The sequence below is a fragment of the Sphingobium sp. MI1205 genome, assembly GCF_001563285.1.
Classification (GTDB): domain Bacteria; phylum Pseudomonadota; class Alphaproteobacteria; order Sphingomonadales; family Sphingomonadaceae; genus Sphingobium.
Genome location: NZ_CP005188.1, coordinates 2,579,205 through 2,692,012, shown reverse-complemented (window position 1 = coordinate 2,692,012; position 112,808 = coordinate 2,579,205). Strand labels below are relative to the sequence as shown.

At 60.1% G+C, this 112,808-nt stretch carries 114 protein-coding genes, 1 tRNA gene and 2 pseudogenes (1 of these 117 only partly in view); 77 read left to right on the top strand and 40 right to left on the bottom strand.

Going from position 1 to position 112,808, the window contains the following annotated elements; translation table 11 throughout:
- The 7 genes from K663_RS13225 to K663_RS13195 all read left to right on the top strand — a co-directional run.
- Positions 1–449 carry the 3' portion of a flagellar motor protein MotB gene (locus K663_RS13225; protein ID WP_062118376.1) on the top strand. 49 nt of this gene lie to the left of the window's left edge, so only the last 449 of its 498 coding nucleotides appear in the window; the start codon falls outside the window, past its left edge; the stop codon is at positions 447–449.
- 66 nt (positions 450–515) lie between these two features.
- Positions 516–1,061, top strand: coding sequence for a flagella basal body P-ring formation protein FlgA (locus K663_RS13220; RefSeq protein ID WP_443018944.1), 546 nt, complete (start codon positions 516–518; stop codon positions 1,059–1,061).
- A 46-nt stretch (positions 1,062–1,107) separates the two neighbouring features.
- Entirely contained in the window at positions 1,108–1,386 is a 279-nt protein-coding gene (gene flgM, locus K663_RS13215) for a flagellar biosynthesis anti-sigma factor FlgM (protein WP_062118373.1), read from the top strand.
- A gap of 5 nt (positions 1,387–1,391) precedes the next feature.
- A complete protein-coding gene (locus K663_RS13210; RefSeq protein ID WP_062118371.1) occupies positions 1,392–1,700 on the top strand; it encodes a hypothetical protein in 309 nt (102 codons plus the stop codon).
- 169 nt (positions 1,701–1,869) lie between these two features.
- On the top strand, positions 1,870–2,691 hold the full coding sequence (locus tag K663_RS13205; RefSeq protein WP_062118368.1) for a hypothetical protein: 822 nt from the start codon (positions 1,870–1,872) through the stop codon (positions 2,689–2,691).
- Positions 2,692–2,700: 9 nt separating this feature from the next.
- Positions 2,701–4,836, top strand: a complete 2,136-nt coding sequence (gene flhA / locus K663_RS13200; protein WP_062118364.1) for a flagellar biosynthesis protein FlhA — start codon at positions 2,701–2,703, stop codon at positions 4,834–4,836.
- Positions 4,837–4,937: 101 nt separating this feature from the next.
- Positions 4,938–5,669 carry a FliA/WhiG family RNA polymerase sigma factor gene (locus K663_RS13195; protein ID WP_062118360.1) on the top strand — a complete coding sequence of 244 codons (732 nt, stop codon included), beginning with the start codon at positions 4,938–4,940 and terminating at the stop codon, positions 5,667–5,669.
- Between the two features lie 31 nt (positions 5,670–5,700).
- On the opposite strand, the gene mdoH is transcribed toward K663_RS13195, so the two are convergent.
- From mdoH to K663_RS13180, 3 genes are all read right to left on the bottom strand, one after another.
- Positions 5,701–7,596, bottom strand: a complete 1,896-nt coding sequence (gene mdoH / locus K663_RS13190) for a glucans biosynthesis glucosyltransferase MdoH (protein WP_062118357.1) — start codon at positions 7,594–7,596, stop codon at positions 5,701–5,703.
- A gap of 60 nt (positions 7,597–7,656) precedes the next feature.
- Entirely contained in the window at positions 7,657–9,141 is a 1,485-nt protein-coding gene (locus K663_RS13185) for a glucan biosynthesis protein (RefSeq protein WP_062120908.1), read from the bottom strand.
- Between the two features lie 215 nt (positions 9,142–9,356).
- Complete coding sequence (locus tag K663_RS13180; protein ID WP_062118354.1) at positions 9,357–10,190, bottom strand: flagellin N-terminal helical domain-containing protein; 834 nt, start codon at positions 10,188–10,190, stop codon at positions 9,357–9,359.
- Between the two features lie 328 nt (positions 10,191–10,518).
- On the opposite strand from K663_RS13180, the gene K663_RS13175 reads away from it, so the two are divergent.
- From K663_RS13175 to queE, 25 genes are all read left to right on the top strand, one after another.
- A complete protein-coding gene (locus K663_RS13175) occupies positions 10,519–11,775 on the top strand; it encodes a sigma-54 interaction domain-containing protein (RefSeq protein WP_062118352.1) in 1,257 nt (418 codons plus the stop codon).
- 12 nt (positions 11,776–11,787) lie between these two features.
- Positions 11,788–12,147, top strand: coding sequence for a flagellar hook-basal body complex protein FliE (fliE, locus tag K663_RS13170; RefSeq protein WP_062118349.1), 360 nt, complete (start codon positions 11,788–11,790; stop codon positions 12,145–12,147).
- A 1-nt stretch (position 12,148) separates the two neighbouring features.
- A complete protein-coding gene (gene fliF, locus K663_RS13165; protein WP_062118346.1) occupies positions 12,149–13,888 on the top strand; it encodes a flagellar basal-body MS-ring/collar protein FliF in 1,740 nt (579 codons plus the stop codon).
- Entirely contained in the window at positions 13,881–14,894 is a 1,014-nt protein-coding gene (fliG, locus tag K663_RS13160; protein ID WP_062118338.1) for a flagellar motor switch protein FliG, read from the top strand. The genes fliF and fliG overlap by 8 nt, the downstream gene beginning before the upstream one ends.
- Positions 14,895–14,898: 4 nt before the next feature.
- Positions 14,899–15,522: a FliH/SctL family protein gene (locus K663_RS13155; protein ID WP_062118335.1), complete on the top strand. Its 624-nt coding sequence runs from the start codon at positions 14,899–14,901 to the stop codon at positions 15,520–15,522.
- Positions 15,519–16,847, top strand: a complete 1,329-nt coding sequence (locus K663_RS13150; RefSeq protein WP_062118332.1) for a FliI/YscN family ATPase — start codon at positions 15,519–15,521, stop codon at positions 16,845–16,847. The genes K663_RS13155 and K663_RS13150 overlap by 4 nt, the downstream gene beginning before the upstream one ends.
- The gene (locus K663_RS13145) at positions 16,844–17,269 is read left to right on the top strand and encodes a hypothetical protein (RefSeq protein ID WP_062118329.1); all 426 of its coding nucleotides are present in this window, start codon (positions 16,844–16,846) and stop codon (positions 17,267–17,269) included. The genes K663_RS13150 and K663_RS13145 overlap by 4 nt, the downstream gene beginning before the upstream one ends.
- A 1-nt stretch (position 17,270) precedes the next feature.
- Complete coding sequence (locus K663_RS13140) at positions 17,271–19,100, top strand: flagellar hook-length control protein FliK (protein ID WP_062118326.1); 1,830 nt, start codon at positions 17,271–17,273, stop codon at positions 19,098–19,100.
- 27 nt (positions 19,101–19,127) lie between these two features.
- Positions 19,128–19,760 carry a flagellar basal body-associated FliL family protein gene (locus K663_RS13135; RefSeq protein WP_062118323.1) on the top strand — a complete coding sequence of 211 codons (633 nt, stop codon included), beginning with the start codon at positions 19,128–19,130 and terminating at the stop codon, positions 19,758–19,760.
- 52 nt (positions 19,761–19,812) lie between these two features.
- Positions 19,813–20,697, top strand: coding sequence for a flagellar motor switch protein FliM (locus K663_RS13130; protein WP_062118320.1), 885 nt, complete (start codon positions 19,813–19,815; stop codon positions 20,695–20,697).
- Complete coding sequence (gene fliN / locus K663_RS13125) at positions 20,694–21,032, top strand: flagellar motor switch protein FliN (RefSeq protein WP_037467588.1); 339 nt, start codon at positions 20,694–20,696, stop codon at positions 21,030–21,032. The genes K663_RS13130 and fliN overlap by 4 nt, the downstream gene beginning before the upstream one ends.
- Before the next feature lie 84 nt (positions 21,033–21,116).
- On the top strand, positions 21,117–21,380 hold the full coding sequence (locus K663_RS13120; protein ID WP_037467586.1) for a FliO/MopB family protein: 264 nt from the start codon (positions 21,117–21,119) through the stop codon (positions 21,378–21,380).
- A complete protein-coding gene (gene fliP, locus K663_RS13115) occupies positions 21,370–22,164 on the top strand; it encodes a flagellar type III secretion system pore protein FliP (RefSeq protein ID WP_062118317.1) in 795 nt (264 codons plus the stop codon). The genes K663_RS13120 and fliP overlap by 11 nt, the downstream gene beginning before the upstream one ends.
- Positions 22,165–22,184: 20 nt before the next feature.
- Positions 22,185–22,457, top strand: coding sequence for a flagellar biosynthesis protein FliQ (gene fliQ, locus K663_RS13110; RefSeq protein WP_037467583.1), 273 nt, complete (start codon positions 22,185–22,187; stop codon positions 22,455–22,457).
- Positions 22,454–23,236, top strand: coding sequence for a flagellar biosynthetic protein FliR (fliR, locus tag K663_RS13105; RefSeq protein WP_062118314.1), 783 nt, complete (start codon positions 22,454–22,456; stop codon positions 23,234–23,236). The genes fliQ and fliR overlap by 4 nt, the downstream gene beginning before the upstream one ends.
- 3 nt (positions 23,237–23,239) lie before the next feature.
- Positions 23,240–24,376: a flagellar type III secretion system protein FlhB gene (gene flhB, locus K663_RS13100; RefSeq protein ID WP_062118311.1), complete on the top strand. Its 1,137-nt coding sequence runs from the start codon at positions 23,240–23,242 to the stop codon at positions 24,374–24,376.
- A gap of 76 nt (positions 24,377–24,452) precedes the next feature.
- Positions 24,453–24,908, top strand: a complete 456-nt coding sequence (locus K663_RS13095; protein WP_062118308.1) for a hypothetical protein — start codon at positions 24,453–24,455, stop codon at positions 24,906–24,908.
- Positions 24,909–25,001: 93 nt separating this feature from the next.
- Entirely contained in the window at positions 25,002–26,405 is a 1,404-nt protein-coding gene (gene fliD / locus K663_RS13090) for a flagellar filament capping protein FliD (RefSeq protein ID WP_062120904.1), read from the top strand.
- An 18-nt stretch (positions 26,406–26,423) separates the two neighbouring features.
- Entirely contained in the window at positions 26,424–26,819 is a 396-nt protein-coding gene (locus tag K663_RS13085; RefSeq protein WP_062118295.1) for a flagellar export chaperone FliS, read from the top strand.
- 149 nt (positions 26,820–26,968) lie between these two features.
- Positions 26,969–28,156, top strand: coding sequence for an aspartate aminotransferase family protein (locus tag K663_RS13080; protein ID WP_062118292.1), 1,188 nt, complete (start codon positions 26,969–26,971; stop codon positions 28,154–28,156).
- 58 nt (positions 28,157–28,214) lie between these two features.
- The gene (gene argF, locus K663_RS13075) at positions 28,215–29,144 is read left to right on the top strand and encodes an ornithine carbamoyltransferase (RefSeq protein WP_062118288.1); all 930 of its coding nucleotides are present in this window, start codon (positions 28,215–28,217) and stop codon (positions 29,142–29,144) included.
- Positions 29,145–29,287: 143 nt separating this feature from the next.
- On the top strand, positions 29,288–30,196 hold the full coding sequence (gene hslO / locus K663_RS13070) for an Hsp33 family molecular chaperone HslO (protein ID WP_443018940.1): 909 nt from the start codon (positions 29,288–29,290) through the stop codon (positions 30,194–30,196).
- 132 nt (positions 30,197–30,328) lie between these two features.
- The gene (locus K663_RS13065; RefSeq protein ID WP_235589449.1) at positions 30,329–30,760 is read left to right on the top strand and encodes a DUF3617 domain-containing protein; all 432 of its coding nucleotides are present in this window, start codon (positions 30,329–30,331) and stop codon (positions 30,758–30,760) included.
- 45 nt (positions 30,761–30,805) lie between these two features.
- Entirely contained in the window at positions 30,806–31,498 is a 693-nt protein-coding gene (queC, locus tag K663_RS13060; protein ID WP_062118282.1) for a 7-cyano-7-deazaguanine synthase QueC, read from the top strand.
- 10 nt (positions 31,499–31,508) lie between these two features.
- Positions 31,509–32,156, top strand: coding sequence for a 7-carboxy-7-deazaguanine synthase (queE, locus tag K663_RS13055; protein ID WP_062118279.1), 648 nt, complete (start codon positions 31,509–31,511; stop codon positions 32,154–32,156).
- Between the two features lie 63 nt (positions 32,157–32,219).
- On the opposite strand, the gene K663_RS13050 is transcribed toward queE, so the two are convergent.
- The 3 genes from K663_RS13050 to lipB form a co-directional block, all read right to left on the bottom strand.
- Positions 32,220–32,909, bottom strand: a complete 690-nt coding sequence (locus tag K663_RS13050) for a hypothetical protein (protein ID WP_062118276.1) — start codon at positions 32,907–32,909, stop codon at positions 32,220–32,222.
- A gap of 93 nt (positions 32,910–33,002) precedes the next feature.
- Positions 33,003–33,296: a hypothetical protein gene (locus tag K663_RS13045; protein WP_062118273.1), complete on the bottom strand. Its 294-nt coding sequence runs from the start codon at positions 33,294–33,296 to the stop codon at positions 33,003–33,005.
- Positions 33,297–33,354: 58 nt separating this feature from the next.
- Positions 33,355–34,059: a lipoyl(octanoyl) transferase LipB gene (gene lipB / locus K663_RS13040; RefSeq protein ID WP_062118270.1), complete on the bottom strand. Its 705-nt coding sequence runs from the start codon at positions 34,057–34,059 to the stop codon at positions 33,355–33,357.
- Positions 34,060–34,135: 76 nt separating this feature from the next.
- On the opposite strand from lipB, the gene K663_RS13035 reads away from it, so the two are divergent.
- On the top strand, positions 34,136–34,924 hold the full coding sequence (locus K663_RS13035) for a glycerophosphoryl diester phosphodiesterase membrane domain-containing protein (protein WP_062118268.1): 789 nt from the start codon (positions 34,136–34,138) through the stop codon (positions 34,922–34,924).
- On the opposite strand, the gene K663_RS13030 is transcribed toward K663_RS13035, so the two are convergent.
- From K663_RS13030 to K663_RS13020, 3 genes are read right to left on the bottom strand one after another with little or no spacing between them, the layout of a single operon-like run.
- On the bottom strand, positions 34,906–35,496 hold the full coding sequence (locus tag K663_RS13030) for a GNAT family N-acetyltransferase (protein WP_443019008.1): 591 nt from the start codon (positions 35,494–35,496) through the stop codon (positions 34,906–34,908). The genes K663_RS13035 and K663_RS13030 overlap by 19 nt on opposite strands.
- A 14-nt stretch (positions 35,497–35,510) precedes the next feature.
- On the bottom strand, positions 35,511–36,374 hold the full coding sequence (hemF, locus tag K663_RS13025; RefSeq protein ID WP_145902274.1) for an oxygen-dependent coproporphyrinogen oxidase: 864 nt from the start codon (positions 36,372–36,374) through the stop codon (positions 35,511–35,513).
- An 11-nt stretch (positions 36,375–36,385) separates the two neighbouring features.
- Positions 36,386–36,844, bottom strand: coding sequence for a tRNA (cytidine(34)-2'-O)-methyltransferase (locus tag K663_RS13020; RefSeq protein ID WP_062120898.1), 459 nt, complete (start codon positions 36,842–36,844; stop codon positions 36,386–36,388).
- A 210-nt stretch (positions 36,845–37,054) separates the two neighbouring features.
- Between K663_RS13020 and petA the strand changes: the two genes are divergently transcribed.
- The 6 genes from petA (at position 37,055) to K663_RS12985 (ending at position 41,874) form a co-directional block, all read left to right on the top strand.
- On the top strand, positions 37,055–37,621 hold the full coding sequence (gene petA, locus K663_RS13010) for a ubiquinol-cytochrome c reductase iron-sulfur subunit (protein ID WP_037467561.1): 567 nt from the start codon (positions 37,055–37,057) through the stop codon (positions 37,619–37,621).
- Between the two features lie 11 nt (positions 37,622–37,632).
- Complete coding sequence (locus K663_RS13005) at positions 37,633–38,952, top strand: cytochrome b (protein ID WP_062118257.1); 1,320 nt, start codon at positions 37,633–37,635, stop codon at positions 38,950–38,952.
- Positions 38,953–38,970: 18 nt separating this feature from the next.
- On the top strand, positions 38,971–39,819 hold the full coding sequence (locus K663_RS13000) for a cytochrome c1 (protein WP_062118254.1): 849 nt from the start codon (positions 38,971–38,973) through the stop codon (positions 39,817–39,819).
- An 84-nt stretch (positions 39,820–39,903) separates the two neighbouring features.
- The gene (locus tag K663_RS12995; protein WP_062118251.1) at positions 39,904–40,440 is read left to right on the top strand and encodes an adenine phosphoribosyltransferase; all 537 of its coding nucleotides are present in this window, start codon (positions 39,904–39,906) and stop codon (positions 40,438–40,440) included.
- Positions 40,441–40,513: 73 nt separating this feature from the next.
- Complete coding sequence (locus tag K663_RS12990; protein ID WP_062120895.1) at positions 40,514–41,095, top strand: 5'-methylthioadenosine/S-adenosylhomocysteine nucleosidase; 582 nt, start codon at positions 40,514–40,516, stop codon at positions 41,093–41,095.
- 705 nt (positions 41,096–41,800) lie between these two features.
- Positions 41,801–41,874 (top strand) — tRNA-Gly (locus K663_RS12985).
- Positions 41,875–42,296: 422 nt separating this feature from the next.
- On the opposite strand, the gene K663_RS12980 is transcribed toward K663_RS12985, so the two are convergent.
- From K663_RS12980 to K663_RS23350, 3 genes are all read right to left on the bottom strand, one after another.
- A complete protein-coding gene (locus K663_RS12980; RefSeq protein WP_062118248.1) occupies positions 42,297–43,742 on the bottom strand; it encodes a class I SAM-dependent methyltransferase in 1,446 nt (481 codons plus the stop codon).
- A gap of 369 nt (positions 43,743–44,111) precedes the next feature.
- Positions 44,112–45,440, bottom strand: coding sequence for a glycosyltransferase family 4 protein (locus K663_RS12975; protein ID WP_062118244.1), 1,329 nt, complete (start codon positions 45,438–45,440; stop codon positions 44,112–44,114).
- On the bottom strand, positions 45,433–46,569 hold the full coding sequence (locus tag K663_RS23350) for a glycosyltransferase family 4 protein (RefSeq protein WP_158511184.1): 1,137 nt from the start codon (positions 46,567–46,569) through the stop codon (positions 45,433–45,435). The genes K663_RS12975 and K663_RS23350 overlap by 8 nt, the downstream gene beginning before the upstream one ends.
- 50 nt (positions 46,570–46,619) lie before the next feature.
- Here K663_RS23350 and K663_RS12965 point away from each other — a divergent pair, with 50 nt between their 5' ends.
- The 16 genes from K663_RS12965 to K663_RS25270 all read left to right on the top strand — a co-directional run bounded on the left by K663_RS12965 (position 46,620) and on the right by K663_RS25270 (position 64,899).
- Complete coding sequence (locus K663_RS12965; RefSeq protein WP_235589572.1) at positions 46,620–47,345, top strand: ABC transporter ATP-binding protein; 726 nt, start codon at positions 46,620–46,622, stop codon at positions 47,343–47,345.
- Between the two features lie 79 nt (positions 47,346–47,424).
- Positions 47,425–48,309 carry a glucose-1-phosphate thymidylyltransferase RfbA gene (rfbA, locus tag K663_RS12960; protein WP_062118238.1) on the top strand — a complete coding sequence of 295 codons (885 nt, stop codon included), beginning with the start codon at positions 47,425–47,427 and terminating at the stop codon, positions 48,307–48,309.
- Positions 48,306–48,851 carry a dTDP-4-dehydrorhamnose 3,5-epimerase gene (gene rfbC, locus K663_RS12955; protein WP_062118235.1) on the top strand — a complete coding sequence of 182 codons (546 nt, stop codon included), beginning with the start codon at positions 48,306–48,308 and terminating at the stop codon, positions 48,849–48,851. The genes rfbA and rfbC overlap by 4 nt, the downstream gene beginning before the upstream one ends.
- Positions 48,848–49,705 carry a dTDP-4-dehydrorhamnose reductase gene (gene rfbD, locus K663_RS12950; RefSeq protein ID WP_062118232.1) on the top strand — a complete coding sequence of 286 codons (858 nt, stop codon included), beginning with the start codon at positions 48,848–48,850 and terminating at the stop codon, positions 49,703–49,705. Before rfbC ends, rfbD begins: the two co-directional genes overlap by 4 nt.
- Entirely contained in the window at positions 49,698–50,759 is a 1,062-nt protein-coding gene (rfbB, locus tag K663_RS12945) for a dTDP-glucose 4,6-dehydratase (RefSeq protein ID WP_062118229.1), read from the top strand. The genes rfbD and rfbB overlap by 8 nt, the downstream gene beginning before the upstream one ends.
- Positions 50,760–50,852: 93 nt before the next feature.
- On the top strand, positions 50,853–52,940 hold the full coding sequence (locus tag K663_RS12940) for a glycosyltransferase (protein ID WP_062118226.1): 2,088 nt from the start codon (positions 50,853–50,855) through the stop codon (positions 52,938–52,940).
- Between the two features lie 174 nt (positions 52,941–53,114).
- A complete protein-coding gene (locus tag K663_RS12935) occupies positions 53,115–53,786 on the top strand; it encodes a class I SAM-dependent methyltransferase (RefSeq protein WP_062118223.1) in 672 nt (223 codons plus the stop codon).
- A 37-nt stretch (positions 53,787–53,823) separates the two neighbouring features.
- A complete protein-coding gene (locus K663_RS12930) occupies positions 53,824–54,012 on the top strand; it encodes a hypothetical protein (RefSeq protein ID WP_062118220.1) in 189 nt (62 codons plus the stop codon).
- Positions 54,013–54,051: 39 nt separating this feature from the next.
- Positions 54,052–55,329 (top strand): polysaccharide biosynthesis/export family protein, encoded by a 1,278-nt coding sequence (locus K663_RS12925; RefSeq protein ID WP_083535905.1) that lies wholly within the window; start codon positions 54,052–54,054, stop codon positions 55,327–55,329.
- 246 nt (positions 55,330–55,575) lie between these two features.
- Positions 55,576–56,274 carry an FkbM family methyltransferase gene (locus K663_RS12920; RefSeq protein ID WP_062118214.1) on the top strand — a complete coding sequence of 233 codons (699 nt, stop codon included), beginning with the start codon at positions 55,576–55,578 and terminating at the stop codon, positions 56,272–56,274.
- Between the two features lie 12 nt (positions 56,275–56,286).
- Positions 56,287–57,414, top strand: coding sequence for a hypothetical protein (locus K663_RS12915; protein WP_062118211.1), 1,128 nt, complete (start codon positions 56,287–56,289; stop codon positions 57,412–57,414).
- A gap of 58 nt (positions 57,415–57,472) precedes the next feature.
- A complete protein-coding gene (locus tag K663_RS12910; protein ID WP_145902273.1) occupies positions 57,473–61,162 on the top strand; it encodes a glycosyltransferase in 3,690 nt (1,229 codons plus the stop codon).
- Positions 61,159–61,965, top strand: a complete 807-nt coding sequence (locus K663_RS12905; protein WP_062118206.1) for an ABC transporter permease — start codon at positions 61,159–61,161, stop codon at positions 61,963–61,965. The genes K663_RS12910 and K663_RS12905 overlap by 4 nt, the downstream gene beginning before the upstream one ends.
- A 33-nt stretch (positions 61,966–61,998) precedes the next feature.
- On the top strand, positions 61,999–63,168 hold the full coding sequence (locus K663_RS12900; RefSeq protein WP_083535904.1) for a lipopolysaccharide biosynthesis protein: 1,170 nt from the start codon (positions 61,999–62,001) through the stop codon (positions 63,166–63,168).
- A gap of 679 nt (positions 63,169–63,847) precedes the next feature.
- Complete coding sequence (locus K663_RS24660) at positions 63,848–64,390, top strand: transposase (protein WP_201026635.1); 543 nt, start codon at positions 63,848–63,850, stop codon at positions 64,388–64,390.
- Positions 64,391–64,470: 80 nt separating this feature from the next.
- Complete coding sequence (locus K663_RS25270; RefSeq protein ID WP_201026634.1) at positions 64,471–64,899, top strand: transposase; 429 nt, start codon at positions 64,471–64,473, stop codon at positions 64,897–64,899.
- Positions 64,900–64,914: 15 nt separating this feature from the next.
- On the opposite strand, the gene K663_RS12885 is transcribed toward K663_RS25270, so the two are convergent.
- Together K663_RS12885 and K663_RS12880 are read right to left on the bottom strand one after the other, a co-directional pair.
- Positions 64,915–65,820: a class I SAM-dependent methyltransferase gene (locus K663_RS12885; protein ID WP_062118200.1), complete on the bottom strand. Its 906-nt coding sequence runs from the start codon at positions 65,818–65,820 to the stop codon at positions 64,915–64,917.
- A 96-nt stretch (positions 65,821–65,916) separates the two neighbouring features.
- The gene (locus K663_RS12880) at positions 65,917–66,825 is read right to left on the bottom strand and encodes a hypothetical protein (protein ID WP_145902272.1); all 909 of its coding nucleotides are present in this window, start codon (positions 66,823–66,825) and stop codon (positions 65,917–65,919) included.
- 112 nt (positions 66,826–66,937) lie between these two features.
- Between K663_RS12880 and K663_RS12875 the strand changes: the two genes are divergently transcribed.
- Positions 66,938–68,278 (top strand): IS1380 family transposase, encoded by a 1,341-nt coding sequence (locus tag K663_RS12875; RefSeq protein WP_043155119.1) that lies wholly within the window; start codon positions 66,938–66,940, stop codon positions 68,276–68,278.
- 133 nt (positions 68,279–68,411) lie between these two features.
- Here the strand turns inward: K663_RS12875 and K663_RS12870 are convergent, their stop codons facing one another.
- Entirely contained in the window at positions 68,412–68,801 is a 390-nt protein-coding gene (locus K663_RS12870) for a hypothetical protein (protein ID WP_062118195.1), read from the bottom strand.
- A gap of 145 nt (positions 68,802–68,946) precedes the next feature.
- Between K663_RS12870 and gmd the strand changes: the two genes are divergently transcribed.
- The 3 genes from gmd (at position 68,947) to K663_RS12855 (ending at position 72,151) form a co-directional block, all read left to right on the top strand.
- The gene (gene gmd, locus K663_RS12865) at positions 68,947–70,008 is read left to right on the top strand and encodes a GDP-mannose 4,6-dehydratase (RefSeq protein ID WP_201026633.1); all 1,062 of its coding nucleotides are present in this window, start codon (positions 68,947–68,949) and stop codon (positions 70,006–70,008) included.
- A 116-nt stretch (positions 70,009–70,124) separates the two neighbouring features.
- The gene (locus K663_RS12860; protein WP_235589447.1) at positions 70,125–70,988 is read left to right on the top strand and encodes an NAD-dependent epimerase/dehydratase family protein; all 864 of its coding nucleotides are present in this window, start codon (positions 70,125–70,127) and stop codon (positions 70,986–70,988) included.
- Entirely contained in the window at positions 70,985–72,151 is a 1,167-nt protein-coding gene (locus tag K663_RS12855) for a DegT/DnrJ/EryC1/StrS family aminotransferase (protein ID WP_062118189.1), read from the top strand. Before K663_RS12860 ends, K663_RS12855 begins: the two co-directional genes overlap by 4 nt.
- Positions 72,152–72,353: 202 nt before the next feature.
- On the opposite strand, the pseudogene K663_RS12850 reads toward K663_RS12855, so the two are convergent.
- A pseudogene (locus tag K663_RS12850) lies at positions 72,354–72,710 on the bottom strand (integrase core domain-containing protein); the annotation flags it as partial.
- Between the two features lie 105 nt (positions 72,711–72,815).
- Here K663_RS12850 and tnpA point away from each other — a divergent pair.
- The 4 genes from tnpA to K663_RS12830 all read left to right on the top strand — a co-directional run bounded on the left by tnpA (position 72,816) and on the right by K663_RS12830 (position 75,784).
- The gene (gene tnpA, locus K663_RS12845) at positions 72,816–73,178 is read left to right on the top strand and encodes an IS66-like element accessory protein TnpA (protein ID WP_024018734.1); all 363 of its coding nucleotides are present in this window, start codon (positions 72,816–72,818) and stop codon (positions 73,176–73,178) included.
- On the top strand, positions 73,175–73,531 hold the full coding sequence (gene tnpB / locus K663_RS12840) for an IS66 family insertion sequence element accessory protein TnpB (RefSeq protein WP_443018934.1): 357 nt from the start codon (positions 73,175–73,177) through the stop codon (positions 73,529–73,531). The genes tnpA and tnpB overlap by 4 nt, the downstream gene beginning before the upstream one ends.
- A gap of 67 nt (positions 73,532–73,598) precedes the next feature.
- A complete protein-coding gene (gene tnpC, locus K663_RS23020) occupies positions 73,599–75,194 on the top strand; it encodes an IS66 family transposase (RefSeq protein ID WP_083535902.1) in 1,596 nt (531 codons plus the stop codon).
- Positions 75,191–75,784, top strand: a complete 594-nt coding sequence (locus K663_RS12830; protein ID WP_235589446.1) for a plasmid pRiA4b ORF-3 family protein — start codon at positions 75,191–75,193, stop codon at positions 75,782–75,784. The genes tnpC and K663_RS12830 overlap by 4 nt, the downstream gene beginning before the upstream one ends.
- A gap of 38 nt (positions 75,785–75,822) precedes the next feature.
- On the opposite strand, the pseudogene K663_RS12825 reads toward K663_RS12830, so the two are convergent.
- The 6 genes and pseudogenes from K663_RS12825 to kdsA all read right to left on the bottom strand — a co-directional run.
- A pseudogene (locus tag K663_RS12825) lies at positions 75,823–76,583 on the bottom strand (IS3 family transposase); the annotation flags it as partial.
- A gap of 186 nt (positions 76,584–76,769) precedes the next feature.
- A complete protein-coding gene (locus tag K663_RS23900) occupies positions 76,770–77,843 on the bottom strand; it encodes a hypothetical protein (protein WP_145902271.1) in 1,074 nt (357 codons plus the stop codon).
- The gene (locus tag K663_RS12810) at positions 77,840–79,342 is read right to left on the bottom strand and encodes a hypothetical protein (RefSeq protein WP_062118182.1); all 1,503 of its coding nucleotides are present in this window, start codon (positions 79,340–79,342) and stop codon (positions 77,840–77,842) included. The genes K663_RS23900 and K663_RS12810 overlap by 4 nt, the downstream gene beginning before the upstream one ends.
- A complete protein-coding gene (locus K663_RS12805) occupies positions 79,339–81,510 on the bottom strand; it encodes a hypothetical protein (protein ID WP_062118179.1) in 2,172 nt (723 codons plus the stop codon). The genes K663_RS12810 and K663_RS12805 overlap by 4 nt, the downstream gene beginning before the upstream one ends.
- 2 nt (positions 81,511–81,512) lie before the next feature.
- A complete protein-coding gene (locus K663_RS12800; RefSeq protein WP_145902270.1) occupies positions 81,513–85,007 on the bottom strand; it encodes a glycosyltransferase in 3,495 nt (1,164 codons plus the stop codon).
- 58 nt (positions 85,008–85,065) lie between these two features.
- Positions 85,066–85,896 (bottom strand): 3-deoxy-8-phosphooctulonate synthase, encoded by an 831-nt coding sequence (gene kdsA / locus K663_RS12795; RefSeq protein ID WP_062118173.1) that lies wholly within the window; start codon positions 85,894–85,896, stop codon positions 85,066–85,068.
- Between the two features lie 179 nt (positions 85,897–86,075).
- Between kdsA and K663_RS12790 the strand changes: the two genes are divergently transcribed.
- Positions 86,076–86,798 carry a hypothetical protein gene (locus K663_RS12790; RefSeq protein WP_062118170.1) on the top strand — a complete coding sequence of 241 codons (723 nt, stop codon included), beginning with the start codon at positions 86,076–86,078 and terminating at the stop codon, positions 86,796–86,798.
- A 265-nt stretch (positions 86,799–87,063) separates the two neighbouring features.
- Positions 87,064–87,855: a KpsF/GutQ family sugar-phosphate isomerase gene (locus tag K663_RS12785; protein WP_335339067.1), complete on the top strand. Its 792-nt coding sequence runs from the start codon at positions 87,064–87,066 to the stop codon at positions 87,853–87,855.
- A gap of 92 nt (positions 87,856–87,947) precedes the next feature.
- Here the strand turns inward: K663_RS12785 and K663_RS23345 are convergent, their stop codons facing one another.
- From K663_RS23345 to K663_RS12775, 3 genes are all read right to left on the bottom strand, one after another.
- Positions 87,948–88,754, bottom strand: coding sequence for a 3-deoxy-manno-octulosonate cytidylyltransferase (locus K663_RS23345; protein ID WP_083535901.1), 807 nt, complete (start codon positions 88,752–88,754; stop codon positions 87,948–87,950).
- The gene (locus K663_RS12780) at positions 88,751–89,758 is read right to left on the bottom strand and encodes a KpsF/GutQ family sugar-phosphate isomerase (protein ID WP_062118167.1); all 1,008 of its coding nucleotides are present in this window, start codon (positions 89,756–89,758) and stop codon (positions 88,751–88,753) included. The genes K663_RS23345 and K663_RS12780 overlap by 4 nt, the downstream gene beginning before the upstream one ends.
- A 366-nt stretch (positions 89,759–90,124) precedes the next feature.
- Positions 90,125–90,370 carry a hypothetical protein gene (locus tag K663_RS12775; protein ID WP_062118163.1) on the bottom strand — a complete coding sequence of 82 codons (246 nt, stop codon included), beginning with the start codon at positions 90,368–90,370 and terminating at the stop codon, positions 90,125–90,127.
- Between the two features lie 387 nt (positions 90,371–90,757).
- Between K663_RS12775 and K663_RS12770 the strand changes: the two genes are divergently transcribed.
- Both K663_RS12770 and K663_RS25145 read left to right on the top strand, forming a co-directional pair.
- Positions 90,758–90,961: a hypothetical protein gene (locus tag K663_RS12770; RefSeq protein WP_062118160.1), complete on the top strand. Its 204-nt coding sequence runs from the start codon at positions 90,758–90,760 to the stop codon at positions 90,959–90,961.
- Positions 90,921–91,343: an RES family NAD+ phosphorylase gene (locus K663_RS25145; protein ID WP_083535900.1), complete on the top strand. Its 423-nt coding sequence runs from the start codon at positions 90,921–90,923 to the stop codon at positions 91,341–91,343. Before K663_RS12770 ends, K663_RS25145 begins: the two co-directional genes overlap by 41 nt.
- Positions 91,344–92,188: 845 nt before the next feature.
- On the opposite strand, the gene K663_RS12760 is transcribed toward K663_RS25145, so the two are convergent.
- From K663_RS12760 to K663_RS12700, 13 genes are all read right to left on the bottom strand, one after another.
- Positions 92,189–92,419 carry a DUF2274 domain-containing protein gene (locus K663_RS12760; protein WP_062118154.1) on the bottom strand — a complete coding sequence of 77 codons (231 nt, stop codon included), beginning with the start codon at positions 92,417–92,419 and terminating at the stop codon, positions 92,189–92,191.
- On the bottom strand, positions 92,407–93,600 hold the full coding sequence (locus K663_RS12755) for a TrbI/VirB10 family protein (RefSeq protein ID WP_062118151.1): 1,194 nt from the start codon (positions 93,598–93,600) through the stop codon (positions 92,407–92,409). The genes K663_RS12760 and K663_RS12755 overlap by 13 nt, the downstream gene beginning before the upstream one ends.
- Positions 93,597–94,430 (bottom strand): P-type conjugative transfer protein TrbG, encoded by an 834-nt coding sequence (gene trbG / locus K663_RS12750; RefSeq protein WP_201026631.1) that lies wholly within the window; start codon positions 94,428–94,430, stop codon positions 93,597–93,599. Before trbG ends, K663_RS12755 begins: the two co-directional genes overlap by 4 nt.
- Positions 94,427–95,242 carry a conjugal transfer protein TrbF gene (gene trbF / locus K663_RS12745; RefSeq protein ID WP_062118148.1) on the bottom strand — a complete coding sequence of 272 codons (816 nt, stop codon included), beginning with the start codon at positions 95,240–95,242 and terminating at the stop codon, positions 94,427–94,429. Before trbF ends, trbG begins: the two co-directional genes overlap by 4 nt.
- Before the next feature lie 3 nt (positions 95,243–95,245).
- Positions 95,246–96,565, bottom strand: coding sequence for a P-type conjugative transfer protein TrbL (gene trbL / locus K663_RS12740; protein ID WP_062118145.1), 1,320 nt, complete (start codon positions 96,563–96,565; stop codon positions 95,246–95,248).
- A 144-nt stretch (positions 96,566–96,709) separates the two neighbouring features.
- Positions 96,710–97,453 carry a P-type conjugative transfer protein TrbJ gene (gene trbJ, locus K663_RS12735; protein WP_062118142.1) on the bottom strand — a complete coding sequence of 248 codons (744 nt, stop codon included), beginning with the start codon at positions 97,451–97,453 and terminating at the stop codon, positions 96,710–96,712.
- Entirely contained in the window at positions 97,453–99,912 is a 2,460-nt protein-coding gene (gene trbE / locus K663_RS12730; protein WP_062118140.1) for a conjugal transfer protein TrbE, read from the bottom strand. The genes trbJ and trbE overlap by 1 nt, the downstream gene beginning before the upstream one ends.
- The gene (locus K663_RS12725) at positions 99,906–100,178 is read right to left on the bottom strand and encodes a VirB3 family type IV secretion system protein (protein ID WP_062118137.1); all 273 of its coding nucleotides are present in this window, start codon (positions 100,176–100,178) and stop codon (positions 99,906–99,908) included. The genes trbE and K663_RS12725 overlap by 7 nt, the downstream gene beginning before the upstream one ends.
- The gene (locus tag K663_RS12720) at positions 100,175–100,516 is read right to left on the bottom strand and encodes a TrbC/VirB2 family protein (RefSeq protein ID WP_062118134.1); all 342 of its coding nucleotides are present in this window, start codon (positions 100,514–100,516) and stop codon (positions 100,175–100,177) included. The genes K663_RS12725 and K663_RS12720 overlap by 4 nt, the downstream gene beginning before the upstream one ends.
- Positions 100,517–100,518: 2 nt before the next feature.
- Entirely contained in the window at positions 100,519–101,469 is a 951-nt protein-coding gene (gene trbB, locus K663_RS12715; RefSeq protein WP_062120869.1) for a P-type conjugative transfer ATPase TrbB, read from the bottom strand.
- 56 nt (positions 101,470–101,525) lie between these two features.
- A complete protein-coding gene (locus tag K663_RS12710; RefSeq protein WP_062118132.1) occupies positions 101,526–101,939 on the bottom strand; it encodes a hypothetical protein in 414 nt (137 codons plus the stop codon).
- 3 nt (positions 101,940–101,942) lie between these two features.
- The gene (locus K663_RS12705; protein ID WP_062118129.1) at positions 101,943–103,985 is read right to left on the bottom strand and encodes a conjugal transfer protein TraG; all 2,043 of its coding nucleotides are present in this window, start codon (positions 103,983–103,985) and stop codon (positions 101,943–101,945) included.
- 228 nt (positions 103,986–104,213) lie between these two features.
- On the bottom strand, positions 104,214–104,957 hold the full coding sequence (locus tag K663_RS12700) for a helix-turn-helix transcriptional regulator (RefSeq protein WP_062118126.1): 744 nt from the start codon (positions 104,955–104,957) through the stop codon (positions 104,214–104,216).
- A 300-nt stretch (positions 104,958–105,257) separates the two neighbouring features.
- On the opposite strand from K663_RS12700, the gene K663_RS12695 reads away from it, so the two are divergent.
- From K663_RS12695 to K663_RS12660, 8 genes are all read left to right on the top strand, one after another.
- Positions 105,258–105,992 carry a hypothetical protein gene (locus K663_RS12695; protein ID WP_062118123.1) on the top strand — a complete coding sequence of 245 codons (735 nt, stop codon included), beginning with the start codon at positions 105,258–105,260 and terminating at the stop codon, positions 105,990–105,992.
- A gap of 24 nt (positions 105,993–106,016) precedes the next feature.
- Positions 106,017–106,625 (top strand): GTP cyclohydrolase I FolE, encoded by a 609-nt coding sequence (gene folE, locus K663_RS12690; protein WP_062118120.1) that lies wholly within the window; start codon positions 106,017–106,019, stop codon positions 106,623–106,625.
- 71 nt (positions 106,626–106,696) lie between these two features.
- A complete protein-coding gene (locus K663_RS12685; protein WP_062120867.1) occupies positions 106,697–107,872 on the top strand; it encodes an MFS transporter in 1,176 nt (391 codons plus the stop codon).
- Positions 107,873–108,111: 239 nt separating this feature from the next.
- Positions 108,112–108,861 (top strand): LuxR family transcriptional regulator, encoded by a 750-nt coding sequence (locus K663_RS12680; protein WP_235589445.1) that lies wholly within the window; start codon positions 108,112–108,114, stop codon positions 108,859–108,861.
- A gap of 72 nt (positions 108,862–108,933) precedes the next feature.
- On the top strand, positions 108,934–109,539 hold the full coding sequence (locus tag K663_RS12675; RefSeq protein ID WP_062118117.1) for an acyl-homoserine-lactone synthase: 606 nt from the start codon (positions 108,934–108,936) through the stop codon (positions 109,537–109,539).
- A complete protein-coding gene (locus K663_RS12670; protein ID WP_062118114.1) occupies positions 109,536–110,402 on the top strand; it encodes a phytanoyl-CoA dioxygenase family protein in 867 nt (288 codons plus the stop codon). The genes K663_RS12675 and K663_RS12670 overlap by 4 nt, the downstream gene beginning before the upstream one ends.
- Entirely contained in the window at positions 110,305–110,685 is a 381-nt protein-coding gene (locus tag K663_RS25265) for a transcriptional regulator domain-containing protein (RefSeq protein WP_443018932.1), read from the top strand. Before K663_RS12670 ends, K663_RS25265 begins: the two co-directional genes overlap by 98 nt.
- Complete coding sequence (locus K663_RS12660; RefSeq protein ID WP_063619034.1) at positions 110,567–111,145, top strand: DNA -binding domain-containing protein; 579 nt, start codon at positions 110,567–110,569, stop codon at positions 111,143–111,145. The genes K663_RS25265 and K663_RS12660 overlap by 119 nt, the downstream gene beginning before the upstream one ends.
- 11 nt (positions 111,146–111,156) lie before the next feature.
- Here the strand turns inward: K663_RS12660 and K663_RS12655 are convergent, their stop codons facing one another.
- The gene (locus K663_RS12655; protein ID WP_235589571.1) at positions 111,157–111,330 is read right to left on the bottom strand and encodes a helix-turn-helix domain-containing protein; all 174 of its coding nucleotides are present in this window, start codon (positions 111,328–111,330) and stop codon (positions 111,157–111,159) included.
- A gap of 127 nt (positions 111,331–111,457) precedes the next feature.
- Between K663_RS12655 and K663_RS12650 the strand changes: the two genes are divergently transcribed.
- A complete protein-coding gene (locus tag K663_RS12650) occupies positions 111,458–111,715 on the top strand; it encodes a hypothetical protein (protein ID WP_062118102.1) in 258 nt (85 codons plus the stop codon).
- 187 nt (positions 111,716–111,902) lie between these two features.
- Here K663_RS12650 and K663_RS12645 read toward each other — a convergent pair whose 3' ends face one another.
- Positions 111,903–112,118 (bottom strand): helix-turn-helix domain-containing protein, encoded by a 216-nt coding sequence (locus K663_RS12645; protein ID WP_062118099.1) that lies wholly within the window; start codon positions 112,116–112,118, stop codon positions 111,903–111,905.
- 75 nt (positions 112,119–112,193) lie between these two features.
- On the opposite strand from K663_RS12645, the gene K663_RS12640 reads away from it, so the two are divergent.
- Positions 112,194–112,451 (top strand): hypothetical protein, encoded by a 258-nt coding sequence (locus K663_RS12640; RefSeq protein ID WP_062118096.1) that lies wholly within the window; start codon positions 112,194–112,196, stop codon positions 112,449–112,451.
- Positions 112,452–112,808 lie beyond the last annotated feature (357 nt).

The following is a 112,808-nucleotide window of genomic DNA, read 5'->3' as shown; positions in this document are numbered from 1 at the left end:
GCTTCGCCGATCTGCTGCTGCTGTTGCTCGGCTTCTTCATATTATTGCATGCGAGCGGCCAGCGCCGCGACGCCATGCTGGCGCAGGTGCGACAGCAATTTGGCGGGCGGGCGATCGCGAGGGATACCGAATTGCGCGCGGCGGAATTGTTCCTGCCCGGCGAGGCGCTGCTGTCCGAGCGGGGCAGGGCGCAGATTGGGCGCGTGGCGGCAAGGCTAAGGTCAGGCGGCGGCGGGCTGGATGTCAGCAGCGAAGGCACGGACCCTGCGCGGGAACGGTTCGACCAGTGGGATCTGGCTGCGGCGCGGCTGGGCGCGGTGGCGCGCGAGTTGAAGGCGCAAGGGCTGGCGGGCGACCGGCTGCGTATTCGCGGGCTGGACCAGATGGACGGCGGGACGGGCAAGGGCCAGGTGATCCGCATCGGCCGGGTGGCGTCCTCCGCGCGTTAACGGCTTGTTAGCTATAAGCACTGCTTAATGGATGGCATGAATCTATGCCCTTCCGGAGATTTTGCCGTGAACAAGCTGCCCCTGATTGCCCTCGCCCTGCTGTCGGCAGCCGCTGCCGCGCCCGTGCAGGCGCAGCAGAAGTTTGAAAATCTCGACCGTATCGATGGGCTGGTCGCGATGACCGTGGGCGCGAATATCGGCGAACCCGGCGGGCCGCTGGCCCCGGTTGACCGGCGGCTGCGGCTGGCGGCCTGTCCCGGAACGCCCAGCGTGGAAGGCCCGGTTTTCGGCGCGGCGATGGTCAAGTGCGATGCATTGGGCTGGCGCATTCGCGTGCCGTTGGCTGGCGGTAGTGCTGCGGTCGCTGCTCCGGCAGCGCGCTACGGCATGGCGGCTCGGCCGGCGCAGCGCGAGATGGTGGTCAAGCGCGGCGACCCGGTTCAACTGGTCGCGGGCAATTCCGAATTCAGCGTGTCGCGCATGATGGTCGCTGATGAAGACGGCGCGCTGGGCGACACCATCCGGGTGCGCGAGGACAAGAGAGCAGCGCCCGTCCTGGCCCAGGTGGTCGCGATGGGCACGGTGCGCATCCCAGGATTTAATGATTTCTGAACCCGGTCGTTATAGAGTGAACGGGACGAGTGAAGGATTGTAAGCCATGATCAAAGCTGTCGGCCAGAATATCAGCGCCGCCATAGAGGCTTCCCGCTTGCGGGACAGCGGCAAGGCGCGGGCCTCTTCCGACAAGGGTTCGGTGGGCGCTTCGACGTCGGCGGCATCGGCCAGCCCTGCCGCACGCATGGCAGCCGAAGGCGCGCCGGTCGACATGGACCGCGTCGCGGCGATCAAGGCCGCCATCGCTTCGGGTAATTATCCGGTCGATCCGGCCGCGATCGCCGACAAGATGCTGGCGCTCGACCTGCCGGTTAACGGGTAACAGCCATGCCGCTCGGCCTTGCAGCGCTGGATGAGCTTTTCTCGGCTTTCGAGGAGTTGCGCGTGGCGCTTGACGGGACCGATGTGGCGGCCATCGACGCCGCCGCTGCCCGCGTGAGCAGGAGCGCCGCTGCGGTTCGCGCGATCGGTGCGTGGCGTGCTGACGGGGCGATCCGCGACCGGGTGACGGCGCTGCTTCCCCTGATTGAAGCGGCGCGGGTGCGAATCAATCTGCTGACCGATCATGCCGGACAGCGTTTGGCGCTGCTTGCCGCGCATGGATCGACGCAGGCGCCGCTGGTTTACGGACGGTAATTTTCCCGCGGAGTTCGATAAGATACCCATCATTTTGAGAAGGGCGCCCATCGAGGCGCCTTTTTTCATTCATGCTGAACGCGGCGTAAATATTTATGGAGCACGCGTTAACCAAATATTGGCATAAGCCTTGCTCTAATAGCCCCCGGTACCAAGGGGGATTTTTTCTTTGTCGGCTTTTGCAGACATATCAGCGACAGGCGCTTCGACCGGCAATCGCGTGACCAACGCGATTGCGATGGCCAGCCGCCGGACGGGCGTGGACTTCGCCTATCTGCTGGGTCAGGCGAAGATCGAGAGCAGCCTCAATCCCTCGGCGCGCGCGACCACCTCGTCCGCGACGGGCCTCTACCAATTTATCGATCAGAGCTGGCTTGCCGTCATCGACAAGCATGGCAGCGAATATGGCCTTGGCTGGGCGGCGGATTCGATCAGCCGGGGCCAGAACGGGCGCTATTATGTGGCTGACCCGGAAATGCGGCAGCAGATTCTGGACCTGCGCAAGCATCCCGAGACCGCTTCGGTCATGGCGGCGCAGCATGCGTCGGACAACAAGGCCTATCTGGAGCAGCGGCTGGGCCGGGAGGCTGAGCCGGTCGATCTGTATCTCGCGCATTTCCTGGGCGTCGGCGGGGCGTCCAAATTCCTGTCGGTCCATGACCGCGCGCCCAACGCCACGGCCGCATCGATGTTTCCTGCGGCGGCGCGGGCGAACCGTTCGATCTTCTACGATCGTTCGGGCAATGCGCGCAGCTTTTCCGAAATCCGCGACCGTTTTGCCGCCAAGCTGCAGAAGGGCGTCGATTCGATCGACACCGGTCCCATCCAATATGCCGCCGCTTCCCTGCCGCAAGGCGCGAAGACGGCGCAGCCCGCCGATTATGTGCGGATCGAAACCCAGCGCCTCGCGACCGCGGCGGACGTTTCCGTCCGGCCCGACCCGCAGACGGCGCGTCTTGCCTATCTCATGCTCGCCACCCTCGGAAGGTAACGCACTCGTATGACTCCCGCTCAAGTCAAAGCGAAGATCTGGACGAACGCCGCCAAGGGGGCCGTGCTGCCCATCGCGACGCTGATGGTCGTGCTGTTCATGATGGTGCCGGTGCCTGCGTTCATGCTGGACATCGGCTTCATCACCAACATCATGATTTCGCTGGCCGTGCTGATGGTGGCGCTGAACGCCGCAAAGCCGCTCGACTTTTCCAGCTTTCCCACGGTGCTGCTGTTCGCGACGCTGCTGCGGCTGGCGCTGAACGTCGCCTCCACCCGCGTCGTGCTGGTGCAGGGGCATGAAGGATCGGACGCGGCGGGCCATGTCATCGAAGCCTTTGGCCACTTCCTGATCGGCGGCGATTATGTCGTCGGCATCTTCGTCTTTGCGATCCTGATGATCATCAATCTGGTCGTCATCACCAAGGGTGCGGGCCGCGTGTCGGAAGTCAGCGCGCGCTTCACCCTGGACGCCCTGCCGGGCAAGCAGATGGCGATCGACGCCGACCTGAACGCTGGCCTGATGACGCCGGAAGAAGCCAAGCTCCGCCGCCGCGAAGTTGCGACCGAAGCGGATTTCTACGGCTCAATGGACGGCGCGAGCAAGTTCGTGAAGGGCGACGCGGTCGCGGGCATCCTGATCCTGGCCATCAACATCGTCGGCGGCATCATCCTAGGCGTGGTCAGCCATGGCCTGTCGATGGGCGAGGCCGCGCAGACTTACATCATCCTCGCGATCGGCGACGCGCTGGTAGCGCAGGTTCCCGCGCTGCTGCTCTCCATCGCCGCTGCCGCCATCGTGACGCGCGTCGGCAGCGAGGACGATCTGGGCAACCAGATCACCAACCAGTTCGGATCGGGCCGCGCATGGGTTCCGGTGGCGGCGATCCTCGGCTTCCTCGGCATCCTGCCGGGTATGCCGCATTTCATCATCCTGTCTGCCGCAGCCATTGCTGGTTTCATCGCCTGGCAGCTGCGCAAGACGGCGCAGGCCAAGGCCACCGAGCCAGAACCGATGCCCGAGCCTGCCAACCCAGCGATCATCGAATGGAATGACGTTTCGGACGGCGCGATCCTGGGGCTGGAGATTGGCTATGGGCTGATCGGCCTGGTCGATGAGCGCAAGGGCGCTCCGCTGATGGCGCGCATCACCGGCATCCGTCGCCAGCTTTCCAAGGAACTGGGCTTTGTCGTGCCGATGGTCCGCGTGAAGGACAATCTGGCGCTGGAGCCGAACCAGTATCGCATCACCATCGCGGGCGTCGTCGTCGGCGAGGACGAGATTTATCCCGAGGATCTGCTGGCGCTGGACAGCGGCGCGCTGGAAGGCGTGGTGTCGGGCCGCGAGGCGAAGGATCCCACATTCGGTCTGGACGCCGTGTGGATTTCGCCCGCCAAGCGCAGCGAGGCCGTCGTCGCGGGCTATACGGTTGTCGATCCGCCGACGGTCGTCGCCACCCACCTCAACCAGTTGATCGCCATGAACGCCAGCGAGATGTTCGGCCTGGACGAAGCGCGCAAGCTGCTCGACAATCTGAAGGAGGCCGCGCCGCAGCTGGTCGATGGCCTGACGCCCGGTGCGCTGAGCCTGACGCAGATTTCCGCGCTGTGCCGCGCGCTGCTGTCCGAAGGGATTGCGCTCAAGGATTTCCGCCGCATCTGCGAGGCGATGGTCGATGCCGCACGGCCCGACATGAGCCACGAGCAGTTGGTGGAAGCTGTCCGTCAGCGAATCGGATCGCTCATCATCCAGGGCCTTGTGCCGGTGAAGATGCCGCTGCCTGTCATTACGCTGGACGGCGACCTGGAGGCGCTGCTGGCGCAGGCGATGCGGGTTGCGGGCGATGCCCGGCACCCGATCGAACCCGCGCTCGCCAACCGCATCATCGAATCGGTGGTGCAGGCCGCTCGCCCGATCATGGGGCAGGCGCGCAACTTCGCCATCGTGACTTCGCCGGTGGCGCGCCGCGCGCTCGCCCGCCTGTTCAAGCCGCATTTGCCGGAAACGCCGGTGCTGTCCTTCCTGGAAATTCCCGATGGCAAGGGCGTGGAAGTCGTTGCCGTCGTTGGCGGCGAACAGCGGCCCGCGCCGCGCCACGATCCGCTGCCCCGCGAACCCGTTGCTGGCCGCGAACGCGTCGCATAGGCCGTGAAGAGGAAGAACGGCCTATGTGCGTATCTATTGCCGCGATTTCCAAGCCGGGAAATGTGCCATTTCCCTCGAAATCGCTTTGAGGAGCCTGACCCATGTTCATGAAGAAGGTCGTCGCCGGTTCCGATGCCAATACTTATGGCCGGTCGAACAACTCGCCTGAGCAACTCGCCCGCCGCTACATGCCGCTGGTGCGCAAGATCGCCTGGCACGTGCATGGCCGCGTATCGAGCGCGGTCGAGGTCGAGGATCTGTTGCAGATCGGCATGGTCGCGCTGGTCGAGGCCGCCAATGGTTTTCAGGATCGAGGTTTGGGCTTCGCCTCCTATGCGCAACTGCGCGTGCGGGGCGCGATGATCGATCATTTGCGCCGTGGCGCGACGCTTGCCCGGTCAGCGATGGCGAACCGCAAACAGCTGGCGGCGGTGCGCAGCCGGTTGGAACAGCAGCTGCGCCGCGTGCCGCTGGAGGCCGAAATGGCCGCCGAAATGGGCATGGACGCGGCAAGCTATCGCGTGTTCGCGGACGGCTGCGAGATGGTTCAGCATACGAGCATGGACGAAGTCTATTCGGACCAGTCCATGTGGTTCGCCGATGTCGAGGACAGGGCGGACGATGTGATGGAGCGAGAGTCGCTGAAGGCCGCGCTGGCCAAGTGCATCGGCGAACTGCCGCAGCGCGAGGCGATGGTGCTGCAACTCTATTTCGTCGAGGAATTGAACCTGGAGGAAATCGGGCAGGCGCTGGACATCGGCGCGGCGCGCGTGTGCCAGATCAAGAAGGCCGCGCTCGACAAGCTGCGCGAGAAGCTGCACGAGTGGGATTGATCTGCGCGCCCGTCAGCCCGGCCTCGCTGGGCTAATGGTCGTTTGCAACCGCCTGCTTGAGCGGAGCGACTTCCCCGATCTGCTCAGGATAATGGGGCGGGTGGTAGTTTTGCGCGCGCCACCATGGCTCGGCTACCTGAAACAGGCCGCTCTGTTCGGCCTTGTGCCCAAGGCCCTTGCGCGCCGTGACGGCCGCGAGGACAGGTGCCAGCACCAGGCCCGCCACCACCGGAACGATCCAGCCGATCGACGTGCCGCCTTTCAGCGCCAATAGCGTAAGCGCAGCCCCCAGCATGATATGATATTTGAACAGCCAGATGGCGCTGGTCATCGCCATGCCGTCGCGATCGCGGATCTGGCCGCTCCAGCTGCTTTTCCGGCCCATCAATATGCCGAACAGGTTGATCGTCTGGGTCAGCATGCTGACGGGCGCCATCAGGATCGACAGCGCAATGTCGGCTATCACGCCCCGGCTCATGCGCGCGGCCCCGCCAAAGCCGATGCGGCGGGCGGGATCAGCCATGGCCCAGAGCATCGACAGCAGCTTCGGCCCGAATAGCAGCACCGCCGTCAGCGCCAGCAGCCCGCCAGAGGGCAGCACCGCGCTGGGCGGCCACACGCCCGCTAGCGCGCCGCCAAGGACAACAAGTATCAGCGCCAGCCAGAGCGGCGAGGTGCAATAGGCCGACGCCCCTACCAGCAGCTGAAAGCGGCTGACCGGATGCAGGCCCCTGATCCGGGGGATCAGCGGCACATGCTGGATATTCCCCTGACACCAGCGGCGGTCGCGGGTGGCCAGGTCGGGCAGGGAGGGGGGGAATTCTTCGAAACTGTCGTCGGCCATGACCATGTGGACGTCCCAGCCGCGCCGACGCAGCAGCGCGGCCTCGATCATGTCATGGCTCATGATATGGCCGCCGAAGGGCGCTCGGCCCGGCAGTTCGGGAAGGCCGCAGCTTTGCGCGAAGGCCTTTGTACGCAATATGGCGTTGTGGCCCCAGAACATGCCTTCGGACCCGGCCCACCAGATCATGCCTGCCGCGGAAATGGGACCGAACAGGCGGCTGGCAAACTGCTGCCAGCGCGCGAACAAGGTCGCAGCGCCCACGATCGTCGGCACGGTCTGGATAAGGCCGACGTGGGGGTGCTGTTCCATGTCCAGGGCGAGGCGTGCCATGGTCTGGCCGCTCATGACGCTGTCCGCGTCCAGCACGATCATATAATCGTAGCCGCCACCAAAGCGTTGCACCCATTCTGCGATATTGCCGGGCTTGCGGCCGGTGTTGAGCGCGCGTCGCCGGTAATGGACGGGCCGTGAGAAGCCTTTGCGCATTTCCAGATAGGTTTTGCGCTCTATCTCGCCATTAGCGGGGGTGGAATCGCTCAGGATGAAGAATTCGAACCGTTCATTGCCCATCACCTGCGTCAGCGACCGTTCCATGATCGACAGGCGGCCCATGACGCCCAGGAAATCTTCATTGCATACTGGCAGCAGGACGGCGGTTCGCCCGCGAAGGGGCGATGCGAATAGCGAGCGATAGGGGCGGACGCCCGACCCCTTGCCCATGGTGAGCGTCAGGAAGCCGATCAGGCTGGTGGCGAAGCCGAAGGCGATCCAGGCGAACAGGGGAATGAACAGGGCGAGATAGACGCCCTCCCACAAGGAAATGCCGTCAAGGCCGATGGAGCGGCGCATGTCGTGCGCCGCCATGGAGGCGGGGAGCAGCGCCAGCAGCACGACCAGCATGCGCCGCGCCCATTGGTCGATGTTCAGCGGCCGGTGCGGAAAATCGCGGGGATGTTCGCGAAAATCCTGTTCCGGCATGGCGATCGGCATTTCCGCCGGCACATGCTCGAACCCGCGCGCGGGTGGAGGGGTTGCCGCCTCCGCCCTGCCGTCCGCTTGTGTGTCGCCAATCGCCGTCATTCCAAATCCGTTCTGATGTCGTAACGGGCGCGGTCATGCGCCCGATCATCGCCGGTTCCCTCAAGCACCGAGCGGGTAATGCACATATTCGCTGAAGGGTCGATTGCCGTTGCGAAGCTGGACGCGGATATCAGCCGGTTTGTCGCTGTTCCGCCGGATGTCGAGCGCGACGCGGAAAAGACCGGGCCGATGGAGAACCGGATAGCCGCCTTTCCTGACCAGCGTGCCCCCGGCCACATCCACCCAGATGTCGGGCTTTGCATCTTGAGCCACACCTGAAAAATCAAGGATCAGGCGATCCACGCCCGCCTCGTTCGCTTGCCCCGTCCAGACATTGTCGAGCAGCGCGCCGCTATTTGCCGGGCCGGTCGCGGACGACCAGTCCAGCCTGTAGCTGGCGTCGATCCGGCTGCCCGGACGCACGCTGGCCGCCGGGGTCCAATAGGCGCAGACATTATCGACATATTCGCTGGTGGTGGGAAATTCATACAGCCGCACCTGCCCTGCGCCAAAGGGCTTGCGCGGGCTGGCCCACAGCGAAGGCCGGCGCTCGTAAAAAACGCCGTCATCCTGATAATGGTCGAAATCCCGGTCGCGCTGCATCAGGCCGAAACCCCGCGGATTGCGTTCGGTGAAGCCATCGACCCGAGGCGCCGAGGGATTGATCAGCGGCCGGGCATGGGTCGTCCCGTCCGCGCTGCCGATGGCCAGCAGGTCGGAATCATGAATTTCGGGACGCCAGTCAGTGCGGGACGCGCGGCTGGCCTGATCGTACCAGAACATGCTGGTCATCGGCATCAACCCCAGTTCTGCGATGGCGCGGCGGGGAAAGAGCGCGGCGTCGATATCCTGCCGCACGCCCTGCGGTGTCCTTTCGCTGACGAAGCGGTAAGCGCCCGTGACGGACGCGCCGTCGAGCAGGGCGTAGATGGTGAGGCTGCTTGGCCCCATGCGTTCAAGCCAGAAATGGGTGAAGCGGGGAAACTCCTCCTTGCCCTGTATGCTGGTGTTGATCGCGATCGCGCGGGCGGACAGGCCGAACTGTTTGGTCGCGCCGGGCGATCGGAAATAGCTGGCTCCCAGAAAGGATAGCCAGTCGCCATCGCGCGCCGCGGTCATGACCCGAAACCCGGCATAGCCTGCATCCGGGCCAAGCTGGCGCACCGCATTGTCGGCGGGCGCGTCGAAGATGGTGGGGTCATAACGCAACGGCGTCGCGCGGCCATTTTCGACCAGCGCGATTTCCACCGGCTGTTCGGCCGAGGCGCTCAAGGGAAATAGCTGGACGCCCGTGTCGCCGGGCAGCTTTCCCCAGATCGTCCGGTCTTCCCGGAAGCGCGCCTGATACAAGGCGTCGTAATTGACGTTCCGGGCGCCCGGATGGTGCGGCGTTTCCCGATAGGGCTGGCGGGATAGTCGCCGGGCGTGGGCGATTACAGTATCCCAGGAAAAGCGTTCGGCTTTTGGCTGGGCAAAGGCCGATCCGGGGAGGAGCAGCGCCGCCCCTGAAGCCGCGACCATCGCGCGCCGGTCTATCTTGATCATGGTCGTCATGATGGGCGCATGGAGGCACATTGCAAGCCTTGGTTGCCCAAAAAGCGGTGAAGCCTCCGCCCGGGGGGACGGAGGCTTCGAAATGCTGGCCGTTCGATCGAAGGTTGGTCGCCCGGCGCGGTGGGGACTGTAGATGCGCCGGGTTCCCGTGACTGGCTGTAAGGTGACCAATACCCCAACCGGTCAGTTCAGGCAGCTGAACCGGATTACTGGATCAGCTTGAGGACGTTCTGCTGGCTCTGGTTCGCCTGGGCCAGCATCGCCGTCGAAGCCTGGTTCAGGATCTGCGACTTGGCGAGCGCGGTCGTTTCAGCCGAGAAGTCGGCGTCTTCGATGCGGCTGCGGGCGTCCGACAGGTTGGTGATGTTGTTGGTCAGGCTGTTGACCGTCGATTCCAGCTGGTTCTGAGCCGCACCGAGCGAGGCGCGGGTCGTGGCGACAGCCTTCAACGCGGTGTCTGCGGCGGTCAGCGTCGCGGCGGCCAGCACCGAGGTCGTGACATCCGAAGTGGTGAGGTCGGCCAGAGCAGCGAAAGCGATGTTCACGACGTCGCCGGCGTTCGCGCCAGCCTGGATGTCGATGTCGCCGGCCTGGGCGGTGTAGGTGGCCGCCGGAGCTGCATCGCTGTTGAAGATGCGGACGCCGTTGAATTCGGTGGTGGCGAGGACGCTGGTGATCTGCGTCTTCAGCGCAGCGGCTTCAGCGTTCAGGTTGGTGCGGTCGGTGTCCGAGTAGGTTTCCGACTTCGACTGAACGGCCAGTTCGCGGATGCGCTGCAGCATGTTGGTGACTTCGCCCAGCGCGCCTTCAGCGGTCTGCGCAAGGCTGATGCCGTCATTGGCGTTGCGGATGCCCTGGGTCATGCCCTTGATCTGCGAGGTCATCTGCGAGGAGATGGCGAGGCCGGCGGCGTCGTCCTTGGCGCTGTTGATGCGCTTGCCGCTCGACAGACGCTCCATCGCGGTGCTCAGCGACTTGCCTGCGAGAGCCGAAGCATTGGCGGCGCGCAGAGCGGAGGAGTTGGTTCCGATAACAGTCATGATGAATTCCCTTCTCTTAACCTCAGGTCGCTGCCTTCAGGCTGCTTGCGGCCTCGAAAGGGGATAACGGCGCGGCGAAAAAAGCTTTTAGGGTCAGCGGCGTTTTTTTTGATAAAATCGCAAAAGACGCGGAAATCCGAGGGTTTCAGCAGGGCTCCAAAATGGGAGCCCCTGTCCTGCGGCGGCAAAACGGAAAAAAGTTGCCGCCTTTTGGCAGGGTAATTGCCGCGTTAACCATATGCTAACCACAGTCGGGCACTTCTCAAGACATCGAAGGGGGTTGGACGTGCGGGGGCACAAGCCAGCCAAAGTTGAACTGGGGACTTTCATGTCATCGCTTGACGTGAGCCGAGGAGTTTGCGCGCTCGTTCCGGGCCTGCAGCACTGGCTCGAAAATGCCTTCTATATAGTGCGCGTCGTCGATGCGCAGAGCCCGCGTGAACGCGACGGCCCTGATAGAGATAATAGGCGCGTGCTGCTGGCGACCGAGATCGGCCATGCCACGCATCGCGACATCCTGATCACCCTGATCGACGGAAAGCCATCACTGGTGGCTGCCGCCAACGGCCTGCCTGCTCGCGTCGCCTTTGCTCTTGAAGACATGGGTTTCGCCTTCGCCCTGATCGCCGAGCTGGCGCGCCCTGCGGCCATCCCGGCGGTGGGCGACGCATCGAGCGCACGGCTGATGGCGATGGCCGGGCGCGTCGCCCGCAGCGACGCCACCGTTTTGATCCAGGGTGACACCGGCACCGGCAAGGAAGGCATGGCGCGCTTCCTTCATGCCCAGTCGGGCCGCATTTCGCACGACTTCATCGCGGTCAACTGCGCAGCGCTTCCTGAAACGATGATGGAAGCGATGCTCTTTGGTCACAAGAAGGGCAGCTTTACGGGCGCGGCCAACGCATCGGACGGCCTGTTCCTGGCCGCTGACGGCGGTACGCTGTTCCTTGACGAGATCGCTGAACTGCCGCTGGCCCTGCAGGCCAAGCTGCTGCGCGCGTTGCAGGAGGGCGAAGTCCTGCCCGTCGGCGCGACCCATCCGGTTCCGGTCAACGTCCGCATCATCGCGGCGTGCAACCGCAACCTTGCCGCAGAAGTCGCCGCTGGCCGCTTCCGCGAAGATCTTTACTGGCGGCTCAACGTCATGCCGCTGGAGCTGCGCCCGCTGGCCGAGCGGCCGGGCGATGTAATCGCGATCGCCGCCGCCATGCTGCTGCGCCATCAGGATTTCGTGTGGCCCACCGCTTCGGCGCTGGAAAAGCTGGCCGCCCATGTGTGGCCCGGCAATGCCCGCGAATTGGGCAACGTCCTCCAGCGCGCGGTCGTGCTGCGCGACGGGGAGAGGATCGATGCGGACGACCTGCACATCGCAGGCGCGCCGCAGCTTCGCGTCGTGGGCGCTGAGCCTGCCCCGGTCGAGCCGGTTCGCCTGCGCGACGTCGCCCGCCAGTCGAAACTGGACGCGATCCGCGCCGCGCTGCGCGAGACGGACGGTCATCGCGCCGCCGCCGCAGCGAAGCTGGGCATTTCAGAACGCACCCTGCGCTATCGGCTTGCCGAGATGCGCGAACTTGCAGCGGCTTGAGGGAGGTAAGGCATGACCGGCATTTCCCCTACTGACAGCGTGATGGCCATCCGCAACGCCATCCTTCAGAAGAACGCCGCCCTGCGCGACGTCGCCCAGACCGGAACTGTCGGCGGCGGCGCGGGCATCGGCGGGGCCGAGGGCGTCAAGCCCGGCGGTTTTACCGAAGCGCTCAATTCCGCGCTCAACCAGGTGAACGGCCTTCAGGCCCAGGCAGGGGAGGCGGCTTCCGCCTTCGAACGCGGCGAAACAACCGACATCGCTGCCGTCATGCTGGCCAAACAGCAGGCGTCGGTTAGCTTCGAAGCGACCCTTCAGGTCCGCAACAAACTCCTGTCCGCCTACAAGGACATCATGAGTATGCCGGTGTAATATGAGCGAGAACGCACTTTCCACCAATGTCGGCGGCGCTGCCGCTCTCCCCGCCGCCAGCGGCCCGGCCCTTGGCAGCGGCATGAACCCCGATGCGCTCAAGGCCCGCTTCACTGGCTTCATCAAGCAGCCTGCGGTGGCGAAAAGCCTGCCGCTGCTCGGCCTGCTGGGCGTCGTCGCCACCGCTGGCGCTGCTTGGCTTGCCCTGCGCGAACCACCGCAGCGCGACCTGTTCCGCGGCCTGCCCGATGCCGACAAATCGGCAGTGGCGCAGGTGCTGGACCAGAATGGCCTGGCTTACGACTTCGACAATTCGGGCGCGATGACCGTGGCCGAAAATGATTATTTCAAGGCGAAGATGATGCTCGCCGCCCAAGGGCTGCCCAAGAGCGCCCCTGACGGCAACAGCATGATCGACAGCCTGCCAATGGGCGCTTCGCGTGCCGTGGAAGGCGAAAAGCTGCGATCCGCCCGCGAGATGGACCTTGCCCGCACGATCGAGGCGATCGACAGCGTCGAAAGCGCCAAGGTTCACCTGGCCGTCGAGCCGCCCAGCGTTTTCCTGCGCGAACGGGCCAAGCCTTCCGCCTCGATCATGCTGCGCCTCGCTTCGGGCCGCACGCTGACCGATGCGCAGGTCAGCGCGATCGTCCACCTCGTCGCATCGTCGGTGCCCGAACTCAGCCCCGACCAGATTTCGCTGGTGGACCAGAATGGCCGGTTGCTCAGCAATAATGACGGCAACGCCGCCGACGACCGTCAGCTTGCGGTTCAATCGAAGATCGAGGACCGCTATCGCCAGTCGGTGATCGCGCTGCTCACGCCCATTCTTGGCAACGGCAATTTTTCGACCGAAGTGCGCGCCGAACTGAACTTCTCCGAACGCCAGGCGACCCGCGAAACCTATCCGCAGGACGAAGCGCGGCTGCGCGCCGAAACCGGCAGCTGGGCGTCCGACCCGCGCGGTCAGGGTGCTGGCGGCGAGGCGGGCGGCATTCCCGGCGCGCTGAGCAATCAGGCGCCGGTCAATCCCACCGTTACCCAAACCAATCCCAACGGTCAGGCCGTCAGCCAGGGCACGCAGGAAAATCAGCCTGCCACCCCGGCCACCGCGCCGATGAAGACCGAAGAGACTTTCAACCGCAGCTTTGAACTGGGCCGTGAAGTGTCCGTCACCAAGGACGCGATCGGCACGGTCAAGCGCCTGTCGGTGGCCGTCGCCCTGGACAATGGCGCGGACGGCAAGCCCCGTTCGGCGCAGGAGATCGCGGCGCTTGAAGCGCTGGTGAAGGGCGCGGTCGGTTTTGACCAGGCGCGTGGCGACGTGGTCGCCCTGTCGTCGCGCAGCTTCGTCAAGGCAGAGGAAGTGCAGGCCCCTTGGTATGAGGCCGACTGGATCTCTCCGCTGGTGCGGAACCTGTCCGCCCTTGCGGTCGCCCTGCTGGTGGTATTCGGCATCGGCCGCCCGCTGCTGAAGCGCCGCGCCGCCGCGCAGGAAGCTGCTGGCGCGCAGGCCGCTGCCGCAGGGCAGAAGATCGGCCGCGAAATTTCGACCGAAATCGGCCGGCAGGCTGTCGCGGCGCCCGGTGCGGGACAGGCCGTCACGCTCGATATGATCTCGTCCACCTATGACTATGCGCAGCGCGCCGACCTTATTCGCAACTTTGTGAAGCAGGACCCGGATCGCGCGGCGCTGGTGGTTCGCGACCTTCTGAAGGAAGGGAAGAAGGACAATGGCTGAAGTCACTGAAGCCGCCGCCATCAAGGGTAGCGCCGCAGCCGCCGTCCTGCTGATGCTGTTCGATGAGGATGAGGCTGCGCAGATCCTCTCGCGCCTGGAGCCCGACGAAGTCCGCCAGCTTGGCTATGCCATGTACGATGTTGCCGATGTGCAGGTCGAGGAAGTCAACGAGGCGCTCGACCATTTCGTGACCAAGGCGAAGAAGCGCACGACCATCGGCTATGGCGCGACCCGCCATATTCGCGGCGCGATGACCAAGGCGCTGGGCGAGGAACGCGCGGAAACGATCCTGGCGCGCATCACCCCGCCGACCCGCTCCACCCAGCTGGAAATGCTGAAATGGATGGACGCAAAGGAAGTCGCTTCGCTGATCGAGGCGGAGCATCCGCAGATCATGGCGATCGTGCTCGCCCATCTGGAAGCGCCGGTCGCCGCCGATGTGCTGCAACTGCTGCCCGCCGAATATCAGGAAGAGATCGTTTATCGCATCGCCACGCTCGGCCCGGTGTCGAACGAGGCGCTCGACGATCTGGAACAGCTGCTGCTGCGCGGTTCGACGTCCAAGAAGCAGGGCGCGGCATCGCAGCGCGGCGGCACGATCGAAGCGGCCGCCATCATGAACAATGTCCGCAAGGAAAATGAACAGCGGATCATGAAGGCCGTCGCCAAGCGCGACAAGATGATCGCGCAGACCATCGAAGAAGAGATGTTCGTGTTCGATAACCTGATCGACATGGATGACAAGAATATGGGCACGCTGATGCGGACCATCGACAGCTCCGTGCTGGTCGTGGCGCTCAAGGGCGCGAACGACATGCTCAAGGGCAAGATATTCGGTTCCATGTCGGCCCGTGCGGCGCAGGCCATTGCCGACGAGATCGAAGAACGCGGACCCATCCGCCTGGCCGAGGTGATGGAGGCGCAGAAGCTGATCATCGCCACCGCGCGTCGCATGGCGGACGCTGGCACCATCATGCTGGGCGGCAAGGGGAACGATTTTGTTTAAGGTGATGGGCGCCAGCAGCCATGACGTCGCCAGCATCCCGCTGGGCGGCATGAGCCAGCTGAAAAGCGGCGGTTTTCGCAGCCTGTTCAACGAAGGTCCGATGACCGCAATGGCGATGCACGATGCCGCCGCCGCGCCGATGACCGACGAGGACATTCTGGAGCAGGCGCGGATCGAGGCATTCGCCCAAGGGTTTGACGAGGGGTGCCGCGTGATCGGGGATTCCCAGGTCGCAGAGGCGGAAGCGCGCAACCGGCTGGCTGAGGCGCTGGAACTGCTGTCGCCTGCGCCCAGCGGAATGCTGTCCACCATGCTTTCGGCAACCGTTGTCCGATTGGTCGAGCAGATCGTCGGCGAGGTCGAGATTGATATCGAACGGCTGGTGCAGCGCTGTGACACGGTCGCCGCCTTTATCGAGGAGAATGATCCGAAGGGCGCGCTTCACCTGCATCCCGACGACATCGCCATGTTGCAGGACGAGACGATCGGTGTGCGGCTGGTCGCCGACGAGGCGATGCATCGCGGCTGCGTGCGGTTGGAAACCGCTGATGGCTGGGTTGAGGATGGCCCGGATGTTCGGCTGTCACGCCTTCGTGCGCTGCTCGACGATATGGAGGGCAAGCCATGATCCGCGCCTCGCTCGCCCAGGCGGAGACGCTGTTCGACCATCTTCAGGTGCAGAACCGCCAGCCGCGTCATGTCGGCCGGCTGGTCAGCCATGACGCCGGGATGCTGGAAGTCACCGGCTTTCGTAAGCCGATCGGCGCGGGCGCGCGAGTAATCGCGTCGGACGGAACGATCTGTCGGGCCGAGGTCGTGGGCTTTCGCGGCGACAGGACGTTGCTGGTACCGCTGGACGCCGATGCGCCGCTGGAAAATGGCGCGCGGGTGGAGCCGGACAGCCAGGCGACGATGGTGCAGGTCGGCGATGGCCTGATCGGTCGCGTCATAGATGCCATGGGTCAGCCGCTGGACCGCAAGGGGCCTATCATCGCTGGCGGATCGTGGCCGCTCAATGGCGTGAAGGGCAATGTGCTTGATCGTGGCCGGGTGACCGAACCGTTCGATCTGGGTGTGCGCGCGGTCAATGCGCTGCTGACCGCCGGGCGGGGACAGCGGATCGCGATTATCGCAGGGTCGGGCGTGGGCAAGTCGGTCCTCATGGGCCAGATGATCGCGGGCGCCGAAGCCGATGTCGTGGTCGTCGGCCTGATCGGCGAACGTGGCCGCGAAGTCAGCGATTTTCTGGAAACCAAGCTTAAGCATACGATGGGCAAGAGTGTCGTCGTCGCCGTGCCCGCCGATCATCCGCCGGTGTTGCGCCTGCGCGCTGCTGCCCGCGCGACCGCCATCGCCGAATATTTCCGCGCACGCGGCAAGAAGGTGCTGCTGCTGATCGACAGCCTGACCCGTTGCGCCCATGCCCAGCGTGAGATCGGGCTGGCGCTGGGCGAACCGCCCGCGATGAAGGGCTACCCGCCATCCGCGCTCGCCCTGATCCCCCGTCTGGTGGAGCGGGCAGGGGTAGACAGCCGCACCGGCGGGTCGATCACCGCGCTTTATACCGTGCTGGCCGACGGCGACGACACCGACGATCCGATCGTCGACGCAGCTCGTGCCATCGTCGATGGTCATTTCGTGCTGTCGCGCCATTTGTCCGAACAGTCGATCTTCCCGGCGATCGACGTCGGCAAGTCGCTGTCGCGCGTCATGGCCGATGTGGTGCCGGACGAGCATCGTCACGCCGCCGCTTCCTATCGCCGCCTTTGGGCCGCTTATGAGGAAAATCGCGACCTCATCCTGATGGGCGCCTATCGCCCCGGCAATGATCCGGTGATCGACGAAGCCGTGCAGCGCCGTCAGGAATTACTGGACTTCATCCGTCAGGACCAGAAAAGCTTCATCGACCTGTCCACCAGTGCTGACGCGCTGATCGCCGAGTTTGGCGCATGAAGGGCATGGTCGCCCGCCGCCAACGCGTCCTGCGCGTTCGCCATGTGCAGCATGCCATGGCCGTGGCCGAAACGGCGCGCGCACGCGACGAGGCGGAAGGGATCGAACGCAACGCCGACAGGCTGCGCAAGGTGCGTGGCGACCTTTTTTCCAATCCAGGTATGGCAACTGGCGCGAATTTTGCTGCGATGCAGGAACTGGCCAGTCGTCTGGAGCAGGCGGGCCGCCAGCTGGATGGGGCGCTTTACGATGCGCGCCGCAAGGTTGAAGTGAAGGAAGGCATCAGTCTCGTGACCAACAGGGATCGTGAAATCGCCGAAAAGCTCAAGGATCGTGCCCGCGCGGACCTTGAAGAATGGCGGGAAAACAGGCTGGCGGCCTTGCCTCGCTATCGCCGGATGCAGCGGACAGGAGATGTCTGACATGAACATGCTTTTCAGCCTCAAGGCTCTGCTTTCTTCCTCGGCGCTGCCGGGGATTGCCGCCGTGGCGGCCAAGGGGCAGGACGACAGCACTGGTTTCGCAGCGATGCTTGACGGGTCGATGGCGGCGCCGCTTCCCGGTGAAGCTGCTGCAACGCTTGCGGGAGAGACGGTCGATGCCGAACCGGCTGTGCCCGTCGTCCCGGAATTTCGGGCTGATATGGATCCGCCGGGTGAACGGGGCGCTCATGACCATGTGCCGCCAGGGCTGGCTGTCGCTGTCGCCGCTGGAAAGGGTACGCCTGATACCCTGCCGCCCGGCCTCGCGCTCGGGTTGATCAAACATGACGCCGCATTGCAGCCCGCGCCGCAAAACGAAGCGGAACCGGAAAGCGGGACCGTGGATGTCGCGCCGCTGCCCTTGGCGGTGCCGCCTCAAGTCGCAGTGCCGGAAGAGCTGGCAGAAGCCAAGGTGAAGCCAAAATCGTCCCAGGTGCATCATCATCAGGACGCTGATTTGGGCGACCCTGCCGACCTGACGCAAGCTGAGGCCGAGGCGGGGGTGGCAGCAGACAGCGAAGCCGAGGATACAGCGAGCGCTGAACTACCCATGGCATACGCCCCGGACGCGGTGCCAGTGATGACGCCGTCCGTTCCTGTCCCCACCGCGCCAGTGGTGACCGAGGCTTCCGCGAGCAAGGGCGACAAGGCGGTTAAACCTGCGAAGACTATCGCGCCTGCACCCGTGGCGGTCGAAGGGCAGCGTCATGAAGTTGTTCCGCCGTCCACCCAGCCGCAGGATGTCGCTCCGACGGTTCGGTCCGACAATGCGCCCGCGCCTGTGCCTGTCGCCGACAATGGAGCGTTGCCCACCCCGCATAAGCCGATCGCTATCAAGCAGGTTGGAGGTCCGGCAAGCAAGCAGGATCAACCTGCAACCGAAGCCGCAGACCCTGTAGCTGAAACCCCGCAGCCAACCGCGCCTGTCCTCAACGGCCAACCCGTCAAGTCGGAGGCGCTTGCCTTGCTGCAACTGGTGCGTGAGCAGGTCTCCGCCCGGCAGTCCGGCGCATCCGTGCGGGTGGGCGAGCAGGTCTCTGCCGCTGCCTCTGCGAAGGAGAAGCCTGCCACGGCCAAGGCTGATGTGCCACCAGTCTCTTTCGTGGCCGCGCAGCCGCTCGATGCCGCGCCTGTGCCGTCGAGCGCGACCGCGTCGCCCATGGCCGTGCAGCCCGTCATATCATCGGCTCCCGTCGTCGATCTTTCCGCCAGCCTGGGCGCGCAGATGGTCGATATGGGCGTGTCGGGCCAGTGGATCGACGGGCTTGCGCGCGACATTGCCGGGCTTTCCGCCAATGGCGCGCAGGGCCGGTTCCAGATCGACACGCATCATCTGGGCGCTGTGCAGGTTGACATAAGACAGGGGGCCGAAGGCGCCGCCGTCAGCCTGACCGTGGCCAGCGAGGCCGCCGAGGCCGCATTGCGGCAGGACAGCGACCGGTTGAAGCTGGACGCGGGCCTTGCCGCCGTGCGCATCTCCGAAGTCCGTGTCGAGCGGGCCGCCCCGGTCGCCGAAGCTCAACGTGCGGACATGGGCGGGCAATCTTCCTCGCAACAACAGTCCCAGTCGCAGCAGCAGGGGTCGCAGACCGCGTCCGCCTGGCAGCAGAATAACGGCCAGAATATGGGCCAGCCCCAGGGCCAGCAGTCCCGCTGGCAGGGGCGCGAAAATAACGGCCTTGGCCCTAAAAGCTCTTCCGATCCTGCCGTTCTTAACCATGCGGATACGCGGTCGAGCGCCCATGACGGGGTGCGCGCGCGCTACGCCTAAATTCCAGGATTTACGAGGGATCAGCAGATGAGCGACGAGGCGAAGGCGAAAAAAAAGAAGGGGGGAGGCATGAAAGTGATCCTCCTGATCGTCGTCGCACTGGTTCTGGGTGGCGCTGGAACGGCGGGCGGCCTGTATGCCGCCGGCTTCTTCAGCAAGGAGGAAGAAGGGCCAAAGGTCGATCCCAGAAAGCCCGTGCTCGTGCTGGCCGGTGAGAGTGCCGAGGAGGTCGCCAAGGCGCATGGCATGGGCGCCGAGGGGCATGGCGAAGGCGGCGCGGCCCATGCGGCTGGGCGTCCCGGAAAGGGCATCGACCTGCCTGCACCCGCCAACCCGGCCGCTTATCAGGCAACCTATTTCCAGCTTCAGGCGCCCTTTACGTCCAACATGTCGGACACGGACGCCTTTGCGCAGATTTCGGTCGCCGTATCGACCTATTATGACATGCGCGTCATCGAGGCGATCAAGACGCATGAGATGGCGATTCGCAGCCAGGTCTTGATGCTGCTCGCCCAGCAGCCCGTGGCGATGTTGGCGACGCCTGAGGGCAAAAGAGAGCTTCAGGGCCGGATCAAGGGCATTATTAACGATGTTTTGAAGCAAAAGACCGGTTATGGCGGTATCGATAACGTATATTTTACCAATTTCGTTATTCAATAGGGGTGCCTGAAAGGTCGGGAAGTCCCCTGACCCTCTAGGGCAGGGGACTATCATGAACGATGTTCAGACCTTCGCCTTTGGGCGCGGGGAATCGCAGACACCACAGATGCTGTCCGGGCTTGACCGGCTGGGCGAAAAGCTCGGCCGGCGTTTGCGCGCGCTGATCGAGCCGATTTCAGGCGTGCGTCCGCATGTCGGGATGGCCGATGCGCGGGTCCTGGACTTTGCCCAGTGGTCCGCCGAAGTGCCCGCCTTTTGCAGTATCGGCGTCTATCGCATCGCGCCGCTGAAAGGGCAGATGCTGCTGCGGATGGAGGCGGCGATGATTTCGACGCTGGTCGATTGCTTCTATGGCGGCATTGGCAACCGCCCACTACCTGATCGTGGCGAATTCACGCCGACTGAGGACCGCTTGATCGCCCGGATTTCCGAAGCGATCATCGCGCGCCTCGTTGAAAGCTGGGCCGATGTCCTGCCGCTGGAAACGGCGCTCATCATCCGCGAAACCGGCATCGGCTTTGCCTCGGCGGCGCAGCCGGGGGAGCAGATGGTGCTGCAACGCTTCATGCTGAGCATCGCGCGCGATCAGGAATGGCCCATCGACCTGCTGTTCCCCCTGTCCTCGCTGCGCGCTGTCGAGCCGCTGATGGGGTCGAAGGCGCAGGTTGACGAGGAACGCGTTGACCCCGTCTGGCAGGCCCGCATCGCCAATCGCATGCGCGACATCCGCCTGCCCGCCCGCACCGTGCTGGCGCGCCCCAATCTCTCGCTCGCCGACCTTATGCAGTTGAAGGCGGGCGACATCATTCCGGTAACCATCAGCCGCAGCCTGCCGCTGATCGTCGGGGACCGGATCGTCGCCCATGGATCGATCGGCGACCAGGACGGCCGCGCCGCATTCCAGATTGAAAAATTAGCACAGGGACCTGAACAATGAGCGACATGAGCGAAGCGCCGCGGATCGACGGCTTTGGCGATGAAGGCGGCAGCCGCATGGCCAACAACCGCCAGTTCCGCCTGCTGGCCGACATTCCCGTCCGCATGTCGGTAGAGGTCGGCTCGACGTCGCTGCGTCTGGCGGAGGTCATGGACCTGGCCGAAGGCAGCATCGTGGAGCTGGACCGTCAGGCCGACGATTTGCTCGACATCATGGTCAACGGGGCGCTGATCGCGAAGGGTGAGGTGGTGACGGTAAACGGCCGCTACGGCATCCGCATCGTCGATATCGCCGCCGCCGAAAGCCGCCTTGCAGGGGTCGAACGGCGCGGCTGATCACGCTCCGCGCGCTTTTCCCTTGCTGTGCGGCGATCTTTCTGATTCGGAAAGACGATTAACCATCATCGCGGATAGCGCCCCATGTTCTGGTATTTCGTCAAACTGCTGATCCTTCTGCCGCTGGTGGGCGGCATGGCCTTCGGCGCGCTGTGGTTATGGCGCAAATATCAGCCCGGCATGATCGCGGGGCAGGACGGGCGGTCGCTGAAATTGCTGGAGGCGCTGCCCATGGGCACCTTCGGCAAGCTGGCCGTGGTCGAATTCGAGGGCAAGAAGATCCTGCTGTCCGTCACGCGCGGGCGGATCGAGAAGATTGCGGAAGGCGATCCCTATCGTGCGCGCTAGGGCGCTGTTGATCGGGGCGCTGGCGCTGACGGCCGGGCTGCTGCTGGCTGAGCCCGCACTCGCGCAGGCGACGGCGCAGGCCGCGCCCGCTGCGCCCGTGGATAATGGCGGCGCGCTGACCCGCGCGATGGGCGCGATTTCGGGCGATGGACGCCCGCTGTCGCTGTCACTGCAAATCCTCGTCCTCATGAGCCTGCTGTCGGTGCTGCCGTCGCTGGTTCTCATGATGACCAGCTTCACCCGCATCATCATCGTCCTGTCGCTGCTGCGCCAGGCGCTGGGCTTGCAACAGACCCCGCCCAATCAGGTTCTGGTCGGCCTGTCGCTGTTCCTGTCGCTGTTCGTGATGCGCCCGGCGATAGACCAGATCAACGCACAGGCCTTCGATCCCTATGGCAAAGGGCAGATCAGCATAGAGGAAGCGGTGGGCCGTTCGGGCAAGGTGCTGCACGGTTTCATGGCCAAGCAGACGCGCGAGAATGACCTCAAGCTGTTTGCCAACCTTGCCGAAGCGCCCGCCTTCCGCTCGCCTGCCGACATTCCCTTTTCGATCCTGCTGCCAGCATTCGTGACAAGCGAATTGAAGACCGCGTTTCAGATCGGCTTCATGATATTCCTGCCGTTCCTCATCATCGACCTTGTCGTTGCTTCCACGCTGATGGCACTGGGCATGATGATGTTGTCGCCGACGATCATATCCATGCCGTTCAAGCTGCTGTTGTTCGTGCTGGTCGATGGCTGGGCATTGACCATGGGGTCTCTCGCCGGATCGTTCGCGACATGAAGGGGCGAGGCATCTAGCCCATGGATAACGCCGATTTCTTCATGGGTCTTGCCCAGCAGGCGCTCTGGATCACGGCGCTTGCTGCGGCGCCGATCCTGATACCCGCGCTGATCGCAGGCGTCCTGATCGGCATGGTGCAGGCCGCGACATCCATCAATGAACAGACGTTGAGCTTCATTCCCAAGATCATCATCGTCGGCGCGATGCTGGTGCTGTTCGGCGGGTCGATACTGGTGCTGATCGCTGATTTCACCCGCGAGATATTCGAACGCATCCCGGATCTCCTCCAATGATCGCACCGGGCTTCGCGAATGTAGAGACGCAGCTGTGGGTCTGGCTGATCGCCATGATCCGTCCCGGCGCGGCCTTCATCGCGGCGCCCGTATTCGGTGCGCCCGCTGTGCCGCTGCCGCTGCGTTTCATTCTTTCGCTGGCCCTTGGCCTTGCCGCGCTGAACAGCGTCACCATTCAACTGCCGCAGGACGGCGTTGCGAGCTTTGAGGGCGTGATGCTGGTCGCGGGCGAGGTGCTGGCAGGGCTTGCCATGGGGTTTGCCGTGCAGATCGGCTATGCCGCCGCCTTCGTTGCGGGCGAGACGATCGGCAACGCCATGGGTTTGAACTTCGCGGCCATGGTCGATCCTTCTTCGGGTCAGGCGACGCAGGCGGTCGGCACCTTCCTCTCCATTCTCGCCACCTTCCTGCTGCTCGGCATGGACGGACATCTGATGCTCGCGAGCTTCGTGGTGCAAAGCTATCAGGCGTTGCCGCCGGGTGGCGCGATGATGAGCAATGACGCCGTATGGGATCTGGTCCAGTTCGGTGGTGCGCTGCTGGGCGCGGGCGTTACCGTGGCGCTGCCGGTGGGCTTTGCCCTGGTGCTGGTGCAGATCATCATGGGCATGCTCGCCCGCAGCGCGCCGTCGCTGAACCTGTTCGCGGTGGGCATGCCGGTTGCGCTCATGGCGGGGCTTGTCCTGCTGGCCATCGCCGCGCCGGTGATGGGGGAGGGGCTTACCGCCGCGCTCAAGGCCGGGCTGGACCAGGCCCAGTCGATCGCGGAAGGGCGCTGAGCGATGTCGGGCGGCAATGGCGGCGGCGAAAAGACCGAAAAGCCAACCCAGAAGAAATTGGATGACGCTGCCAAGAAGGGCGACATCCTCCAGTCCAAGGAACTGGCGACGGCGCTGGTGGTCATGGCCGGGATCGGCTGGATCGCGGTGACGGGGCCGTCCGTCATCGATTCGCTCTCACACATGCTGATGGAGGCGCTGCGCTTTCGCCGCGAGGACATTACCGACTTCGCGCCTGCGACGCGCGGTGTGAGCCTGCTGACAGGCATCGCCCTGCCCGTGGGTGGCATATTGCTGGCGACGACGCTCGCCGCGATTGCCGGGCCTGCCATATTGGGATCGCTCGGCTTCAGGCCGGGCGCCTTTGCGCCCAAGGCGTCGAAGCTCAACCCGGCGGCGGGCCTGAAACGCATCTTCGGGATGCAGGGCCTGATCGAGCTGTTGAAATCCATCGCCAAGGTGGCGCTGCTGGGATCCATCGGCGTCTGGCTGATGTGGGACCGGCTGACGGAGATTATCGGCCTTGGCTCGGCGGGTCTGGCTCCGGCCATGTCCGACCTTGGCAATATGTTCATCATGACCTGCCTGGTCATGGCGGGCGGATTGTTCCTGATCGCGGGTATCGACGTGCCCGCCCAGATCATGCAGCGGTCCAAGCGGCTTGCGATGAGCAAGCAGGACGTGAAGGACGAGAACAAGGAAAGCGAAGGGTCGCCCGAACTGAAAGGGCATATCCGCCGCCGTCAGTTCGAAGTGCTGAGCGGATCGACCCGACAGGCCGTGGCCGAAGCCAGCGTCATCATCACCAACCCCACCCATTTCGCCGTCGCCTTGCGCTACAAGCCCGGTCAGGATGCCGCGCCGGTGGTGGTCGCCAGGGGTTGCGACGCGATCGCGGCGGCCATTCGCGAACTGGCCGACGAAAATGGCGTCACCGTCCTGCAATATCCCGACCTTGCCCGCGCCATCTACTTTACCTCGCGCGCCGGGCAGATCGTGAACGAGGGGCTTTATATGGCGGTAGCGACCGTGCTGGCCTTCGTCTTCCGCGTCGAAAACCGCATGGCAAGCGAGATGGATCGGCCATTTATCAATGTGCCCGACGACCTGCGCTTTGACGCGGATGGCCGGAAGCTGTGAAAAAGAGCAGGGTGAATTAAATCTTAGGCAATGCTGGCCGTATTATGTTCATGGGGACGCATTAGGATGGTGCGTCATGAACGAATATATTTCACGGAGCGGCTTAACGCAGGTTGATCGGACCACAAGCCGGACCCCTTCGGCCGTGCCCGCGGTCCAGCCGATAACAGCACAGCAGGGCGTAGATTCGCAGGCGGGCAAGCGGCAGGACGACGAAAACGGCGCGGCTCTCTCTGAAGACGATCTGGCGAGCGCGGCGGAATATGCCAGGGTGCAGGCGCGGGTCGCCGACATTCTTGCAGAATTGCGCTCGGCCACGGGCGCCTCGACCGTGCAAGGGGCGGAGGCGAATATCCAGTCGCTGCTGCCTGCGCCGATCATTCTCGTGCCCCTGCCGCCCGCTTCCAGGGAAGTCGTGGAAAGTGCGGTGATGCTGGGCAAACGCATCGCGCAGCAGTCCAGCTATGCCCATGCGGCGCAGGCGCATTTGAAGCGCGGCACCGTCGATCAGGTGCTTTCGACAGGCAATTGAGACAGGTCGGCGGCTCGCCATCTTTCTTAACCACGAAAATCATTCCTAAAGGTCTTCGTCCTAGAGCCGTTCTCACTTTCGAAAGGACGGATGATGACCTCGGTAAGCAGCAGCATTGCGACGGCCCTCGGCATCGGTTCGGGAATCGACACCGGCGCTTTGGTCACCAGCCTTGTGAGCGCCGCGCGCGACCCGAAGCAAAAGGCCATCACCGACCGGCAGAGCACCAACAACGCCAAGATTTCCGCGCTGGCGTCGGCCTCCAGTTCGCTCAATACCTTTGCCGATGCGCTGAACAGCCTGCTCGCAGGGACGGGCTTTGCAGGCTCGCCGGCCTCCAACGATCCCAGCATCGCCGCCGTCAGCCTGCTGCCGGGCGGCGTGCCCAAGCTGCCCGCGCAGCTTGAGGTGCAGCAGCTTGCCTCGGCGCAGACCATTTCCTCGGCGGCAGAGGCTGGCGCGACGGCCGCCAGTCCGGTTGGCGCAGGCAGCTTTGAGCTGAAGATCGGAACCGGCGCGCCGGTCACGGTGACGCTGACTGCGCCCAACACCAGCTATGCCGATCTCGCCGCCGCGATCAACGCGCAAGGGACCGGCGTCACCGCAAGCGTAATCACCGACAATCAGGGTACGCGCCTCGTCATGAAGGGCGAAACGGGCGCGGCCAACAGCTTCACCTTCACCCAGGTTTCCGGCGACGCGTCGCTCGCGGCCTTTACCTGGGATGGCGCGGCGGGCGGCATGACGCGACAGGTCGAGGCGAAGGATTCGATCATCCTGCTGGACGGCGTCGAACAGCATTATTCCAGCAACACCATCGACACCGCCATCGCCAATCTGCGTATCGACCTCAACAAGGCCGCGCCCGGCACGGCCGTCACGCTGGCGTCCACCGAGCCGACCACATCGATGCGCGACCTGATGGTCGAGTTCGTCGATGCCTATAATACGCTGATGAAGGCCCTGAATACGGCGTCGCAGGCCAGCGCGGGATCGTCCGGCGCGGGCGTGCTGAACGGCGATTCGTCCATTCGCGACATGAAGCGGCAATTGTCGCAGATGACATCGACGGTCCTGGCCACCAGCGGTACATATACGACGCTGTCCTCGATCGGCGTCAGCACCAATCGCGACGGCACGCTGAAACTCGACACGGAGGCGCTCGACAAGGCGCTTGCCGCCGATGCCAAAGGCATCACCCAGATGCTCAATCCGGCGGTCAAGTCGGAAACCACGCCGGGCCTTGCCGGGCTGATGGACGGCGTACGCGACAGGATCGAGCAGAATGACGGGCCGCTGGCCATGGCCAAGGCCAAATATGAACAGCTGGGCGAGGATCTGGCCGAGCAGCTTGAAAAGCTGAACGACCAGATGACCGATTACCAGGCGCAGCTTTCGAAGGTTTACACCGCGATGGAAACAAGGCTGTCGGCGCTCAAGGCAACGCAAAGCTATCTTGAGCAGCAGGTCGCCATGTGGACCAAAAGCGACGATTGATAACAGGGGTCATACAAGATGTTCTATTCTCAAGGCTATGTGGGCACCAATGCGGCGCGGCGGTATGCGGCCGTGCATTCGGGCAGCCGGATCGAAGGCGCAACGCCCCACGCCCTGGTGAAGGTGCTGTTCGATGAACTGCTGATTGCTTTGGAAGCGACTGCGCTTGCTGAACGGAACAACGACCGGCTGAAGGTTTCGGACAAGCAGGCCCGGGCCATGTCGATCCTGATCGCGCTCGAATCCAGCCTGGACTTCGACAATGGCGGCGACATCGCCACTGGCCTTGCCCAGATCTACCGCGAGGCGCGCCGCCTGCTGCTGTTGAGCGCCAAGGAGCGCTCGCCCGAGCACGCCGAACAGGCCCGCGACATCATCGCTGAGATCGCCGACGCCTGGAACCAGATCGCCTGAGCAATAGGCCCGGCGGCATAGAGGCTTTCAGCACACTTGCACCGCTCCGGTGGCGCTAGTATAGGCGGTGCTCGCAAAGGGCGGCCCGGCGGGGGCCGCCTTTTTGCGTTTTGCGACTTTTTCATCAGCCCAGCGAAGGGAGGGCCTCCATGTCGATTACGCCGCTCATGCCCGTTTACCCCCGGTGCGATGTCCGCCCGGTCCGAGGCGAGGGCTGCTATCTGATCGGCGAGCGCGGGGAACGCTATCTCGACTTCGCCAGCGGCATCGCGGTCAATCTGCTCGGCCATGGCCATCCCCGCCTGGTGAAGGCGATTGCCGATCAGGCCGCGACGCTGATGCATACGTCGAACCTCTACGGCATGCCGCTGGGGGAAAAATTTGCGCAGCGTCTGGTCGATGCGACGTTTGCCGACACGGTCTTCTTCACCAATTCGGGCGCGGAGGCGGTCGAATGCGCGATCAAGACTGCGCGCCGTTACCATTATGCCAATGGTGAAGCGCACCGGCACAAGATCATCAGCTTCGACAATGCCTTCCACGGCCGGACGCTGGGGACCATCTCGGCCACCAGCCAGCCCAAGATGCGCGATGGCTTCGAACCGCTACTGCCCGGCTTTGCCGTGGTGCCGTTCAACGACCTGGAGGCGGCGACCGCCGCGATCGATGAGAACAGCGCCGGTTTTCTCGTTGAAACGGTGCAGGGCGAAGGCGGCGTGACGCCAGCGACGCAGGCGTTTCTCGCCGGGCTGCGCAAGCTGTGCGACGAGAAGGGCATGCTGCTGATCCTGGATGAAGTGCAGTGCGGTTATGCCCGTACCGGCACCTTTTTCGCCCATGAGCAATATGGCCTGAAGCCCGACATCATGGCGGTGGCCAAGGGCATCGGCGCTGGCTTCCCGCTGGGCGCATGCCTTGCGACCGAGGAAGCGGCCAAGGGCATGGTGTTCGGCACCCATGGATCGACCTATGGCGGCAACCCGCTCGCCATGGCGGTGGGCATGGCTGTGCTGGACGAAGTGCTGGGTGACGGTTTCCTCGACCATGTGAACAGCATTGGCGCGCGCCTGCGTTCGGCTTTGGAGCAACTGATCCCCAACCACGATATTTTCGAGGATGTGCGCGGAATGGGCCTGATGCTGGGCGTGAAGCTCAAGGACGGCGCCGATTCGCGCGAGTTCGTGGCGCATCTGCGCGACGAGCACGGGCTGCTCACGGTGGGGGCTGGGCAGAATGTCGTGCGCATCCTGCCGCCGCTCGTCATCGACGAAAGCCATGTCGCCGAATGTATCGAAAAGCTGTCGACCGGTGCGCGGAGTTTTGCCGAGGCAGCCTGACATCAGTAACTCCCCTCCGTTCGCGTTCGCGAACGGAGACAGGGAGAAAGAGGCTATTATGACCAGACATTTCCTCAATCTTTCCGACGCTGGCGGAGATGCGCTCGCCACGATGATCAGCGACGCCATCGACCGGAAGGCCGCGCGCAAGAGCCTGCCCAAGGGACAGGCCGATGCCGACGCGCCGCTCGCAGGCCACACGCTGGCGATGATTTTCGAGAAGAATTCGACCCGCACCCGCGTCAGTTTCGACATGGCGATCCGCCAGCTGGGCGGCACGTCGCTGATCCTGGACGGTGCGACCAGTCAGCTTGGCCGGGGCGAGACGGTGGAGGACACCGCGCGCGTGTTGAGCCGCATGTGCGACATGATCATGATCCGCACCGACGACCATGCGAAGATCGAGGAAATGGCGCGCCATGCGACCGTGCCGGTCATCAACGGCCTGACCGACCTGTCGCATCCCTGCCAGATCGTCGCCGACCTGCTGACAGTGGTGGAACATGGCCTGGCGCTGCCGGGAAGCCAGTGGGCATGGCTGGGCGACGGCAACAATGTGCTTCATTCGATCATCGAGGCCGCGGGCCTGTTCAAGTTCGACGTCCGGGTCGCCGTGCCGGAGGGCTATGAGCCCGATCACGCCTTCATTCAGGAAGCGCGGGCGCTGGGGGCCGGCATCACGCTTACCCGCGATCCGGTCGCGGCGGTCTCTGGGGTCGATGCCGTCGTCACCGACACCTGGATTTCCATGGGGCAGGCGCATGCCGACGAAAAGCTGAAGGCGATGATGCCCTATCAGGTGACCGTCGACCTGATGGCCAAGGCGAAGCCCAGCGCGAAGTTCCTGCATTGCCTGCCCGCCCATCGGGGCGAGGAAGTGGTGCCTGAAGTGATCGATGGTCCGCAATCGCTGATCTGGGATGAGGCGGAAAACCGCATTCATGCGCAAAAGTCGGTTCTGCTCTGGGCCGCCGGGCGCCTTGGTTGAGTTTGGGGCGAGCTGTCCTATCTAAGGGCGGATCGGCGTGAATGACAAAGGGCTGCCTCATCCTGCATGACGGTTTGCATGGCTGTCCGGCCCCGCCCAGTGGATTTTGACCTGCCCGCCCAGCGGGTTGCATGGAGCCTGACTTGAATTCTTCCGCTCATATCGATCAGGCCCTGGGCTTCACCATCCCATCGCGCAACGCGCGTGGGCGCGTCCTTCGCCTTGGGCCCGTGCTCGACGATGTTCTGGCCGCGCACAGCTATCCGCCGCCGATCGAGCGGCTGCTCGCCTCGGCGCTCGTGCTTGCCGCGTTGCTTGGCTCGACGCTCAAGGATGTGGATGGGCAGCTGACGCTTCAGGCGCAGACGGAAAATGGCGTCGTCAGCCTGCTGGTCGCCGATTACAAGGGCGGCGAAGTGCGCGGCTATGCCAAGTTCGATGCAGACCGGCTGGCGGAGCTTGGCCCCGATCCGACGCTGTTCGGCTTGTTCGGCAAGGGCTATCTCGCCATCACCTTCGACCAGGCGGTGACCGGGGAACGCTATCAGGGCATCGTGCCGCTGGACGGCGAATCGCTCGCCAAGGCGGCGGAGCATTATTTCTTCCAGTCCGAACAGATCCCCAGCGTCGTCCAGATCGCCGTCCGCCACGAAGCGGGGCAGGGCTGTTTCGCCGCCGGCATGCTGCTCCAGCATTTGCCCGAAGGGGAAGTGGGCCGTGAACGGCTGCACACCCGGCATGACCATCCCGAATGGGAACATGTGCAGGCGCTGGCGACGACGCTGAAGGATGAGGAGCTGACCGCCGCGGCGCTGCCGCTGACCGATATCGTATGGCGTCTGTTCCATGAGGAAGAGGTGGTTCGGGTCACCGAGCCCGTCGATCTGGTCAAGGGTTGCCGTTGCGACCTTGCCCATATCCGCAGCGTCATTGGCCGTTTCCCGGCGGAAGAACGCGCGGAGATGGCGGATGATCAGGGTGTCATCGGCGTCGATTGCGCCTTTTGCTCGCGCCTCTTTCCGGTTTCGCTGGACAGTTTCGTACAGGGCTGACACCAATCTGTTGCGATATCGGAACGGATTTTGAAGCGTCCAGCGGGGGCTGACGCATCAAATGGCCGCAATTGAGGCGCATGAAGGCGGTCACGCGTTCATGCGCGCGGCAATCCGGTGACGGAGTTCGCGATGAAAGACGGGGGCTATCGAATGAAGACAGGTCGGCACGCCTTTGGCGCGGCTTTTGCCATGCTTATCGCCGCATTGCCGGCCGTTTCGCGTGCGCTGCCGCCACTGCCGCTTCGCGGGCTTGAACCGGGGGAGTGGGAACTGCGCGCACGACCGGAAGCGGGAGAAAAGGGCGATCTTCGCAGAATATGCCTCGCCGATCTGCGCCAGTTCATCCAGCTGCGCCATGCCCGCAACAGCTGCAAAAGCCTGACCGTCGATGAAGCCGCAAAGCGGCTGATCGTCAGCTATGATTGTGCAGGCGCAGGCGGCGGACGCACCGATTTGCGGATTGAAACCCCGCGTCTTGTGCAGATCCAGTCGCAGGGCATAGCCGATGGCGCGCCCTTCTCTTTCAGTTTGGAAGGGCGGCGGGTCGGCGCCTGTCGTTGACCGCGTCCCTTGCGTCAAGCCGGTCGGGGCGGTAGCGCGGGAATCATGGCTGCCAATAATGGGAAATTCGCCGTCGTCCTGCTGTCGGGCGGCCTCGATTCGATGGTCGCGGGCGGACTCGCGCGGGAAGCGGGCTATCGCATTTTCGCGCTGACAATCGACTATAATCAGCGGCATCGGATCGAATTGGGGGCAGCTGCGCGCGTGGCGTCTGCGCTGGGTGCATTGCGCCATATCATCCTGCCGCTGGATCTCACCGCATTTGGCGGATCGGCGCTGACGGCGGACATGTCGGTGCCCAAGGGCGGCGTGGGACGGGGTATTCCCATCACCTATGTGCCTGCGCGCAACACGATTTTCCTGTCGCTGACGCTGGGCCTTGCCGAAGTATCGGGGGCCAACGATGTGTTCATTGGCGTCAATGCACTGGATTATTCGGGCTATCCCGACTGCCGTCCCGAATTTATTGACGCGTTTCAGAAGATGGCCGCACTTGCGACCAAGGCTGGCGTCGAAGGCCACCCGCTCCGCATCAATGCGCCGCTCCAGAATATGAGCAAGGCCGACATTGTCCGTGAGGCGCATCGCCTGGGCCTTGACGCGGGGATGAGCTGGTCCTGCTACGATCCCGCCCCCGGCGACCTGCATTGCGGGCTGTGCGACAGTTGCCGCTTGCGCTCCAAGGGATTTGAAGAGGCTGGCCTGCCCGATCCCACCCGCTACGCGGCAAAGCCCTAGGGATAGGCGGATGACCTACGCCGTCAAGGAAATGTTCCTGACGCTCCAGGGGGAAGGGGTGCATAGCGGCCGCCGCGCGGTGTTCCTGCGCTTTGCCGGATGCAATCTGTGGACCGGCCGCGAAGAAGACCGGCGCAAGGCCGTCTGCCAGTTTTGCGATACCGATTTCGTCGGCACCGATGGCGATGGCGGCGGCAAGTTCGCCGATGCCGCATCGCTGGCGGATGCCGCGCTCGCTTTCTGGGGCGAGGGGGAAGAGGAGCGCTACATCGTTCTGACTGGCGGCGAACCGATGCTGCAGATCGACGAACCCCTGATCGACGCATTGCATGCGCGGGGTTTCAGGATCGCGATGGAAAGCAACGGTACGATCGCCGCCCATCCCGGAATCGATTGGGTCTGCATCAGCCCCAAGGCGGGCAGCGAGGTCGTGCAGCGCAGCGGCAATGAGTTGAAGCTGGTCTGGCCGCAGCCGGGAATCGGTCACAGCCTTGCCGATGTGACGGGCATGGAGGGCTGGGCCTTCGATCATCTGCTGATCCAGCCCCTCGACGATCCGAATGCTGTCGCAAACATGCAGGCCGCGATAGATCTGGTGATGGCCCGGCCCCGCTGGCGCTTGAGCCTTCAATCGCACAAATATCTCGGGCTGCGCTAACCTCAGCCTCAGTTTCTTCCCGCCGCCGTCTACCACACTGACGCAGACGGCGGCGGATGAAGGCTATTGAGCGCCAACCTGCCGGTTATAGGCAATCTGGCAATTCGGCCGGAGCTTGTCCTTCTTCCAGCATTTCTTGTCGAAGGAAGGCAGCGTCAGCGAATAGCCCCGGCCCGGATCGCCGTAAAATTGCTCGCCCGCAAGCACCAGCGACTTCTTGATAGAGCCTAGCCCGGTGCGCGCCACTTCATTCAGTGCCCCGCGATTGGCGAAGATCGCCTGCCGCCCGACCAGTGCCGCCGCCTGACAGAAGCCGCGCTGCGCCTGCACCGTTGAATAGCCCGAATAGATGCGGGTGCCATATTGGTCCGCCGCCGTCTGACCCGCTTTGCCCTTGCCCGCGGTTCGCTGGAAATAGCCCAGCAGCACTGATTGCGCCGAGTCCAGTTCGGCGTCATGATGCGCGATCATCGCATTATAATTGCTGATCGACAGCAGCGTCGGTTCAAACTGGCATTGCAGCGCGGCGACGTTCAGCGCAGCCCGCAGGTTCCAGACCAGCCCCGCGCGGATTTCGTCGGCAGTTGCGCCCGGCAGGCCCAGCGCGGTCGCGGCTTCCACGTCGGTCAGCGGCGGCGTGGAGAAATCAGGCGGCGACCAGAAGAACTGGGCGGCAGCCGGTTGCGCGATCATCGGCGCAGCGACCAGCATCAGCCCGAAACAGATCCGGCGCAGGGTGGAACAGGATGTCATGACTTCCCCTTTTTGAACGACGATCGGACAGGCTTTCTCTTATGATATGCCTTGCCAGCGGCGCCTGTATTGCGCCTGAACGCCTTGCTGCTTCTATTGATCCGAAAGCACTTCCATATCGCCCTGCGCCGCGTTGTCGGCGGTCTCCGGCTTGGGCGCTGCGGCGGCGCTGTTGTTTCCACCGCCAGATGGCAGTGCGGCGGCGGCGGGTGCTTCGCTCTGCACGCCGTCCAGGTCCGTCATCGCGTCGGTAGTGGTGCCGTCCACGACTTCCATGTCCTTCATCTGCACCATGTTGCTGGTCTTGTCGTCCTTGCCGCAGCTCGCCAAAGCGGTGCAGCCCGTCAGCAGCAGGGCGGTAAAGATCGTCCTCGCGTTGCCACGCATCCGGGTCTCCCAAACATCGTCATGCCCGGCGGCCCCCCACCCGGCGAAAGCGCAGACCCTAGCGACCAGCCCCGCATTGCTCAACCCCCGCACGGCAGCTGCGCAATCGGCTGAGAAAAGCCGGAAAATGCGCCTTCAGCGCTGCGTCGAGCGCGGCCATCGAGGTGCTCTTTCCCAGTGCCGCCAGGCTGGTGACTGGATATTCGGCCAGCCCGCACGGCACGATGCCCCCGAAATGCGACAGGTCGGGATCCACATTGATCGAAAAGCCATGCAGCGTCACCCAGCGCCTTACCCGGATGCCAAGCGCCCCGATCTTTGCCTCACGCCCGTCAAGGTCGTCGGTCCATATGCCGATCCGCCCCTCGGCCCGCCGCGCGTCCACGCCCAGATCGGCCAGCGCGTCGATCATCCAGTCCTCCAGATGGTGGACGAAGTTCCGCACATCCTTGCCCCGCTCCCGCAGGTCGATGTTCAAATAACCGATCCGTTGGCCCGGCCCATGATAGGTATAGCGCCCGCCGCGCCCTGCCTCATGCACCGGAAATCGCGGGTCAATCAGTTCCGCCGGGCTGGCGCTGGTCCCGGCGGTATAAAGGGGTGGATGCTCCAGCAGCCAGACGCGTTCCCCCATCTCGCCGTCGAAGATCGCCGCCGCCCGTGCCTCCATGTCCGCGAGCGCCGCAGGATATTCAACCGGCGCGGAATCCACCCGCCATTCGATCTGCGGTTCGCTGGCAGGATCAGGGGAAGAGGATGACATGGCGCTTCCTTGACTTGGGCGAGGGGAGCGATCAAGTCTCCTCCTCGATTTTCCGCACGAGAATTAAGGCTAAGATATGACGGTTATGTCGATCGGCAAGGCATGGGAAGAAGCGGTTGCCTTTGTCGCGCGCGAACGCAGCCTGCTGTTCCCGGTTGCTTTGCTGTTTGTCGCGTTGCCCGGCCTCATCGTCCAGGAAATAACGCCGCCCGAACTCGCCAAGTGGACGATGGACAAGGGTGCGATGCCCGACGTTCCGGCCAGCTTCTGGCTGTCGATGCTGGTCGGAGTCATTCTTATCTGTTTTGGTTCGCTTGCCTTGTTCGCGCTGGCGCTGCGGCCGGGGATCAGCGTTGGCGAAGCGCTACGGCTCAGCCTGTCGCGCCTGCCAGTCCTGCTTGGCACGGCTGCCGCTGTGCTCGGCGCGCTGCTCGCCATCGTTATCGTCGGAGCGATCGTCGTCGTCGCTTTCTCGATGGTGGCAAAGCCTGCTGGTGCGGCGCTGACCATGCTGTTGGCGGTGGGTCTGGGCGGCGTGATGCTGTTCGGCAGCGTCCGGCTGCTGCTGCTCAATCCCGTCGTGATTGATGGGAAAGAGGGTGTCGTCGCCTCGCTGCGGCACAGCTGGGCGCTGACGCGCGGCCATTTCTGGCGGCTGCTGGGCTTCATGCTGGTGTTGACACTGCTGTCCGCCATCGTCGGATCGGCGGCGCAGGTGATCTTCGGCCTGATCGGTGGGCTTGTCGCCGGGGCGGATGGCGCGCGCCTGATCGGCGGCGTCGCGGCGGCGGCCGTTTCCACCGTGGTGCAGGTCTATATGCTGGTGATGCTCGCTCGCCTCTACCGTCAGGCGGAAGCGCGCTGAGCCAGCATCGGCACGTGCGGCGCTGCGTCCGGGCTTAGCAACCCCGCCAGGCGCGGGTCGGCGAAAATCTCTACCTCGCGTTTGAATGGCGCGAACCCCGCCTTGCGATAGAAGCCAAGCGCGCCGGGGCTGTCGAGGGTGCAGCTATGCACCCACAAACGCGTCACATCCTTGCGCCAGGCGAGCGACTTGGCCTGCGCCATCAGCCATTTGCCGAACCCCCTGCCAGTCATTTCCGGGATAAGGCCAAGGAAGCTCAGTTCGCAGTCGGGCAGGTGGCGGAAGTCGAGTTCCAGCAGGCCCACCTCCATCCCGCGCGGGTCGGTGACGGCGAAAATCTGGACAGCCGGGTCATGGATGATGGTGGTCAGTTCGGCATCGCTCATCACCAGCCGGGAGAACCATAGCCACGGTTCCCCGACGCGCCGGAACAGGGCGCGATAGGCGTCCGGGGCGGGCTGCTTCCATGGAACAAGGCGCAGCGGCGCGGGCGGGATCGGCGTGGGCCGGGGGCGTTCCACCATCTCCAGATGCGTGACGACCGTCGCGATATGACCATCGGCGACCGGCATCAGGCTCACGGCTTTCAGCTCCAGCTCGCCATCGGCGGCAGGCTCATCAGTATGGCGTCGATATTGCCGCCGGTCTTGAGCCCGAACAACGTGCCACGGTCATGCACCAGGTTGAATTCCGCATAACGGCCGCGCCATTCCAGCATCGTCCGATAGTCCTCGTCATTCCAGCTTTCGTTCATCCGCCGCCGCACGATCGGCGGGAAGGCGTTCAGGAAAGCGTCCCCCACCGCGCGGGTGAAGGCGAAATTGGCCTTGAACCCGGCATCGTCCGCACATTCCAGATGATCGTAGAAAATGCCGCCGACTCCGCGATGGACGCCCCGATGCGGGATGAAGAAATAATCGTCGGCCCATGCCTTGAACCGGGGATAATAGTCAGCGTCATGGGCGTCGCATGCGGCCTTCAGCACGGCATGGAAATGCGCCGTGTCTTCTTCGCGGGGGAGGGGGGGATTGAGGTCCGCGCCGCCGCCGAACCAGCTTTTCGTCGTCACCAGGTAACGCGTGTTCATATGTACGGCGGGCACATGCGGATTGGCCATATGCGCGACCAGGCTGATTCCGGTCGCGAAGAAGGCTGGACTCTCCTCCGCGCCATGGATGGTCTTGGCAAATTCGGGCGCGAATTCACCCGAGACCGTCGAGACGTTGACGCCGACCTTTTCGAATATCCTGCCCTTCATGACGCCGCGCACGCCGCCACCGCCTTCGCCGGGCGTCAGGCCGGGCGCCTCGCGATCCCATGGCGTGTAATCGAAGGATGCGTCGCTGCCTGCCTCGCGCTCGATCGCCTCGAACTCGGCGCAGATACGGTCGCGCAGTGATTCGAACCAGGAACGGGCGGCTTGCTGCTGGGGATTGAGCGCCAAGGTCATGTCATTCTCTGTCATTGTGGAAACTGGCCGGTCTGGCGAAGGGCTTCGGCAACGGCGATGCCCGTCGAAACGGCAATGTTCAAGGACCGAAAGCCCGGCGCCATCGGGATTCGCACGCGCAGATCGGCCAAGTCGCGCACCGCGTCCGGCACGCCCGCGCTTTCCGACCCCATCAAGAGGATGTCGTCATTCTGGAATTTCACCTCTGGCAAGGGCTGCGAGGCATGGCTGCTCATCAGCACCAGGCGGCGCCCCTGCGCGCGGCGAAGGTCATCGAATGCCTGAAAATTGGCGTGCCGCGTCACTTCGGCGGCAGCGCCATAATCCATCGCCGCGCGTTTCAGCCGGGCGTCGGAGAAGGCGAATCCCATCGGCATGATGATGTCCACAGGCACGGAAAAACAGGCGGCAAGGCGCAATATGGCGCCTACATTTCCCGCAATCTCGGGTTGATAAAGAGCGATACGCATGGCCCGCGCATAAAGCAGCATGGCAAATTGTCATAGCCATGGCCAAATTGCTGTTGGCAAAGAAGCTGCAGTGGGGCTATCAGGCCCCCGAACCACGCCAGGGGGAAAGGCGGGGCCCCTATTCTGTGGGCGCCGTGGCTCTCCCGATAATCAGGGCCGGAGACGGCAATGCGGCGGGTAACAGGGACGTCTTTGCAAGGGTTGAGGTGCATGGCGAGCGTTGAACATACGGACAGCCAAGGTCTATCCGGCGGAGATGGAGTGCGTCGTCGCGACTTCATCAATATCGCCGCAGTAAGCTTCGCGGGGGTCGGGGCCGTCGCCGTCGTCATTCCGCTCGTCGATCAGATGAATCCCAGCGCTGACGTGCTGGCGCTTGCATCGACCGAGGTCGACATCTCATCGATCCAGCCGGGTCAGGCGATCAAAACGACCTTCCGCTCACAGCCGCTTTTCGTGCGTCACCTGACCGAAAAGGAAATTGCCGAGGCGGACAAGGTCGATGCTTCGGGCCTGCGTGATCCGCAGACGCTGGAAGAGCGCACGGTGGATGGCAAGAAGAACTGGCTCGTCACCATGGGTGTTTGCACCCATCTGGGTTGCGTGCCGCTCGGTGCCGGCGAGGGTGAGAACAAGGGCGAGTTTGGCGGGTATTTCTGCCCTTGCCACGGTTCGCACTACGACACGGCCGCCCGCATTCGCAAAGGCCCCGCGCCCAAGAACCTGGAAGTGCCGAAGTTCAGCTTCACTTCCGACACCGCCATTCTCGTAGGCTGAGGTAAGAAACCATGAGCTTTCCCTGGGCTGAGCATTATTCTCCCAAGCATCCTGCGATGCAGTGGATCGACGAGAGGCTGCCGCTTCCGCGCCTCGTCTACAACGCGATCGGCGCCGGTTATCCCGTGCCGCGCAATCTCAACTATTTCTGGAACTTCGGTGTTCTTGCCGGCCTTGCGCTGGTGATCCAGATCGTTACCGGCGTGATCATGGCGATGCATTATGGCGCCAACACGCTGGTCGCTTTCGGCACCGTTGAGCAGACGATGCGTGACGTCAACGCAGGCTGGCTGATGCGCTATGCACATGCCAACGGGGCGAGCTTCTTCTTCATCGTCGTCTATCTCCACATCTTCCGCGGCCTTTTCTACGGCTCCTACAAGGCGCCTCGTGAAATGGTCTGGCTGCTTGGCCTCGTCATCTTCCTGCTGATGATGGCCACCGCGTTCATGGGTTATGTGCTTCCCTGGGGCCAGATGTCCTATTGGGGCGCGAAGGTGATCACCGGCCTGTTCGGCGCGATCCCGGTCGTGGGCGAACCGATCCAGACCTGGCTGCTCGGCGGCTTTGCTCCTGGCAATGCCTCGCTCAACCGCTTCTTCTCGCTGCACTTCCTGCTGCCCTTCGTTATCGCCGCAGTCGTGATGCTGCACATCTGGGCGCTGCACATTCCGGGCTCGTCGAACCCGACCGGCGTAGAAGTGAAGGGGCCTCAGGACACCGTGCCCTTCCATCCCTACTACACCGCAAAGGATGGTTTCGGCGCGGGCGTGTTCCTGATCGCGTTCTCGATCCTGCTGTTCTTCGCGCCGAATTACCTCGGCCACCCGGACAATTATATCGAGGCGAACCCACTTTCGACGCCGGCGCATATCGTGCCCGAATGGTATTTCTGGCCGTTCTACGCGATCCTGCGTGCTTTCACGGTCGACTTTTTCTTCATTCCGGCGAAGCTGCTCGGCGTGCTGGCGATGTTCGCATCGATCCTGCTGCTCTTCTTCCTGCCCTGGCTGGACACTTCGCCCGTGCGCTCGGGCAACTATCGCCCGACCTTCAAGAAGTTCTTCTGGATCCTGATCATCGACGTAGCGATCCTGGGCTATTGCGGCGGCGCGCCGGCGGAAGAGCCCTATGTGATGATCTCACAGATCGCTTCGGCCTATTATTTCGCACACTTCCTGATCGTCCTGCCGCTGATCTCACGCTTTGAAAGGCCGCTGCCGTTGCCAGGCTCGATCACCGAAGCGGTGCTGGGCCGCGAGCACATCAAGGGCGAACAGGACGCGCTTCCCGGCATGGGCAGCGATCCGCAGCCGTCGAACGCCGGCTAAGAGGGGGATAAGAGTAACATGGTTCGCATCGGCGCATTTCTCGTCGGCCTCTTCTTTGCTGGCTGGCTGCTGATCTCCTTCCTGATGGGCGCGGCGGCTTATGTCTCCGAACCGCCAGCCAAGACGGTCGAGCATGAGTTTCATGAGCATCCCAAGAAGGTCGATTTCTCCTTCAGCGGTCCGCTGGGCAAGTTCGATCAGGCGCAGTTGCAGCGCGGCTTCCAGGTTTTCAAGGAAGTCTGTTCGGCTTGCCACAGCCTGAAGTTTGTCGCTTTCCGCGATCTTGCCGGCATTGGTTACAATGAAGCCGAGATCAAGGCGATCGCCAAGCAGTGGGCGATCAAGACGCCCGACGTCGATCCCAAGACGGGTGAGATGTCGACGCGCGACCCGGTCCCCGCAGATTATTTCCCCAAACCCTTCGCGAACAATGTCGCGGCGGCGGCGGCGAACAACAATGCGATCCCGCCGGATCTCTCGCTCATGACCAAGGCGCGCCACGATGGGTCGGCCTATGTCTACTCGCTGCTCACTGGTTATCAGACGCAGCCGGCTGAACTGCTCAAGCACTTCCCGGATGCCAAGACGCCTGAGGGGCTGCACTACAACCCCTATTTCGCCAACCTGAACCTCGCCATGGCGCCGCCGCTGACGGCAGACGGTCAGGTCACCTATGGCGATGGCACCAAGGCAACTGTCGATCAGATGTCGCAGGATGTGGCCGCATTCCTGACATGGACGGCGGAACCGAAGCTTGAAAACCGCCGCCGCGCGGGTCTGGCGACGATCGTCTTCCTCCTGATCGCGACGGGCCTGGCCTACATGTCCTACCAGAATATCTGGGCGGACAAGAAAAAGGCCGCCTGATCGCGGCCTGAGGCTGGACTGGAATAATCGAAGGGGCGCGGTTTCATCAGGGAGCCGTGCCCCTTTTCTTGTAAGAGGGTTTCGATGAGCACCGTCGATCTTGCCGCGCTGGTCCGCACCATTCCCGACTTTCCAAGGCCCGGGATCCAGTTCCGCGACATCACCACGCTGCTTGCCGATCCGGAGGGCTTCACCGATCTGATCGCGCGCTTGGCCCAGATCGCCCGCCCGTTGGATGCAGACCTGATCGTAGGCGTCGAAGCGCGGGGCTTCATCCTGGGCGCGGCGCTCGCCAATGCGCTCGGCCTGGGCTTCGTGCCCATACGCAAGGCGGGCAAGCTGCCCGGCAAGACCATGGGCATCGATTATGTCCTGGAATATGGGACCGACCGCCTCGAAGTGCATGAAGGCCAGCTCGCTCAGGGCGCTCGAGCCATTCTGGTCGATGATCTCATAGCAACGGGCGGCACGGCCCTTGCTGCGGCGCAGCTTGTGCGCGAGCAGGCCGCCACGGTTCTCATGGCCCTTTTCGCCATTGACCTCCCCGATCTCGGCGGCCGGACGGCGCTTGAGGCACAGGGTATCGCCACCTCCGCCATCCTCGCCTTTTCCGGCGAGTGACGCTGTCATCGTGCCGCTCACGCCTCTGGATGTTCGCTGCGAGACGATTGCAGGCAAGCGGGTTCTGTTCGTCATGGCGATCGAGGACGAATATGGGCCGCATCTAAGATCTCGTTTTGCGCCGCTCATGACTGGCGTCGGCCCTGTGGAGGCCGCAATCACGACCGGCCTCGCGCTCCACCGTCTCCATGATGCGAATACGCTGCCCGACCTGGTCGTGTCCCTGGGCTCGGCCGGATCGCGCGCTTGTGAATTGGGCGAAGTCTATCAGGTCGCCAGCGTCTCCTGGCGCGACATGGACGCCTCGCGCCTGGGCTTCCCCAAGGGGGTCACGCCCTTTATCGACCATCCCGTCGATCTGCCCCTCCATGCACCCCTGAAATTGCCCAGCGTGCGGCTATCGACGGGCGCGAATATCGTTGGCGGCGACGATTACGCGCTGATCGACGCCGATATGGTCGATATGGAAACCTTTGCCATAGCGCGCGCGTGCCAGCGCTTTGCAGTGCCCCTGACAGGGTTGCGCGGCGTGTCCGACGGGCCGGGGGAACTCAATGACATGCTGGGCTGGACGCAACTGCTCACACTGCTTGATGAGCGTTTGGCTGCCGCAGTCGATTTGTTGGCGGATGCTCTCGGACGGTCTCATCGCTGACGGCTGGGTTGATGCCGGAGATTCCGACAGCGCGTTGAGGCATCCGGTGCTCAGCGACTAGACAGGAATGATGTAATATAATTCCTATGAAGGACGCTGCATCTGCGCTTGCGATCCTGATGCTCGCCTTCGGTTGAGACCCACCGCCAGTTCATCTGTAACAACCGAGCCCAAGGGTAGGGAAAAAGAACAACCCCCCTACGCCCATGACCTAAAAAGGGTTTCGATGGTGGGCGTGGCAAGGATTGAACTTGCGACCCCTGCGATGTCAAGGCGGTACGGGTGAGGGGTTTTCTCATTTGGAATCAATGATGTGTCAACATAGCAGCTTAGCTCTGCCCAAATTTTGCTAAATCCCATCATAAGACGAACTGCTCCCAACAACCCAATTTCATTTGCCTTGAATTCGATGTTGTCAATGCATGTGACGTGCCCATTTTTCTACCGTGTCGAAATCAGCGGTTGATGTTGCAGCTCGCCCTTCCGTTAGTGTGGGTGCATTGCTCTTGTATTATACACTGAATAATCGTCCTGCCACCGGGATCGAGGGCGCGGTTCGACGCCCGCGGTCCGATCCGCACGCCCTACAATTATGATGTCAACATCGCTCACGCTTCATAGCAGAATGCGTATCTAGCGCTAACAAGGGCGTTTGGGGGATTGACGAAGGCCCAACAAAACTGGCAGGGCGCTTCTTCCTAACGGGCGGGTATAGCTCAATGGTAGAGCACTAGCCTTCCAAGCTTGTGATGCGGGTTCGATCCCCGCTACCCGCTCCACAGCTATCATGCATCGCGCACCGAGGCGGCTGGCCGCTACAAGCGCCATATGATGGCCGTGTGGCCGGCTTCCTCATAAAGCCAACCACCGATCGTCTAAATGAAATGCTGATGCTCTCGATCAGCGCGATCGATGTCATGCAAGAATCAATCGCAAGCGATCCGATCTTGCTCCGATCGTACGCAGGACGGCATGAGCAGGCCGATAGCGATCCTCACGGGACTGGGAGGAGGAAGCCACCGAAACCCTCAGCCAAACTATGGAGGTGATCAATGCCAAGGAAGCTTTCTTCCAAGACCTTTTCTGTGCGTAACGCGCCCGCGTCCAGGGGATACTGACGACCTCGGCACGAAGGGGGAGAATGCGAGATGGTGAAGAGAAGACGCGCACGACGCCATATGGAGGTCTTGTGTACGAAATTTTACTCGCCTCGAGCCACCCTGCTCGCGGCAAACTGCGGGTCATGAAGAACCGCCCCTGTTAAGAATTGCAGTTCGGCAGTGCTTGGCAGGCGGCCGGCATCTCGCGATGCCACGAACCAGCTGGCGCCAGGATGATACCAAGGGATCGCTTTGCCAGTAAGCCCTGCGACAGAGAGGAACGCGTGAACCTCGTCTTCCGTGTATCGCACCGATCCTGGATATACCCATTCCTCCGACTCGGCATGAACATGCGGCTCCGCGGCGTTCCAATAGGAAAATAACGCCAGCCCATCTTCTTGCAGGACATCGGCAAAGCTGGTCATCAACCGCTGGAATAGCGCTGGTCCGCAATGGGTGACGATCGACTGCGCCATGATGAAGTCGAACTTGCAACCGAACACTGTGCAATCGAAAGAAGCATCGCTGGAGAAGATCGGCTGCTTCAGATCAATCGCGTCCTGCCCTAACTCGTTCCGAACAGCGTCATCGATCAGCCACGTATTTGGTTCAATGGCGTGATAGCGTCCCGGCCGAAGGTAAGGGATCAGCAGCCTTCCCAGGCGAAGCGAACCAGCGCCGAAGTCCAGCACATGATGATGCTCGCGCAGACCGCACTGGAACATAAGGCTGAATTGCGTTGCGCTCATGAAATCGAACCGGTTGGGCGGGCCGACATAAGCGCGATAATGGTTACGTCCGGCGTCGAGGGCCTTGGCCTCGTCGATGGTAAGGGACCGCTTATCCTCCCCCACAATGGCAGGTGAATTCTCTAAGCGCTCGAACGCCACGATCCTCTGCGCGCGGGGGTGATTCCAATTTCCAATATAGCGCAAACGCCAAGGAAGGCCACGAATAGCAAACGACAGGTCTCTTACAGAATAGTGATAAGGGTCCTGCACATCATAGCTGATCTTACCGCCGGGTTCGTGGCGACGAGGCTCGTCGGACGGCGCCCCTTCTGGAAGCTCAAAAAAGGTGGCGTAGAAGACGCCGCCTGCCTTCATTTTCGGGAACGTCCGAGTAAGGCACTGCCGGATTCGGTTGAGCGTTAGGTGGGTGAAAACCGACTGAGCAATGGCATAATCGAAGGTGCCATCCGGCCAGGGCAGTTCAAAGGTATCGGTGCACGTCAGGTTTTCACGCGGCATTTTGTCCTGAATGCCCGCTTCTGCCAACTCGATCTCATAACCAGCATCCAAGAACGCCCGGTTCATATCTGAACCGTAGTAGTTCCCCGGCTCCAGATAATCGATGAAGTGAACTCCACCGCGAAGAGAGCCGCACCCGATGTCAATCAGTTTATGTTCAGGCTTCAGCCCCTCTGATTTTAGGAAGTCGAACTGAAGAGCGCCAATGGCATCCCATTGATCCCCGATCAGCTGCCGGTGTAGGCCGGCATTGACTCCCTCGCGATTTCGGTTGAGATCGAAGTATGAGCTTTCCAAGCCAATGCCCCCTAGTCGTTCGAAGTGTGGCTATATCACTATGGCTTTTGCGGACAAGGCGGCTCGTCAGAATAGGTGCCACAGGGTCGGCGTTTGGACGGCTTCAATGGGTCATCAAGGCGAGGTTTGAGCCTGCTTTAGAGGGTTAAGATTGCTTCAGAACGGCCGCGGAGCAGTCGCAGGGATCCGCGCCGCCACATGAAGTCCGAGAAGGAGGCGGCAGGGCCGGACCAGAAATCCAGAAGAGGGTGCGTTGGTCTGGCTTGTAAACTAGCTGTTTTGCTCATTTAGATCGGCATCCGTCCGCAGATGCAGCTGGCCAACGATCATCTCGTTACGACGTTGAACCATTCATTGCATTTTATCAGATTATTCACGCAAGATGCTTGAATATAGATCGCTGAGCCGCTCTTTATAACGCGCGTCGGAGAACATTTGAGATTGCTGTTTTCCTGCCGAGATTAGACGATCGCGGAGGGAGATGTTGCTGTCCAAACCCTCGATTGCGGCTGCTATCTCAGCCACATCATAAGGGTCGACGAGCAATCCCGCATTGCCCACGACCTCGGGCAGAGAGCCCGTATTCGAGGCAATCACCGGCGTTCCGAGCTGAATTGCCTCGAGCGCGGGAAGGCCAAATCCTTCGAAAAGCGATGGCATCAAGACAGCTTTGGCACAGCGGATGAGACGAAACAGCAAGGCTCGCGGCATGTAATCGAGTTGAATGATTCGCTCGCTTGAGATCGCGCGTCCATGGATTGTAATGCCGGATCCTCCGTTTGCCACGTCTGTCATGCCCCAGTTTCTAGCACTGACAATGACGAGAGGAGACTTGGCGCCGCTAGAAAGATAAGCTTCAATGATACGCGCGATATTTTTCTTGGGATCGAGCGCTCCAAAGAAGAGAAAATAATCGCCTCTCCTTAGAGAATACATCTGCTCAATAATGTTAGAATCTACAGTGGGGTCGCTTGTTAACACATCTGTGGGCACCGGACTGCTTTGATATGTGTTGAATATACGTCCTCTGGCTACTGGAAATCTACTAACAATGTCGTCCAGGCTTGTCTGCGATACTGTGCAAATTCCTGCACCGCTATTCACACAATTCTTTACCAGGCTGTAATAAAACTCCTTATCGTCGAGCGTTAGATAAGGCATCTTCAATGGAACTATGTCATGAAGGGTATATATATTTTTGGAACCCATCAAATGTACTGGGATCGGATAAGTCCAGTGCATTACATCCGGCGGTTGAGGCAATTCGATTTTGAGAAAGGTTTTAAAATACCGAAAGTGCCAGTTTGCGGCTTCGAACAGGGAGGCCGATGACCAGATGCGGTCGAAGCTGGGAATTCGGTCTGATAGACCCTCTTTTAAAACCTGGTCGGTGACGGGGACTTCCAATAACCGCTGCCGCATGAAAGCGCGAAGTTTTTCCTTTCTCACCCGTTTGCGCGCCAGCTTTCGTGTTTCCGTTCTTTCGCGGCCTACAAGATCGTAAAGCATGGTTTCGCGCATCTCCGGCGTCTCGCCGACGTCCAGTCCGAATATACCTTCGACCTGATGGCCCATCTCTTTGAGCATGCGAGCCAGGGTGAAACCGTATGTGGCAACTCCAGTGCCCTTCGGCATTGCGAAATTGTAGCCATCAACAGCAATACGCAACCGTCTCGAATCCCAAATGTGTTCAGGCATGTTCAATCATCGATCTTGAAAAAAGCTCTCCATAGAGCTCAGAAAGGTTTTTTGTAAATTTTTCGCTCGAAAACGCGGTAGCCCGCAATCTGCCCCACCGCTCCAAGGATCCTACGAGGTCATCATCGTTTGCAATCCTATTGAGACCGTCGGTGATGCTGCTTTCGTCGCGAGCGTCTACCAGAAGCGCCGCACCTCCGGCGACTTCGGCAAGTGGACCCTCATTCGAAGTGAGTACGGCTGTTCCGAGGGCCATGGCCTCTACTACGGGTAGGCCGAAGCCCTCCGCGAGGGACGGGAAAACCAGGGCTCGCGCTTGAGCGATCAACGCTGAGAGCCGCTCCGCGGGCTGGTAGGGCAAATTCCATATGCCTGCTGCAGGATCGGCATGATTAGCATGAGGTCCTATAAGCAGTAATGGGAGGGATCTACCCGACCGTTTGTAGGCGGTGACCAGCTTAGCGATATTTTTCCGAGGCTCAGATGATCCTGCGAATATATAATATTTCTTCGGTTCAAGCGGAGGTGGTAAAGAAAAATATTCCGATGGGGTCGACTCAACTGCTATACTACAATTGCTCACTAAACCTGGGTTGCATCGGATGGTGTCGATAATGCTTTGTCGTGCCGAACATGTAACCGTTACAATATGGCTCGCTTTACTCAATATTTCTTTCAGTAGAACGCGGTGATGTTCGCCTTGCATGGGAGTTAGGTTAGGGTAAATAAGAGGTATAACATCATGGATCGTGTAGATGTTGATCCAGCCGGCGATCCGGATTGGTAGGGGCAAGCTCCAGTGGATCAGTCCATGAGAGTGAGGAGCGTGGACAGTTAGCATCTTCCCCGTTTGGCGAAACCGCACGTAGGCTAAGCGAAAAATGTCAGGCGCATGCAGGATTGCTCCTCGGTCCTGGCCTGCTTTGAGGTCCGCGCGTACTGAGGAGGTCGTGAACGCTCTAAGCCAGCGGATGGCGCGCTCCTTGCCGCTGACCGGCGGAGTGCCTTGATCACAGCTGTCGTCTTTCAGAAGCAAAGGGCATGGGGTCAATTTTTGCTGCGCCATCCGCAAGGCTGCTGCATATGTAGCGATGCCTGATCCTGGTTGAGCGATAATGCGCCCATCCATGGCGATAATCCTGTTGTCTAGATCCTGCATTGCGCCCTATTGGCATGGATATGGATCGTCAGAACAGCCAAATTGAACGTGGGCCGGATGGTGCGGAGCGAGCTGGGGACCAGAGGATCGTTTTTCAGAACGTCTCCAAGGTCTATCGCCGCCATCATTTTACCCGGACGGTGTTCACCGATTTGAACTTTGAAATCAACCAAGGGGATAGCATCGGCATCTGTGGAGCCAACGGGGTTGGCAAATCGACCCTTATGCGGCTGATTGGTGGCGTCGAGTATCCCACATCCGGTAAAATCCACAAGACGATGACAACATCGTGGCCGATCGGCTATGGTGCAAGCTTCGATCGCAACCTGACCGGCGCGGATAACGCCCGTTTCATTGCTCGAATTTATCAATATGATCCGCAGGCGGTGCTCGATTACGTTGAAGAATTCGCACAGTTAGGTGCCTATTTGCATCAGCCGGTTTCGACGTATTCGGCTGGCATGTCGGCTCGTCTAGCTTTTGGTTGTTCGCTTGCTATACGGTTTGATTGCTATCTCATCGATGAAGTGACGGCCGCAGGTGATGCTCGCTTTCGTCAGAAAAGTGAAGATGCGCTGCGAGAACGGCGAGAGTCCGGTACGCTGATCATGATCTCTCACGATCCGTACACGCTTCAGAGCTATTGCACGCGAGGCGCTGTCCTCTATGGAGGTAGTCTCACCTTCTATGACAGCGTCGAGGAAGCGTGCGAGGTCCACAACGCTCTGCAAATGAGAGTAGTGTAAATATCTGTAGTTCGGTTGAAAACGGCGGCCACCTTGCTCTAGGTGGGGCCAATAATCTGCTACGTTTGGGAGGCAACTCGTGCGAAAAGGTATCATTCTTGCGGGAGGATCTGGCACTAGGTTATATCCGCTGACGAAAAGCGTCTCCAAGCAGATGATGCCGGTCTATGATAAGCCCATGATCTACTATCCGCTGTCTACGTTGATGTTGGCGGGCATCCGGGAGATCATGGTGATCACGACTCCTGGCGACAGCATGGCTTTTCAAGGGCTGCTGGGCGATGGTAGAGAGCTGGGCCTTTCCCTTCAATATGCGGTTCAGCCCCGACCGGAAGGTCTGGCTCAAGCCTTTCATATAGCGGCAGATTTCGTCCGTGAGGCTCCCTCCGCGCTCATACTGGGCGATAATATTTTCTATGGTCATGGTCTGTCGGAACTGCTGCAGAATGCGGACGCTCGGCCTTCAGGAGCGACCGTCTTCGGCTATTATGTGAAGAACCCGCAGGATTATGGCGTCGTGTCTCTCGACGCCGAGGGGCGCGCGCAGAGCCTCATTGAAAAACCACTCCAACCTCAGTCCAACTATGCCGTCACTGGCTTGTACTTTTACGATGGCCAGGCGGTCGAGCGGGCGAGGGCGGTTGAGCCCTCAGCCCGTGGTGAACTGGAGATCACCGATCTCAATCGTCTGTATCTCGAAGCTGGGGAGCTATCGGTCGAATTGATGGGGCGCGGTTATTCGTGGCTCGACACCGGCACCCACGGATCGCTACTTGACGCTGCCCTCTATGTGCGGCTGATCGAGGAACGGCAGGGTCTGAAGATCTGCTGTCCCGAGGAAATCGCATGGAGGCAGGGCTTTATCGACGATGGGCAGCTTGAGGCTTTGGCTGCTCCCTTGCGGAAGAGTGGATATGGCGAATATCTGATGGGCCTTCTCGCGGGCAAGGGAGCAATTGGGTGAACATAGTCGAAACCGCCATACCTGACCTGCTTATAATAGAGCCCAAGGCCTTCGGCGATGATCGCGGCTTTTTCATGGAAAGTTGGAATGCCGATCGTTTCCGGGAAAAGGGTCTTGATCTGACCTTCGTGCAGGACAATCATAGCCGCTCGGCTAAAGGCGTGCTTCGAGGCCTACACTTTCAAAATCCCAACCCGCAAGGGAAACTGGTCCGCGTGACGGCCGGTCGCGTGTGGGACGTCGCGGTCGACCTGCGCCGCTCCTCGCGCCATTTCGGCAGGTGGGTTGGGGTGGAGTTATCCGCTGAGAACAAGCGGATGTTTTGGGTGCCGCCAGGTTTTGCCCACGGCTTTCTGACGCTGGAAGATGGCACGGACTTTCTTTACAAGTGCACCGGGCGCTACGATCCTTCTAACGAGCATTCGCTGCTGTGGAACGATCCGACCGTTGGCATCCGATGGCCGCTCGAGGGTCTCAAGCCGCAATTGTCAGGTAAGGACGTTGCGGGCAAGCCTCTCGCGGACATTGAGGCATTCGCATGAAAGCCATGATCGTCGGAGCCGGGGGGCAATTGGGCCGCGCTCTGGTAGCCGGTGCCCCTTCTGGGGTCACTTTAGTCGCGCTCGATCGCGCGGCCCTCGATGTCGGAAACGAGGTTGCGGTGAGAAGCCGCGCTGAAGCGGAGAGGCCCGATCTGATCTTCAATGCGGCCGCCTATACGGCGGTGGACAAGGCCGAGTTGGATGAAGGTGCAGCCGGTGCAATCAACACCCGGGCAGTGGGCCTCTTGGCTGAGGCGGCTCGGGACGTTGGTAGTCGTTTCATCCATGTGTCGACCGACTTCGTGTTCGATGGAAGGGCGGGTTCACCCTACTTGCCCGATGCGCTGACCAATCCGCTGAGCGTCTACGGGCGGACCAAACTGGAAGGGGAACGGCTCGCCGGCAGCACCGCGCTCATCGTTCGGACGGCGTGGGTCTACGCGCCACAGGGCGGCAATTTCGTCCGGACCATGCTCCGCCTGATGGCGGAGCGGCCTGAAGTGCGCGTCGTCGCCGATCAGATCGGGACGCCAACCTATGCGCCCGCTCTCGCATCGGCGCTATGGCGCTTGGCTCAGAAGGGTGTGGCTGGCATTCATCATTATACCGATGCAGGCGCTGCCAGCTGGTATGACTTCGCAGTGGCGATACAGGAGGAGGCTCTGGCTCTCGGCCTCCTCCAAACAACTGTGCCCGTCATCCCAATCGGGACTGAAGAATTCCCCACGCCTGCTCGCCGACCCAGCTACTCGGTGCTCGACAAGCGCTCAACTTACACGCATCTCGGCAAGCCGGCCCCACACTGGCGCGAAAATTTGCGTCTCATGCTCAAAGAGATCAAGGACAATGGCTAATCTTCTCGTTACGGGCGGCGCGGGCTTCATCGGCGCCAACTTCGTGCATTATTGGGGAGAGAACTCCCCCGATGACAGAATCATCGTGCTGGATGCCCTTACTTACGCTGGCAACGCAGCGAATCTCGATGGTCTGGATGACGTTGAACTGGTGGTTGGCGACATTTGCGACACCACGCTCGTAAGTAGGCTGCTGAGTGAGCACCATATCGACACCATCGTGCATTTTGCCGCTGAAAGTCATGTCGATCGATCGATCACTGGTCCCGATGCATTCGTCACGACCAACGTCATTGGGACGCACAGCCTGCTCAAGGCTGCAAAAAATGTGTGGCTTGACACGGGTACGGGTCGCCCTCATCGTTTCCATCATGTGTCTACCGATGAGGTTTACGGATCGCTGGGAACGAACGACCCGGCTTTCTCAGAGACCACCCCCTATGCGCCCAACTCTCCTTATTCTGCATCCAAGGCTGGATCGGATCACCTGGTGCGTGCCTATCACCATACATTCGGGCTGCAGACGACCACCAGCAACTGCTCGAACAATTACGGGCCTTTTCAGTTTCCCGAGAAACTAATTCCGCTCTTCACGCTCAATGCCCTCAACGGCCGTCATCTACCAATTTATGGTGATGGCATGAATGTGCGCGACTGGCTGCATGTCGAAGACCATTGCCGCGGCATCGAACTGATCCTGAAGCAGGGCAGGGTGGGTGAAACGTACAACATTGGCGGTGGTCAGGAATTGCCGAACCTAAGGGTCATCGAGGAAATCTGTCATGGAGTGGACGCAGCGTTCGCCCAAAATACCGATCTCATCCGACGATTTCCTAACGCCCCCGCCGCACAGGGGCGATCATCGAGCGATCTAAAAACATATGTAGAGGATCGGAAAGGGCATGACCGCCGCTACGCGATCGACGAGACCAAGATCCGCACCGAGCTTGGCTATGTTCCGGCGCGTGACTTCAAGCAGGGTTTCGCCGAAACGCTCGCCTGGTATCTGGCGCAGGAAAGCTGGTGGACACCGCTGCTGAACCGCGCCGCTTAAGCAGACAATCTCATCTCGTTCTGCGGAGGGCAAATGTTGGCAGCAATTCGCCGGCGTAGATCGATAGCCGCTGCCCGAGCAGGCGGTGCGGCTATGGAAAAGGGAGATTGGGCTGAGGCAAGCCGGTTGTTTGAGCATGCTCTCAGCCTCCGACCTGACCGGGTCGAATTGCAGGTTCAACACGGCCATGCATTGAAAGAAATGGGCCGCACGGACGAGGCACTTGCAAGCTATGCGTCCGCCTCTGGGAGCGACGACGGACTCTATCATCTGGGTCTTCTGCGGGTACAATCGGGCGATCGCTATGGTGGTGTGGAAGCATGGGCACGATTGCTGGAGCGAACCCCAGACCATGATGCGGCGCTGCTTGCGCTCACGCGCTACGGCCTGGCGCATCTTCTTCCGCGCACAACAATGAACCGGCTGCGGATGGAGCATAAGGATAGCCTTTTGCGCCACATTGGCGCGCTCTCTTCACTTGTGAAACGAGCACAAACCCTGCTCCAGGAAGACATCTCTCGCTATGATGAGATTCGACCCAACCTGATGTTGCCAGCGCCAGAGGTCGATACAAGCGCCCGGGCTCAGATCATAATCGATGCGGGTCAAAGCCAGCCGGCATTTGTTCGCGCCACACTCCTCAGCTTGATTGGGTGCACGCATTCAGCATGGACTGCGGTGGTCGTCGCGTCGTCCGAAATTTGCGATCATCCCGTGGCAAGCCTCGCCGACATCGACACCCGCATCGGCTTCGTTCTGCCGGGCGCGGAACTCGAGCCATCCCAAGGCGTAGCGCAACTTTATATCTCTGCTGGCACCACACTACATGCTGATGCGCTAACCTGGGTGATCGGACTGCTTTCCACGCAAGCGGCCGCTTGCATGACAGACTGGGACTATTGTGTAGCCAATTGGGACGAGCCGGTCCGGCATTTCGACCCGCAGTTCCATGGTGTCTTCGATCTTGACTGGCTGCTCACGACTGATTTCCCTCCGCCCTTGGTTGCCGTTCGGCCGGATTTGGCTGACCTGCGCCCACGCGGCCCGGAACAACGACGCGAGTTGCTGGCGAGTATCTCTATGTCAGCTGGAGATGTCGCGCACATCCCTATACCCCTTGCATCTGTGTCGCGCATTCCGGGCCGCGCGGAGGCCGCTCGCCAACTGGGCCAAGATGCTTTGATATGGTCCCTCCAGCCTGCGGGCTTTCCCCCCGTTGCAGGACCTGTCATTCATGGGAAACTGCAAATAGTGGACAGACCCGGCCGCACGCCCCTTACCTGCGGCGGCAAGGAAGGCAAGGAGGCGGTACGGGTGATCATCCCTACCCGTGATTGTGCCGACTTGCTTGAGCCGATGGTTGAGAGTCTGATCGCGCATGCTGACAAGACCGATCTTTTGCGGCTGACGATCGTCGATAATCGCAGTCAGGAGGAAGCAACCGCCCGGCTGCTGAGCCGCCTGGGACGCAAGGACGGGATCGATATCGTTTCCTTTGATCGGCCATTCAATTGGTCCGAGATTAACAATGCTGTGGCGGAGGGCACGAGCGAGGAACTGCTCGTGTTCGCTAATAATGATGTTGCGATGCTGACCCCACGCTGGGATCGCCATTTGCGGGCACAACTTGGTCGCTCAGATGTGGGTATTGTTGGTTCCCGCCTGCTCTATCCGGATGGATCGGTCCAGCATGCGGGCATGCTGATGGGACTGGCAGACGGCTCCCCCAGGCATGAGACGGGAAAAGACGCTGACGACATAACATCGCGACTAGATCGGGTGCGCGCGGTTCCAGCCGTAACAGGCGCGTTTATGGGGGTGAGGCGAGAGGTGTTTCAGCGTCTCGGCGGTTTTGACGCTGGTCAATTCGCCATCGCTTATAATGACGTCGATCTATGCCTTGCCGCGCGGGCAGTGGGGCTAAAGGTGCTCTATGACCCGGGTATCGAACTCATCCATTACGAGTCCCGGACCCGCGGTTTCAACGACAACCGGCTTAAGATCGCCTGGGATCAAGGTGAACTGCGTTCGCTGTACGAGAAATGGGGTGAGGCGCTTTTGCGAAACCCACATGTAAGTCCGTGGTGGACGCCTACCGCGCCTTTCATGAGCATCGAAGCTGGCAGAAGAGATCGAGTGCTGGATTGGATGACCTCCACCGCGATGGGCAGGCAAGGATGAGATGATCTTTCTAACTGTCCTCGACACGAGGAACTTGCATTTACTGGGTTGTTTCTCGAGCATCTTCACGGACAGGGTGGCGCCTGGCCCTACAGGCTTAGCCGATTAAGACTTGCACGAACCGCATGTCTAGGCAAAGCTGAGACCTATCAAGCACTTAATGGCGGATCGGTAATGACTGAATTAAGAAATCGAATCATTGATCTCGTGTGGCGCGGAAACGATCCCTTTCACGGCTTTCCCAAAAACATCTATCAAGTCGATACTCAAGGGTGGGGGTTTCAGCATCCCTACCTGAGTGAAGCGATCCGTGGCTCTTCCTTGCTTGTGGTAGAAGTTGGCGTCTGGAAGGGGGCCTCGACAATAGCCATGGCCAGCAAAATGCGTGACCTGGGCATTGACGGTGCAATCATATGCGTGGACACTTGGCTCGGAGCTGCCGATCACTGGACACAAAATGAATGGTTTGAGCATTTGGGATGGGACAACGGTTGGCCCAATCTGCACAAAAAATTCATGGCCAACATCATCGATGCAGGCCTGCAGGAATATGTAGTTCCGCTCCCCGTCGACTCGATCAACGCTGCCGAGGTGCTGAAACATTATGAAGTGCAGGCTGATGTGATCCATATCGATGCGGGGCATGAATATCGATCGGTTATCTCCGATCTTCATGCTTGGTGGCCGATCCTCAAGGATGGCGGCCTTTATATTGGCGATGATTACTATGACAACGGGGTCGATTGGCCCGGCGTCCAAAAGGCACATGATGAGTTTTTCAAGGAATTGAGCCTGTTTCCCTTTGAGCATGGGAGTGGCAAGTGCCGCCTCCGCAAAACGGGCTGAGGAGCGGCTTTCAACGCGGAGCAAGTGAGGTGCGTCGATGAGCGAGGATAGGGAGCTCGATCCCCAGGAATGGGAGAAGCTCAAAGACGCCGAAGAGCGCCACGCGGACTCGGCGGAGTCCAATCGGCTCGGCTTGGATGAAGAAGGGCGCAACAATCTCGTTTTCATGGTGGTGACGCTTATCGGTCTCCTTGTCGCGGGCCTGCTGCTGGGCATCTACTGGTAAGACCGTTTTCCCGATGGGGCAGAAGCGCGGACCAGGCGCATGTTCGAGGATTTTTTGCTCGACCTCCGCTTGCCCACGAAGCTCTACTTTGGCACAGGGGCGCGAAGCTTCAACGCTTGGTGCAGGGCTGGATCGGATCATATGAATCCTTGTATTTTTTCACGGCGTTCGGCTTGGGCGCGGTCAGCAAGCCTGGCATTCCCATTGATGTTTGCGGCGCTGGGGGGGTGTGCGACACTGCCTTCCAACGGGCCTACCGCGGGTCAAATCCAGCAGTCAGTCAAGAAGGCTAAGGGCGGACTGAACCTCGCACTCGTGGATTTGTCGCCAGTCGCAGTGACGGCTCTTGCTGCAGAGCAGGCGGGCGGCAGTGCTGATCTGGCATCTCTGATCAGGCCGGGTGGGATGGATTCGCCGGAACTAATCCGGCCTGGCGATACGCTGTCGGTGGCGATCTACGAAGTGGGCGTTTCCCTATTTTCGGCTCAAACCGCAGCGGGCGGGGAATTGTCCAATCAGGTGACCAATCCAGTCGCCAACGCCCAGCGGATGAGTGGTGTTCAAGTTGATGAGTCGGGTGGGATTCAGCTGCCCTATATCGGCTATTTGATTGTAGCCGGTTTGAGCCCCCGGACGGTGGAATCCTTGATCGAACAGCGCTTGCAAGGCATGTCGCAAAGCCCGCGGGCGATCGTGTCGATTAGCGATAGTCTGGCAAATACCGTCTACCTTTCGGGAGCCGTTGCGCGTCCAGGCCGATACAGGCTCACTATAGCGAGGGAGAAGTTGCGGGATTATCTGGCAATCGCGGGAGGGGTGCAAGGTGATCCAGAGGACGTGGCGGTGCGTTTCTTGAGAGACGGAAAGTCCGTCGAAATGCGGTTGAGCGACGTCGGCATCAATTCGCCGAATGATGTTGTGCTGGTGCCCGGTGATCAGATCGAAATACTGAAGCGTCCCCGAACCTACACAGTTTTCGGGGCGTCGGACCGCGTGGCGCAAGTTCCTTTCGGCGCCCCCGAGCTTTCGCTCTCTGAAGCGATCGCGCGCGCGGGCGGGCCCTCGGACGCGCGGGCGAATGCGCGCGGCGTGTTCCTGTTTCGGATGGAGCAGGCAGAGGGGCAAGGTACCCGTCCAGTCATATACCGTTTGAACATGATGGACGCAGGTCAGTATTTTCTCGCCCAACAGGTCAGGATGCGCGACAAGGATATCATTTACTTCTCCAATTCCGCGTCTGGCCCCCCGACCAAGTTGATAGGCATCATCAATCAGCTGTTTGGCCCGTTCGTTACAGCGCGCGCGCTTACCCAGTAGCTTGACCTTGCTGCGCGACGACACTGGATTTGGGACTGCAGGTTAATGGCTATTCTTCCATCTTGGTTTGGTCGTGATCGCCGACGGAAGCGTGATCGGCCTGCTCCAATTTCCATGTCGTTATTTGACGTACGAGCTTTGGTCCCGTCGGCGCGCGAGCGGAACCAAGACCGAATTCGTGCCCATTGCCAAGCGGTGAGTGTCGGGCCTGCGCATACCTTGGCGCGTGTTCTGGGCTGCTATAAAATGTACCTTGATCCCCACGATTTTGGCCTTTCGCCTCATCTGATGCTTGACGGCTACTGGGAAATGCCAACGACTGAAGCTTTAGTCCAATGTGTGCGGCCGGGCATGATCGTGGCTGATGTCGGCGCGAATGTGGGGTATTTTACCCTTTTGATGGCCGACCTCGTAGGTCCCTCGGGGAGAGTGTTAGCGTTTGAGCCCAACCCCGCCATGGCTGAGCGCATCCGTCGCAGTGCCTATCTGAATGGGTTCACGGATCGGATCGAGATCTTTCCCGTGGCTCTCCACGATTCAAATTGCCCAGTCCAATTCCTCATGCCGAGTGATGAACCGAAAAACGCCTATATCTCCCCTTATGAAGGCGTGGAACTGACCGGCGGGGTAGTCCTTGATGCAGAGCGGCTTGACAGTCGGCCGGAATGGCACGGAATTGAACTACTTAAAATTGACGCGGAAGGCTCCGAAGAGCGGATCTGGGCCGGTGCCTCGGGTCTGCGGCATGCGGACCGACTGCATACCATCATCCTCGAGTTTCAGCCGGGCCGCTACGTCGATCCGCAGGCTTTCGTGGAGAATATTTGCAGTTGGGGATTTGGCCTCGAATGGATCGCTCCGGCCTCAGGTATCGAGGTCACGACAATCGAATCTGTGCTCGCTCGAAAGTCCGACGAGGACGTGATGCTTGTTTTCCGGCGCTAGGACACGAGATTTATGGAAGAGATCTCGATTAAGCGGATTATCGAGCCGTTTGTATATTTCCCCAATCATGCCAGTGCGATCCCCGGCCTGGGGGGGGCTCATCGCAGTCCCGACCCCAATTATTGCTTCCACACCCATTATTTCGGTTATCTTCCCGGCGAAGTTCGTATTCACATTACCATCCGCAAAGCCCGTGCAACAACGGGTGAGCTTTCGATCCGCATACACGGCTATCGACCTGATAATCAGCAACTCGGCATAAAATTGATGGCGGCAGAGCGCGTATTGCTGGACGGATTGGTGGGAGAGGATCACACGGTTGTCATCCGCTTTGCCTCCATTCCCGGCGTGCATTATGCGGCTTATGGGTACTTTTCTGTTCCTTCCGATCTTAGGGCAGAGGGCATCGATATGATCGCCGAGGAGCGGGGCGGCGACGACGTCGAAAATTACCAAGAGGCCCACGCGCCTCCCACGATGTTGACTACGTCAGAGCTGACCGGCGTCAATGCGCTCGTGACGAAAAACGCGGCCCAATTGCGCTTCCCCAATTCTCAGGCCTGCACCTTGGGTCAGATCCAATCGGCCGAGTTTGGCGAATTGTGGCCGCAGATTGGGACCCACGATGATCCGGTTGAGCGGTGGCGGCAGTTATACCTACTGCAGGTTCTCGAGGTATTTGGGTATCTCCAGGCTGGGGGCCGTGCCCTCGTGATAGGACCGATTGCTGAGCCGGTCCTAAGGATTTTGGCGGGCAGGGGCTGCCAGTTGCTTCAAATCATTCCCGATGATGGAGAGGGCGACACCCAACTGCCGTCCTCATTAGGACATTTTGACATGGTCATTTGCTTGAATGCGATGGCCGCCTCGGCAGCTTGGCCCACATTGACAAGCTTCGTCGACCATGCGACCCGGCGCTTGTTGAGCGGTGGCTTGGCCGTTTTGATGCTGGACTATCGTTCCGCCCCCAGTTCGAGAGACGAGGGAGCTGACGGACTTTCCAGGCCCGACATAGAGCGATTGGCGTTGCGCCTTATCAGCCATGGTTTCGACATAGCGCAACTCAACTTTCCCTCTGGGCGACAAGCCGATGCTGCTGTTAGGGCAACAGTGCCGTTCGGCCTTGTGGTTCGGCGTTAGCGATCTATCAGGTGGTTTGAGCAAGATCCCGATCGGGTTAGGTAGAAGGCGAAACTGAGTGCCCAAAGTGCTTTCGAAACTGAGCCGTTTTACACTGAGCAGCCGTCAAAGGCAGATGGCGGCAACAACGCGCAAAGCTGGTGACGAGGCGAGAGAGGGTAGGCAATGGCGCCGGGCGGCGGAGGCGTATGCCGCTTATCTCAAAATCCGCCCCGATGATTTCGGCATCTGGGTGCAGCTTGGGCATATGCGTAAGGAAGCAGGCGAGTTTGATCTTGCAAACAGCGCTTATGAGAGGGCGCTGCGCTTGAAGCCCAACGATGATGACCTGCTTTTGAGCCTCGGCCATCTACGTAAATTGCAGAATAAAACGGAGGAGGCAGCTGCTTTTTACGTCAAGGCGGCTCGCGACGGTGCAAACGCTCATGCCTTGAAGGAACTGCGGTCAGCTTGGTTCCCTGAATCGCTCCGATCGAGCGCGATCAGCCAACTGAACGCTCAGGACTCTAAGGCCGAGGCGATCGTTGGCCGCGCGCTTGACGGAATTTCGCTGATCTCGGCGCTGGGCTTTGTCCCAGGGGCAAGCCGTGGGAAACTGCGGATGACCGGCTATGATCCCCAGATATTGCTGCGGCTCCCGCCTAAAATCGCATCCGCTCCTGTGCTCGCGCTGCAAATTACCTTTGATCGAGACTCATTGCTCACCGATCAAGGCACACTGTTTCTTGACGTCGGTGATGGGTTCAACAGTCAGGATTACATTCTTCTGGACTATCCCGACGAACCACGTTGCACAGTCGAGCTGCTGATTGCTGCTCCCCAAGCGATCCGCGCTATACGTTGGGACCCGGCTGAAGGGGAAGCGAGTTCGTTCGAGCTTCACCATATCCGATGCCATGCCATCCGCTCTATCGACGAGCTAATTGCGAAGATTGATGATGGTCGAAGGGCAGAGGAGGAAGACCGCGCCCGCAGTTCAAGTGTGCCGAGCATTGACCAGATCCGTGACGGCCTCCTTCCCTTCTTTCAGAAGGGGAGGCTAACGAACAGCGATAGGCAAATTATGCAGCCATTCCTGCCGCCTTGGAAGGAAAGAGGGCACGGCTATGCGCATTGGCTGCACTTATATGGTAATCCGACAGACCGGGATTTCCAGCGCATGGACGAGCTGATCACCGCCATGAACTGGCGTCCCCGCTTTTCATTCGTGATGCCCGTTTACAATACACCCCCGCAGTTGTTGACCGAGGTTATGGAGGCAATGCTCGCGCAGAATTATCCGGACTTCGAGATATGCATTGCTGATGACTGTAGCACCGACCCTCGCATCCAAGAAATTTTGCAGACATATGCGGAGCTGGATAAGCGCGTAAAGATCATTAAGCGCAACATAAATGGCCACATTTCTCTTTGTTCTAATAGCGCAGCAAAGCTGGCAACGGGAGATTATATCGTTTTGGTCGATCATGACGACCTAGTCCCGCCATACGCCTTATTCGTCCTTGCTACCTATTTAAATCGCTTTCCCGATGCGCGGATTGTCTTCAGTGACGAGGACAAAATCAGCATGTCGGGGGACAGGTTCGATCCTTATTTCAAAAGCTGTTACAATCAGTTCCTAATGTATGGCCATAATATGGTCAGCCATCTTGGTGTTTATCATCGTCCTTTGTTTGAGGCCGTCGGAGGCTTCCGCAAGGGCCTCGAGGGAAGCCAGGATTATGATCTTTTCCTGCGTTGCTCCGAACGGATCGACCCCCACCAGATCATTCACATCCCGCACGTCCTTTATCATTGGCGTCAGGTTCCGGGATCGACAGCCATCTCCGCTGACCAGAAGGATTACGCGATCATGGCGGCACGATCCGCGATCGGGGGTCATCTGGAGCGGCTAGGTCGGCCCCTTGCATCAATTGAAGGCCATGCGCCCGGCAACAGCGCCATTGCTGTGCCGCGCGAGTTGGACACGAGCGTCAGCATCATCATCCCCACGCGGAACGGGGTCGACTTGCTGGATGATTGTCTGGCGTCGATTGCGCGGCATAACCCGGAAAACATCGAAATCCTCATAGTTGATAATGATTCCGATGAAAAAGATACGCTGAGTTACCTGGCGGGGGTTGCCAACCGATACGCGACGCTCAACATCCAGGTCATAGCCGCGCCGGGTCCTTTCAATTTTTCGGCAATCAACAACCTGGCAGCGGCCAGAGCCACGGGCGAAATTCTTTGTTTTCTCAACAATGACACTGAAGTGATGGCGCCAGCCTGGCTGGACCGGGCCCGGGGGCTGCTTGCGATTGGCGATGTTGGCATCGTCGGCGCGAGGTTACTCTATCCGGACCAAAGCATCCAGCATTTCGGGCTGGTCACGGGCATGTATGATCATCATGTTGCCGGCGGCGTGCACCTGTTCGAGAATTCACACGGCTATGGATATTTCAGCAAGCATCGGATGATCAGCGAGTTCACGGCGGTGACCGCAGCCTGCCTGTTCGTGCGACGTCAGGATTTTGAAGCCATCGGCGGCTTTGAGCCGCAGCTTGCCGTCGGCTATAATGACGTTGATCTATGCCTGAAAATGCGCGCGCTCGGGCGGCGGGTGCTGTGCGATCCCGCGATCCAGTTAGTGCACAAGGAGTCAAAAAGCCGGGGAGGTGACATATCGCCCGAAAAGTCGGCGCGGTTGGACGGCGAAGCACTGTGGATGACCGGGCGATGGGGGGACAGACTGGCTGAAGACCCCTATTATTCTCCCAACTTGTCCATATACCGTCCAGATTTCGCACTGGCCTATCCCCCTCGGCAGCCTTGGCCTTGGGACTCGGAGGATGACAAGCCAAGTGTTGCCTCTGGTGCGATCGTTCGTGCGCCGCGATTTGTCTCCCCCGGAAACAAAGGGGACCAAGGATATCTGGCCATCTGCGCTATATTGAAGAACGAAGCGATCAATATCCTGGAGTGGATCGCTTATCACCGCGCGATTGGAGTGGAGAAATTCTATCTCTACGACAATAACAGCACTGATCACGTGCAGTATCTGCTTGCAAGCCTAATTCGAGAGGGGATTGTTGACCTTATACCCTGGCCGATAAATCCGGGGCAAGTAGAGGCGTATGATGATTTTGCTGACCGGCATCGACATGGTTGGACTTGGGCTGCGTTCATAGATCTCGATGAGTTTGTAAATCCCTTCGGGCGCGAGTCGCTGGTCGAATGGTTGGAAGGGTTTACCGATGCATCGGCGATTGCCATCCAGTGGGTCAATTTTGGCCCCAATGGACATGACGTCCCGCCATCGGGTCTCCTGATTGAAAGCTATACCACCAGATTGTGCGACGATCACGTGATGCATGGCCATGTTAAAACGATCGTTCGGATGGCTGACTATCATCGCGCCCAGGGCCCGCATAGCTTCCATGTGCACGGAAGGGTCGTTGATGAATATGGTGAGGAAATCGACCAGTCGACCAATTACGGGCTGATGCAACCCAAACCTCATCGCGCGATATGTATAAATCATTACTATACGCGCTCGCGCCAGGAGTGGCAGAACAAAATAGACAGGGGTCTGGCTGATCATGCCTCAACCAGTCAGACGGTCCGCAATCCGGCATGGATCGATATTTACGAACGCGACGCAACCATATCAGACGATCGCATCACGAAGTTCGCCGAGGCAACGCGTAAGGTGATGTCTGAGCTTAACTTGCCGATGGGGCCGCAATATTCGGAATCTCGGAAATGAGCGGTACGATGTTGGAGGACAGCGGCAGCCGCAGTAAGCCATCGGCATTTTCGACTCAGCGTGCCGTCATAAGTGCATTGATGTTACGTGAGCTCCATTCGCGCTTCGGGCGCGATAATATCGGCTACCTCTGGCTCATCGGAGAACCGATGATGCTCGCGACTGTGATCAGCACGATTCATTATTTTACTAGCCATGCGCACAAGGGCATGCAGCCTTACCCTTTCACATTGATAGGTTACTGTCTGTTCATCATCTTTCGCGGTATTTTCAACCGTGCCGAGGGAGCAGTCGAAGGATCAAGTTCGCTAATGTATCACAAGATGGTGAAGCCATTGGACGTGATGATCGTGAAAACGATCATTGAGTCGTTAGGCTGCGTTGCGTCACTAATCGTTCTGATGGCGATCGGCATCGTCTTGGGTATAGCTGAGTTTCCGGTGCGGCCCCTATATCTAATGACGGGTGCCTTCATGATCACCTGGTGGTCATTCGCGCTGTCCCTGATTGTTGCCAGCGTGACATATGGGAGTCATACACTTGGGCGTTTCGTGCATCCGATCTCCTATTTTGCTGTTCCATTAAGTGGAGCATTTTGGACGATGTCGTTGATTCCAGGGAATTTTCGATCAGCAATGGAGTGGAATCCAATGGTCGGCATGTTCGAGACGGCACGTTATGGCCAGTTCGAATGGGCGGATGACAAATATATGCATCTTGGCTATCAGGTGACGGTTTGTGCATGTCTTACATTAGTAGGATTGGTGTTTATCCGTAAGCTGCAGCGGCGCATCCACGCGTAAATTTTTGTCGGTACCTAATATTGGATTTTCAACATGTTCATGGACGGGATCATAAAGCCGGCAGAGCAAGCCAAGTTCGAAGAGAGGCAGAAATCTAATGTGCTGCTTCGCCGACTGTATGCGTTCCGCTATTTCCTACTGCTAGTCGTGCTCCCGACGGCCATTGTGGCCACCTATTATTACCTCATCGCGTCCGATCAATATGAATCTAGCGCAGATTTCGTGGTCCGGCGAGGCGATAGCCCTACGCGAAGTTCAGGTGGGGCGGGGGCGCTGCTGGGCTTCAGTGTCGGTGGGACAGCGGCGCAGACGGACGCCCTGATTATTCAGGATTATCTCCTCAGTCACGATGCCGTAGCGCGACTGCGTCGCGAGGACCGCCTCGTGGAGCGTTTTCAGCGACCTCACGTCGACTTCTTGAGCGCGCTGTGGGGGGCAAACCCCGCGCCGGAAACCCTGTTGAAATACTATCGCAAGCATGTGGATGTCGAGCAGAACGTAGAGGACGGCATCACCGATGTGCGAGTACGGGCCTTCACGCCGGCAGACGCTCACGTAATCGCCGAAAAGTTGCTTCAGATGGGGGAGCAGCGGGTAAACCAGATTAATGAACGTACGATGAAGGGGCAATTGACGGCCGCTAAAAGCCAACTCGCTTCTGCAGAGCGGGATCTGGCAGCCGTTCAAGGGAAGATCACAGCCTTCCGCCGGGTCAAAGGCGATATAGACCCCGCCGGCACGGGAAAGGCACAGATCGGTTTGGTTGCCGACCTGACGGCCAACCTTGCAGCGGCCAAGGCGAGGCTGAATGCTCTTCAAGGCTTCATCAGTAGGTCAAGTCCGCAGTATCGCGCGATCGAAGCTCAGGTTAGAGCCCTGGATGCCCAGGTCGCATCCCAAAACGCCAGACTCGCCTCAGGTGGCAATAATATCGCGACAGGATTGGGCAAGTATGAAGATCTGCTCATAAGGCAGGAATTTGCTGGAAAGAGATATGCGGCGGCGGCTGCAAGCTATGAAGATGCGCGTGCGCAGGCGCTGAAACAGCAACTTTATCTTGTGCGTGTGGTTGACCCCAATATTCCAGTGAAGTCGCAATTTCCTGCGCGCGGACGTGTCGTGATAACGGTATTCTTCTCTCTTCTCCTTGCCTACGGTATTGGATGGATGTTGCTCGCTGGAGTGAAGGAACATAGCCTGTAGCCTAGTTGCGAGCGCGCTTTCCGAAATGTGATGAATTTTGGATGCGATCCGGCGCAAAGGAGTCGGGCTGATATGAAGGAGCAGGTTCAGCGAAGCACAGAGCTTCGGCCTCTCCAAGCGAAGGAAATGCACCTGGGGACGGGGCGGAAGTAAGCCGGCGGCATAGCATCACTCAGAGGCCGTCTGCACGGGAAAGTTGAACTTTGAGTGGCATAGTAGCTACTCCGAAGCCAACCGGTGCGGCCCTGGGTGACAAGATGTGCGTCAGGAGAGTTGAGGGTTGAGGGGCATGGGCAATGTCATTGGTCGGCGAGAACCGCATGGGGAAATCTCCCTAGCAGGTGGAGAATTTCACATCTTTGCGGCAGCGGCGCCGTGTGGTAGCGGCGCCGCCGCTTTGGTTTCTGTCTCGGCTGTCGTTCGCGTCTCAAAGGCCCGGGATAATCCGATAGCCTGTGAGAGCAAGTCGATGGTCTGCAAGACGAGCGCCGCAGAGCCAAATACAGCCTCCAGATCCGCCCTCAAGCCTTTGAACCTGTTCATGTCGACGATCCGGGGCGCCGTCGATAGAGATGAAGTCTCATCGTACTCGGCCGCTTTAGGAGACCTGTACGCGGGTGGGCGTAGATAGAGGCGTTAATAGCTGATTCTATGGGCTTTCCAAGAAGGAGAGCAGCGGATGGGGCATCGTTCGATTGGTCAGGAGCGGTTTGGTTTTGTCGGACGCGAGCGGACGACTTCGTCGCTCGACGCGCTTGCCTCCCTGATCGATTGGAACACGATCGCGGTGCTCCTTGATCCGCTCTACCCGGCCGCCAAGGGCGAACCTGCCTGGCCGCCACTGGCGATGTTCAAGGCGCTGCTGCTGTCGATCTGGTACGATCTGTCCGATGTAAAGCTGGCCGAGGCGCTCGATGATCGAGCCTCCTTTCGCCGGTTCTGCGGGTTTGCCGCGAATGAAGCGACACCTGAACGTACCGCCTTCGTCAGGTTTCGCAGGCTGCTGGTTGCCGATAAGCTGGACCGAACGCTGTTTGAAGCCGTGACCATGCAGCTCAGATCAAGGGCGGTAACGGTCAAGACAGGGACACTGGTCGATGCCACCGTCATTGCTTCGGCAACTGAGGATGATGATGTGAGGCGCGCTGGGTCAAGCATAAGGGAAAGCGGGCTGTTCACGGCTTCAAGGCTCATGTCGGCGCCGATGCTGATACGGCGCTAGTCGAGGAAGTGTCGATCACGTCGGCGGAATATCAATGATGGGAAGCAGGTCCCGATGCGCTGCCCGAGAACCCTGGCGAGGTGTTTGCCGACAGCGCGTACCGCGGCAATCATTTTCGCGATGCCGTGCGGGCAAAGGGCGGCATTCCTCGGATCGTCGCCACCGGGATGTGGGGCCGCGATGAAGCCGAAACGCTGCGCAAGCTGCATGAATGGAATCAGCCGATCCACCGCGTGCGCGGTCGGATCGAGAAGATCTTTGGGACATGGACACGATGTTACGGCCTGCGCCGAATGCGATGGCGAGGTCTCGCCAAAGCCGCCGTCCAAGTCCACCTCACCGCCATCGCCTACAACCTCAAGCGCACAATGAATATTCTCTCCGTTCCAGCACGATATGCCTCCGCCTGCAACGATAGGCCGGATCCAACACCCGTCGAATATTCAAGCGATTTTAGAGTGCTACGCCCACCCGCGCACAGGTCTCCTAATAAGAGCCCCATAGGATGAGCGGCTGAAGTTGAATCAGCCGGCGAAACTTTCCCGATCGCGAAAATTCGGTAGCATGAAGACGTCCACTGATATGGATGAATTCTCCTCCATGTTTGACGGCTCCTTTTTCATGATTGCTTGAGTAGCTGATGCCATTTTCCATTTTGTTTCCGAGTTCAGCATACTTCCAAAATCCCGGCGAAAATCTTTCCATGAACCATTCAATATCTGTTCAATCGTAAGACCTTCAAAGTCAGCGCGACACTCTTTAGGCAGCCCGTTCCGGTAGGCATTGAGAGCTGTCCAGATCAGGTGAGTGGGATGACCGGATTCTGGAACCACGTGGGCCTGAATTTGAAGTAAGTTTTGGAAAAGGCGACGTAAGCCCATACGGGTCGCGTTGAAGTAATGGTGCGGGTAACCGTGTTCGAGCTGTAGAAAAGGTAAATCTAAATACAAATATCCACCCGGCTTTAATACGCGTGCAAGTTCCTGAGCGCACAAGAATGGATCGGTTACATGTTCCAAAACATCGAATGAAAATATTGCGTCGAAAACGCAGTCCTGGAACGGTAGACTTTGATTGACCGCCAGTATATCTACGTTATTATAGGGCATTATCTCTGTTTGTATGAGGTTATCGCTCGTAAATTCTCGGGATCCAGCCCCGCAGTCTAGTACCATGCCACCTGTTTGTTCGGCTATACTGATTAGCTCGGCCGCCGTTGGATTGTACGGATGATCAGAAGGTTTCTCATTCGCGATGATGTTAAAATCTATCGCCATCTCAGGCGAGATGAAATTGATGCTATTATTAATAACGGGGTAAGCCTGCTGGCAAGAACTGCACGCCCAAATATCGCAGCCGCGCTGAAAGTGGGTGTTTGAACATGTGGGGCATTGCAGGTTCTGACTGAACCATTCGACTTTGAAGCTCATAACACCTATCAACGAAGAGACAAATCGCCCTAAATTAGCGATAAGCTGCGATAAGTCTATGCGCTTTTTGCAGCAGATTCGGTCCTCAAAAGTTCGTCAACTCCGTCTGAGCGGAGCGAGCACATCTGTTTCGAAGGAGGAGGCCAACCGCTTCGGGAAGTCGGTCCAGAAGTGGTGTGCGTTGTGATAACAGCGATCCATCAACGCGCGATTGAGTTCGGCGAGCTGCTGCCGGTTCATCATTGAGAGGCGCGTCATTTCATCCAGTACTGACGAAAGCACTGCGTTTTCGTTTTCACCATTTGGCTGGTTGATTTCCGGCTCAAACGTCTCGAAACCGTAGTATCGTAGAACAGAGGTGCTCCCGCCATTACCCAATAGTATGAAGGGCGAGTGATTCATTATTGGCTTAAGAACTTTTTCTGTAATAAATAAGAGATCTGGATCATTTAAGCTTGTATCTATTACAAGACTCATATTGCTGTCGTCGTATAAGCTAGGATTCTGACTGGTCCATGCTACTTCCTCCAAGGAGGGGCTGGATATCTCTTCGACGTCCAAGGTCATCGGCAGCTGATCAAGCAGGTGGCTTGCTGACTGGAATACGTCTCGGCCGCCCGGCATTTTCAGGACTCCCCTCAGCATAATTTCACGAAACTCCGCGTCCGTCTCATTTCTTCCTTTTCGCCGATAGAGCAACGAAACGTATCCCCGCTCGAGCAGCTTCCTTTCGAGAAGGCTTGCAATCACAAACAGACGATGTGGCCGAACTTCACCGTTAAATGAGACGAACAACTTGGAACGGTTCCCTGCAAGCGTACGTCGCGCCGCTGCCTCCCTTCGCAACTGTATTTCGAGCTCACTCGTATGTTTTTGCTGGAATGCTACGCACAAAGCTAATGCATTGGGAAATTCGAGGCATCGCGGTACGGGATTGTCTGTCTGCTCACGCCAGCGGTCTTCGAAAATTCTACGTGCCGCCAGATTGCTGTGAAGGACGTACACTCTAGCCCGTATAATTCATCGGGGGTTGGCGGATGTAGCGTAAGCATCTGATTTAACGTATGATTTGGTTGTCTAATCCGATCAACGTCATTTCAAGAAAGCTACACCCGCCATGGACGATCCTACGCTGCCGCTACCTGGTCTGTCACCTGTTTCGGGCAAGCGGTTGGACGTCAGATTTGACGGCGGTCTGCTATCGTCAGACGGCGGGATTTTGCTGTTGCGCGAGGTGGAGCAGCGCCTTGGCGTTGCGGATCGCATGGCGGCCTGCATCAAAGATCCCCGCGCGCCGGATCTGATCACCCACAGCCTTACCGACATTATCCGCTTCCGGCTGATGATGATTGCGGCGGGTTACGAGGATGGCAATGACGCCTCCAGTCTGCGCGTCGACCCGATGTTCAAGCTGGCCCTTGATCTGGCACCTTCGGATCGCGCGCTATGTTCGCAGCCGACGATCTCGCGACTGGAGAACCTGCCTGATACGCGTGCGTTGCTGGGCATGGGCCGGGCGATGGTTGATCTGTATTGCGATTCCTTCCGCACCGTGCCCAAGCGTATTGTCCTCGACATTGATGACACATTCGATGCCGTGCATGGCGGCCAGCAGTTGCGATTATTCAATGCCCATCATGACGAATATGGCTTCCAACCCATCGTCGTGTTCGATGGCGAGGGCCGCTTCATCACTGCCGTGCTACGCCCGGCCAAACGACCCGGCGGCAAGGAAATCAGGGCTTTCCTGCGCCGCCTGATGCGTGCAATCCGCGCCAACTGGCCAAGAACGCAGATCATGCTGCGCGGCGACAGTCATTATTGCTGTCCCGAGGTCATCGACTGGTGCCGGGCGGGCGGACACGACTTCATCCTGGGCGTCGCGCCGACCTCGACATTGCGCCGCCATGTCACCGATCTCGAAACCAGCACCAAAGCGCGCTTCGAGGCCGCAACCGACGATGGCAAGGTGCGCCGCTTCAAGGCATTCCACGACGGCGCTAAAAGCTGGAGCCGCGTCGAGCGGATCATCGCCCGCGTCGAAGTCGGCGATCAGGGGGCCGACACCCGCTTCGTCGTCACCAATCTCAAAAAGGGCTCGCCCCGCTGGCTCTACGAGCAGGTCTATTGCCGGCGGGGGCAGGCGGAAAATCACATCAAGTCGTGGAAAACCCATCTCGCCGCAGACCGTACATCCTGCACAAAGGCCACGGCCAACCAGTTGCGGCTGTTCCTTCATGCCGGTGCCTACTGGCTTATGTGGGGTCTGCGCACCGCCATGCCGAAACGCTCAATATGGCGCACTGTCCAGTTCGATACCTTGCGCCTGCACCTCATCAAGATCGCTGCCCGTGTCGTCGAAATGAAGACCTTGATCCGCGTCCAATGGCCCACCGCCTGTCCCAACCAGCAGATCGTCCGGGTCGCCCTCGATCGTATCCCTCGCCTCGTTACCTGAACAACGGGCCTGGCCCCAAAAACCAAACCCGTCCCTTCAACCCGCAAGCCTCAACATACCCGACCTTCGGCTCATCCCCGGGAGTGATGCACCGCGCCTGCCTCCAACCAAAAACCGAAATCCTGACGCCCGATCAACAACGCGATGAATTATACGGGCTAGATGAACTTATACCAAATTCCGTCAGTCCCGAGATGAGGCTTGAGACCACTTCAGCGCGCGGAAAAAGTGCCTCCCAACCCAGGTCCAACAACAACGTCCCGTCGAGCCTCTCCAAGGCCGTGAGTTCGTCGACGGTTAATTTTTCAAAAATGAATGCTCCTCCCGCCTTTTTAGCCGCGAGTTCACGACCAAAGCCGTAGGAGCCGGGGGCGCGTATGACCATAGTCCATGCGCCAGGTCGAGCCTGTGCTAGATCATCAATCCATTCGGGAGAGCCGAAGAAATCCGCGAGCATGACAAAGTGTCTCGGGTTAAATTTAGCGCCCTTTCCCCGAGCGGCTAAAGGGAGATAAAATTGCATGGGGCACTCCAATGAGACGATCACCGCTTCTCTCAAGACGCTTATGCAGTCAAGGGCGGCGTGTCAGCCCGAGTGGACAGGGTCGCTCCTGTTTACTAAGCAGCGTCTAAACGTGAACCGAGCAAGCTAAATTCAATCCGAGGCAATGATGGACAATCAACGTCGAACCGCTTTGATAACCGGAGTTACTGGTCAGGATGGAGCGTATCTGTCGCAGCTGCTTTTACGAAAAGGATATGAGGTGCACGGCATTAAGCGCCGCTCATCATCCTTCAACACGGGCCGGATTGATCAAATCGTCACCGATGTTCAAGAAGAATCCAATTTTCATATGCACTATGGGGACATGACGGATAGCACCAATATTCTACGTATCATCAAGGAAGTGCAGCCGACCGAGATCTACAATCTCGCTGCCCAAAGTCACGTTGCTGTGAGCTTTGAGACCCCGGAATATACGGCTAATGCTGATGCGGTGGGTACATTACGCGTTCTCGAGGCCATCCGCATATTGGGCATCGAGGGTAACGTACGTTTTTACCAAGCGTCCACCTCCGAACTTTATGGCAAGGTCCACGAGACGCCGCAGAGGGAGACGACGCCTTTTTATCCCCGCTCTCCTTACGGTGTGGCGAAACTGTACGCATATTGGATGACTGTCAATTACCGAGAAGCCTATGGGATGTTCGCTTCGAACGGCATCCTTTTCAATCACGAAAGTCCGATTCGAGGCGAAACATTTGTCACGCGTAAAATAACCCGTGCTGTGGCAGAAATTGCTCTTGGCAAGCGAGAGAAGTTTTGGCTTGGGAATCTCGATGCCCAACGCGATTGGGGGCACGCAGAAGATTATGTCGAAGGAATGTGGCGAATCCTTCAGCATAGAGAGGCGGACGATTTTGTGCTCGCGACAGGTCGTCTATGCTCGGTCCGAGAATTTGTGGAAAGAGCATTCAGCGAGGTGGACATAGCGATCGAATGGCGCGGAGAAGGTGCGGCCGAGGAGGGAATATGCCGCAAGACGGGGCGAATTCTCCTTCAGATCGATCCCCGATATTTTCGGCCAACGGAAGTTGACCTGCTCCTGGGCGACGCAAGCAAGGCCGAAAAGCTGCTCGGTTGGAAGCCGGTTCGCACATTAGAGCAACTGGTAAGCGAGATGGTCCGCAGCGATCTCCATTTTATGGAAACCAAGGAGATTAGGTGAAATTTTCTTGTGGAGAGAGTTAGTTCTATGAAGCTCCCTTTGTTTCAAAAATGAAAGAGCGCCTTCTTCTGACGGGCGCTCATGGTATGGTGGGACGCAACATTCTTGAGCACCCAATGGCTGTTGAATGGGAATTGCTTACCCCTAGTCGCCGAGAATTGGATCTATCAGATGGGGCTTTAACGGAAGCATATGTCCGCAGCACCAAGCCTGATATAGTTGTCCACGCGGCGGGCCGCGTAGGGGGTATCCAGGCGAATATCGCCAATCCCGTCGCATTCCTTGTTGAAAATATAGACATGGGCCGCAACCTGCTACTTGCCTGCCGCGATGCTGGCGTGCGGCGGTTCCTGAACCTGGGTAGTTCGTGCATGTACCCTCGCGATAGAAGTGATCTTCTGAGAGAAGATGACTTGCTATCAGGCGCACTTGAGACGACTAACGAAGGCTATGCGCTTGCCAAAATATTCTCCACCCGACTATGCGAGTACATATCGCGTGAGGACGAGAGCTTCCATTATAAGACTCTGATCCCCTGCAATATTTACGGTCGTCACGATAAGTTCGATCCCGCTGTTTCTCATCTTATCCCCGCTGTTATTCGCAAAGTGCATGATGCAAAGCTTCGCGGTGAAGGCGAGGTAGCGGTGTGGGGTGATGGGCAAGCTAGACGAGAATTCATGTATGCGGAAGATCTTGCGGATGCTGTTATGCGAGCAGCGGCGGACATAACCATAATTCCACCCCTTATGAATATCGGCATCGGCCGAGATTACACGATCGACGAGTATTACCGGATGGCGGCGGTCGTGATAGGCTGGGACGGTGAGTTGCGCCACGACATATCGAAACCTGCGGGTATGCTGAAGAAGCAAGTGGATATCTCGAAGCAGCGTGCCTGGGGGTGGTCTCCCACTCACAGCCTTATGGAAGGCATCGCTAAGACCTATGACTTTTTTCTAAAAGGGACCGATCGATGAATGCCGCCTTTCCACTTGCCACTAGCACATGGGATGAGGCTGAATATGCCGCCATGCAGCGCGTGATTGCATCTGGGCAATTCACCATGGGTGCCGAAGTTCGGCGCTTTGAGGAAGATTTCGCTCGGTTTGTGGGCGCCCGGTATTCCGTAATGGTGAATTCGGGCTCTTCTGCTAATCTCCTCATGATAGCGGCTCTTATGTTGACGCGAGATGACGAGTTGCGACTTCGACCTGGTGATGAAATCATCGTACCAGCAGTTTCCTGGCCGACGACCTATTTCCCCCTTTATCAATACGGTCTAAAGCTGCGCTTCGTCGACATCGACATAGAGACTCTCAATATCGATACGGCCCAGGTCAAGGCCGCAATTACTGAAAAGACCCGCGCGCTCTTCGCTGTCAACCTGCTCGGAAACCCGAACGAATTTAATGAACTGAAAGCTGTTCTTAGCGATCATAACATTTTCCTTATCGAAGATAACTGTGAGTCTATGGGAGCGACGTTCGAGGGGCGACAGGCCGGGACGTTCGGCGTCATGGGAAGCTTTTCGACTTTCTTCTCCCACCACATTTCCACGATGGAAGGAGGAGTGATCGTTACCGACCACGAGGAATTATACCATATACTATTGTCGATCCGGTCCCACGGATGGACGCGGCACCTGCCTCAGAACAATCTCATCTGCGGCAAGAAAAGTGACGTGCCGTTCGAGGAAAGCTTCCGCTTTGTTCTGCCGGGCTACAATTTGCGGCCGTTAGAGCTGTCGGGAGCGATCGGGGTCGAACAAGTTAATAAGTTGCCGGGGATAATCTCCGCGCGCCGTGAAAATGGACGGATGTGGCAGGATGCACTGACAAACCATCCTGACCTCATGATCCAGCGCGAAGTAGGTGCAAGCAGCTGGTTCGGTTTCAGCTTGGTCATTCGGCCCGAATCCGCGCTATCTCGGACTGAACTGCTTGATCGCTTACAAAGCGCGGGCTTCGAATGCAGGCCTATCGTGGCAGGAAACTTTGCTGAGAAGGAAGTTGTTGCTATGATGGATCATAGTATCTTCGGCTCTCTTAAAAACGCACAGCATATTGACACACACGGACTATTCATCGGTAATCATCATTATCCCATGGACGATGCGATGAAGGTTCTTGCTGAGCTCTAAACATTCGCTGTGTAGCGTCTGCCTATCACTGGGGCACGCATGACGGATTGCAATTTCAGCCTGGCGATGACCTGCGCTCCCGGAGAACCCAATCTGAACTTGATCTAGCAGTGGCGTCGAACGGCTTTGGGCCGCGCGCGGTCGACTTTGCCTCGGTGGTAATCGATCATGCGGATTGACGTGCTCCCCTGATTGTTACCAGTCAGAGGTAGAGTCCGGCTCCTTCATGATGGTTGTTTGAGGTGATGCCAACGTGTCTGGGGGCATGCCCCCAGACACGTTGGCCGGCGATCTCGGCAGGCGTCTTCCCACCCAGTTTCGAGTGCGGCCTGACGTGGTTATAGTCGTGCCGCCAGGCCATGAGCACGAAGCGGGCATGCGCCAGCGACGTGAACAGGGTCTCGTTGAGGCATTCGTCGCGCAAGCGGCCGTTGAAGCTTTCGACGAAGCCGTTCTGCATCGGCTTGCCCGGCGCGATATAATGCCATTCGACCTGACGCGCCTGCGACCAGCGCAGGATCGCCGACGACGTCAGTTCGGTTCCATTGTCGCTGACGACGTAAGCGCCGACGGAACGTGGCCTTGTCGGCATCACCGAAATAGGAAAGCTCGCAGCCTTTAAGGAGGCGGGAGCATGGACAACGAGCAGTCAAACGAGCCTCGTATGAGCAGTCGCGGGGACGGCGGAGTGCTTGTACAGGTGGAGCGGCGTCGGAACTGGAGCGACGAGGAGAAGCTGGCGATCCTAAAGGAGACGACGGTGCCGGGCGTTGTCATATCGGCCGTAGCGCGGCGGCATGGGATAGGCACGGGTCAGCTCTACACCTGGCGCAAGCAACTGCTCCGGGGAGCGATGGCAGGCTTCGTACCTGTCGAACTGGCAGCATCATCGCCGTCGGCCAAAGCCCGAGAAGCTGGACGGATCGAGGTTCGCGGACGGTGCGGCCTGACGGTGTCGGTGGATGGCGAAGTTGATCGGGCCGCCCTGAAACAGGTGCTCGATGTCCTGCGGGAGCTGGATCATTGAGCCTGGCGTTCCCGCCTTCGACGAAGGTCTACCTGTCGCTGGCGCCGTGCGACATGCGCAAGGGCTTTGACGGGCTCTCGGCGCAGGTGCGCAATATCCTTCAGCTGGATCCATTCTCCGGCGCGGTCTTCCTGTTCCGCGGAAAAAGGGGCGACAGGCTGAAGGCCTTGGTCTGGGACGGCTCAGGGCTATGCCTGTATGCGAAGCGTCTTGAGCGCGGAAAGTTTGTTTGGCCACGTGCCCATGAGGGTGCGCTGCGGCTGTCGGCCGCCCAGCTTGCGATGTTGCTCGAAGGCCTGAACTGGAAGCAGGCGATCGTCCACGACGAGGTCATCACGCCGAGCCTCGCATAGTGAAAATGATCAGTAAAACCGACATTTTATGTAGGTTTTACTGTGGGCTTCCGCTATTATCTGCGGCATGCGGTTCGCCCTTGATCGCCTTCCCACTGACCCGGTCCTCCTGCAGAAAATGCTGCTGGAGATGGCCGATGTCATGGCGCAGGAACGGGCCGAACTGACGGCAACGAGAGCAACCGTCAAAGCCCAGACCTTGCGGATCGAAAAGCTCGAGCATCGCGTCGCGCGGCTGCTGCGCGTCCAGTTCGGTCGTAGCTCCGAGAAAATGGATATCGCCCAGCTGCGGCTGATGTTCGAGGAGGTCGAGGTACCAGAACCCGCCAACGATGAGGTGGCGGCACCGCCTGTGGCGAAATCGGCCCGCAAATCCGGCGGCCGTGTTCCGCTTCCCGCACACTTTCCGCGTCAGACGGTTGATCATCAGCCCAGCCCGTGCAGTGCCGGTTGTAACGGGCCGTCAGCACAGATCGACGAGGCTGTCACTGAGGTCCTCGACTATGTCCCGGCGCGCTTCCGGGTCATTCGCCACGTGCGACCAAGACTAGTGTGCCGGTCCTGCGAACAGATCCGCCAGGCCCCCGCTGTCGATCTGCCGCTCCCCAAGGTGATGGCGAGCAGCGCCTTGCTGGCCCATCTCGTCGTCAATCGCTTTGTCGATCATCAACCCTGGCATCGGCAGTCAGTGATCTTCCGCCGCGTGGGACTCCACATCGATCGGGACGTGATGAGCCGCTGGGCCCGAAAACTGGCATGGCTGCTGGCGCCGCTGGGTGAGCGGCTGTTCGCCTATATCCGGGAAGCCGCCAAGATCCACGGTGACGACACGCCGGTCACGCTGCTGGGCAATGGCGATGGCAGCCGGACCGGGCACTTCTGGGTATATCTGCGTGATGATCGCTCAAGCGGTGACATGAGCCCGCCTGCCGTGGTCTTCCGCTTCAGCGCCGATCGCGGCGGAGCGCATCCGGCGGAACATCTCGCCGACTATCGGGGGTATCTACAGGCAGACGGCTTTGCCGGGTACAACGCACTTTACCGTGACCCCAAGACCAAGGCGCCCAGGGATATCGTCGAAGTGGGATGCTGGAGCCACGCGCGCCGGAAATTTACGGACATCTTGGACAAGAGCCCGTCACCGATCGCGGCAGAGGCGGTCGTGCGGATCGCCGAGCTCTTCGCCATCGAGCGCGACATCAAGGGCGCGCCACCCGATGAGCGACGACGCATCCGCCAGATCAAGGCCGTGCCGAAGCTGGAGGCGCTGCGCGTCTGGCTCGAAACCCAGAACCGAGGCCTGTCGTCTGACAGCAATCTGGCGCGTGCGTGTCGCTATCCGCTGAACCGCTGGCAGGCCATGATCCGTTACTGCGATAATGGTCGGCTCGAGATCAGCAACAATCTGGTGGAAAACGCGCTGCGCGGTGTCGCGCTCGGGCGCCGGAACTGGATGTTCGTCGGCTCCATGAAGGGGGGAGAAGCCGCCGCGCTCTTCTACGCCCTGGCGGGCACATGCCGGCTCAACGGCGTCGAGCCCGAGGCATGGTTCACTGACGTCATCGAGCGCATCGGTGATCACCCGATCAATCGGATCGATGACTTCTTGCCGTGGAACTGGCAGGCATCAAGGCTGACCAACGATCTGGAGAAGGCTGCGTGAGCAACGGCACTGTCGTGCGGATGAAGATTACGCTGGACGATGTCACGCCGGCCGTCAGCCGAACGCTGGAGGTGCCGCTCAATATCCGGCTCGACCGTCTGCACACCGTCATCCAGACCGCCTTCTCCTGGACGGACTCTCACCTGTGGGAAATGAGCTTCGGGCAGACCGGCTTTGGCATCCCTGATCCTGAATATGGCTTCGACGGGCCGCTCGACGCCCGTAAGGCCACTCTCGCCCAGGTCCTGGCGGATACGAGGCGCAAGACCTTCCGATATCTCTATGACTTTGGCGATGCCTGGGAGCATAGCGTCAAGATCGAGCGCATCAGCACGGCCAGCCCGCACCTGACATATCCGCTCATCCTCGATGCAGTAGGTATGCGGCCGCCAGAGGACTGTGGCGGCCCATGGGGTTACGCCGAAAAGCTCGAAGCGCTCGGCGACCCACATCATGAATATTACGAAGAGGCGCTAGATACCCTCGGCGACGACCATGATCCCAACGCCCAGCCCGACATCCCCCTGATCGAGGCAAGGCTGGAAGCGCTCGCGAAAAAATGGGCGCCACGGACACGCCGGAAAGCCTGAAAGGCCGCGTCAACGCCGCCTTCCGTCGGCGCTTACCTGACGACCATATGAGGCTTCCCTCGCAGGCCGATCAGCGTCGTCAGTTCGCGGGCAACGCGGAGGCCGGACAACGACGTATCAGCCACCAGCGCAAGGCACTCCCGCGTAAAGTCATCGAGGATGCACAGGATGCGGAACCGCCGACCGCACACCAGGCTGTCCGACACGAAGTCGAGCGACCAGCGCTGGTTCGGACCCTGCGGCAGCGCCATCGGCGCTCGCGTGCCCAGGGCCCGCTTGCGGCCACCACGGCGACGGACCCGCAGCCCCTCTTCGCGATAGATGCGCAGCAGCTTCTTGTGGTTCGGGCGCAGACCCTCCCGCGCCAGAAGATACCCCAGGCGGCGATAGCCGAACCGGCGGCGCTCGGCCGCCAGCTCACGCAGGCGTTGCCGCAGAGCACCGTCATCCGGCCTCGTCGGCTCATATCTGATCACCCGGCGGCTCACACCGACCAGGCTGCACGCCCGACGCTCGCTCAGCCCGTGATGGTCACGAGCATATTTGATGTCAGATCCTTCAGCACCGCATTGTCGAGCATCGCCTCGGCCAGAAGCTTCTTCAGCTTGGCGTTCTCGTCCTCGAGCGCCCGAAGCCGCCGAGCCTCTGAAACGTCCAGACCCCCGAACTTGGCTTTGTACTTGTAGAAGGTCGCCGAGCTGATCCCGTGCCGCCGACATACATCCGCCGTCGGCATCCCCGCCTCATGCTCCTTCAATATCGCTATGATCTGCTCTTCGCTAAACCTGCTCCGCTTCATTCCGTCCGACTCCTTCGCGTCGGACTCTACTCAAAATCGGTCACATTTCAGGGGAGCACGTCACCACTGAGAGCTCCGCCGGATGGTCACGCACCTTGACATGGTACCGTCACAGAATTGATCGTTTAAGTCGAATCGGCGATTGGCGACTGCCCCGAGTCCCCCCTGTCGCAAGCCGGGATAACGTCAGAGCGCCAGAGAAAATAACTGTATGTAGCGAGCTTTAACGTCTTGAGGAATTCCCAACTCTGTCAAAAAATTCTCCTGGCGATCTAGAAGAAATTGCCTGTGCCATCTGGCCATCCAATTAAAGTGCCACAAGTCCTCCACCGTTGCGACGGTGGGGAGTCCAGGAAAATTGCTGGTGTCGACATCGCCATCCAGGTCTACCCAGACGGACACTGGCACCTTGGCGACGACAAAATCGAACAAAATTGTCGACGGCGCTGAAACTGCATACGCGAATGTTGACAAATCGATGTCATACAGGGGCGCGCGGCTGACATTCACGTTGGCGGGGAGAGTCAGCCGGTTTCGTTCTGTGAAGCGTCCAGCTGGATGGGCGCGCAGCAATAATTGTTGATCAACGCTTCCAACTCGCTCCGCAAAAGCCAAGAACGTATCAATAAAGCTCTCTCTTAGGCGGCTATTTCCGAAACGAATGGAATGGAGATTCTCGCAGATCAAGCCCGGAAGCTCATGATAGTCCACCTCATCTACCGCAGTCGGTGCATCAATCATGACCGGTGGGCCGGCAATGAACAGTTTGTTACGCTCATTTAGTGGTAGAGCATGCAGATGCCGTTCAGCGAACCATCCCACTATTATATCGGCAGAAAAACGTATGTCACGTCCGATGGCGGCATCATGCCGGGCATTATGGAGAAAGCCGAGGCATTCAAAGCCGTGCTGTAATGTGACTGTCCTTATGTTGCCTGGGACAGATCGGAAAAGGTTGTGGGCATGCTGATGTGCAACCACATTCGATTCGCTGCCTGCGATGATCATTCCTCGCCGCTGTCGGAAATGGCGGAGGCAATCGAAGGGGGATTGATAGGTAAATGGTTGTACGCCGACCTCGGCGCCCAGGCGCTTTAGTTCGCCGAACCAGAGGCCATCCTCGTCAAGCCGATGAAAATTGTCCGTTATTAGGATTTCCAAGTCCAAGCTGGGCAGGGAGCGCGCAAGCAGCACCAAGGGGCGAAGAACTGCGACGTCCTGAACAAGTCCGAAATGAAATGCGACGAAGGGCCTGCTCACGACGCAAGCGCCGCTGCTGATGAAAAGGGGCGACGCAAAGACATGGTGTCGCTGATCAGCACGTCCACCCTCCCAAAGGCTGATCGGCAGCAGTCTCTCGCGAAGGTCATAATATCCGGGTATAGCGGTAGGGTTTGTAGCGCCGTAGCATTCTGAGGAATATTAACTTTGAGCGGCGGGTGGCCGAGCGCAACTAAGTCCACTTCGACCAGATCAAGATCCGCTATCCTGATCTGTCCAGTATTTTGCAGCGGAACGCTGAACCGCTCTGCCAAAGATGCAGTCATCCGCATCTGAATTTCGTTCGATACACGGTCGAACCGAACTGGAAAATTCCAGCTTTTGTTCGTGAAGATCGTAGAAACGGAGACGCCGTCTAAGGAGCTCGCCATTTTATGCAAGTTGATGGTGGTAACATGGCCGTGAAGGAGACACAGGAGAGGCGCCTCCGATTGAAGTGGGGGCAGGCTGTTCAAGGAAGCTCGTGCCTGCTGGAAAAAGGTTTCGGTCGCGTGAAGCGGATTGGCAAATTGGGAGAGTGTCGCGGTAAGGCCCTGAATTCGGTCTCCGCGCATCTTACTGTTCCCTGAAAGGATGTCAGCGGACATCTCTTCTTCTGAGCGATAGATATAGTCGTTGAGGCGATCATATAGAGGATATCCAATGCTCAGCACGTGACAGCCTCGATTGAGGGCGGTTATTGCGCGGTTCAACGACTTGGCGCGACTGAACGACTGGCCATTCACCGGAAGGATAGCGACAGTGGCTTCCGTAAGAGCGTCCTGCTCTGCTTTCTCCGTCCATTCGACGACTTCATACGCTACCCCTAATGCCCGCAACACCTCAGCGTCACCGCTATCAAATGGCCGGCGATTGGTCACTATGCGCAGTTTCACATGCCAACCCAGTCGCTCGAGGCGCGCCAACACTGGCTCGCAGGAGGCCAGGTCCATAAGGCCGACGGGGAAGTAGGGGTTGTCCCCGATGCCAAACCATACGATATTTAAAATCCGGCTCATGCGAGCGCGTTGTGTCTTGAGGTCTGCCAAGGCGGCCACCATGAAAGGGTCGTACCCCATGATTGGATCATCGATGGCGACTATGGGGATCCCCGGCAGATAGTTTCGGACGACTTCCACCATGCGCGGTGTGCTGCATAGGGCGAAATTCGTTACGGGAGCCATGTCCCGTAGCCACTCACGAAAGCGCTCCAGTCTCGGATCTGTAATTTGGGAAAAATAATCGTCGAACAGATCCTGTCCGACGATTTTACCCGCACGTACGACTCGGCGGGCTAGAAGCAAAGCCATAGTATCGAACGTCTTGCAAAAAACATAGACGTCGTGATCGAGCTTTTCTGCGGTGGCTAGGTGTTCACAAGCAATAGCATCGAGTGTCACGTCTGGATCGGCTATGAACTCGCGAAAGCGATCATAACGAATGCGCATTCCGGCCGACGCGCGGAACGCATCCGACTGAATGACTATACAAACCTTCATCGAATTTTCTGTATGATTGTGGTCATGTCCGCAATACGGCTTAATGTCTGCAAGGATAGACGGTAGGGCAAAGTGATGGCTGCCTGTCGGTGCCGGGGCTGAGCTATGTCAGCATAAACAGCCACAGCCGTCGTGCAGAGATTGATCCCCCCTGCTTCGATCGCTTCAAGGCCAAGCGATAAATCATCCAACTCTGGGCGCAGTGAACTGCCATCATGTCGGTCGAGAAGAGCGAGCGTCGCGCGGCGGGTCATCAGCGCTACCAGACTGTTCGCTAGAACTGGAAATGTGGCCGGCTGGCGCAGAGCGATCGGATCGATCCTGTCGAAGGAGAGAGCAGGCGTCGCCCGCAAATCCAAGCCGACCAGACTGTATCCTGCACTGATCGGAGAGCGCGCCGCGGATATTTCGCGCACAAGGCAACCGGCCGTAGCAACACCCGCATGGCGCAGAAGCGTTAGCAAGGCATTGAGCGTTCGATGGTCTGGCAATATAGTTGAAGCGTTCGCAATGAACACCTCGTCATACGCTATATGGTCGCGAGCGGCGATGATCTGATCGACATGGCTGCTGTTCGAGGGGACCGGCACAATTTGATGAGGCTGCCCTGGTAGAAGATTGTTCAGCGCATCACGCAAAGTGCTCTCATCTGCATCTGCGGGGTGGCAGATAGTGATGTCTAAGGTTCCCATGCCCTGGCGTATTAGCGACTCCAGTAAGGGCACGGGTGAAACTTCGACTGGATCGAAGAGGATCAGAACAGACAATTCCTCGGTGTCAGTAAAATAATCCGTTTCGAAAAGTCTGGGAATGTCCGCAGCCATTTCCATAGCCGACTCGTTGCTGATACGAGGCGGTTTTTCCCTTAGAATGACCGCAAGTGGCCACGATGGTATGAGTTTGCTCCCCGACACCACGGGCTCACACGAGCATAGCTGAAGCCGAGGAAAGGGCTGTTGAAAGCCGTAGGGTTGAAGCGCCTCCAACGATCCATCCAGTGCGGGGAACGACACCGACCAAATCCGACCATGCCGTTGCCATTCCACAACTCCCATCGACCCGAAGACCTTTTGGTCCTCAAGACCCTGAGGGAGGGCATTGACCATCACCGCAATGGTTGGAATGGCATCTGCTGGCAGATATAAAATGTGACTGTCCTGCGGATCGTCGTCGACACACGAGCGAGCTTCGCTTTCATCCAAAATATATTCGGACTTCTCGCCCTCCCGAATGACCTTGGCGTGCAGGAAACATCTTAGCCAATTTGTCAGATCCTCATGGATCGCGCGTTCCAACCCAGTATATGCCGCAGCATCGATCATGATCTTGCCGACATGATTCTGGGGATCAATCAATCTCCCCGCCAGGGCGGCAAGATATGAACGTGACAATTCTGCTGCGTCGCCAAGTTCGTCACCGCCATAGCCAGCTAGCATCCGTTCTGCAGCATGCCACCCGTTCCTGACTAGAGAAGGGAAGGGCAGCGTGTCGATTGCCCGAATGCCTCCGCTAGAATCTTTGATGACCATCAAAACAGGGCAAAAGGGATTGAGCAGCCGCGCCGTTACAATCTTGCTCCCGGCCAAGGGTAAATCGCTGCCAACCTTTATCAGTGAACGTGTAGGGGAGTAGGCCAGCTGGTAGAAATCGATTGTGCCGTCGGTGTGCCCTGCACCGTCGAACCGAAAACTGAGATTCCGGTGACTCTCGAACCAGACGTCAACCAGCCGTATGCCACCGATAGATTTCTTCAGTAATCCTAAGGGGGTGAGAGTTTTCATCGCCCCTATTTCGAACGGCGGCAGCGAATGCGTGGCTGCCTCAACGGTGGGACCTGCCGTCGAGAGACATATATCGTCGATCCTGCTGAGGCACGCAAAGAGCCGCAGGCCGAAGTCATCAAAGTCAAAGCCGACCGCAGGCCCCAAAAAGCCTAGATGCTGCTCAACGTCCGGGCGGGGCACGTCCCTGCGGATCGCGCCTAAACATACAGGGCCCAACATTAAGCTTATGCTAAGTGGATCATCGGCGCGCTCGGCTAATGAGGGCGCCGCCCATCCCCGCAGTCGGTTATTGCCGGGGTCAATTGACAGTTCAACTGGCAACGGCTTGCGTGCCCACTCTTGCCCCTCACTCTCGTGCGTGAATCCATTCAGTTCCTCAGTCATGGTCAATTGGTCTCCTGCCATGACGGAGTTACGCGGGCGGGGTACGACAACGAAGCATCAGTGCAAAGATTAGACAAGTTGGGGCTGTGAAATGGATCCTTATCCAACCTCTCACCCCACCGCTCTCTCATGCGCTTCTTATCCGTGTCCAGTCTTTCACGCTTCTCAGGGGATATATCCTTGCCGCGAGATTGGGATTCGAGATGATACATTAAGATCTCGGCCGCCCAGAGAACTCGATAACCGGCGGCACTGACTTTCAAACAGAAATCAACATCATTATACGCGACAGGAAGAGTTTCCTCGAGACCTCCCACCTCATCCCAGACCTCGCGTCGCACAAGAAGGCAAGCGGCGGTGACTGCGCTAACGTCTTGAGACAATGTAAGCCGCCCGTGGCGACCATGATGAAGCGTCGAGAACCCCTTGTAGATGTGAGACGCAAGACCGATCCCCAGCGTCACCCCGGCATGTTGAACAGTGTCGTCCCCATATAAAAGCTTGGCGCCGACAATTCCGATTTCTGGACGCACGATGCGAGCCGTCATTTGCGCAAGCCAATTGCGATCAATGACTTTAAGGTCATTGTTCATCAGCCCTAGGATAGACCCGCTCGCATGCGACGCTGCCAAGTTATTGATCACCGAATAATTGAAAGGGCCAGGACAGGGCACGATCGATACACGTTTGTCCTTCCCAATTTCGGCAAAATAAGCCTTCGTTTCATCTTCGACACTGTCGTTATCGGCGATGATGATTTCGAGATCAGGATAGTCGGTTTGGTGTAGGAAGCCATCGACGCACACGCGAAGTAAATCCACACGATCACGCGTTGGAACGATCAAGGATACCCTCGGCGGCGGAGCGGGCAAAGCCCAGTCGATCGACCAGTTTCCCATGGCATTATGAGCCACGGAAGCTCGGGCAAATCGATCAGGGAAGGCGCGCAGGGCCTCCTCGACAGCGGAAGCTAGATTCCTGCCGTGATCCTGATTCTCATACGAGCGGTGGTAGAGCACGAATGGGACATGAATGACTTTTGGTTCATCAGCCAAGGCACAGCTTAGCGCCGTGCGATACAATGCGGCGAGGTCAATGATTGATGAATTACCCCGCTTCAGGAAACTGCTCCGCATTAGTGCCAATCGGCAAAAATAGTCTTGGACGAGCGCAAGATCAGTGCTCCAGTCTCCCTTCATGTAGGGATTAGCGCGCACGCCCGTGACCGGATCAATCCTGTCTTCGTCTGAATAGATCAAGGAGAAGTCCGGGCAAGCTTTCACAGTGACTGCCAAATGAAGCAACGCGGTTCGGGAGAGCAGGTCTCCCGCTTCTGCAAATGTAAAAAGGGCGTCCTCTCCATATAGTTCCAGAACTGAAGGAAGCTCAGCTGCCTCAATGCACCGGACCCGAGGGTCCAGACACTCTAAGTATGGCAGTGCGCCAATGCAAATGGCTTCCCAGTTGCCGTATAACTGGGCAGTCAGAGATCGAATTGTCGCAGAAAAGTTAACATCAGTCGCGCCAAAAACCCATATTGTGAACATGTCTGCATGCTCAATCCTGGCGGCGAAATCTTGAGCCAATCGCAAGTCCTCAGCGGTCTCATGCTCTGCAATCCAGCGCTGATAGTCCTGCGCTTCGCTAATCGTTCCACCAAATATTTCGGCTGCCCTTTCAGCCGGCGAAACATGATAAGCCACGAGGTCGTTGGGAATGTCAAAATAACCGATTTGTTGAGCCGCGCCGGGGACTTCTATGCTGCCCCTCCGGCCCGCGAATTTAGGTGCTATTGAGCACCAAGTGATTAGAAAGGGATAGCCTTCCTCGTTTGGCAAAGCAGGGCCACATGACTGCGCAAAAAGGAATTCTCCATCAACTCTTACTTCGACCACAGGAATGACATTAGGTAGGTCTGTCATTCTGATCCTACCGGACACACCGACGCGATCAAAGTAATCGATTTTCCCATCAAGGGAAAGGCTGATATCACTCTTCAGCGTAGATAGTAAAATACTCGCGTCTGGGACGGCGCGATGATTAATGTGGCCTTTAAGTTGTTCGACGTGTCTCCGTTGTTCTGTAGCCCAATTGATCAACCGACTATTTCTATCTTCCAATTCCGCCGACCGCCGACGAAATATAGTGCTGCTTTCAGTAAGTTCCGCAAGACGACCTTCTAAGGATGACAATTCTGATTGAGCGCTTTCATATTTCCGATGTAGTTCGGTCGCCGTCGCTCGCTCCTCGCACGCGCGAGCTCGCCAATCTCTTGCGATCTTAAGCAATCCACGCATGCGACAATGGCGCCGAAGTTCTTTTGCGGTGAGCTCAGTAACCTCTGCGGTTGCAATATCCAGACGCGCGTTTAGATCGCTTTCGTTTGCCCGGATGGCGTCAAGGAGTTTGGCCTGCTCCTCCGACATCTTCTTCTGAGATGTGGCGTATTGCTGATGGGAAAGCTCCAACTCCGCCCTATGCTGCTCTGCAGCGGCCAGCTTGCTTACAAGCTCAGCCTGCTCCTTAACGTTTGCATGGAGTTGATCGACAACGGGTTTGATCGATCTGAATAGCAGATCGATCGTCGGCAATTGAGCCAGAGTGGCCCGTGCGGATCTGTCGCTGATCATCGCGCCATAGAGCAATGTCGCAACGGGCATTGCAGAGCCGAGATCATTACCGTCCGCGACCTGATGTCGAAACTCGCCCTTCACGATCGCTTCGACGCACTCCCTAGCGTCATTTAATGAAAGGTCGGAACCAATACCTAAGCCTTCAACGAGTCGAACGGCAACTGCCGCAGGATCTTCGAACCATTCATTATAATCGACTAAGATCGGAGCCTGTTCAGTTGTTACATACCGCAAAATGTCATAGTTGTAGGACAGCCACATCATCTCACTGGTGGCGACCGAAACCTTCCGGATTTTGCTCTTCTTGGACATCGATACAGATGCCTCGGCAGGGTTCCGTACAGCGTGGACATATATCGGACGCAAATTCAGATCTCTGAACACCTCCCACCATAAAGGCAAAAGCCGGCAAGTCCGCGGATCCTTAAAGCCCCATAGGTTAGATGATTTAGCCAGCTGCTCCGAGAGGTAGGCGATCAAGCGCGGCTTAATAGCTTGTACTTCTTTTCGCCTCCACCAGCCGGGAGGAAAGGGCAGTGCATGGTCCGCCTGAGATATTGGGCGCCCGATTGCAAGCAAGATTTCATCCTGTATCGCGACCAAGTCCGGACGCTCCCAGAAGCCGCCTGCGTTATTTGAGCTGACGTGATCCGTCAGGTCCGCCATATCCACGCCCAAATAATGGAGCACATTCGACAACAAGGATGTGCCGCTCCGATGCATGCCTAGGACTACCACGATCGGTCTGGCAGGAGCCGATGCAAGATGCTGGGAGGAAGTCTTAACCAACGTTCCTGTACCGATCACGGCCGACGTGCCTTCCGCACCGTCTATCACACCATGTTTGTCGACTGCGCCTTCCACTTGGCCATCCTTGCCAGATTGAATATGGTCATCCGAACGGTGTCCGCTGATCGGGACGTTACAAACCTTTGACAACTGCGTCGATGTCCTTCAGGCGACGCAACAACGGATCCACCTCGTCGAGTGGCCATGCGTTTGGGCCATCGGACATTGCATTGTCAGGATCTGGATGCGTTTCCATGAATAGTCCCGCTATTCCGACCGCGACTGCAGCCTGGGCGAGAGTCGGAACAAACTCCCGTTGCCCGCCAGAGCGTTCACCCTGGCCGCCAGGCAATTGCACGGAATGAGTTGCATCGAAGATGACTGGACATTCGGTTTCTCGCATGACGATAAGGCTGCGCATATCGGATACAAGGTTGTTATACCCGAAGGTAGCCCCCCGCTCCGTGACCATGAAGGCATCACTTGGAAGGCCTGCGCCGAGGGCTGCCGTTCGAGCTTTTGATACCACATGCGTCATATCCTGCGGCGCCATGAACTGCGCCTTCTTAATGTTTACCGCCTTCCCAGAAATGGCTACCGCATTGATAAAATCTGTCTGGCGGGCCAGGAAGGCGGGGGTTTGAAGAACGTCCACTACTTGCGCCACGGCGGGCACCTGTTCCTCTGTATGAACATCGGTGAGGACCGGCAGACCTATGTCGATGCGTACTCGTTCGAGGATGCGCAAACCTTCGTCCAAGCCGGGCCCCCTGAACGACTTGCCCGAGCTGCGGTTTGCTTTGTCAAAAGAGCTTTTAAAAATTAGGAAGATGTTAAGGCCCTCGGCAACCTTCTGCAGGTGCTCGGCCGTGCTGAGCGTCATCGACTCATTTTCTATCACACAAGGTCCGGCGATGATGAAAAGCTGCTGATCTCCACCGACCTGCTGACCGCACAATAACATTCGCCTCTCGCTCCCGCCTTTTTACCTGAGCGCCCTCCTAGACAAGCTCGAGGCATGCGGCAAGGCGCTTCCGCCAGTAAAATAAGGGGATGGGACGAGAACTGGCGCAATGCCGCTTGCGTCCAAACCGCGCATTTGCCAGATATGGCTCCAGATAATCCAAGGGCTGATAGTTGGTAATGACGCACCAAAACCGCATCTACGTCGGATATGATCAGCGAGAAGATATTGCTTGGCAAGTCTGCCGCCATTCACTCATGAGGCATACTAACGCTCCAGTCTCCATCGACCCGTTGAAGCAAAACGTGCTGCGGGAGCTTGGACTTTATACAAGACCTTATGATGTAACGGCATCTACCGAATTTTCACTGACACGTTTTCTTACCCCTCATCTTGCATCTAGCGAGGGGTGGTCCATGTTTGTGGACTGTGACTTCCTTTTTACGCGCGACATTGGCGACATTTTCAAGAATCTTGATCACACAAAGGCGGTGTATGTAGTTCAACATGACTATGTGCCTACAAACGCCATCAAGATGGATGGTAAGGCGCAAAGTATATACCCGCGCAAGAACTGGTCTTCCCTTATGCTCTTCAACGGTAGCAACCCCTTTGTTCAAAGATTGACTCCGGATGTCGTAAATAGGGCCACACCAAGCTTTCTTCATCGATTTGAGTGGGTGCCCGATGAACTTATAGGTGCGCTCGATCTCGAATGGAACTTTCTAGAAGGGGAGTATATGCTGCCTGCTGAGCCGCCGGCCGGGATCCACTTCACAAATGGAGGTCCCTGGTTTCCCAATTGGCAGGATGTTGCATACGCGGACCTCTGGCGAGAAGAAGAGGCGCTTTATCTGCAAGCTGAGCAAAGGCGTTCACAATTAATGGCGCTTAGGCTCTGACCTAGAGTTGCGGTGGCTTGCATGAGCCATTGCAGGTCTGACTCCTTGCGATCACAAAACCATGATTTGGAAAAAAATGAACCTCGTAATTGACAGGCCTCTCGTATCCGCCAGCAGATCGGTTGACACACAGATCCAAGCGCTTGAGGCACTCGCAGACGCCCTGACTGACAGCGAATTAGGCCAAGCTTTTGAGGAGACCGTTAGCGCGGTATGTGCCACAAAGGGCCGCCTTATAATAACCGGTATGGGCAAAAGCGGGTTGGTGGGTCGAAAGATTGCGGCAACTCTGGCATCAACGGGTACGCCTTCCCTCTATATTCATCCCGGCGAAGCAAGCCACGGTGATCTTGGGATGATCACGCCTGACGACATGATCTTGGCACTCTCTTGGTCAGGCGAAACGGCGGAACTGCGAGATATAATCACATATTGCCGTCGCTTCGGTGTGAAATTGGCGGTCATGACTGCTCGCAAAAATAGTACGGCCGGCAGGGCGGCCGATATTTGCTTGCCGTTGCCAGTGGTGGTGGAGGCCTGCCCAAATCAGTTGGCGCCGACGAGTTCGACCACGGTACAAATCGTTCTTGGAGATGCGCTCGCCGTCGCGTTGGTGGAGCGTCGTGGATTTTCTGCCAGCGAGTTCAGAATATTTCACCCCGGAGGGAAATTGGGTGCCCAATTGCTTACTGTGTCCGATTTAATGGGGCGTGAAGAACAACTGCCGGTAGTGGGCCTACAGGCGACCTTAACCGAAGCTACGATTGAGATGAGTCGGAAGAGGTACGGCAGCACAGCCGTGATAGATGATACGGGCCGACTGGTCGGCGCGTTCACGGACGGTGATCTGAGGCGAAGCATCACAAGCGCGAGCCTAAACGATAAGATCGAGCTTCACATGACTCCTAATCCCTTAACCGTACAGCCGGAGATGCTCGCTTCCAAGGCCCTGCGAATCATGAATGAAAACGCTGTTTCCTTGTTATTCGTCTGCGAAAATGATCGTTTGGTCGGGGCGCTGCACTTGCATGATGTATTGCGAGCCTCGGTTGCTTAACATTAGGTAATGCCATTTAAAAACGCATTATATTTCAATCAGGTGAAAATAAAGAACCGAGAGGGCTCGCGCACGTCCTGAAACTGCAAATTTCAACACTGCATGGGATCACCATATTCTGCAATCCAAGCCTCGACACGCTGAATGTCCGCCTCTGTGTCGATCCCGGAACTATCGAACCTTGGGGGTTCTACTGATACGGTCGTAATACAGATACCCAACTCTAACAATCTCAACTGCTCAAGTCCTTCCAGATCCTCTAGTGCTGTAGATGACGCTGCCTCGAACCGGCGCAGAGCGTCTAGAGTATAACCATAAAGGCCGACATGGCGCCATACTGGCGATAGTGGTTGATGAGCGCGCAAGGCTTCTTCGCCCCTGATGGCTGGAATGATGTTTTTAGAGAACCAAAGCGCTCGCCCGTGATCAGATCGAACGCATGTTGTGCCGCTGAATGGCGATCGCGTTTTATGATCCCGCAGAGCATCCAGGGCGGACCAGTCAAGTGCAATCACCGGAGTGGCAACTTCCGCGCCTGACCTCAGCGCATCGATCACCAATCGCAATGCTTCCTGCGGCTGAAAGGGAGAATCGCCTTGGAGATTAACAACGAAGTCGGGCAGTTCGGGGCGCTGTAGCGCTGCGGCCAGTGCGCGACCAGACCCGCTGGCAATTGCGGCCTCAGTCATTACAGCTTCGCATCCCGCCGTGCGTGCATGGTCTGCGATTTCCTCATCGTCGGTGGCAACTACCAGTTCCGCGCGCGGAATGCGTTGGATGGCCGCGCGCGCCATCGCAATCGTACGGTGCAGGAGAGTGTGTCCGGCAATTACGCGTAAGGGCTTCCGCGGCAAACGTGATGATCCTGCACGCGCTGGAATGACAACTAAAGTGCTCATGTGATCCCAGCCCTCATTAGCTGATGCATATGAATTGCGCCTAAAAGCAAATCGCCTTCGCATACGAAAAGCAGCGTGGTGTTGTGAAGATGCATAAGGCGCAAGGCTTCTGATGCCAAATCTTCTCGATCTACCTGTAAGGGCTTAATGTCCATGAACCGGCAGACCGGTTGATTTAGGTCTTGCGTTCCGAGAACTGCTCGGCGAAGGTCGCCGTCGGTGAGAACACCACGCAGCTGCTCAGCCTCGTTGATTATTGCGGTACCTCCCAAACGCCCGCGCGTCATCTCGATTGTCGCGTTAAGAAGGGAAGCCTTTTCGTGCACCTTCGGCAAAAGCTCTCCTGTCACCATCAGCTGGTGGACTTTGATCAGCTGAGTGCCTAGTTTTCCCTTGGGATGAAACTTGTAAAAGTCATCGGCCGAAAATCCTCGCACCTGAATAAGAGCTGTTGCGAGCGCATCCCCAAACGCCATCTGCACCGTTGTCGATGTGGTAGGTGCAAGATCATGAGGACAGGCTTCTTGCACGCGCGGGAGGCGGATGCAAATGTCGGACGCGCTAGCGAGGGTGCTTCGTTCGCGTGTGGTGATGCTTGCCAACGGGATACCATATCGCCTGCAATATCGAATGATCGGCCTAAGCTCACGAGTTTCGCCGGAGTGCGATAGCATCATTACCAGATCTTTTTGCGTGACCGTGCCAAGGTCTCCGTGCCCTGCATCCGCAGGATGCATAAATATTGCGGGAGTTCCAGTAGAGGTAAGGGTTGCAGTTATTTTGCGCGCAACTATCCCCGTTTTTCCCATGCCCGTGACAATGACACGACCATGAAGCTTCACGATGACATCGACTAAATGCAAGAAGGTATTTGAAAATACGGCGTCTAGAAATCTTTCCTCAAGGGCCGTGATCCCCTTGGAAGCGATCGAAAGGGTTCTGGACGCGGCAGTTATGCTTTTCTGGCGAGGTAGGAAAGGAGTAACCTTTGATGTAGTCGACATTTCAACCCCTTGCCTCACGCTTGCTTCTGAAAAGGTGAAAGCAGCGATAATGCCACAAAACCTTGTTTATAGCTCTGATCTTATCTCGAAACGAGACCGATTTGCCTAGCCGCAGTTAAAAAACGTTTTCAGTAGCCAATGTAGTTCCATATTGGATTTCCTTCGCAAACGCCGATCTGGGATGACCGTGCGACAAGGGCGACTCAATACCGCGTTGGTTTACTATAAATTCAGTCTTTAGCTGGATCTGTTCTCCTGAAAAACGCACAGCAGCAGGCGCAGCATTCGGACGACCGGCCGGTCAAGAAGTTCGTCCGCCAAAGCGAAAGCACTCAGGGCCTGTGCGCCAAGCCCTTGTGTTTGGCATCAGAAGCGGAGCTTATAGCCAACGGTCGCGCTCTGCCCGCTGCTTTCTGAGCCAAATTCCCTGTGGGCACCGAAGAACAGTGCGCCCGCCGGAGTCAGCTTGAGGCTCGCACCCGCGCTCACCGTGGCAAGCGCTTCGCTACGGCTGATGCCCGCGATCGCAAGGCCGTCTGACGCGTGCCAGTAACCCGCCGACGCAAAGGTCCTCCTGCCGCTCAGCTGCCGCTGGATCCCGGAGACACCCATGGGCCGATGGCCGCAATGAGACGGCCGTCACTTTCTATCCGCGCACTGATATCTATTTCGCTGGCCCGACCGACAGCACGCTCATCAATAGCGGGACGAAGGTTTCAAGCGATTAAAACGTGGAAATCCCGTCCGGCGGAGTTCGAGCGACTTTCTGCTGCCACTATCGTTAGTGAATGTGGAATTCGGCGCGCAGAACTCCCTATGATATGCTTGGCACCGCGGCATCAGGTTGCGCGAGCTGCGCCGGCGCTCACCGTAATCGAGCGCTACAACCTGCCCAATATACGTCCTTTAGCGCGATGTCGGAGGCGCTTGTTCGCGGCGAAACGAACGTAAATCCAATTTCATGCATGCGCTGTCGGCCATGCACGATAAGGTTGGTTCATGACGCCGATCGAACGCGCCGCCAAGGCCATGTATGACGCTGTTCAGCCCGAATGGGACTGGAACGATCCGGACGCCGAGCTACTGCGGCGCTTGTATCGGGAAAACGCCCGCGCTGCTATCGCCGCCCTCCGCGAACCGGATAACGTGATGATCCAGGCGGGTGCCGCAGTTTCGCGAATTCGTCGTCTCCGTTCCTGCTGAGTTGCATGACTTGAGAGCGGCGGGCATTGGTCACCCAGCGCTTGATCCGAAAACCTATGGCGCGGCGCAGGAATTGGCGAAGAAGCTCAAGAATCGAGGATCGGACAGCCTCGTCTATCCCAGCGTCCGTCATCCGGGCGGCGAATGCGCTGGCCTGTTCTACCCGGACCGCGGCTCAACCCCAGTTCTGGGTCGTCATCTGGACTATCACTGGGATGGGCAGCCAGATAGGCCGCCGGAAATTCTCCCATGCTTGTTTGGGTTCCCGCAGCGACAGATTGCCAATCCGTTCATTGAGCTTCCCGATGGGCAAGATTTCAGACGGGCATGGCGGCTTTTCTTTCGACAAATAGCTGTCGAAGGCGTCAGCGATGGTACCTGAGCGACGGGCGCTGCGGGTCCGAACATCAGCTGATCGCGCAGCTTGGTTTCATATTCAGCCATCAGGTGCGACGCAGCATTCGCGTCACTCGTTCCTGAACTGAACTCTTTGACCTTGATGCGCCTGTCGCCGAGCGCGACGGAGCCTCGGACGTAGCAAATGCCGTTCTTCCCACGGGGGCGGATGGAGAGCATGTGATCTTTTCCAACAGCAGCTGATATTGTGCCTCTGTCGCGCGCATCTTCCCGCACGCATGGACATAGGGCACGCCATGTTTCTTGAAGATCCGGCGCATCCATTTTGCGGGATCGGCGCTGCTCATGCCGAGCCGTGACAGGATCTCGCGCGGGGTTAGAAGGGAGTTGCCGGGACCGGCAGTTAATGCGGTAGGCGACGGCCGCGCTTTTTCGGACTCGGAGATACTGGTGCGTCTGCCGGCCGCCGTCACAATCGATTGCTGGCGAGTGGCCGCGCGAGGTTTAACTGATGCCCTCGGCTTCTCGCCAGCTGTTGGCACCTCATATGGTACTACTATATCGGCCGTGCTGGCTGCCGGCATCCCAGGATCGTTTATTCGCACGTCAATGCCAACCCTTGAGCTGGCGCTCGCCCCCTGAACAGCTCAGTCATGGCGAACAAGATAAGCGCACACAGCTCCGGCGACGGCTGCGTTCGAGCTTCAGTGAACGGGGGCAGAGCGTTCGCGTGCACCATCGTCTTGGCGCGCTCGTGCGGTCGCTGGACTGGTTCAGCTCGTAGGTTCGTGGACAGCTGCAGCCATCGATGCGCACTGCAGTCGCGATTCGAGCGGTGAGGCTGTAGAGCCTGTTCTGCCAAGTGGTTCATTAGGTCCGCCCCCGCTGCGTGGCTTCTCGTGCTCGGACGAACGTCCGATCGCTCTCCAGGAACGCCGCCAGCATCGCCGGGATCAGTTCGACGACGGGTTCTTCCGTGCCGTAGGCCTGGGCGTAAAGGGCGGCATATTCCCGCAGGGCATTCTGCAGGTCAGGCGTGATGGTGATCGCGAGCTTCACCGGCGTCCGGTCGGGCAACTTGCTAAGCTTCAGATCGGCCATGTCGATCCTCCCCCTATGCCGCGCCAGGGCGCGAGGCGGAGGTCGCGGCTAACAAGCAGCCGCACGGGCGCGCCGGGCCGGATCATGATGGTCGGCTGCACATCAAGGTTGCGAGACGTGAGTTGATCGCCAGCACGCGATACGTTCTGCTGCGTTGACTGATGGATGGCCTCGACGAGATCGCTCTCGCCGCTGATCGACAGTTCCGAGCCAACGCCTAGCAGGGTCGCGATGCCGACGCCCTTGAGCAGGGCCCAACTGTGGAAATTCACCTTGTCCTCCAAGCCCGCGTAGCCCGATGCATCGGTCGCGGGCATATTGTCGAGGCGCAGCGAACTGCCATCGGGCAAGATGATTCGTTGCCAGATGATGAGCGCGCGACGCTGGCCGAAGGCAACTAAGCTATCATATTTCCCGATTAGGCGAGCCCCTTGCGGCACCAGCAGGAACTGGCCGGTCGCGCTGTCGAACACGTGCTGGGTGACCTGTGCGATGACAAGGCCGGGCAGATCGGAATTGAGTCCGGTGATGAGGCTCGCGGCAATGACGCTGCCTGCAGCAAGCATGTAGGGCGATACCGGCGCGGTCGGTTCATGCGGATTGCTGTCACTGGCTGTGTCCTTCCGCTCTGCAAAGGCAATCTTGCGATCCTCCTGGGCAGCCGGGGTCGTAGCCATTGGCTGAACCGCTGGCGGGGGTTCGGCCGGGGCGGGTGCCTGATCGCTGGACCTGATCTGGACCATGACGCCGGATTGCCGGGCCGCCTTCAGCTCAGCGAGCTTTGCTAGTCTTTCTGCTTCGGCGGCATCGGCCGCCGACCGACTGTCTGACCTCGTTCCCACCGGGGCCAGTTGTTGTTGCTGGGCACGCAGGATCGGCCGCCCAAGATCACCTGGCAGCGGTGGTCCTAATCGAGGAGCATCTCCATAGTTAGAGGGCAGGGCGGCTACCGCGTCATTCGCAGATTGACCCATTGGTTGCGAGAGCTCGCTCGCCTGCACCGGCTTGCGGAAGATTTGCGGCTTGAGCGCCAGCCAGGCGATGCCCATCAGGCTCGCCGAGCAAAGTGCGGCTATGCCGATGATGGCACCGCGCCTAAATCGGATGGCTCGCGTAGGGCTGGCACGCAGCACCAGCGTCTCGGGATCGACCTTCGGCGCGGCGGCAGTGTCCGTGGTCATGCACCCCTCCGCTGCTTGCGGTGGGTTCCGCGGGTGATCCGAACAACCTGCTGTTTTTTAAAGCCGAGCCGTAGTTCGGCAGCCTCGAACAGGCGGTCGACAACATAATAGCGCTCACGCACACGGTAGTTGACGAGCTCTGCTCTTCGGTCGGCGCCGATGACAAACAAAGGCGGTGCCTCACCCGCAGCCAAGCCTCGCGGAAACTCGATGTAGGTTTTCTGCCCATCGTCGAACGCGCGCAGCGGCCGCCAGGAGGGCTTGTCGCCAGAAATGGCGTAGTCGAAATGCAGCTGGTCGAGATTGAGGCCGGTCGCCAGCGGCCTCGCCGAATGGGCGGCCTCGGCTTGGCGCCTGAGCGCAACCAGCTCGTCTTGCGGATAGGTCCAGCTGATGGCCGCCATCGGCGTGCGCACAGTGCTGGTCAGGCGGAGATGATAGGTGCGGCGGTCAGTGGTGATGACAAGGTTGGTCGTGAGTCGGGCGGCGAAAGGCTTCACGAGAACATGCATCCGCCGAGTATGACCGCTGCCGCTTGTCGTGTCGCCGATCACCCATCGCGCAGTGTCGCCGCTGGCAACCGCGACCAGTGTTTCGCCAGGTTGCAAGGCGATGTCGGTGACCGACCCTGGCGCGGTGTAGCCTTGGAAGATCAGGCCTTCCGCATAAGCATAGACCCGCGCCGCATTGATGAACCCGTCTGCCGTCGGCTGCTCGGTCCCGCTACGGTTTGCGGCTGCCACCCTTCGCAAGGGGGAGGAGGCTTCGTGCGCGTGAGCCTGAACGGCAGTAAGTGCGGCAAGAGGGAGAAGCATGGTGCGGACGATCATGGCTGGATCTCCTGGATGTTCTGGGGCGCGGGCGCGGCTATATCGGGATCAAGCCGGGAGCCGAGGCGAGGGTTTGCGGAGGACGGCTCCGCTGGAGCTGGCTTTGGTTCCGATGGTGGCTGCGGTTCGGCTTCGAGCTCGCGACTCCAGTCGATGGCATCGACATAGATGCCGAGAGGGTTGCGGCGCAGCGTCTCAGCATCGACGGGAGGGCGGGTGACGATCGTGAGGATGGCAGTCCAGCGGCTGCTGCTGGCCCGCGCACCACGCTCGAACGCGGTCTCCGCCCATTTGACCTGAAACGAAGTATCGGACGCCCGGACGACGCTTGTGACCTGGACTGAGACCGTCCGCTCGCCGACCCGCCCGAACGGGTTGTTGGCCCGGGCATATTCTCCTAAGAACTGCGCCCCCCGCCTCGTCGCGAAATCATAGGCCTCGAGCCAACCCCGCTTCATCAGCACGGGGTCGAGGGAGGTCGAGCGTATGTTCGTAATAAAGCGCGCAAGGTGCCAGGCAATCTGCGGATCGGTCGGCCGGCAACCCGCGACTGCTTCATTTACCGCGCGGGCTTCGCCGAGGCGATCGACCTCTACGACGTAAGGCACGACCCGGCTCTGCAGCGACTGCCAGACAAGGGCTCCGGATACGCCGGCGGCGAGGCCGAGGCTGATGAAGGCAGTCAATCGCCAGTTACGGGCCTGGACCCGGGCCGATCCGATCCGGTCGTCCCAGACTTGGCCCGCTCGTTGATATGGGGTCTCGGGAACAGGGGTGCGTCCGTAGCGCTGTACGCTTCGCTTGAAAACCATAGTCTAGTCGTTCCTTTCCTTGATGTCGGGGGTAGCGGAGCCGCCGCCGCGGTCGCCCTGGCTGATGGCATGTACTGCAAGCTGCCGACGGTGGCGGCTGGTCTGCTCGGCGCGCATCGACCGCGCCCAGGCAGGTGCTCCGTACTGCGCACCAGCATCGCCGCCCGGAGGATTGGAAGCCGGTGATGGAGAGTTTTCGCTATTGAGCGCGTTCCATGCAGCCTGCCGGCAACTCGACGCGGCGTCGCCGAGGCCGAGCGTGCTGCCGGCGCGGGAGCGCACGGCATTGCCTGCGGCCTGCGCCATGCCTGAAAGACCGGCTCCGACCGTGGGCTTTCCCGCCTTTTCCTGGCCGAGCTGGTAGGCGGTGGAGGCGGCAGACCCCATCGCTGTTCCTGCACGGACGGCGCCGAGCGCACCGCCGCCGGCCAGGCGAAGGCCGCCTGCGGCTGTGCCGCCAGCCATCATCGCCATGCCGCCCGCACCAACTGCCGTGCCGACAGCAGCCCCGGCGCCGAGCTGCGGCGCGCCCGATACGAGGCCCGAGGCGACCGACGGCCCGAATATGCCAAGGCCAAGAAGCGACAGGCTCGCGAGCACCAGGCTCATAGCCTGGCCGATATCGGGTTCCTGCCCCTGCAGCGCGCCTGTAAACTCAGCGAAGAAATTGGAGCCGATGCCGACGATCGCGGCAAGCACCATCACCTTGATGCCCGAGCTCACCACATTGCCGAGCACGCGCTCGGCGAGGAAGCTGGTCCGGTTCCATAGCGCGAAGGGCACGAGGATGAACCCGGCAAGGCTGGTGAGTTTGAACTCGAGGATGCAGACGAACATCTGCACGGCGAGGATGAAGAAGGCGATGATGACCAGCGCCCAGGCGAACAGCAGCACGATGATGGTCATGAAATTGTCGAAGAAGGTCGTGAACCCGACCATTTCGCTGGCCTGGTCCAGCAGCGGCCAGGCTGCGGCAAAGCCGGTGCCTGCCAGGCGCCCGGGCTTGAGCAGGTCATCGGCGGAGAGAACGCCTCCGCCTGCGGTCAGCCCCGCTTGCGCGAACGAGCGGAAGATGATGTCGCAAAGGGTGGAGAAGCTGTTCAGGATGAAAGCGAAGGCGCCGACATAGAGGATCTTCTTGAGGAACCGGCCGATGACATTGTCCTCGCCGCCCATCGCCCAGAAGAGTCCGGCAAGCGTGACGTCGATGCCGATCAGCGTCGCGGTCAGGAAGCCGACATCGGGGCCGAGCAGCCCGAACCCGCTGTCGATATAGGTGATGAACGCTTGCAGAAAGCGGTCGATGACGTTGAGGTCGTTCAAGGTGCTGCCTTCTTGGCGAAGCTGAGAGGATGTCGCGGGACGCGGCGGGGGAGCAAAAACCGCGCCCCGCGACGGCGACCGGCGGCGAGAGGGCGAGCCGCCGATCGCTGGTGACCGGATCGGGCCTTGCAGCCCTTCAAGGGGTTAATCGGGCGTGTAGGCCGATCCGGAACCGAGGAATTCCTTAGTCGCAGAGCGCGCCTCGCTGGCCTGCGTCGCCCGCCGGGCCTGCTCGACCGCTTCGCTGCGGAACTGCGCCGCCATCATGTGCTGGAGCTGGAATTGCTGCTTGGCGGTGAGCGCCAGCAGCTGGTTGGTCGCCTGTTGAGCTGCAAGCGAACCCTCGGCGCCCTGACTGCGCGCGACGATCTGGCCAAGCGCCTGACTGTCTGCTTGGATATTCTCGACCACCTGCGCCTGCACGGCCATGGTCTGGCGGAAAGCGCCCATACTGGCATCGAGGCGCGCCCGGGCGTTGCGGACGCGCGCGTCGCCGCGTAGCGCCGATGAGAAGTCCTTCGGAAACAGGGACCCGAACTTCTCGTCCAGTTGATCGACCCGGAAATCTATGGCCTGGGCGCGGCCCATCAGCCGGTCGATTTCGGCGAGCTTCTGGCGCAGCGCATCGAGTTGCGGGAAATCGATGGTCTTGAGGTTCCTGCCCATGTTGGTGAGCATCTGCGCCTCGTTCTGGAGTTGCTGAATCTGCTGGTTCACCTGTTGGAGCGTGCGCGCTGCGGTCAGAATATTCTGCGCATAATTGCTTGGATCGAAGACGGTGATAGCTTTGGCGGGGGTCGCTGGCATCATCACGCACATGGCGAGCGAGCCGCCTGCGCCCAGGCCCAGAATGGCCGCGATCCAATATTTGCGGGACGGAACAGGCATCAGATTTCTCCTCGGGAAGCTGTGGGAAGGGGAAAGTCGGCGGCGAGCGCGGCTGCCCAGTCGAGGCCAGCGTCGCGCAGGAAGGCTTGCGTGAAACCATCGCGGCCTTGGCTTGCGAGGATGGCGTCGATCCGCTTCTGCGCAGCGGGATCGGAGGAGCCGCATAGCGCCAGCGCCACCGGGCCGAGGCCCAGCTCGAACAGCCGGTTGCCGCGTGCGGACTGGAGGTAATAATGCCGCTTGGGCGTAGCCCGCGCGATCAATTCTATCTGCCGGTCGTTGAGCCCAAAGCGGGCATAGATGTCATGACCTTGTGGCTCGACCGCCCGGTCGTTGGGCAGCAGGATGCGTTGCGGGCAGCTTTCGATGATGGCGGGCGCGATTGGGGAACCCGCGATGTCGGCGAGGCTCTGGGTCGCGAACATCACCGCGACATTCTTCTTGCGCAGCACCTTCAGCCATTCGCGGATGCGCGCGGCGAACAGGGGATGATCGAGGAAGATCCAGGCCTCGTCGAGGATCAGCAGCGTTGGCCGTCCGTCGAACCGCTCCTCTAGCCGATGGAAAAGGTAGGTCAGCACCGGCGCCACGGCCGAGCCCATGCCCATCAGCGCCTCGGTTTCGAAGCATTGGACATCGGATAGCGCTAACTGCTGTTCGGCGGCATCGAGCAGCCGGCCATACGGTCCTTCCAGCGTGTAGGGCTGGAGCGCGATGCGCAGCGCGTTCGACTGGAGCAGGAGCGCGAGGCCAGTCATGGTCCGCTCCTCACGCGGGGCGGACGCAAGGCTGCTTAAGCTCGTCCAGATCGCGTCCTTGACTTCGGGCGTAAGGGCTACATTCTCGTGCACCAGCAGCGCCGCGACCCATTCCGCCGCCCAGCTGCGTTCGCTTGGCAAGTCGATATTGGCGAGCGGCTGGAAGGCGAGCGTTTCGCCGTCCGCTTGCGTAGACCCCAGCGCATGGTGCGCGCCGCCCATGGAGAGAACCGCGGCTCGGGCACTGTTCCCCTTGTCGAAGATGTAGACCTGCGCTCGCGCGTAGCGCCGGAACTGGAGCGCGATCAGGCTCAGCAGGACCGACTTGCCGGCGCCGGTCGGCCCGACGACCATCATGTGCCCGACGTCGCCGACATGGGTGGACAGCCGGAACGGCGTCGAGCCCGCGGTCTTGGCGACCAGCAGCGGCGGGCCCTCGAGGTGGCCGTTGCGCACCGGCCCGGCCCATACCGAGGACAGCGGCATGAGATGGGCAAGGTTCAGCGTATGTACCAGCGGCTGCCGCACATTGGCGTAAGTCTGGCCAGGCAGTGACGAGAGCCAGGCTTCGACCGCGTTCACGCTTTCGCGGACACAGGTAAAGCCGAGGCCGTTCACGATCCGCTCGACGGCGCGCACCTTGTCCTCGACCGCTGCGCGGCTGCGGTCGGTGACCGTGATCGTCGTGGTGAGATAGCCGAACGCGACATGATCACCGCCGAGCGCCTGAAGGGCTTGGTCGGCATCGACCACCTTGTTGTCCGCGTCGCTGTCGAGCAGCTGCGCCGGCGAATTATAGAGCACCTCGCGCAGCAGCGCGGTCACCGATTTGCGCTTGTTGAACCATTGCCGCCGCAGCGAGGCCAGCGTCTTGGTCGCTAGGGTCTTGTCCAGCGCGATGAAGCGCGTGACCCAGCGACAGCTGAAATCCTGATGATTGAGCGCGTCGAGAATGCCGGGGCGGCTAAGGCTCGGAAAGCCGAGGATGGTGAGCGTCCGGACATGCAACTCGCCGAGCCGCGGCTCCAGCCCGCCCACCAGCGGCGTGTCCGCGAGGATGCCGTCCAAATATATCGGCGTCTCGGGCGCGACGACCGGATGCCGTCGATCGGAGATCGTGCCGTGGAGGAAGGTCAGCGTCTCGCCATCGTCGAGCGCGTGAACGTCCGGCATGAAGCCGGACATCAGATCAAGCATGCGGTCAGTCTCGGCGACGAAGCTCGCAAGCGCACCGCGCCAGTCACGGCCCCGAAGCGATCCTTCACCCGCATCCGGTCGCTCCACCAGCGTGCGGCCAGCATTGTCGGTCGCATCGGCAGGCGGCAGCCAGGTCAGGCTCAGGTGATAGCGACTCTCGAAATGCGCGCCTTCGGCCTCAAACGCCGCGCGCCTTTCATGATCGACCAGCCAGCTTGCCGCATCGGGAAAGTGGCTGGCGGGATAGCTCATGCTCTCCCGCCGTTCGGCCTGGAAGAACAGCGCCCACCCACTGCCGAAGCGCTTGAGCGCATTGTTCGCCCGGGCACAGGCGGACACCAACTCGGCCTCCGTGGCGGATTCGAGGTCTGGTCCGCGGAAGGCGAGGACGCGAAGGAAGCTCCCGTCCTTGTTGAGCACGATGCCCGGTGCAACCAGCGCGGCCCAGGGCAGATGGTCGGCCAGCCGTTCGGTGGACGCGCGATATTCCGCAAGGTTCAGCATGCGAAATATCCCTTCTGGCGGATGTGGCGCAGGAGGACCGGCGCGAAATCGGGATCCCGGCGGGCAGCCATCATGGCGACGCTGTGCCCCACCGCACAGAGCAATATGCCCGCCACCCATTGCTGCAGGCCAAGGCCGACCGCTGCCGCCAGCGTGCCGTTGACGATCGCGATCCCGCGCGGGGCGCCGGCAAAGAGCAGCGGCGAGCCCAACGAGGCGTGGATTGGCACTTCAAAGCCGTCGATATGCTGCCCGTTCCCCATCATGAGATCAGCGCCCCGCCACCGAAGCTGAAGAAGGAGAGGAAGAAGCTTGAGGCGGCAAAGGCGATCGACAGGCCGAACACGATCTGGATCAGGCGGCGGAACCCGCCTGCGGTCTCGCCGAACGCCAGCGTCAGGCCCGTGACGATGATGATGATCACCGCGACGATCTTGGCGACCGGCCCCTGGACCGATTCCAGCACCTGCTGGAGCGGCTCCTCCCACGGCATGCCCGAGCCGGCTGCCTGGACCTGTGTCGCGAGAGCGAGGGCAAGACACACCCCCGTGGCGGCCAGCAGGGGCGAGTGGCGTAGAAGGCGGTGACGAGCAGTCCTGGTCATGGTCATTTCTCCTTGGGATTGCGGATCGGGAGGGCGGCGAGCGCATAGGCGCCGGTGTCGGGATCGAGCCCGATGACGCGGGCGATTTTCGAGACCCGGCGGTCGATGCCGCGGCCCGAGATGAAGACGACCATGTCGATGGCCTCGGCGATCAGCGGGCGCGGCACGGTGACCACCGCTTCCTGGACGAGCTGCTCGATCCGGGTGAGCGCGGCGAACGCCGAGTTGGCGTGGACCGTCGTGATTCCGCCCGGATGGCCCGTGTTCCACGCCTTGAGCATGTCGAGCGCCTCGGGCCCGCGAACTTCGCCCACGACGATCCGATCGGGGCGCAGGCGCAGCGTCGAGCGGACGAGCTGCGTCATCGTCACGTGCGGGGGGCGGGTACGCAGCGCGACCGTATCGGGCAGCGGGCATTGAAGCTCGCGCGTGTCCTCAATCAGGATGACTCTTGCATCCACCCAAGCCATCTCGGCTAGCAGCGCATTGGCGAGCGTGGTCTTGCCCGAGCTGGTGCCCCCAGCGATGAGGATGTTGGCGCGCTGGGTCACCGCTGCGCGAAGCGCGTCTGCCTGGGCGTCCGACATCAGCCCGTCCGCGACATAATCATCCAATGTGTGCAGCCGCTGGGCTGGCTTTCGGATCGAGAAGCAGGGGGCTACCGAAATGGGGGGCAGCAGGCCTTCGAAGCGCTCGCCGGCATGGCCATCCACGTGCGGCGGCAGCTCCGCCGAGATGATCGGCTGCTCCCCATGCACCTCGGCGCGGGCATGCGCTGCGACGAGCCGGATGATCCGCTCGACCTGGGCCGGCTCCATCCGCACATGGGTATCGGTCCGTCCCTCGCCGAGCCGGTCGAGACGAAGAGCCCCGTCAGGGTTGACCATGATTTCGATGACTTGGATGTCGCTCATGGCGGCGGCGATGTCTGGCCCAAGCGCTGTGATGAGCATGCTGCGCTTACGCTCGGCCGCGGTCGCGCTGGGGCGTGCAGCGGAAAGGGAGGCGCTCACTGGCCCTCCTCCTGATCGCGCGCGCCAACGGCCAGCGAACGGCGCCCGGCTGCAACGTGGCGGCCCACCTGGCTCACAAAGGCCTCGAACCGCTTGGCGGCGAGAGCCCGGCCGACATGGTCATTCTCGGCAAGCGGTGTCTGGACCGACAGTTCAAACCGGATGAACAGTGCGAGGGTCTCGAGGATGACCTGCGCGTCGCGATCGATCCGCCCGATCGCCCGTGTCATGCGGTCGAGCCGAATGGCGAAGCGTTCCTCCAGTTCGGACGCGCCGCGCCGGTTGAGCCAGGCGGTGACCGCGTCGGTGAGTATCGCCGACTTGGTCGCCCCGGGCTTCGCGGCAAGGGCCTCCAGCCGGTCGCTGATGGGCTTGGGCAGGAATAGCTGGTGGCGGATTTTCTGCGTCATGGGTCAAAAGTCCAGCTGGAGGTCGCCGGCGTGGCCCGAGGCAGAGTCGAGCCCATAGGCCGTGCGGGCCGCGCTCGCCGCTTGCGCCTGGTCCATTGCGCGCCGCTCGGCCGCGCCATCGGTCTCGTCGTCCCCAAGGCCCAGGGGGTCGGCGATCTCTGGCTCGAGCGTCGCTGCGGGCTCGATTTCATAGGCGGGATGCAGCGCCTGCTCGATCCCGCCCACCTCGCTATCGGCTTCAGTGCTGGCGGCGCTGTCCAGCCGCGCATCGGCGCTGCGGACCTGGACTGCCCAATCGTCAGCACGTTGCGGTGGCAGATCTGGGTAGCGAGCGGCGCCAAGAGCAGGCGGCAGCAGGACGCGCGTCATGAATGCGCGATCTTCATAGTAGCGCAGCTTTTTTGCCCGGATCGGCGGTCGCCCGGAAACCAGCACAAGCTCGTCGCTGGCGGAAAGCTGCATGACCTCGCCCGGGGTCAGCAGCGCGCGGGCGGTCTCCTGTCGGCTGACCATCACATGCGCAAGCCAGGGCGCCAGCCTGTGCCCGGCATAGTTGCGCATGGCGCGCTGTTCGGTTGCAGTGCCGAGCGTGTCGGATATGCGCTTGGCGGTGCGCTCGTCATTGGCGGCAAAGGCGATCCGGACATGGCAGTTGTCGAGGATGGCGTTGTGCTCGCCATAGGCCTTCTCGATCTGGTTGAGGCTCTGCGCGATCAGGAAGGCGCGCACGCCATAACCGGCGAGGAAGGCGAGGCTGGTCTCGAAAAAATCAAGCCGGCCAAGGGCTGGGAATTCGTCGAGCATCAGCAGCAGCCCGTGGCGCTTCGATGCTGCCGTGGCGTTGTTGCCGGTGGCGTGGAGCGTCTCAGTCAGCCGACGGCCAGCCTGGTTCAGGATCAGGCGAATGAGCGGCTTGGTGCGGCTGATGTCCGAGGGCGGCACGACAAGATACAAGGATACCGGGTGCTGCGCCTCAACCAGATCGGATATGCGCCAGTCGGATCGCGAGGTGACCGCCGCGACGGTCGGATCACGGTAAAGGCCGAGGAAGGACATGGCGGTCGACAGCACGCCCGATCGCTCATTTTCGCTTTTGTTGAGCAATTCCCGGGCCGCCGAGGCCACCACCGGATGAACCGCCGGTGTTTCGTCCGTTCCAAGATGGTTTGTGGTCATCATCCGTCGCAGCGTGGCTGCGAACGGGCGCTGCGGGTCGGAGAGAAGGGAAGCGACCCGGGCGAGCGTCTTCTCCTCCTCGGCATAGAGGACATGGAGGATCGTACCAACCAGCAGCGAATGGCTGGTCTTCTCCCAATGATTGCGGCGCTCGAGCGCCCCTTCGGGATCCACCAGTATGTCGGCGATATTCTGGACGTCGCGGACCTCGTTTATGCCCCGGCGTACTTCGAGCAGCGGATTGTAGCGGGCGGAGCGCAAATCGGTCGGATTGAACAGCAGGCAGTGCGAGAAGCGGGCGCGCCAGCCGGCGGTCAGTTCCCAATTCTCGCCCTTGATGTCATGGACGATCGTCGAGCCCGTCCAGCTGAGCAGCGTGGGCACCACTAGGCCCACGCCCTTGCCCGAACGGGTCGGGGCGAAGGCCATGACATGCTCCGGGCCATCGTGACGCAGATAGTGATGGCCGAGGCGGCCGAGGGCGACGCCATTCTTCCCGAACAGCCCGGCGGCAGCCATATCCTTGCGTGTCGCCCAGCGCGCCGAGCCATAGGTGGTGACGTTGCTCGACTGCCGCGCGCGCCAGACGGAGCCAAAGATGGCCGCACCGCAACCGAGGAAACCGCCGCCTGCAGCGATTGCGCCAGCCTCATCGAAGATGGCGGGCGCATAGGCGTCGAAGGAGAACCACCATGGGAAGATCGACCAGGGCGGGTAGATCGGCATGCCGAGCAGCGCGAACCAGGGACGCCCTAGCTCAGGTTGATAGGCAAGCTTGGCTGCCGCCCACTGGGTCGCGGTCCAGATGCCCAGCGATATGATCGCAAGCACCAGGATGATCTGCCCTATCAGAAGTTTCGTCGGGGTCATGCAGGCCTCTGCCCAGTGCGACCGATTTCGCTACGGGGTCGGCACAACATCCAGGAAACGGGGCACGAAGATGAGATACCCGCTGGTGTCGCCTAGGGCGCTTCTGGTGCCACCGGGGCCGTCGCCGCCGCTCGCTCCCCATTTCGCGATCCGCTCCCGCCCTCGTCATAGAGCGGACTATGTCAGCTGATGACATGATGCCTATGCTGAGGGCGGACGAACGACACCTTACAGAATGGCTATACCCATATCTTCAGCCGATAGATGGCCATCGCGCATGGCTGCCGCGACGAGCTGCGCCCTGCGCTTTACGCCATAGCGGTGCCGTGCCGCCTCAACATATTCCCGGACGGTTTGCGGGCTGAGGCCGAGTTGGTCAGCGATTGCGCGGTCGGTCATTCCGCGCGCCAGCAGCCGGATGCAATCGAGCTGGCGGGGACTGAGCGTCACGAGCTCGGCTTGGGACTGTTCGCTCCTTGCAAGCCGGTGAGCCTGAGCAAACACGATGCTGCCCATCAACCTGGCGGCCAATATGGCCATGGGCTGGGGGGCGTTTCGATCGCCTACCGCCAGGGAGAACATCGCGCTCGGCAGGCCGGGTAGGCGGAAGGGGAGGGTGATTCCATTGGCGAGCCCATGCCCGGATGCGAGCGACAAGGTTTCGCGTTGGTGATCAGAAAGGGTCATGGTCCGTTCGATCGCTGTCCAACCGATGCCATCGACGGAGCGCGCGGCTGCCGCATGAGCTGGATCGTCAAGATGCCGCTTCTCCTGGAAAATCCTGCTTATCCATCGCTCTGGATAGGTCGTGAGGAAGATCGAGGCATGGCCGGGAGGGGAGGGCTGTGGCCGGAAAAGGGTGAAGCAGCTAAAGCCGAGCGAGCGGGCCAAAGGCTCCGTGAGCGCTCCTAGCCGTTCCAAGGAAGAAGCGTTCAGCGCCTTCCGTTCAAACTCGACCAATGTCTCGAACATGAGCCTCTCCGGCAGGATCGACGTTGCGGCAGCGGCTATGGCGCCTCGAAAACCAGTAGTAACGACGAAAGCAAGCCGAGTAACCCCCACAGTTGTGGGGATTTAATCATCAGCCCACATCGTCTATCTGATTCGATGTGGAGCGATCATAGCAGAATGCTCATCTGCCGATCGTCCTCAAGGCATCATAGAAAAAATTCGATGTAATCGATCCTGCGCACGCAAGTGCCGCAGTGGCATCTCCTATGATGTCGATGACCGACAAGTTGCTCCACTTCACTTCATCAAGAGGAGACGCATATGAGTGACATTGCGAATATCATCGACGAGACGCTTCCCGATGAGACCGACAGGCGCATGGATGAACTCCTCTCGACAATCGGTGAATCAAGCTACGACAAGCTGGCCGATACTCTTGTTGAAAAATTCGGCCTGGAATTGGATGAAGTGGATCATCATCCGCTCAACATCAAGGCTGTCATCAAGGGCAGGCAGATAACCTTCGCCAAGTCGGTTTCCTGGCCGTCGCGCACTTTCATGCTGCTGCATAGCCTGGGACATTATTATTTCATATGCGAGGCCAAGAGCAAGAATATCGAGCGATACGCCTATATATACGATCTCCGGGGCGTTCAGGCGGCGCTGCATTACTATGAGCATGAGGGCAGTGCCAACGGCCTCGATGCGCCACCCGAGATGACCGACGAGAAGCGGAAGGACCGGGTTTCCTTCGAGGTGGGCGCCAATAATTTCGCCGTCGAGATGCTGCGTTCGCTCGGCCTCTCCGCCTATGTCCCGATCATCCGAACCTATGAAGCGGGCGACATCCACTACATCGTCGATGTGTCGCGCTACGGCAAACAGGCGATCACCAGCAGCGACAGGGACTATCTACAGAAATATGTGTTCGCTGGGCACAGCGTCGATCCTGCAGACGCCTATGACGATGGCGTCTTCGACGCATCGCTCTTCGATGTCGATGCCATCGACTGGACATTTCTCGAAGACATCAAGCTCGAGATCCATTTCTTCTGATGCTTGTCTTGTGGAGGTGATTTCATGTTCCAGAGCCTCGCTGCTCCTGCCCTTGTACGACCGACCATCGAGGAGGCGGAAGATGCTGTCCGCACCTTGCTGCGATGGGCGGGCGATGATCCTGGCCGAGAAGGTCTTTCAGGTACGCCGGAACGGGTCGTCCGATCCTACCGGGAATTTTTCGCAGGCTATGCCATGGAGCCGGTCGATGTGCTCAGCCGCACCTTCGAGGAAGTGGAAGGCTATGACGATGTCGTCGCGCTTCGTGACGTGCGCTTCGAAAGCCATTGCGAGCATCACATGGTGCCGATCATCGGGTCGGTCCACATCGCCTATCTCCCGGCCAAGCGGGTCGTCGGCATCTCCAAGCTCGCCCGCGTCGTGGAGGGCTATGCCAAGCGCTTCACCATCCAGGAGAAGATGACCGCGCAGATCGCCAATGCCATCGACCAGACATTGCGGCCCCGCGGCGTCGCCGTCATCGTCGAGGCAAGCCATCAATGCATGACCACCCGTGGCGTCCACAAGGCTGGCGTCGCGATGGTCACCAGCAGGATGACGGGCGTCTTCCGGGATGATTTCCGCGCGCGGATGGAATTGTTCGCTCTCCTCGGCTTGCCTGCCGTGCCCTGACTCGGGGCCATGTCTCTTTTGCATCTCAAGGAGTTGCTTCAGCCCAGATGTCGCGGATAGATGTCGCCTCGATGACCGGACATCGTCTTGCGGCGCTTTGGCTTTGCCTGTTCGTGATCGGATCAGCGGAGGTGGTCGCTGGTCCGATCATGCAGGTTATGGGCGATGCTTTTGGCGTTCCGGCCAGCGCAGTCGCCTATCTGCCCGCAGCCTATGGCCTCGCCTATGCTGTCATCGCATCGATCGCCGGCCCAATCTCCGACCGCTGGGGGCGCAAATGGCCCCTCATGACCAGCCTGTCGGCTTTTTCGCTATTGTGCGGCGTGCTGCCGAGTTCAGGCAGCCTCGCGACCGCCATCGCGTTGTCTGCAGCATTGGGCATGATGGCGGCGATCATCCAGCCGGTAAGCCTCTCGCTCGTCAGTGACGTCACGGCTCCCGCCGACATGGCCCGGCGCATCGGCCAGGTCTTCATAGGTCTAATGACGGCCTTCATCGTGACCCCGGTGGTGTCGGGTCTGGTCGCTGCGCGATTTGGCTGGCAGACCAGCTATCATATCCTCGCTCTGCTCGCCGCTATCGCTGCCGTGCTTGTGGCACGACTGTTTCCCGCCGATCGGGCAATGTCCCGCGCGCCTGTCACGCTTCTCGCCATGCACCGTGGAGCCCTGGGTCTCGACGAGATAAAGGTCCGGCTTGCCGCAAGCTTCCTCTGGCTCGGATGGATGGCGGGGATCGGCGCGGTGGCTGCGGAAATTGCGCGGCGGAAGTTGCAAACCGGACCTGCGGAAGCCGGGGCCGTTGCGGCCTTCTGGGGCGCGCTCATCATGGCAGGCAATCTGAGCGGGCATCGGATAGAGAAGCGTCTGGCAATAGGAGCCTTGCCGATCATGGCCGGCATGGCGGCGATCGGCGTTCTTGCCCTCATGCTTCCTGTCACCTCCGCTGTTGTCCTGGCAGGAGCCGGCGCCATATGGGCATTTGGCTATGGTTGCGCGGGACCGCTTCATCACGCCCGGCTCAGCAACCTGTCCGAGGATTATCGCGGGACCGTCAATTCCTATCACGCCAGTCTCCTAAACCTGGGTATTTTCTCCGTGTCGAGCCTCTATGCCCTGACGCTTGGGGTCCTCTCCCTCAACATGTTCATCGCGGCCGTGGCCACTATGGGCTTAGCCGGCGCCTTCCTTCTCATCATGGCCGCTCGGCTTCTTGGCCTCGGCAAGGCGCGGTCGGCCCGAAGCTGAACCGGCAGCGGAATGCTCTTGGAAGGCTTGCTCTCCAACAATCGGGATGCTTGATTGACAAGGCGAATTTCCATTGGCGCCGCAGGTGACCCGCACAGAGCAGGTGCAGCTTACCGGAACCGACACCGGCGGTTCGTGCGGCGTCACCCAGGAGACGGCCGCTGAGAAGACGAGGGAGTGGGGCGGCACATTTGCCGGTGAAAATCGACGAGAGGAGCCCCGGGGGTCTTGCTGCAGCCGTGTCCGTCGCGGACTGCGTGCTGCGCTGCCTGGCAAGAGCTGCCTCGCGCGCCGAACTTGCAAATGTCATGGAGGCGATCACCCGCGAGCTTGGCTTCCGCCACTATGCGCTGGTTCATCATGATGACCTGAGCGGCGATCCTCCAGGACGCGTCAAGCTCCTCAACTATCCGGCGGCTGCCACGGAGCGGATCATCGGCCAGGGGCAGTGGCGGAGTGATCCCGTCATGCGCGGCTGCATTTTTGCGCAGCGCGCATTTTGCTGGGACGAACTGCCCGGCATCATCATGATGGACCGGCGCGATCAGGAATGCTTCGCGGCGGGGCGGCGGCTTGGGCTGAAGCAGGGCATCACCGTTCCCTATTTCGCCCTTGGCGAACCGGTCGGCTCCTGCACCTTTGCCGGTGGCGGGTCCCGCACATCGGTTCGCCGCTGCCTTGGCGTCGCCCAGATGGTTGGTGTCTTCGCCTTCCAGGCGGCCAAGCGGGTGATCGGGGACCCCGAGCAGATTGTTGCGGCGCGTCCACGCCTCCATCCCCGTCCGAGGGACTGCATCGTCCTTGCCGGGCGGGGCATGTCCAACAAGCAAATCGCCCGGGAGCTGAAGATCACGCCGCGCACGGTCGATGGTTATCTGACCGACGCCCGCCGTCTGTTCAACGTGCATGACCGCACGGAACTGGTCGTCAGCGCCGTTCTTGCCGGAGAAGTCGGCCTCCATGAATTGAAGCCACGTCAACCCGAGTAATTACCCGGCCTATTCGTACTCTCTTCCACCTGCTTCCCTCCGACGCGTCAGTCACGATCCGGGGAGGCCCTCATGCTCCACATCATCGACAATCATCTGGCGGCCGGCTGCCAGCCGCTCCTCAACTCCATGTTCACAGACCGCAAGCGCCTCTTCGTCGATCTCTTCGGATGGGACGTGCCCGTGGTCGAGGGGCGATATGAATTGGACCAGTTCGACACCCAAGGCGCCGTCTACATCATCTTTACCGGTGAGGACGGGCAGCATGCCGCGTCGCTCCGGCTTCTGCCCACCAACCGCCCGCACATGATGGGAACGATCTTCCAGCACCTCTGTCCGGCCGGCGTTCCGGCCGGGGACAGGATCTGGGAGAGCACACGCCTCTGCCTGCCGCAGCGGCATGGAGCAGAGCGGCGGCGGGAGCTGCGGAACAGGCTGATTTCCGCCATGGTAGACTTTGGCCTGGCGCGCGGAATCGACTGCTACACCGGCGTCATTCCCGAGGCGTTCCGCAAGGAGGTTCTCGCCATGGGCTGGCGAGCAGAACCCTTGGGTCCTGCCGTGCCGACGCCCGGCGGTGCGGTCGGCGCGTTCATAGTCCACATCGACAAGGACACGCCCTCGCGCCTCGCATGGACCGGCACTTACGTCTCGGAGAAGCCAGAGGTGGCGGCATGAGCGCGCTGGTCGATCGCAAGGCTGCAGCGCTCCGCCGCGATGGGTGGTGTGTCATTCGCCATGCGCTGGATGGCTCCGGGCTGAACGACCTGCAGGCTGACCTCGAACCAGTCTTTGCCGCTACGCCGCTTTGCCAAGGCCCATTCTACGGCGAACGGACCCGGCGCTTTGGCAGCCTGCTTGCGCGATCGCCCCGGGCCGAGCGCCTGGTCATGCATCCGTTGGTCCTCGATCTCGTAAGCAAGATGCTGCTGCCCTGGTGCGAGCGTTTCAGCCTCAACCTCACCCAGGCGATTGAAATCCATCCTGGCGCCCTGCCGCAACTGCCCCACCGTGATCAGGACATGTGGCAGGGACCCAAGGGCTCTGTCGAATATCTCGTCAACGTGATGTGGCCGTTGACGCCCTTCACGCGGGAAAATGGTGGAACGCGCCTCTGGACGGGCAGCCATCTGCATCAGGACGCTGCCCTACTTCCCGAGGAGGAGGCGGTCGTACCAATCGTGGAACCCGGCGACGCGCTGCTGTTCCTCGGGTCAACGCTTCACGGCGGGGGCGGAAACGAGACCGCCCTGCCCCGGCGCGGGATTATCGTCAGCTACTGCCTGGGCTGGCTCAAGCCCTTCGAGCTCCAATGGCTTGTCTACCCGCCCGCCATTGCGCGGCGCTTCTCGCCCGAGCTTGCCGCTCTGGTGGGTTATGCCCAGCACCGGCCGAACCTCGGCAATGTCGAGGGGCAGTGCCCCTCGATCCTTTTGCGGGGCGATGTTCCCGATCATATCCCTGCAGTCGATGCATTGCGGCCTGACCAGGAGGAGGCGGTTGCCGCCTTCCTTCGCGGTCAACTGGGCGAGATGGGATGACATGATCGCCGCGTCGCCTGTCGATCCCGATGCGCTGGATGCCGTCAGGCGGCTCGGCAGCTCGGCGCTGGCCTGGGAGGTGCTCCGCCGCGACCCTGCTTACCGTGAGGCTTACAGCGCCCTGTTGTTGAAGCGGGAAGGGCCGATGGCGGCCGCTCCGGCCTTTGCCGCGCGTTGGGGGTTGCACTTTCCCAGAGGATCCGGCGCACTCCTGCGCCCATGTCCTGCCGGTCTGGTCGGCGGGCGTCGATCCACGCGTCATTCCGGTCGAGCTGCCGCCTGATCGCGAAGGTTCGAGTCAGTGGCGGCTTGATCTTCGGCGCCATCGTGCCCGTGTCGTGACCGGCACGGCGGGCGATCACGTTCGCATCGACGAAGCTGGCCACGTCATCCGTCTCGACATGCTGGACGATATGCTCGCCCGCCGTTCCATGGCTCTGCGGGTGGTGCTGGAGGTCGGTCCGAACCTTCCGTTGCAGGCCGAAGCTGCCCATACGCTGCGCCGGCTTGTGTCAGGGGCGCTGCGGCCGAATATCTTTCATGAGCGGCAGGCGGGCGCATTGCTTGGTCTTTGGGCTCTCGATGCCCGCCGGGCTGGCGCGAGCTTGCGCGATATAGCCGATCTCCTCCTGGGGCCAGGGGACTGGCCGGGCGATGGTGAATACCGCAAATCCCGTGCCCGGCGTTTAGTGGCGGCGGGCGACGCGATGATCAGGGGTGGACCCGGCGCGATATTGAGGTGAGTAGTCGGGTGTCAGCCAAGTAAATCCGACGGCAATTCATCCATCAATAGCACATACGTCGGGACCTTCAGTTGAACAGCAAGCCGGTCAAGACGATCGACGCTGGCGCTATATTCGCAGCGCTCTAGCGCGCTTACGTAGGTACGATGGATGCCGGCCTCGTGTGCAAGGGCCTCTTGAGACATACCGCGAGCAGCCCGCAGAAGGCGAAGATTTCGCGCCAAATTGTCTCGGCTGGACATAACCTCCAGCGACACGATTGCACTGTATTTCTCTACACTGTATACAGTTCAATCGTGTTCAGAGAGCCAGATGAGGACTAAACTTTTACATCAGGCGCCGACTGGCAGCGTGGTCAGTTATGATCGCTCGCACCTATCCCTGTATGCAGCCTTGCTCGACGCCGAAAAGGCCGGACTGGATTGGACGGATGCCGCCCGAACCCTGATGGGCATCAATCCCGCCGCTGTCGGGGCCGAGGAATGTTGGACCTCGCACCTGGAGCGGGCGCGCTGGATCGTCCGGGACGGATTGGGGAATGCGATCCTGGCGTTCGGACAGCGGGAATAGCCGGCGGGACCGACGCATCAAGCTGATGTGCGATCGCGCTCTACGGCTTGCGGTGTTCGCTGCCCAACGCCTGCGGGTCGCGGCTGCCGGTAACGATCGCTGGCGCGGCGGCTGATGACAGCAGGGGAAGCGTGGTGAGCGCAGGACCGCGCGCCCTACTTGCCCGGCAAACCTGCTGAAACGCGCGTCAATCGCTAATGGGTTGCACCAAATCGGCAGGCATTGCATCGACGGACTGAGCGAGCATCCAGATGGAAATCGCTGTGGGATTTCGTTGCCCACGTTCAAGCCAGCCGATGTAGCTTTGTGAAAAGCCTGACTTCTCTGCGACAGCTTCCTGGGTCAGCCCCTTCTCCTTTCTCAGACGGGCGAAATTAGCCCCGATCACCTTCCGCATGTCCATGAACTGAGATTCAAGGAATTGCTGGGACGGGTTTATTCACTATATTGAATAATGGTCGTGGCGTGAGGATTGAGGGTGTTGTTAATCAAGCATCTAGCTCCCAACGGGAGCCAGGTTGTCGAATATGATCGTCAGCATCTGGCGCTCTATGCCGCGATGCTCGATGCTGATGCCGCGGGGCAGCACTGGACGGACGCGGCTTGGGACCTCATGGGCCTCGACGTCACGGATACAGGCGCTCAAGCCTGTTGGATTTCGCACCTGGAGCGGGCGCGCTGGATCGTCGGGGACGGATTGAGGAATGCAATCCTGGCGTTCGGACAGCGGGGATAGTCAGCACGATCGGCGCCTCGCGCTGATGCGCGACCGCGTTCTACGGCTCGCTGCGTTCGCCGCCGAGCCCCTTAGGGTCTCCGCCTCACGGTAACGATCGCTGGCGCGTCTGCGGACGCCGCGCTTGTGCGCGGCGGTGCTGTTTGGGCCTCTCCCGTATCGGCGGGTGCGAGCGGCGCTCCCGGCTAGGCCCGTCGCGGCCCCGGGCAACCCCGGCGCTGTGCTTGGGGTGCTCCACTCCCGTTCCACCCTGAAGGTGCCCCCGGCCGCTGGAGCCGGGCCTCTTGGTCGCTCGTGCCGCCCACCCCCGCCTTTGCGGGGAGGCCTTGTGTCTTTTTAGGGTGGCGCAGGAGACAG

Coding starts and splice junctions, on each gene's coding strand:
- K663_RS13045 (WP_062118273.1), bottom strand. CDS start 33,296: ATGCGTGGCAACGCGAGGACGATCTTTACCGCCCTGCTGCTGACGGGC.
- K663_RS13210 (WP_062118371.1), top strand. CDS start 1,392: ATGCCGCTCGGCCTTGCAGCGCTGGATGAGCTTTTCTCGGCTTTCGAG.
- kdsA (WP_062118173.1), bottom strand. CDS start 85,896: ATGTTATTGTGCGGTCAGCAGGTCGGTGGAGATCAGCAGCTTTTCATC.
- tnpC (WP_083535902.1), top strand. CDS start 73,599: ATGCGGTTCGCCCTTGATCGCCTTCCCACTGACCCGGTCCTCCTGCAG.
- K663_RS12965 (WP_235589572.1), top strand. CDS start 46,620: ATGGATCGTCAGAACAGCCAAATTGAACGTGGGCCGGATGGTGCGGAG.
- K663_RS13050 (WP_062118276.1), bottom strand. CDS start 32,909: ATGACATCCTGTTCCACCCTGCGCCGGATCTGTTTCGGGCTGATGCTG.
- K663_RS13135 (WP_062118323.1), top strand. CDS start 19,128: ATGAGCGACGAGGCGAAGGCGAAAAAAAAGAAGGGGGGAGGCATGAAA.
- K663_RS25265 (WP_443018932.1), top strand. CDS start 110,305: ATGTTCCCGATCATATCCCTGCAGTCGATGCATTGCGGCCTGACCAGG.
- K663_RS13020 (WP_062120898.1), bottom strand. CDS start 36,844: ATGCGTATCGCTCTTTATCAACCCGAGATTGCGGGAAATGTAGGCGCC.
- K663_RS13005 (WP_062118257.1), top strand. CDS start 37,633: ATGAGCTTTCCCTGGGCTGAGCATTATTCTCCCAAGCATCCTGCGATG.
- K663_RS13080 (WP_062118292.1), top strand. CDS start 26,969: ATGTCGATTACGCCGCTCATGCCCGTTTACCCCCGGTGCGATGTCCGC.
- rfbB (WP_062118229.1), top strand. CDS start 49,698: ATGGCTAATCTTCTCGTTACGGGCGGCGCGGGCTTCATCGGCGCCAAC.
- fliG (WP_062118338.1), top strand. CDS start 13,881: ATGGCTGAAGTCACTGAAGCCGCCGCCATCAAGGGTAGCGCCGCAGCC.
- petA (WP_037467561.1), top strand. CDS start 37,055: ATGGCGAGCGTTGAACATACGGACAGCCAAGGTCTATCCGGCGGAGAT.
- K663_RS12940 (WP_062118226.1), top strand. CDS start 50,853: ATGGAAAAGGGAGATTGGGCTGAGGCAAGCCGGTTGTTTGAGCATGCT.
- K663_RS12805 (WP_062118179.1), bottom strand. CDS start 81,510: ATGACTGAGGAACTGAATGGATTCACGCACGAGAGTGAGGGGCAAGAG.
- K663_RS12875 (WP_043155119.1), top strand. CDS start 66,938: ATGGACGATCCTACGCTGCCGCTACCTGGTCTGTCACCTGTTTCGGGC.
- K663_RS12700 (WP_062118126.1), bottom strand. CDS start 104,957: ATGTTCGAGACATTGGTCGAGTTTGAACGGAAGGCGCTGAACGCTTCT.
- trbG (WP_201026631.1), bottom strand. CDS start 94,430: ATGATCGTCCGCACCATGCTTCTCCCTCTTGCCGCACTTACTGCCGTT.
- K663_RS12645 (WP_062118099.1), bottom strand. CDS start 112,118: ATGGACATGCGGAAGGTGATCGGGGCTAATTTCGCCCGTCTGAGAAAG.
- K663_RS12725 (WP_062118137.1), bottom strand. CDS start 100,178: ATGATGGGGAACGGGCAGCATATCGACGGCTTTGAAGTGCCAATCCAC.
- K663_RS23345 (WP_083535901.1), bottom strand. CDS start 88,754: ATGAGCACTTTAGTTGTCATTCCAGCGCGTGCAGGATCATCACGTTTG.
- K663_RS13095 (WP_062118308.1), top strand. CDS start 24,453: ATGAACGAATATATTTCACGGAGCGGCTTAACGCAGGTTGATCGGACC.
- K663_RS12930 (WP_062118220.1), top strand. CDS start 53,824: ATGAGCGAGGATAGGGAGCTCGATCCCCAGGAATGGGAGAAGCTCAAA.
- fliN (WP_037467588.1), top strand. CDS start 20,694: ATGAGCGACATGAGCGAAGCGCCGCGGATCGACGGCTTTGGCGATGAA.
- K663_RS12695 (WP_062118123.1), top strand. CDS start 105,258: ATGAGTGACATTGCGAATATCATCGACGAGACGCTTCCCGATGAGACC.
- K663_RS13185 (WP_062120908.1), bottom strand. CDS start 9,141: ATGATCAAGATAGACCGGCGCGCGATGGTCGCGGCTTCAGGGGCGGCG.
- fliD (WP_062120904.1), top strand. CDS start 25,002: ATGACCTCGGTAAGCAGCAGCATTGCGACGGCCCTCGGCATCGGTTCG.
- K663_RS12935 (WP_062118223.1), top strand. CDS start 53,115: ATGACTGAATTAAGAAATCGAATCATTGATCTCGTGTGGCGCGGAAAC.
- K663_RS13000 (WP_062118254.1), top strand. CDS start 38,971: ATGGTTCGCATCGGCGCATTTCTCGTCGGCCTCTTCTTTGCTGGCTGG.
- fliR (WP_062118314.1), top strand. CDS start 22,454: ATGATCGCACCGGGCTTCGCGAATGTAGAGACGCAGCTGTGGGTCTGG.
- K663_RS12925 (WP_083535905.1), top strand. CDS start 54,052: ATGTTCGAGGATTTTTTGCTCGACCTCCGCTTGCCCACGAAGCTCTAC.
- rfbD (WP_062118232.1), top strand. CDS start 48,848: ATGAAAGCCATGATCGTCGGAGCCGGGGGGCAATTGGGCCGCGCTCTG.
- K663_RS12905 (WP_062118206.1), top strand. CDS start 61,159: ATGAGCGGTACGATGTTGGAGGACAGCGGCAGCCGCAGTAAGCCATCG.
- K663_RS12655 (WP_235589571.1), bottom strand. CDS start 111,330: ATGTCTCAAGAGGCCCTTGCACACGAGGCCGGCATCCATCGTACCTAC.
- K663_RS12920 (WP_062118214.1), top strand. CDS start 55,576: ATGTACCTTGATCCCCACGATTTTGGCCTTTCGCCTCATCTGATGCTT.
- K663_RS12855 (WP_062118189.1), top strand. CDS start 70,985: ATGAATGCCGCCTTTCCACTTGCCACTAGCACATGGGATGAGGCTGAA.
- K663_RS12995 (WP_062118251.1), top strand. CDS start 39,904: ATGAGCACCGTCGATCTTGCCGCGCTGGTCCGCACCATTCCCGACTTT.
- K663_RS23350 (WP_158511184.1), bottom strand. CDS start 46,569: ATGGATGGGCGCATTATCGCTCAACCAGGATCAGGCATCGCTACATAT.
- hemF (WP_145902274.1), bottom strand. CDS start 36,374: ATGACCTTGGCGCTCAATCCCCAGCAGCAAGCCGCCCGTTCCTGGTTC.
- argF (WP_062118288.1), top strand. CDS start 28,215: ATGACCAGACATTTCCTCAATCTTTCCGACGCTGGCGGAGATGCGCTC.
- K663_RS13035 (WP_062118268.1), top strand. CDS start 34,136: ATGACGGTTATGTCGATCGGCAAGGCATGGGAAGAAGCGGTTGCCTTT.
- K663_RS13195 (WP_062118360.1), top strand. CDS start 4,938: ATGTTCATGAAGAAGGTCGTCGCCGGTTCCGATGCCAATACTTATGGC.
- K663_RS12770 (WP_062118160.1), top strand. CDS start 90,758: ATGACGCCGATCGAACGCGCCGCCAAGGCCATGTATGACGCTGTTCAG.
- K663_RS12975 (WP_062118244.1), bottom strand. CDS start 45,440: ATGCCTGAACACATTTGGGATTCGAGACGGTTGCGTATTGCTGTTGAT.
- K663_RS12720 (WP_062118134.1), bottom strand. CDS start 100,516: ATGACCAGGACTGCTCGTCACCGCCTTCTACGCCACTCGCCCCTGCTG.
- K663_RS12670 (WP_062118114.1), top strand. CDS start 109,536: ATGAGCGCGCTGGTCGATCGCAAGGCTGCAGCGCTCCGCCGCGATGGG.
- K663_RS12885 (WP_062118200.1), bottom strand. CDS start 65,820: ATGAGCTTCAAAGTCGAATGGTTCAGTCAGAACCTGCAATGCCCCACA.
- K663_RS13140 (WP_062118326.1), top strand. CDS start 17,271: ATGAACATGCTTTTCAGCCTCAAGGCTCTGCTTTCTTCCTCGGCGCTG.
- fliQ (WP_037467583.1), top strand. CDS start 22,185: ATGGATAACGCCGATTTCTTCATGGGTCTTGCCCAGCAGGCGCTCTGG.
- K663_RS12760 (WP_062118154.1), bottom strand. CDS start 92,419: ATGGCCGATCTGAAGCTTAGCAAGTTGCCCGACCGGACGCCGGTGAAG.
- K663_RS24660 (WP_201026635.1), top strand. CDS start 63,848: ATGGGGCATCGTTCGATTGGTCAGGAGCGGTTTGGTTTTGTCGGACGC.
- K663_RS13175 (WP_062118352.1), top strand. CDS start 10,519: ATGTCATCGCTTGACGTGAGCCGAGGAGTTTGCGCGCTCGTTCCGGGC.
- trbF (WP_062118148.1), bottom strand. CDS start 95,242: ATGGTTTTCAAGCGAAGCGTACAGCGCTACGGACGCACCCCTGTTCCC.
- K663_RS12990 (WP_062120895.1), top strand. CDS start 40,514: ATGGCGATCGAGGACGAATATGGGCCGCATCTAAGATCTCGTTTTGCG.
- K663_RS12900 (WP_083535904.1), top strand. CDS start 61,999: ATGTTCATGGACGGGATCATAAAGCCGGCAGAGCAAGCCAAGTTCGAA.
- K663_RS12915 (WP_062118211.1), top strand. CDS start 56,287: ATGGAAGAGATCTCGATTAAGCGGATTATCGAGCCGTTTGTATATTTC.
- flhB (WP_062118311.1), top strand. CDS start 23,240: ATGTCGGGCGGCAATGGCGGCGGCGAAAAGACCGAAAAGCCAACCCAG.
- K663_RS12790 (WP_062118170.1), top strand. CDS start 86,076: ATGACGCACCAAAACCGCATCTACGTCGGATATGATCAGCGAGAAGAT.
- trbJ (WP_062118142.1), bottom strand. CDS start 97,453: ATGCCTGTTCCGTCCCGCAAATATTGGATCGCGGCCATTCTGGGCCTG.
- K663_RS12780 (WP_062118167.1), bottom strand. CDS start 89,758: ATGTCGACTACATCAAAGGTTACTCCTTTCCTACCTCGCCAGAAAAGC.
- K663_RS13085 (WP_062118295.1), top strand. CDS start 26,424: ATGTTCTATTCTCAAGGCTATGTGGGCACCAATGCGGCGCGGCGGTAT.
- K663_RS12705 (WP_062118129.1), bottom strand. CDS start 103,985: ATGACCCCGACGAAACTTCTGATAGGGCAGATCATCCTGGTGCTTGCG.
- K663_RS12810 (WP_062118182.1), bottom strand. CDS start 79,342: ATGAAGGTTTGTATAGTCATTCAGTCGGATGCGTTCCGCGCGTCGGCC.
- K663_RS13155 (WP_062118335.1), top strand. CDS start 14,899: ATGGGCGCCAGCAGCCATGACGTCGCCAGCATCCCGCTGGGCGGCATG.
- queE (WP_062118279.1), top strand. CDS start 31,509: ATGACCTACGCCGTCAAGGAAATGTTCCTGACGCTCCAGGGGGAAGGG.
- trbB (WP_062120869.1), bottom strand. CDS start 101,469: ATGCTCATCACAGCGCTTGGGCCAGACATCGCCGCCGCCATGAGCGAC.
- K663_RS12870 (WP_062118195.1), bottom strand. CDS start 68,801: ATGCAATTTTATCTCCCTTTAGCCGCTCGGGGAAAGGGCGCTAAATTT.
- K663_RS12775 (WP_062118163.1), bottom strand. CDS start 90,370: ATGGGTGTCTCCGGGATCCAGCGGCAGCTGAGCGGCAGGAGGACCTTT.
- K663_RS12675 (WP_062118117.1), top strand. CDS start 108,934: ATGCTCCACATCATCGACAATCATCTGGCGGCCGGCTGCCAGCCGCTC.
- mdoH (WP_062118357.1), bottom strand. CDS start 7,596: ATGACGGCGATTGGCGACACACAAGCGGACGGCAGGGCGGAGGCGGCA.
- K663_RS13180 (WP_062118354.1), bottom strand. CDS start 10,190: ATGACTGTTATCGGAACCAACTCCTCCGCTCTGCGCGCCGCCAATGCT.
- K663_RS13030 (WP_443019008.1), bottom strand. CDS start 35,496: ATGCCGGTCGCCGATGGTCATATCGCGACGGTCGTCACGCATCTGGAG.
- gmd (WP_201026633.1), top strand. CDS start 68,947: ATGATGGACAATCAACGTCGAACCGCTTTGATAACCGGAGTTACTGGT.
- fliE (WP_062118349.1), top strand. CDS start 11,788: ATGACCGGCATTTCCCCTACTGACAGCGTGATGGCCATCCGCAACGCC.
- K663_RS12755 (WP_062118151.1), bottom strand. CDS start 93,600: ATGACCACGGACACTGCCGCCGCGCCGAAGGTCGATCCCGAGACGCTG.
- K663_RS12650 (WP_062118102.1), top strand. CDS start 111,458: ATGAGGACTAAACTTTTACATCAGGCGCCGACTGGCAGCGTGGTCAGT.
- tnpA (WP_024018734.1), top strand. CDS start 72,816: ATGAGCAGTCGCGGGGACGGCGGAGTGCTTGTACAGGTGGAGCGGCGT.
- lipB (WP_062118270.1), bottom strand. CDS start 34,059: ATGTCATCCTCTTCCCCTGATCCTGCCAGCGAACCGCAGATCGAATGG.
- K663_RS13150 (WP_062118332.1), top strand. CDS start 15,519: ATGATCCGCGCCTCGCTCGCCCAGGCGGAGACGCTGTTCGACCATCTT.
- K663_RS13145 (WP_062118329.1), top strand. CDS start 16,844: ATGAAGGGCATGGTCGCCCGCCGCCAACGCGTCCTGCGCGTTCGCCAT.
- flhA (WP_062118364.1), top strand. CDS start 2,701: ATGACTCCCGCTCAAGTCAAAGCGAAGATCTGGACGAACGCCGCCAAG.
- folE (WP_062118120.1), top strand. CDS start 106,017: ATGTTCCAGAGCCTCGCTGCTCCTGCCCTTGTACGACCGACCATCGAG.
- K663_RS13120 (WP_037467586.1), top strand. CDS start 21,117: ATGTTCTGGTATTTCGTCAAACTGCTGATCCTTCTGCCGCTGGTGGGC.
- flgM (WP_062118373.1), top strand. CDS start 1,108: ATGATCAAAGCTGTCGGCCAGAATATCAGCGCCGCCATAGAGGCTTCC.
- trbE (WP_062118140.1), bottom strand. CDS start 99,912: ATGCTGAACCTTGCGGAATATCGCGCGTCCACCGAACGGCTGGCCGAC.
- fliF (WP_062118346.1), top strand. CDS start 12,149: ATGAGCGAGAACGCACTTTCCACCAATGTCGGCGGCGCTGCCGCTCTC.
- K663_RS12685 (WP_062120867.1), top strand. CDS start 106,697: ATGACCGGACATCGTCTTGCGGCGCTTTGGCTTTGCCTGTTCGTGATC.
- K663_RS13065 (WP_235589449.1), top strand. CDS start 30,329: ATGAAAGACGGGGGCTATCGAATGAAGACAGGTCGGCACGCCTTTGGC.
- queC (WP_062118282.1), top strand. CDS start 30,806: ATGGCTGCCAATAATGGGAAATTCGCCGTCGTCCTGCTGTCGGGCGGC.
- K663_RS13130 (WP_062118320.1), top strand. CDS start 19,813: ATGAACGATGTTCAGACCTTCGCCTTTGGGCGCGGGGAATCGCAGACA.
- K663_RS12710 (WP_062118132.1), bottom strand. CDS start 101,939: ATGACGCAGAAAATCCGCCACCAGCTATTCCTGCCCAAGCCCATCAGC.
- K663_RS12860 (WP_235589447.1), top strand. CDS start 70,125: ATGGCTGTTGAATGGGAATTGCTTACCCCTAGTCGCCGAGAATTGGAT.